General features: G+C 65.4%; 110 protein-coding genes, 3 pseudogenes and 1 riboswitch (1 of these 114 only partly in view). Of the genes and pseudogenes, 68 read left to right on the top strand and 45 right to left on the bottom strand.

Features of this window, described 5'->3' with window-relative positions; genetic code table 11:
* The first annotated feature begins 883 nt into the window (after positions 1-883).
* The 3 genes from ACOYW5_RS11395 to ACOYW5_RS11385 are packed head-to-tail and all read left to right on the top strand — an operon-like array spanning position 884 to position 3,165.
* Positions 884-1,783 (top strand): flagellar hook-length control protein FliK, encoded by a 900-nt coding sequence (locus ACOYW5_RS11395; RefSeq protein WP_423069360.1) that lies wholly within the window; start codon positions 884-886, stop codon positions 1,781-1,783.
* Positions 1,780-2,055 carry an EscU/YscU/HrcU family type III secretion system export apparatus switch protein gene (locus tag ACOYW5_RS11390; protein ID WP_423069359.1) on the top strand — a complete coding sequence of 92 codons (276 nt, stop codon included), beginning with the start codon at positions 1,780-1,782 and terminating at the stop codon, positions 2,053-2,055. Before ACOYW5_RS11395 ends, ACOYW5_RS11390 begins: the two co-directional genes overlap by 4 nt.
* Positions 2,056-2,112: 57 nt before the next feature.
* Positions 2,113-3,165: a D-TA family PLP-dependent enzyme gene (locus ACOYW5_RS11385; protein ID WP_423069358.1), complete on the top strand. Its 1,053-nt coding sequence runs from the start codon at positions 2,113-2,115 to the stop codon at positions 3,163-3,165.
* On the opposite strand, the gene ACOYW5_RS11380 is transcribed toward ACOYW5_RS11385, so the two are convergent.
* Positions 3,162-3,371, bottom strand: coding sequence for a hypothetical protein (locus ACOYW5_RS11380; RefSeq protein ID WP_423069357.1), 210 nt, complete (start codon positions 3,369-3,371; stop codon positions 3,162-3,164). The genes ACOYW5_RS11385 and ACOYW5_RS11380 overlap by 4 nt on opposite strands.
* Positions 3,372-3,480: 109 nt before the next feature.
* Between ACOYW5_RS11380 and ACOYW5_RS11375 the strand changes: the two genes are divergently transcribed.
* From ACOYW5_RS11375 to ACOYW5_RS11355, 5 genes and pseudogenes are all read left to right on the top strand, one after another.
* Positions 3,481-3,795, top strand: coding sequence for a glycoside hydrolase family 20 zincin-like fold domain-containing protein (locus tag ACOYW5_RS11375; protein WP_423069356.1), 315 nt, complete (start codon positions 3,481-3,483; stop codon positions 3,793-3,795).
* Positions 3,678-4,522 (top strand): annotated as a pseudogene (locus ACOYW5_RS11370) (family 20 glycosylhydrolase); the annotation flags it as partial. The gene ACOYW5_RS11375 and the pseudogene ACOYW5_RS11370, both read left to right, overlap by 118 nt.
* 85 nt (positions 4,523-4,607) lie before the next feature.
* Positions 4,608-5,081: a GNAT family N-acetyltransferase gene (locus tag ACOYW5_RS11365; RefSeq protein WP_423069453.1), complete on the top strand. Its 474-nt coding sequence runs from the start codon at positions 4,608-4,610 to the stop codon at positions 5,079-5,081.
* An 86-nt stretch (positions 5,082-5,167) separates the two neighbouring features.
* Positions 5,168-6,964: a putative bifunctional diguanylate cyclase/phosphodiesterase gene (locus ACOYW5_RS11360; protein ID WP_423069355.1), complete on the top strand. Its 1,797-nt coding sequence runs from the start codon at positions 5,168-5,170 to the stop codon at positions 6,962-6,964.
* 112 nt (positions 6,965-7,076) lie between these two features.
* Positions 7,077-9,067: pseudogene (locus tag ACOYW5_RS11355) on the top strand (PhoX family protein).
* Positions 9,068-9,273: 206 nt separating this feature from the next.
* On the opposite strand, the gene ACOYW5_RS11350 reads toward ACOYW5_RS11355, so the two are convergent.
* From ACOYW5_RS11350 to ACOYW5_RS11315, 8 genes are all read right to left on the bottom strand, one after another.
* Positions 9,274-10,248, bottom strand: a complete 975-nt coding sequence (locus ACOYW5_RS11350; protein ID WP_423069354.1) for an ABC transporter substrate-binding protein — start codon at positions 10,246-10,248, stop codon at positions 9,274-9,276.
* Between the two features lie 21 nt (positions 10,249-10,269).
* Entirely contained in the window at positions 10,270-11,160 is an 891-nt protein-coding gene (locus ACOYW5_RS11345) for an ABC transporter permease (RefSeq protein WP_423069452.1), read from the bottom strand.
* 218 nt (positions 11,161-11,378) lie between these two features.
* A complete protein-coding gene (locus ACOYW5_RS11340) occupies positions 11,379-12,263 on the bottom strand; it encodes an ABC transporter permease (protein WP_423069353.1) in 885 nt (294 codons plus the stop codon).
* A 2-nt stretch (positions 12,264-12,265) separates the two neighbouring features.
* Positions 12,266-13,066, bottom strand: a complete 801-nt coding sequence (locus ACOYW5_RS11335) for an ABC transporter ATP-binding protein (protein ID WP_423069352.1) — start codon at positions 13,064-13,066, stop codon at positions 12,266-12,268.
* Positions 13,067-13,070: 4 nt separating this feature from the next.
* A complete protein-coding gene (gene hydA, locus ACOYW5_RS11330) occupies positions 13,071-14,525 on the bottom strand; it encodes a dihydropyrimidinase (protein ID WP_423069351.1) in 1,455 nt (484 codons plus the stop codon).
* 64 nt (positions 14,526-14,589) lie between these two features.
* The gene (locus tag ACOYW5_RS11325; protein WP_423069350.1) at positions 14,590-15,840 is read right to left on the bottom strand and encodes a Zn-dependent hydrolase; all 1,251 of its coding nucleotides are present in this window, start codon (positions 15,838-15,840) and stop codon (positions 14,590-14,592) included.
* Positions 15,841-15,848: 8 nt separating this feature from the next.
* On the bottom strand, positions 15,849-17,345 hold the full coding sequence (locus ACOYW5_RS11320; RefSeq protein ID WP_423069349.1) for a CoA-acylating methylmalonate-semialdehyde dehydrogenase: 1,497 nt from the start codon (positions 17,343-17,345) through the stop codon (positions 15,849-15,851).
* A 69-nt stretch (positions 17,346-17,414) separates the two neighbouring features.
* Complete coding sequence (locus ACOYW5_RS11315; RefSeq protein WP_423069348.1) at positions 17,415-18,746, bottom strand: aspartate aminotransferase family protein; 1,332 nt, start codon at positions 18,744-18,746, stop codon at positions 17,415-17,417.
* A gap of 133 nt (positions 18,747-18,879) precedes the next feature.
* Between ACOYW5_RS11315 and ACOYW5_RS11310 the strand changes: the two genes are divergently transcribed.
* Positions 18,880-19,554 carry a TetR family transcriptional regulator C-terminal domain-containing protein gene (locus ACOYW5_RS11310; RefSeq protein ID WP_423069451.1) on the top strand — a complete coding sequence of 225 codons (675 nt, stop codon included), beginning with the start codon at positions 18,880-18,882 and terminating at the stop codon, positions 19,552-19,554.
* A gap of 75 nt (positions 19,555-19,629) precedes the next feature.
* Here the strand turns inward: ACOYW5_RS11310 and ACOYW5_RS11305 are convergent, their stop codons facing one another.
* The 3 genes from ACOYW5_RS11305 to ACOYW5_RS11295 all read right to left on the bottom strand — a co-directional run bounded on the left by ACOYW5_RS11305 (position 19,630) and on the right by ACOYW5_RS11295 (position 21,997).
* Entirely contained in the window at positions 19,630-20,553 is a 924-nt protein-coding gene (locus ACOYW5_RS11305; RefSeq protein WP_423069347.1) for a DMT family transporter, read from the bottom strand.
* Between the two features lie 52 nt (positions 20,554-20,605).
* The gene (locus ACOYW5_RS11300) at positions 20,606-20,983 is read right to left on the bottom strand and encodes a DoxX family protein (protein WP_423069346.1); all 378 of its coding nucleotides are present in this window, start codon (positions 20,981-20,983) and stop codon (positions 20,606-20,608) included.
* Between the two features lie 96 nt (positions 20,984-21,079).
* Complete coding sequence (locus ACOYW5_RS11295) at positions 21,080-21,997, bottom strand: diguanylate cyclase domain-containing protein (protein ID WP_423069345.1); 918 nt, start codon at positions 21,995-21,997, stop codon at positions 21,080-21,082.
* A gap of 579 nt (positions 21,998-22,576) precedes the next feature.
* Between ACOYW5_RS11295 and ACOYW5_RS11290 the strand changes: the two genes are divergently transcribed.
* Together ACOYW5_RS11290 and ade are read left to right on the top strand one after the other, a co-directional pair.
* The gene (locus ACOYW5_RS11290; protein WP_423069344.1) at positions 22,577-22,891 is read left to right on the top strand and encodes a septal ring lytic transglycosylase RlpA family protein; all 315 of its coding nucleotides are present in this window, start codon (positions 22,577-22,579) and stop codon (positions 22,889-22,891) included.
* Between the two features lie 229 nt (positions 22,892-23,120).
* The gene (ade, locus tag ACOYW5_RS11285; RefSeq protein WP_423069450.1) at positions 23,121-24,917 is read left to right on the top strand and encodes an adenine deaminase; all 1,797 of its coding nucleotides are present in this window, start codon (positions 23,121-23,123) and stop codon (positions 24,915-24,917) included.
* Positions 24,918-24,989: 72 nt separating this feature from the next.
* Here the strand turns inward: ade and ACOYW5_RS11280 are convergent, their stop codons facing one another.
* The 6 genes from ACOYW5_RS11280 to ACOYW5_RS11255 form a co-directional block, all read right to left on the bottom strand.
* Positions 24,990-25,199, bottom strand: a complete 210-nt coding sequence (locus tag ACOYW5_RS11280; RefSeq protein ID WP_423069343.1) for a hypothetical protein — start codon at positions 25,197-25,199, stop codon at positions 24,990-24,992.
* Positions 25,192-25,341 (bottom strand): hypothetical protein, encoded by a 150-nt coding sequence (locus tag ACOYW5_RS11275; RefSeq protein ID WP_423069342.1) that lies wholly within the window; start codon positions 25,339-25,341, stop codon positions 25,192-25,194. The genes ACOYW5_RS11280 and ACOYW5_RS11275 overlap by 8 nt, the downstream gene beginning before the upstream one ends.
* 56 nt (positions 25,342-25,397) lie before the next feature.
* Positions 25,398-25,952: a phosphonate metabolism protein/1,5-bisphosphokinase (PRPP-forming) PhnN gene (phnN, locus tag ACOYW5_RS11270; protein ID WP_423069341.1), complete on the bottom strand. Its 555-nt coding sequence runs from the start codon at positions 25,950-25,952 to the stop codon at positions 25,398-25,400.
* A complete protein-coding gene (locus ACOYW5_RS11265; protein ID WP_423069340.1) occupies positions 25,952-27,088 on the bottom strand; it encodes an alpha-D-ribose 1-methylphosphonate 5-triphosphate diphosphatase in 1,137 nt (378 codons plus the stop codon). Before ACOYW5_RS11265 ends, phnN begins: the two co-directional genes overlap by 1 nt.
* Positions 27,066-27,788, bottom strand: coding sequence for a DUF1045 domain-containing protein (locus ACOYW5_RS11260; RefSeq protein WP_423069339.1), 723 nt, complete (start codon positions 27,786-27,788; stop codon positions 27,066-27,068). Before ACOYW5_RS11260 ends, ACOYW5_RS11265 begins: the two co-directional genes overlap by 23 nt.
* 97 nt (positions 27,789-27,885) lie before the next feature.
* Positions 27,886-28,347, bottom strand: a complete 462-nt coding sequence (locus ACOYW5_RS11255) for a hypothetical protein (RefSeq protein ID WP_423069338.1) — start codon at positions 28,345-28,347, stop codon at positions 27,886-27,888.
* Between the two features lie 302 nt (positions 28,348-28,649).
* Between ACOYW5_RS11255 and ACOYW5_RS11250 the strand changes: the two genes are divergently transcribed.
* On the top strand, positions 28,650-29,906 hold the full coding sequence (locus ACOYW5_RS11250; protein WP_423069337.1) for a glycerate kinase type-2 family protein: 1,257 nt from the start codon (positions 28,650-28,652) through the stop codon (positions 29,904-29,906).
* 5 nt (positions 29,907-29,911) lie between these two features.
* Positions 29,912-30,262, top strand: a complete 351-nt coding sequence (locus tag ACOYW5_RS11245) for a VOC family protein (RefSeq protein ID WP_423069336.1) — start codon at positions 29,912-29,914, stop codon at positions 30,260-30,262.
* A 145-nt stretch (positions 30,263-30,407) separates the two neighbouring features.
* Here ACOYW5_RS11245 and ACOYW5_RS11240 read toward each other — a convergent pair whose 3' ends face one another.
* Entirely contained in the window at positions 30,408-30,608 is a 201-nt protein-coding gene (locus ACOYW5_RS11240; RefSeq protein WP_423069335.1) for a hypothetical protein, read from the bottom strand.
* Between the two features lie 123 nt (positions 30,609-30,731).
* On the opposite strand from ACOYW5_RS11240, the gene ACOYW5_RS11235 reads away from it, so the two are divergent.
* The 4 genes from ACOYW5_RS11235 to ACOYW5_RS11220 all read left to right on the top strand — a co-directional run bounded on the left by ACOYW5_RS11235 (position 30,732) and on the right by ACOYW5_RS11220 (position 33,280).
* A complete protein-coding gene (locus tag ACOYW5_RS11235) occupies positions 30,732-31,670 on the top strand; it encodes a Gfo/Idh/MocA family protein (RefSeq protein ID WP_423069334.1) in 939 nt (312 codons plus the stop codon).
* Between the two features lie 19 nt (positions 31,671-31,689).
* A complete protein-coding gene (locus ACOYW5_RS11230) occupies positions 31,690-31,980 on the top strand; it encodes a putative quinol monooxygenase (protein ID WP_423069333.1) in 291 nt (96 codons plus the stop codon).
* An 80-nt stretch (positions 31,981-32,060) separates the two neighbouring features.
* Positions 32,061-32,558, top strand: coding sequence for a 2,4'-dihydroxyacetophenone dioxygenase family protein (locus tag ACOYW5_RS11225; protein WP_423069332.1), 498 nt, complete (start codon positions 32,061-32,063; stop codon positions 32,556-32,558).
* Entirely contained in the window at positions 32,555-33,280 is a 726-nt protein-coding gene (locus ACOYW5_RS11220; protein WP_423069331.1) for an SDR family NAD(P)-dependent oxidoreductase, read from the top strand. The genes ACOYW5_RS11225 and ACOYW5_RS11220 overlap by 4 nt, the downstream gene beginning before the upstream one ends.
* Here ACOYW5_RS11220 and ACOYW5_RS11215 read toward each other — a convergent pair.
* The 3 genes from ACOYW5_RS11215 to ACOYW5_RS11205 all read right to left on the bottom strand — a co-directional run bounded on the left by ACOYW5_RS11215 (position 33,203) and on the right by ACOYW5_RS11205 (position 35,181).
* Positions 33,203-33,772: a hypothetical protein gene (locus tag ACOYW5_RS11215; protein ID WP_423069330.1), complete on the bottom strand. Its 570-nt coding sequence runs from the start codon at positions 33,770-33,772 to the stop codon at positions 33,203-33,205. The genes ACOYW5_RS11220 and ACOYW5_RS11215 overlap by 78 nt on opposite strands.
* A 1-nt stretch (position 33,773) precedes the next feature.
* A complete protein-coding gene (locus tag ACOYW5_RS11210; protein ID WP_423069329.1) occupies positions 33,774-34,700 on the bottom strand; it encodes an aldo/keto reductase in 927 nt (308 codons plus the stop codon).
* Positions 34,701-34,794: 94 nt separating this feature from the next.
* Positions 34,795-35,181 carry a VOC family protein gene (locus ACOYW5_RS11205; protein ID WP_423069328.1) on the bottom strand — a complete coding sequence of 129 codons (387 nt, stop codon included), beginning with the start codon at positions 35,179-35,181 and terminating at the stop codon, positions 34,795-34,797.
* Positions 35,182-35,462: 281 nt separating this feature from the next.
* Here ACOYW5_RS11205 and ACOYW5_RS11200 point away from each other — a divergent pair, with 281 nt between their 5' ends.
* The 6 genes from ACOYW5_RS11200 (at position 35,463) to ACOYW5_RS11175 (ending at position 43,026) form a co-directional block, all read left to right on the top strand.
* On the top strand, positions 35,463-37,070 hold the full coding sequence (locus tag ACOYW5_RS11200; protein ID WP_423069327.1) for an ABC transporter substrate-binding protein: 1,608 nt from the start codon (positions 35,463-35,465) through the stop codon (positions 37,068-37,070).
* Between the two features lie 57 nt (positions 37,071-37,127).
* Complete coding sequence (locus tag ACOYW5_RS11195; protein ID WP_423069326.1) at positions 37,128-38,135, top strand: ABC transporter permease subunit; 1,008 nt, start codon at positions 37,128-37,130, stop codon at positions 38,133-38,135.
* Positions 38,135-39,037, top strand: coding sequence for an ABC transporter permease subunit (locus tag ACOYW5_RS11190; RefSeq protein WP_423069325.1), 903 nt, complete (start codon positions 38,135-38,137; stop codon positions 39,035-39,037). Before ACOYW5_RS11195 ends, ACOYW5_RS11190 begins: the two co-directional genes overlap by 1 nt.
* Before the next feature lie 5 nt (positions 39,038-39,042).
* Entirely contained in the window at positions 39,043-39,879 is an 837-nt protein-coding gene (locus tag ACOYW5_RS11185) for an ABC transporter ATP-binding protein (protein ID WP_423069324.1), read from the top strand.
* Positions 39,879-40,715 carry a dipeptide ABC transporter ATP-binding protein gene (locus ACOYW5_RS11180; protein WP_423069323.1) on the top strand — a complete coding sequence of 279 codons (837 nt, stop codon included), beginning with the start codon at positions 39,879-39,881 and terminating at the stop codon, positions 40,713-40,715. Before ACOYW5_RS11185 ends, ACOYW5_RS11180 begins: the two co-directional genes overlap by 1 nt.
* A 100-nt stretch (positions 40,716-40,815) precedes the next feature.
* A complete protein-coding gene (locus ACOYW5_RS11175) occupies positions 40,816-43,026 on the top strand; it encodes a putative bifunctional diguanylate cyclase/phosphodiesterase (protein ID WP_423069322.1) in 2,211 nt (736 codons plus the stop codon).
* Here the strand turns inward: ACOYW5_RS11175 and ACOYW5_RS11170 are convergent.
* Genes ACOYW5_RS11170 through ACOYW5_RS11160 form a run of 3 tightly spaced genes read right to left on the bottom strand, consistent with a single transcriptional unit; the run spans position 43,023 to position 45,087 of the window.
* Positions 43,023-43,454 (bottom strand): Fur family transcriptional regulator, encoded by a 432-nt coding sequence (locus ACOYW5_RS11170; RefSeq protein WP_423069321.1) that lies wholly within the window; start codon positions 43,452-43,454, stop codon positions 43,023-43,025. The genes ACOYW5_RS11175 and ACOYW5_RS11170 overlap by 4 nt on opposite strands.
* A 3-nt stretch (positions 43,455-43,457) precedes the next feature.
* A complete protein-coding gene (locus ACOYW5_RS11165; protein ID WP_423069320.1) occupies positions 43,458-44,264 on the bottom strand; it encodes a metal ABC transporter permease in 807 nt (268 codons plus the stop codon).
* Complete coding sequence (locus tag ACOYW5_RS11160; protein WP_423069449.1) at positions 44,257-45,087, bottom strand: ATP-binding cassette domain-containing protein; 831 nt, start codon at positions 45,085-45,087, stop codon at positions 44,257-44,259. Before ACOYW5_RS11160 ends, ACOYW5_RS11165 begins: the two co-directional genes overlap by 8 nt.
* Before the next feature lie 115 nt (positions 45,088-45,202).
* On the opposite strand from ACOYW5_RS11160, the gene ACOYW5_RS11155 reads away from it, so the two are divergent.
* The gene (locus tag ACOYW5_RS11155; protein ID WP_423069319.1) at positions 45,203-46,141 is read left to right on the top strand and encodes a zinc ABC transporter substrate-binding protein; all 939 of its coding nucleotides are present in this window, start codon (positions 45,203-45,205) and stop codon (positions 46,139-46,141) included.
* Between the two features lie 33 nt (positions 46,142-46,174).
* Here ACOYW5_RS11155 and ACOYW5_RS11150 read toward each other — a convergent pair whose 3' ends face one another.
* Both ACOYW5_RS11150 and ACOYW5_RS11145 read right to left on the bottom strand, forming a co-directional pair.
* Entirely contained in the window at positions 46,175-46,525 is a 351-nt protein-coding gene (locus ACOYW5_RS11150) for a DMT family protein (protein WP_423069318.1), read from the bottom strand.
* Between the two features lie 61 nt (positions 46,526-46,586).
* Positions 46,587-47,672: an ABC transporter ATP-binding protein gene (locus tag ACOYW5_RS11145; RefSeq protein ID WP_423069317.1), complete on the bottom strand. Its 1,086-nt coding sequence runs from the start codon at positions 47,670-47,672 to the stop codon at positions 46,587-46,589.
* 243 nt (positions 47,673-47,915) lie between these two features.
* Between ACOYW5_RS11145 and ACOYW5_RS11140 the strand changes: the two genes are divergently transcribed.
* The 7 genes from ACOYW5_RS11140 (at position 47,916) to cobW (ending at position 54,034) form a co-directional block, all read left to right on the top strand.
* Positions 47,916-49,172, top strand: a complete 1,257-nt coding sequence (locus ACOYW5_RS11140; protein ID WP_423069316.1) for an extracellular solute-binding protein — start codon at positions 47,916-47,918, stop codon at positions 49,170-49,172.
* A gap of 150 nt (positions 49,173-49,322) precedes the next feature.
* Positions 49,323-50,192, top strand: coding sequence for a carbohydrate ABC transporter permease (locus ACOYW5_RS11135; protein WP_423069315.1), 870 nt, complete (start codon positions 49,323-49,325; stop codon positions 50,190-50,192).
* The gene (locus tag ACOYW5_RS11130) at positions 50,192-51,076 is read left to right on the top strand and encodes a carbohydrate ABC transporter permease (RefSeq protein WP_423069314.1); all 885 of its coding nucleotides are present in this window, start codon (positions 50,192-50,194) and stop codon (positions 51,074-51,076) included. The genes ACOYW5_RS11135 and ACOYW5_RS11130 overlap by 1 nt, the downstream gene beginning before the upstream one ends.
* 76 nt (positions 51,077-51,152) lie before the next feature.
* The gene (locus tag ACOYW5_RS11125; RefSeq protein WP_423069313.1) at positions 51,153-51,749 is read left to right on the top strand and encodes a hypothetical protein; all 597 of its coding nucleotides are present in this window, start codon (positions 51,153-51,155) and stop codon (positions 51,747-51,749) included.
* A 20-nt stretch (positions 51,750-51,769) separates the two neighbouring features.
* A riboswitch (cobalamin riboswitch) is annotated at positions 51,770-51,979 on the top strand.
* Between the two features lie 36 nt (positions 51,980-52,015).
* Entirely contained in the window at positions 52,016-52,198 is a 183-nt protein-coding gene (locus tag ACOYW5_RS11120; protein ID WP_423069312.1) for a CbtB domain-containing protein, read from the top strand.
* A gap of 31 nt (positions 52,199-52,229) precedes the next feature.
* A complete protein-coding gene (locus ACOYW5_RS11115) occupies positions 52,230-52,979 on the top strand; it encodes a CbtA family protein (RefSeq protein WP_423069311.1) in 750 nt (249 codons plus the stop codon).
* On the top strand, positions 52,976-54,034 hold the full coding sequence (gene cobW, locus ACOYW5_RS11110; protein WP_423069310.1) for a cobalamin biosynthesis protein CobW: 1,059 nt from the start codon (positions 52,976-52,978) through the stop codon (positions 54,032-54,034). The genes ACOYW5_RS11115 and cobW overlap by 4 nt, the downstream gene beginning before the upstream one ends.
* Positions 54,035-54,100: 66 nt before the next feature.
* Here cobW and ACOYW5_RS11105 read toward each other — a convergent pair.
* Positions 54,101-55,165 (bottom strand): annotated as a pseudogene (locus tag ACOYW5_RS11105) (acyltransferase family protein); the annotation flags it as partial.
* 142 nt (positions 55,166-55,307) lie between these two features.
* On the opposite strand from ACOYW5_RS11105, the gene ACOYW5_RS11100 reads away from it, so the two are divergent.
* From ACOYW5_RS11100 to cobO, 3 genes are read left to right on the top strand one after another with little or no spacing between them, the layout of a single operon-like run.
* Positions 55,308-56,135, top strand: coding sequence for a LytTR family DNA-binding domain-containing protein (locus ACOYW5_RS11100; protein ID WP_423069309.1), 828 nt, complete (start codon positions 55,308-55,310; stop codon positions 56,133-56,135).
* On the top strand, positions 56,135-60,154 hold the full coding sequence (locus ACOYW5_RS11095; protein WP_423069448.1) for a cobaltochelatase subunit CobN: 4,020 nt from the start codon (positions 56,135-56,137) through the stop codon (positions 60,152-60,154). The genes ACOYW5_RS11100 and ACOYW5_RS11095 overlap by 1 nt, the downstream gene beginning before the upstream one ends.
* The gene (gene cobO, locus ACOYW5_RS11090) at positions 60,151-60,792 is read left to right on the top strand and encodes a cob(I)yrinic acid a,c-diamide adenosyltransferase (RefSeq protein WP_423069308.1); all 642 of its coding nucleotides are present in this window, start codon (positions 60,151-60,153) and stop codon (positions 60,790-60,792) included. The genes ACOYW5_RS11095 and cobO overlap by 4 nt, the downstream gene beginning before the upstream one ends.
* A gap of 25 nt (positions 60,793-60,817) precedes the next feature.
* Here the strand turns inward: cobO and ACOYW5_RS11085 are convergent, their stop codons facing one another.
* From ACOYW5_RS11085 to ACOYW5_RS11075, 3 genes are all read right to left on the bottom strand, one after another.
* Complete coding sequence (locus tag ACOYW5_RS11085; protein WP_423069307.1) at positions 60,818-61,150, bottom strand: cupin domain-containing protein; 333 nt, start codon at positions 61,148-61,150, stop codon at positions 60,818-60,820.
* Positions 61,150-61,611, bottom strand: coding sequence for a hypothetical protein (locus tag ACOYW5_RS11080; RefSeq protein ID WP_423069306.1), 462 nt, complete (start codon positions 61,609-61,611; stop codon positions 61,150-61,152). The genes ACOYW5_RS11085 and ACOYW5_RS11080 overlap by 1 nt, the downstream gene beginning before the upstream one ends.
* Before the next feature lie 88 nt (positions 61,612-61,699).
* A complete protein-coding gene (locus ACOYW5_RS11075) occupies positions 61,700-61,870 on the bottom strand; it encodes a hypothetical protein (RefSeq protein ID WP_423069305.1) in 171 nt (56 codons plus the stop codon).
* Positions 61,871-62,121: 251 nt separating this feature from the next.
* Between ACOYW5_RS11075 and ACOYW5_RS11070 the strand changes: the two genes are divergently transcribed.
* Together ACOYW5_RS11070 and ACOYW5_RS11065 are read left to right on the top strand one after the other, a co-directional pair.
* Complete coding sequence (locus ACOYW5_RS11070) at positions 62,122-62,952, top strand: substrate-binding periplasmic protein (RefSeq protein ID WP_423069304.1); 831 nt, start codon at positions 62,122-62,124, stop codon at positions 62,950-62,952.
* Positions 62,945-64,237 (top strand): dicarboxylate/amino acid:cation symporter, encoded by a 1,293-nt coding sequence (locus tag ACOYW5_RS11065; protein WP_423069303.1) that lies wholly within the window; start codon positions 62,945-62,947, stop codon positions 64,235-64,237. Before ACOYW5_RS11070 ends, ACOYW5_RS11065 begins: the two co-directional genes overlap by 8 nt.
* Here ACOYW5_RS11065 and ACOYW5_RS11060 read toward each other — a convergent pair whose 3' ends face one another.
* Positions 64,238-65,140, bottom strand: a complete 903-nt coding sequence (locus ACOYW5_RS11060) for a cation diffusion facilitator family transporter (RefSeq protein ID WP_423069302.1) — start codon at positions 65,138-65,140, stop codon at positions 64,238-64,240.
* Between the two features lie 251 nt (positions 65,141-65,391).
* Here ACOYW5_RS11060 and ACOYW5_RS11055 point away from each other — a divergent pair, with 251 nt between their 5' ends.
* Genes ACOYW5_RS11055 through cobM form a run of 7 tightly spaced genes read left to right on the top strand, consistent with a single transcriptional unit; the run spans position 65,392 to position 72,756 of the window.
* A complete protein-coding gene (locus ACOYW5_RS11055; RefSeq protein WP_423069301.1) occupies positions 65,392-66,654 on the top strand; it encodes a sirohydrochlorin chelatase in 1,263 nt (420 codons plus the stop codon).
* Complete coding sequence (locus tag ACOYW5_RS11050; RefSeq protein WP_423069300.1) at positions 66,654-67,541, top strand: hypothetical protein; 888 nt, start codon at positions 66,654-66,656, stop codon at positions 67,539-67,541. Before ACOYW5_RS11055 ends, ACOYW5_RS11050 begins: the two co-directional genes overlap by 1 nt.
* Positions 67,538-68,158, top strand: coding sequence for a precorrin-8X methylmutase (locus ACOYW5_RS11045; protein ID WP_423069299.1), 621 nt, complete (start codon positions 67,538-67,540; stop codon positions 68,156-68,158). The genes ACOYW5_RS11050 and ACOYW5_RS11045 overlap by 4 nt, the downstream gene beginning before the upstream one ends.
* On the top strand, positions 68,155-69,510 hold the full coding sequence (gene cbiE, locus ACOYW5_RS11040) for a precorrin-6y C5,15-methyltransferase (decarboxylating) subunit CbiE (RefSeq protein WP_423069298.1): 1,356 nt from the start codon (positions 68,155-68,157) through the stop codon (positions 69,508-69,510). The genes ACOYW5_RS11045 and cbiE overlap by 4 nt, the downstream gene beginning before the upstream one ends.
* Positions 69,507-70,217, top strand: coding sequence for a precorrin-2 C(20)-methyltransferase (gene cobI, locus ACOYW5_RS11035; RefSeq protein WP_423069297.1), 711 nt, complete (start codon positions 69,507-69,509; stop codon positions 70,215-70,217). The genes cbiE and cobI overlap by 4 nt, the downstream gene beginning before the upstream one ends.
* Positions 70,214-71,977: a precorrin-3B C(17)-methyltransferase gene (gene cobJ / locus ACOYW5_RS11030; protein WP_423069296.1), complete on the top strand. Its 1,764-nt coding sequence runs from the start codon at positions 70,214-70,216 to the stop codon at positions 71,975-71,977. The genes cobI and cobJ overlap by 4 nt, the downstream gene beginning before the upstream one ends.
* Entirely contained in the window at positions 71,974-72,756 is a 783-nt protein-coding gene (gene cobM, locus ACOYW5_RS11025) for a precorrin-4 C(11)-methyltransferase (RefSeq protein ID WP_423069295.1), read from the top strand. Before cobJ ends, cobM begins: the two co-directional genes overlap by 4 nt.
* Positions 72,757-72,767: 11 nt before the next feature.
* Here cobM and ACOYW5_RS11020 read toward each other — a convergent pair whose 3' ends face one another.
* On the bottom strand, positions 72,768-73,493 hold the full coding sequence (locus ACOYW5_RS11020; RefSeq protein WP_423069294.1) for a cobalt-precorrin-6A reductase: 726 nt from the start codon (positions 73,491-73,493) through the stop codon (positions 72,768-72,770).
* 161 nt (positions 73,494-73,654) lie between these two features.
* Between ACOYW5_RS11020 and ACOYW5_RS11015 the strand changes: the two genes are divergently transcribed.
* The gene (locus ACOYW5_RS11015) at positions 73,655-74,968 is read left to right on the top strand and encodes a cobyrinate a,c-diamide synthase (protein ID WP_423069293.1); all 1,314 of its coding nucleotides are present in this window, start codon (positions 73,655-73,657) and stop codon (positions 74,966-74,968) included.
* On the opposite strand, the gene cobF is transcribed toward ACOYW5_RS11015, so the two are convergent.
* Positions 74,965-75,726, bottom strand: coding sequence for a precorrin-6A synthase (deacetylating) (gene cobF / locus ACOYW5_RS11010; RefSeq protein WP_423069292.1), 762 nt, complete (start codon positions 75,724-75,726; stop codon positions 74,965-74,967). The two genes, ACOYW5_RS11015 and cobF, sit on opposite strands and share 4 nt — an antisense overlap.
* 45 nt (positions 75,727-75,771) lie before the next feature.
* Between cobF and ACOYW5_RS11005 the strand changes: the two genes are divergently transcribed.
* Both ACOYW5_RS11005 and cbiB read left to right on the top strand, forming a co-directional pair.
* A complete protein-coding gene (locus ACOYW5_RS11005) occupies positions 75,772-77,220 on the top strand; it encodes a cobyric acid synthase (RefSeq protein ID WP_423069291.1) in 1,449 nt (482 codons plus the stop codon).
* Positions 77,220-78,167: an adenosylcobinamide-phosphate synthase CbiB gene (cbiB, locus tag ACOYW5_RS11000; protein WP_423069290.1), complete on the top strand. Its 948-nt coding sequence runs from the start codon at positions 77,220-77,222 to the stop codon at positions 78,165-78,167. Before ACOYW5_RS11005 ends, cbiB begins: the two co-directional genes overlap by 1 nt.
* Before the next feature lie 75 nt (positions 78,168-78,242).
* On the opposite strand, the gene cobU is transcribed toward cbiB, so the two are convergent.
* Positions 78,243-78,797: a bifunctional adenosylcobinamide kinase/adenosylcobinamide-phosphate guanylyltransferase gene (cobU, locus tag ACOYW5_RS10995; RefSeq protein ID WP_423069289.1), complete on the bottom strand. Its 555-nt coding sequence runs from the start codon at positions 78,795-78,797 to the stop codon at positions 78,243-78,245.
* 209 nt (positions 78,798-79,006) lie between these two features.
* Here cobU and ACOYW5_RS10990 point away from each other — a divergent pair, with 209 nt between their 5' ends.
* The 6 genes from ACOYW5_RS10990 (at position 79,007) to ACOYW5_RS10965 (ending at position 86,816) form a co-directional block, all read left to right on the top strand.
* Positions 79,007-79,933 carry a BadF/BadG/BcrA/BcrD ATPase family protein gene (locus ACOYW5_RS10990; RefSeq protein ID WP_423069288.1) on the top strand — a complete coding sequence of 309 codons (927 nt, stop codon included), beginning with the start codon at positions 79,007-79,009 and terminating at the stop codon, positions 79,931-79,933.
* A gap of 38 nt (positions 79,934-79,971) precedes the next feature.
* On the top strand, positions 79,972-81,453 hold the full coding sequence (gene zwf / locus ACOYW5_RS10985; protein ID WP_423069287.1) for a glucose-6-phosphate dehydrogenase: 1,482 nt from the start codon (positions 79,972-79,974) through the stop codon (positions 81,451-81,453).
* A 2-nt stretch (positions 81,454-81,455) separates the two neighbouring features.
* Entirely contained in the window at positions 81,456-82,148 is a 693-nt protein-coding gene (gene pgl, locus ACOYW5_RS10980) for a 6-phosphogluconolactonase (RefSeq protein WP_423069447.1), read from the top strand.
* Positions 82,149-82,188: 40 nt separating this feature from the next.
* Entirely contained in the window at positions 82,189-84,003 is a 1,815-nt protein-coding gene (gene edd, locus ACOYW5_RS10975; protein ID WP_423069286.1) for a phosphogluconate dehydratase, read from the top strand.
* A gap of 341 nt (positions 84,004-84,344) precedes the next feature.
* Entirely contained in the window at positions 84,345-85,247 is a 903-nt protein-coding gene (locus ACOYW5_RS10970) for a transporter (protein ID WP_423069285.1), read from the top strand.
* Positions 85,248-85,460: 213 nt separating this feature from the next.
* Positions 85,461-86,816 (top strand): metallophosphoesterase, encoded by a 1,356-nt coding sequence (locus tag ACOYW5_RS10965; RefSeq protein ID WP_423069284.1) that lies wholly within the window; start codon positions 85,461-85,463, stop codon positions 86,814-86,816.
* 137 nt (positions 86,817-86,953) lie between these two features.
* Here ACOYW5_RS10965 and ACOYW5_RS10960 read toward each other — a convergent pair whose 3' ends face one another.
* Entirely contained in the window at positions 86,954-87,565 is a 612-nt protein-coding gene (locus tag ACOYW5_RS10960; RefSeq protein WP_423069283.1) for a nucleotidyltransferase family protein, read from the bottom strand.
* A gap of 99 nt (positions 87,566-87,664) precedes the next feature.
* On the opposite strand from ACOYW5_RS10960, the gene ACOYW5_RS10955 reads away from it, so the two are divergent.
* Positions 87,665-88,246 (top strand): hypothetical protein, encoded by a 582-nt coding sequence (locus ACOYW5_RS10955; protein ID WP_423069282.1) that lies wholly within the window; start codon positions 87,665-87,667, stop codon positions 88,244-88,246.
* Positions 88,247-88,254: 8 nt separating this feature from the next.
* Here the strand turns inward: ACOYW5_RS10955 and ACOYW5_RS10950 are convergent, their stop codons facing one another.
* The 4 genes from ACOYW5_RS10950 to ACOYW5_RS10935 all read right to left on the bottom strand — a co-directional run bounded on the left by ACOYW5_RS10950 (position 88,255) and on the right by ACOYW5_RS10935 (position 92,629).
* On the bottom strand, positions 88,255-88,830 hold the full coding sequence (locus tag ACOYW5_RS10950) for an NAD(P)H-dependent oxidoreductase (RefSeq protein WP_423069281.1): 576 nt from the start codon (positions 88,828-88,830) through the stop codon (positions 88,255-88,257).
* Positions 88,831-88,916: 86 nt separating this feature from the next.
* On the bottom strand, positions 88,917-90,467 hold the full coding sequence (locus tag ACOYW5_RS10945; RefSeq protein WP_423069280.1) for a hypothetical protein: 1,551 nt from the start codon (positions 90,465-90,467) through the stop codon (positions 88,917-88,919).
* A 4-nt stretch (positions 90,468-90,471) separates the two neighbouring features.
* Positions 90,472-91,410, bottom strand: coding sequence for a DUF6384 family protein (locus ACOYW5_RS10940; protein WP_423069279.1), 939 nt, complete (start codon positions 91,408-91,410; stop codon positions 90,472-90,474).
* 31 nt (positions 91,411-91,441) lie between these two features.
* Positions 91,442-92,629: a cell surface protein gene (locus tag ACOYW5_RS10935; protein ID WP_423069278.1), complete on the bottom strand. Its 1,188-nt coding sequence runs from the start codon at positions 92,627-92,629 to the stop codon at positions 91,442-91,444.
* Between the two features lie 233 nt (positions 92,630-92,862).
* On the opposite strand from ACOYW5_RS10935, the gene ACOYW5_RS10930 reads away from it, so the two are divergent.
* The 9 genes from ACOYW5_RS10930 (at position 92,863) to deoC (ending at position 100,480) form a co-directional block, all read left to right on the top strand.
* Complete coding sequence (locus ACOYW5_RS10930; protein ID WP_423069277.1) at positions 92,863-93,324, top strand: CoxG family protein; 462 nt, start codon at positions 92,863-92,865, stop codon at positions 93,322-93,324.
* 96 nt (positions 93,325-93,420) lie between these two features.
* On the top strand, positions 93,421-93,693 hold the full coding sequence (locus ACOYW5_RS10925; RefSeq protein ID WP_423069446.1) for a type II toxin-antitoxin system RelE/ParE family toxin: 273 nt from the start codon (positions 93,421-93,423) through the stop codon (positions 93,691-93,693).
* 11 nt (positions 93,694-93,704) lie between these two features.
* Positions 93,705-94,037, top strand: a complete 333-nt coding sequence (locus tag ACOYW5_RS10920; protein ID WP_423069276.1) for a HigA family addiction module antitoxin — start codon at positions 93,705-93,707, stop codon at positions 94,035-94,037.
* Between the two features lie 157 nt (positions 94,038-94,194).
* Positions 94,195-95,205: a BMP family lipoprotein gene (locus tag ACOYW5_RS10915; protein ID WP_423069275.1), complete on the top strand. Its 1,011-nt coding sequence runs from the start codon at positions 94,195-94,197 to the stop codon at positions 95,203-95,205.
* 115 nt (positions 95,206-95,320) lie between these two features.
* On the top strand, positions 95,321-96,871 hold the full coding sequence (locus ACOYW5_RS10910; protein ID WP_423069445.1) for an ABC transporter ATP-binding protein: 1,551 nt from the start codon (positions 95,321-95,323) through the stop codon (positions 96,869-96,871).
* On the top strand, positions 96,868-98,004 hold the full coding sequence (locus tag ACOYW5_RS10905) for an ABC transporter permease (protein WP_423069274.1): 1,137 nt from the start codon (positions 96,868-96,870) through the stop codon (positions 98,002-98,004). The genes ACOYW5_RS10910 and ACOYW5_RS10905 overlap by 4 nt, the downstream gene beginning before the upstream one ends.
* A gap of 1 nt (position 98,005) precedes the next feature.
* Entirely contained in the window at positions 98,006-98,971 is a 966-nt protein-coding gene (locus ACOYW5_RS10900) for an ABC transporter permease (RefSeq protein ID WP_423069273.1), read from the top strand.
* A gap of 2 nt (positions 98,972-98,973) precedes the next feature.
* Positions 98,974-99,381 carry a cytidine deaminase gene (locus tag ACOYW5_RS10895; protein ID WP_423069272.1) on the top strand — a complete coding sequence of 136 codons (408 nt, stop codon included), beginning with the start codon at positions 98,974-98,976 and terminating at the stop codon, positions 99,379-99,381.
* Between the two features lie 61 nt (positions 99,382-99,442).
* A complete protein-coding gene (deoC, locus tag ACOYW5_RS10890; RefSeq protein WP_423069271.1) occupies positions 99,443-100,480 on the top strand; it encodes a deoxyribose-phosphate aldolase in 1,038 nt (345 codons plus the stop codon).
* An 18-nt stretch (positions 100,481-100,498) separates the two neighbouring features.
* On the opposite strand, the gene ACOYW5_RS10885 is transcribed toward deoC, so the two are convergent.
* Complete coding sequence (locus tag ACOYW5_RS10885; protein ID WP_423069444.1) at positions 100,499-100,786, bottom strand: Imm27 family immunity protein; 288 nt, start codon at positions 100,784-100,786, stop codon at positions 100,499-100,501.
* A gap of 50 nt (positions 100,787-100,836) precedes the next feature.
* Between ACOYW5_RS10885 and ACOYW5_RS10880 the strand changes: the two genes are divergently transcribed.
* Positions 100,837-103,212, top strand: coding sequence for an aldehyde dehydrogenase family protein (locus tag ACOYW5_RS10880; RefSeq protein WP_423069270.1), 2,376 nt, complete (start codon positions 100,837-100,839; stop codon positions 103,210-103,212).
* A 23-nt stretch (positions 103,213-103,235) separates the two neighbouring features.
* Here ACOYW5_RS10880 and ACOYW5_RS10875 read toward each other — a convergent pair whose 3' ends face one another.
* The 3 genes from ACOYW5_RS10875 to ACOYW5_RS10865 form a co-directional block, all read right to left on the bottom strand.
* On the bottom strand, positions 103,236-103,991 hold the full coding sequence (locus ACOYW5_RS10875; RefSeq protein ID WP_423069269.1) for an SDR family oxidoreductase: 756 nt from the start codon (positions 103,989-103,991) through the stop codon (positions 103,236-103,238).
* A gap of 36 nt (positions 103,992-104,027) precedes the next feature.
* A complete protein-coding gene (locus tag ACOYW5_RS10870) occupies positions 104,028-104,969 on the bottom strand; it encodes an alpha/beta hydrolase (RefSeq protein ID WP_423069268.1) in 942 nt (313 codons plus the stop codon).
* Positions 104,970-105,139: 170 nt separating this feature from the next.
* Positions 105,140-105,445 carry a putative quinol monooxygenase gene (locus ACOYW5_RS10865; protein ID WP_423069267.1) on the bottom strand — a complete coding sequence of 102 codons (306 nt, stop codon included), beginning with the start codon at positions 105,443-105,445 and terminating at the stop codon, positions 105,140-105,142.
* Between the two features lie 186 nt (positions 105,446-105,631).
* Here ACOYW5_RS10865 and ACOYW5_RS10860 point away from each other — a divergent pair, with 186 nt between their 5' ends.
* The 5 genes from ACOYW5_RS10860 to upp all read left to right on the top strand — a co-directional run bounded on the left by ACOYW5_RS10860 (position 105,632) and on the right by upp (position 110,596).
* A complete protein-coding gene (locus ACOYW5_RS10860; protein ID WP_423069266.1) occupies positions 105,632-106,534 on the top strand; it encodes an AraC family transcriptional regulator in 903 nt (300 codons plus the stop codon).
* Between the two features lie 195 nt (positions 106,535-106,729).
* Positions 106,730-107,284, top strand: a complete 555-nt coding sequence (locus ACOYW5_RS10855; RefSeq protein WP_423069265.1) for a hypothetical protein — start codon at positions 106,730-106,732, stop codon at positions 107,282-107,284.
* An 81-nt stretch (positions 107,285-107,365) separates the two neighbouring features.
* The gene (gene deoA, locus ACOYW5_RS10850) at positions 107,366-108,673 is read left to right on the top strand and encodes a thymidine phosphorylase (protein WP_423069443.1); all 1,308 of its coding nucleotides are present in this window, start codon (positions 107,366-107,368) and stop codon (positions 108,671-108,673) included.
* Positions 108,673-109,851, top strand: coding sequence for a phosphopentomutase (locus ACOYW5_RS10845; protein WP_423069264.1), 1,179 nt, complete (start codon positions 108,673-108,675; stop codon positions 109,849-109,851). The genes deoA and ACOYW5_RS10845 overlap by 1 nt, the downstream gene beginning before the upstream one ends.
* A gap of 115 nt (positions 109,852-109,966) precedes the next feature.
* The gene (gene upp / locus ACOYW5_RS10840; protein ID WP_423069263.1) at positions 109,967-110,596 is read left to right on the top strand and encodes a uracil phosphoribosyltransferase; all 630 of its coding nucleotides are present in this window, start codon (positions 109,967-109,969) and stop codon (positions 110,594-110,596) included.
* A 116-nt stretch (positions 110,597-110,712) separates the two neighbouring features.
* On the opposite strand, the gene ACOYW5_RS10835 is transcribed toward upp, so the two are convergent.
* Positions 110,713-110,862, bottom strand: partial view of an HAD family hydrolase gene (locus ACOYW5_RS10835; protein ID WP_423069262.1) — the 3' portion only. It continues 474 nt past the right edge of the window; the window shows 150 of its 624 coding nt (coding positions 475-624); the start codon falls outside the window, past its right edge; the stop codon is at positions 110,713-110,715.

Here is a 110,862-nt window from a genome sequence, read left to right as displayed (position 1 = left end):
GATCCCGATCGGCACGCTGGTGACCGTGAAGGTCGCGCCGTCATCCTCCGGCCAACCCGCGGTTTCCGTCGCACGGCAGCCGCCACTCGCGCCTGCAGCGCCATTGGCTGTGCCGAATCCCGTTGCGCCGCCTTCGACAACAATGCCGCAGGCGGTCCCCGCCGCTCCGGCTCGTCCGGCACCGACGATGCCGCAGCAACTACATCCGCCGGCGCCGTTGAACGTGGCCGTGCCGTTACCAGCGCCCCCGCCGCCCGCACCTCCGGTTGCGCCGGCGCCAGCCGCGGCAATAGCTCCAAGCAACTCCCCGGCGCCGGTCTCGACCGCGGCGCCACCCGCAGTCCCTGCACCGGTATCGCAACCGGTCACGGCATCGGCACCGCCGACCCGGCCGCCGACAGTGCCGACCGCTATCCCGGCGACACTTCCTGCGTCGCAGCCAGCCACACCGCATCCCTCCGCGGCGACCCCTTCGCCGCAACAGCCGATTGTCAGCGCCGTATCAACCCCGGTGGCAACACCCCCCGTTGCAGCCCAGCCAGTCCCGGTGACCGCTCCCGGTACACCGGCAGTCGCAACGCCGTTCGCACCGTCTCAGGAGGCCGCAAGCGCTCCCGACCAGCCCGCCGCGCCAGTCCGGCAGCTTGCCACCCCCTATCCCACGCCGCAGAGGCCGCCACCCGCCATTGGCACGGTATTGCCGCCAGCACCGTCGGCATCTCCGGCGCCGATGCAGCCATCCCTTTCCGCTCCGGAACCCCCAACTCCAGCTGCGTCCGCGCTCGTAAGTTCGCCTGCGCCGGCGACCCCGAGTGCGGTGCCTGCCGCACCGGGCCCGCAGCCCGCCGCACCAAGCGCGGCGCCGGCTGCGCGTCCCGCGCCCTTGCCCCTGCAGCAGGTTCTCGCCGATCCCGTGCAGGCCGCGGCGCGGCAGACGACCGTCGCACCGCTTCTCGCCCAGGCGACTGCGGCACTGGTCGCGCCCGCAGCCTCGGCATTGCCCCTTCCCGTGCTCGAAGCGCTCGCCCGGGTGATGGCGGGCCGCATCGACCTCAACCGCACCCCGCCCGATGGCAAGGCTCTACGCCAGGCAGTTCTGAGCGCCGGAACGCTCGAAGCCGGTCCACGCCAGCCGGACGATATGCGTGCGACTTTGCTTGCCCTGCGCAGCACCCTCGCGAGCTTCCTCGGTGGCAAGGTCGATGCCGTCGCTCCAATCGTGCACCGGCCTGCGCCGCCAATGGCGGGCGAACCGCCGCGCGCGCCCCAGCCGACGCCTGCTGCACCGGTGCCGGATCTGTCGCCCGAGGAAACCGCCAAGCACTTGCTCAGTCACACCGATAGCGCGTTAGCCCGGACGAAGCTGCTGCAACTCGCATCCAGCCCACCGGACGCTCGAAGCCCCGGGCAGGTAACGGGGCCCGAACTGCGCTTCGAAATCCCCATGCTACTCGGTGCGGAGACCGGCATCCTGCAATTGCTGGTACAGCGTGATGGCCGGCACAAACCCGATCCGCGCGAGCGCGGCTGGCGCATGCGCTTCGCCATGCGTTTCAGCGCCATCGGCGAAATCGGCGCCGATATCGCGCTCCTCGGCCGTGCCGCCAATGTCTCGATCTGGGCCGCCGAGCCCGCCACGGCCGACGCGCTCGAGGCCATGCTGCCCGAACTCGCTCCGGCCCTCGCCAGCCACGGCCTCGATGTCGCCGGCCTCCGCGTTCGCCGCGGCATGCCACCTCGCCGACCACAGGCTCCCGGCCAATTGCTGGACAGTGCCCGATGAGCGACACCGACAAGCCGATCAATCTCGCCGTCGCCCTCGAGTACGAGCGCGGCACCCGCAACGCCCCGCGAATCACCGCCAAGGGGCGGGGCGAACTGGCGCGCCGTATCGCCGACATGGCCGAGGAGAGCGGCGTGGTCATCGATGCCAACGGACCACTCGCCGAGGCCCTCGCCGGGGTGGAGCTCGACGAGGAGATTCCCATGGAACTCTACGAGGCGGTGGCCGAAATCATCGGCTTCGTGCTGCGCGCCACCGAGACCCGCCGATAGCTTGCATTCCGCTGTGGCTCGGCGCCAATTGTCGCGCTGCACATCCGGAACTGCATCATGACCAAGATCGCCAACATCGACACCCCCGCCGTGCTCATCGACATCGACCGCGTCGAGGCGAATTTGAAGCGCGCCCAGGCCCACGCCGACAAGGAAGGCTACGCGCTCCGCCCCCACATCAAGACCCACAAGCTGCCGCGTTTCGCCAAGCGCCAGATCGAACTCGGCGCCGTCGGCATCACTGTGCAAAAGCTGGGCGAAGCCGAGGTGATGGCCGACGCGGGCATCAGCGACATCTTCCTCCCCTACAATATCCTCGGCGCCAAGAAGCTCTCGCGGCTCAAGGCGCTCAACGCGCGGGTGACCCTCGCCGTCACCGCCGACAGCCCGGACACCGTCGCCGGCTATGCCGCCACCTTCACCGCCGAGCAGCCGCTGACCGTTCTCGTCGAATGCGATTCCGGCGGCGGCCGCTGCGGCGTCCAGACCCCGGCCCAGGCCGTCGCCCTGGCGCGTCAGATTGCACTTGCGCCCGGGCTCCGCTTCGGTGGCTTGATGACTTACCCGCCGCTGCATGGCGTCGAGAAATCCAACGCCTGGATTGAGGACGCGCTAGCCGTTTTCAAACAGGCCGGCATCGCCGTGCCCAAGGTCACCTCGGGCAACAGCCCGGACATGTGGGCGCCTGGCGGTGGTCCGGTTACCGAGCGGCGGCCGGGCACCTACATCTACTATGATCGCTTCCAGGTGCAGGAAAAGGCCGCAAGCCTCGACGATTGCGCTCTCTCCGTGCTCGCCACCGTCGTCAGTCGGCCGACGGCAACCCGTATCGTCATCGATGCCGGCTCCAAGTCGCTGTCCTCGGACCTCCTCGGCATGCAGGGCTTCGGCCTGGTCATGGGCACCGAACTCACGGTTAAGGGCCTCTCCGAGGAGCATGGCGTCATCGAAATGCCGGTTGCCTCCGACTGGCCGCGGATCGGTGAAAGGCTCCGCATCATCCCCAACCACGCCTGCGTCGTTTCGAACCTCTTCGACACCGTGACCCTCATTTCGGGCGACGAGGTCCGCGGGACCGTGCCCGTTGCGGCCCGGGGGCGAGTCGACTAGGACTGCTGCCCGAACGGGAGACCGATGGCGCCACCACCGGCTTCCTCGTCCTCGACGATGGCAGCGTCCGCTCCCTGCGCACCGTACCGGTCACCATGGAAGGCAGCGACGCGCAGCGCCTCAAGGGTACCGCGATCTACGATGTACCCCGAGCATCCGCCGGTGCCGGTGTTGATCGTGCCCTGGCCGAAGCTGGTCGTACCCATCGCCAATGGCGCCTTTGGCAAGGCCGCCGCGTCCGCGTTCGGCAGCTGACCGAGCGCCCCGTTCGCCGGCGAGGGACTGGTCCGTCCCGCCCACGAGGGCGACTACCCGGTGGAACTGGTTTCCGGTCCCGGCGGCAGGCAAGGCTACAGCATAGATTTCACCCGCGAGCGGGCCCGCGTCACCGCCGAAACCGAGACCGGCGCCCTCTACGGCCTGGTCACGCTGGGCCAGATCCTGCACGACGCTCGCCTGCATCTGCGCCAGTTCTGTTTCCCACCGAAGGCCGCATCGAGGATGCGCCGGCCATGGCTTGGCGCGGCAGCCATCTCGATGTCGCCCGCCGCGTCTATGCCCGCGACGAGGTCGAGCAGTTCGTTGCCATCCTCGCCTGGAACAAGCTCAACGTGCTGCACTGGCACTTGAGTGATGACGAAGCCTAGCGCGTCGAGATCGACGCCTATCCCCAGCTCACCGGTAAGGGCGCCTGGCGCGGCTACGGCATGCCGATCCCGCCCGTGCTCGGCTCGGGCCCGGAGCGCACCGGCGGCTACTACACCAAGGCCGACATCCGCGCGATCGTCGGCCTTGCCACCGAGTTCGGCGTCGACGTCGTCCCCGAGATCGATGTGCCCGGCCACTGCTACGCCCTGCTAGAGGCCATCCCGGCGCTACGCGATGCCGGCGAGAACGCGCCCTACTACACGATCCAGAGCTTCCCCAAGAACTGCCTCAATCCGGCGCTTGCTGCCACCTATGAGGTGATCGAGACCATCTTCACCGAGATGGTCGAACTCTTCCCCTCGCGCTACTTCCATGTCGGCGCCGACGAGGTACCGGAGGATGCCTGGCACGCATCCCCCGCCGCTAATCAGCTGCGCAGGAACTCGGCGTCACCGGCGGAGCACCGCTGCAAGCCCGCTTCCTCCAGCGCGTCCAGGCCTTCCTGAGTTCGAAGGGCAAGATCACCGGCGCCTGGGAAGAGGCGAGCCATGGCGGCGGCATCGACAAGGCCAGCGCCTATCTCGTCGGCTGGCGCGACATGGACGTGAGCCAGAAGCTTGCGGCAGAGGGCTACGACGTCGTCGTGGCTCCGGCGCAGGCCTATTATCTCGATATGGCGAACTCGCCAGATTTCTACGAATGCGGCGCCGCCTGGGCCGGCTGGTCGTCGCTGGAGAATACCTACGCATTCGACCCAGCCGGTGGCTGGAACGAGACCGAACGCCGGCACCTGACTGCTGGTCCGCCTCTACGATCTGCCCGACTTCCCGTCCGAGGCGAAAGTCGCCGCCGCCGGCGTCACTGTCCGCCGTGCCCTGCCGCCGGAACGCCACTTCGTCACGGCCTGGGTCGGCGCAAAGTTCAACAACTACTGGGTTTCCGAGGTGGAGATGGCCATGAGCCAGCACCCGGTCACCTGCTGGATCGCGGTGCGCGGCAACGACCTGCTCGGTTTCGCCTGTCATGACGCCTCCATGAAGGGCTTCTTCGGCCCGACCGGTGTCGGCGAGGCGGCGCGAGGGCAGGGCATCGGCGAAGCTCTCCTCATCGCCACCCTCCGCGGCATGCGCGAGGCCGGGTACGGCTATGCGGTGATTGGCGATCCCGGCCCGGTGGAGTTCTACCAGCGCCGTCTCGATGCACTGGAAATCCCGAAATCAAGTCCGGGAATCTACGGGGGAATGCTGGCCGAACCCAACCCGGAGTGAAGTCAACCGATCGGGCTAACCGAGTCTTTACTTGCCCCCGCTAGGTTCACGCTTGGGATTTCCAGCGGTTCCGGGGCTCAGAGCACTTGCCTAGAAGGGGCAAATCTTCCGGCGTATCTGCCGACGACCCGCCGACAACGGCTGCGGATCGGCCGGACAGTTTCGTCGCGCTGCAGTCCAAGCTTGCGGCGCAGGACCTCCGCATCCGGGCCATCCTCGACAACCTCGCCCAGGGCCTGTCGCTCTACGACAACCAAGCGCGCCTGGTGCTCTGCAACCAGCAGTTCCTCGACATCTATCGGCTGCCGCCCGAACTGGGAAAGCCCGGTACCAGCTTCCGCGACATCCTCGAAGCGCGGGTCGCCGGCAACACCCATGTCGGTGACGACGGCGCGGCCTATGTCGCCGATCGCATCAGCGCGGTTGACGAGGGCAGGACGCTCGGCGGCATTCATCGGCTGAACTCCGGCCAGGTCATTTCCATGACCCATCAGCCGATGGCCGATGGCGGCTGGGTCTCGACCCACAAGGACGTGACCGAAGTCCAGAACATGCAGGCCGAACTCACCCATCTCGCCTACCACGACGCGTTGACCGGCCTGCCCAATCGCACCCTGTTTTACCGGCGCATCGGCAACGCTTTCAAGAATCTCGATGCCCATGGCGGCCTCGCCGTCCTCTGCCTCGATCTCGATGGCTTCAAGCCCGTGAACGACACCATGGGCCACGCCGCGGGCGATGCCTTGCTCCGCCAGTTCGCAGCTCGCCTCATCTCCTGCCTCGGCCCCGACGACACCGCCGCCCGCATGGGTGGCGACGAATTCGCCGTCCTCCACCGCGGCGGCGACGAGGACACCGCTCTCGCCCTCGCCGACCGCATTGCGGAGGCGACGCAAGCGTCCTTCGACCTCGACGGGCGCGTCGCCAGCATCGCCGTCGGCATCGGCATCGCCCATGCCGACCGTGACGGCGGCGATACCGACGCCCTGCTGCATAGCGCCGATCTCGCCCTCTACGCCGCCAAGCGCGATCGGCGCGGCGGCATCCGCAGTTTCGATCCGGCCCTCGATCGCGCCGCTGCCGACCGCCGCCGCATCGAAATGGACCTGAAGCGCGCCATCGAGCTGCAGGAATTCGAGCTCTACTTCCAGCCCATCCTCGATCTCAGGACCGAGGCCTTTTCCGGCTTCGAGGCTCTGCTGCGCTGGCGCCATCCGGAACGCGGCATGATCCCGCCATGCGACTTCATTCCGGTCGCCGAGGAAACCGGGCTCATCCTGCCGATCGGCGAGTGGGTGATCCGCGAGGCGCTGGCCGAAGCTGCACAGTGGCCGGCCGACCTGCGCGTGGCCGTCAACGTCTCGTCCGCGCAACTGGTGCGCGGCAACCTGCCGACCATCCTGATGCAGGCCCTGGCGAAATCGGGCATCGCCCATGGTCGCGTCGAGATTGAGATCACCGAGTCGGTATTTCTCGCAAATTCCGCCGAGAGCCTCGAGACGCTGCGCCAGCTGCGGGCGCTCGGCGTCCGCATCGCTCTCGACGATTTCGGCACTGGTTATTCCGCCCTCGGCTACCTCCTCGCCTTCCCCTTCGACAAGATCAAGATCGACGGTACTTTCGTCCGTGCTCTCTCCAGCGCTGATGGCGCCAAGACCATCGTCAGTGCCGTCGCCGATATCGGCGCCCGGCTCGGCATGGAAACGACGGCGGAGGGCATCGAGGACGCCGATCAGCTGCGCGCCGTGCATGCGGCTGGCTACAAGGAAGCACAGGGCTACCTGATTGCCCGCCCCATGCCCCGCGAAGCCACCCGCCGCATGCTCACCGCCGCCTTCGACGAGATGCCGGAAGTCCTGCCGCAACAGCGCCAGGCCGGTTAGGGGCACCACGGCAGCACCACCCGGTCACGCCGTCGTCATGCGGTCATCCCGCGTTCACGCGAACGTCACACCAGCGTCGCGCACCGGGCGCACGCAACGCTCCGAATAATGCATGGAGCGTCACATGACCGACCGCTTGAAGACCCGCGCGCGCCCGACGCGCCGCCAAGCCTTTGGCACTAAGTATTCCGAACTGATGATTGAAGGCTATTCCCGCCGCTCGGTCCTTAAAGGCCTGCTCGCCGGCACGGCTGTTGTCGCCTCCGGCACCGGTTTTGGCGTTGGGGCAGCGTTCGCCCAGACGAACTCGTCCTCGAGCCTGACCTTCCCCGAACTCACCCGCGTCACCGACAGGGATGACCACTGGCCCGAGGGTTACTCGCGCCAGATCCTCCTGCGCTGGGGCGACAACCTGTTCGCCGACGCGCCGGAGTTCGATCTCGCCGCGTTGAATGGCCCCGCCGCCGAAAAGCAGTTCGGCTACAACAACGATTTCACCGCCTTCTTGTCCCTGCCGCAGGGTAGCGGGAGCAACGACCACGGCCTGCTCGTCGTCAACCACGAATACGCCGCGCCCTACCTGATGTTCCCCGGCGTCACCTATGACGACTACAAGGAGAAGCTCAGCGACGACCAGCTGCGCGCCGTCGCCGCCTCGACCGGCATCTCCGTCGTCGAGGTCAAAAAGAGCGGCAACGAATGGCAAGTCGTCACCGATGGCCAGTACAACCGTCGCGTCCACCTCGGCACCGAGATGCGCCTCTCTGGTCCGGCTGCCGGTGACGATCGGCTCAAGACCTCGATCGATCCCACCGGCACATCGTCTTTGGCTCGATCTCCAACTGCTCGGGTGGCGTCACGCCATGGGGTACGATCCTCTCCGGCGAAGAAGGCGGCATGGACGTCTTCGCCGGCGACTACACCACGCTCGCCGATCAGGAACTCGTCGAGCGCCAGGGCTGGGACGAGGACGAGAATGACGGCTACGGCCTCGGCCGCCTCGAGGATCGGCTGAACTTCGAGAAAGAACCGAACGAGTGGATGAAGTTCGACTGGGTCGTCGAGATCGACCCGTTCGATCCTGAGGCGAAGCCCGTCAAGCGCACCGCGCTCGGCCGCTTCACCCACGAAGGCGCGCAGGTTGCCGTTGCGCCGGATGGCCGCGTCGTCCTCTACATGGGCGACGATGACGACTTCGAGTACCTCTACAAGTTCGTCACGTCCAAGCCCTGGAACCCGGCCGACCGCGCCGCCAACAAGGACCTGCTCGACGAGGGCGCGCTCTACACCGCCCGCTTCGATGCCGACGGCAAGATGGTCTGGCTGCCGCTGATCCAGGGCCAAGGCCCGCTGACGCCCGAGAACGGCTTCCACACCCAGGCCGACGTCGTGCTCCGCACCCGCATGGCCGCTGATCTCCTCGGCGCGACGCCGATGGATGCACCCGAAGGCTTCGTTCCACATCCGAAGACCGGCCGCGTCTACATCGCCATGACCGAGAACGAGGACCGCCTCCCGGCCGGCGAGGGTGATGAAGGCGAGCAGGTCAACGTCGCCAACACCCGCGCGCCCAACCCCGACGGCCACATCCTCGAGCTCACCCCGCCGGGCACGCCCGACGCTCCCGACCATGCCGCGACCGACTACACTTGGGACGCCTTCATTCTCTGTGGCGACCCCCGGGATCCGGCCTCGCATGCCCTCTGCCACCCGCAGACGTCCGAAAATGGCTGGTTCACCGACCCGGACAATCTCTCGGTCGATCCCGCCGGCCGCCTCTGGGTCACCACTGATGGCCCACCGGATGCCGGCTTCAACGACGCGCTCTACGTCGCCGACACCGAAGGCGACGGCAAAGCTCTGCCCAAGCTGTTCTACGTGCCGCCGGTGGGCTCGGAAGTCTGCTCGCCGGCCTTCACGCCCGACGGCAAGACCATGTTCCTCTCCATCCAGCACCCGGGAGAACTGCGTCTCGATGACGGCGAGGATTCGACCTCCATCGCCGACGCTGGCACCAACTGGCCCGACTTCATCGAGGGCCAGGGCCCGCGTCCCTCGCTGGTGGTGATCACCAAAGACGATGACGCGGTGATCGGCAGCTGACACAGACTTGGTGGGAGCGTTCTGCTCTCCCACCCACTGATGTCATCCCCGCGAAAGCGGGGACCCAGTGCGATCTATCGGCCTGGTGCGGCGCTGCGGCATCCCACTAGGTTCCCGCTTTCGCGGGAATGACGTCGGAGTGGGACAAAAACAACAAAGAAAGGGCGGAGCCGAAGCCCCGCCCGCTCAATGCAAACCCGCAAACCTCAGAGCTTGCTGGTGATCGTGTCCGTGAACGCGCCCGAGGGCTTGTTCTGGATGATCTTCTGGTCCAGCAGCGCCTTCTCGGTGCGCTCGTAAGCGGCCGCGTCGAGCTTGAAGTCGGTGGCGTCGACGAGCTTGGCCACTTCACCCATCATGTAGGTCTGGTGGGCGAGCGTCTGGGCACCGGACTCGTCGTTGTCGAGAACGATCTGGGCAGCCTCATCGGGATGCTCGATCGCGTACTGCCAGCCCTTCTGCGAAGCGCGGACGAAGCGCACCATCTTGTCGGCGAAAGCCGGGTCGGCGAGCTTGTCTTCCATGGCGTAGAGGCCATCTTCGAGCAGGTCGTTGCCGAGGTCGGTGTAGTTGAACACCACCAGCTTATCGAGCGTGAAGCCGGCGTCGATCGCCTGGCCGAGCTCGTTATAGGTCATCACCGAGATACAGTCGGCCTGCTTCTGCACCAGCGGCGAGACGTCAAAACTCTGCTTCAGGACGTTGACGCCATCCGGGCCGCCATTGGTCGGGATGCCGAGCTTGTTCATCCACGCGTAGAACGGATACTCGTTGCCGAAGAACCAGACGCCGAGCGTGTGACCCTTGAAGTCGGCTTCGGTCTGCACCGGGCCATCTTTCGGGCAGATCATCAAGAGGCCCGACTTCTTGAACGGCTGGGCGATGTTGACGAGGCCAACACCCTGCTCGCGAGCCGCGAGCGCGCCGCCCATCCAGTCGACGATCACATCGGCGCCGCCGCCGGCGATCACCTGTTCGGGCGCCACATCCGGGCCACCCGGCTTGATCGTGATGTCGATGTTTTCTTCGGTATAGAAGCCCTTGTCCTTGGCGACGTAGTAGCCGGCGAACTGCGCCTGCGTCACCCACTTGAGCTGCAGCGTCACCGGATCAGCGGCAAAGCCGGCAGTGGCGCTGAGCGCCAGAGCGCCGGCGACCAGGCCGACGAGAAGTTTCTTCATGATTGTTCCCTCATTCCCTGTTTAAGCCCGCCCACCACGGACGGACGGATGCCAGAAAGTGACCGCTCGCTCGATGAGCGCCACCACCCAGTAGAAGACAGAGCCCGCTAACGCCGCCACGGCGATCTCTGCCCAGACCATCTCGACATTGAGCTTGCCGATCTCGGACGAGATACGGAAGCCCATGCCGACGATGGGTGTTCCGAAGAATTCAGCCACGATTGCGCCGATCAGCGCCAGAGTCGAGTTGATCTTCAATGCGTTGAAAATGAACGGCGCCGCTGCCGGCAACCGGAGCTTGAACAGCGTCGACCAGTAGCCCGAAGCATAGGTGCGCATCAGGTCGCGCTCCATGTGCCCGGCAACATTCAGTCCCGCCACCGTGTTCACCAGCATCGGAAAGAACGTCATGATCACGACCACCGCGGCCTTGCTGGGCCAGTCAAAGCCGAACCACATCACCATGATCGGTGCGATGCCGATCAGCGGCAGCGCCGAGACGAAATTGCCGATGGGCAGCAGCCCGCGCTTCAGGAACGGCGAGCGGTCGACGAGGATCGCGACGAGAAAGCCCGAACCACAGCCAAGTGTATAACCGGCCAGCACCGCCTTGAAGGTCTGCACAAAATCGACCGCGATCAGCGGGACGTTGTCGATCAGCATGGTCCAGATGCCGGAAGGCGAGGGCAGCAGCACCTTGGGCACATTGCCGCCGCGCGTGATCGCTTCCCAGGCAACAAGGATGGCGATGCCGAATACGATCGGGATCAACACCCCCACGCCCTCAAGGGCCTTCTCCCGGCTGATCGCGCCGGACAGCCGTTCTGCGAACAGCCAGGCGAACAGCCAGCTCGAGACCAGCGCGAACCAGAAGCCCGCGTCTGCCTGTTCGATCGTATCGAGCGCCAGCATCAGCGACGTCGCGCCGAGCGCCGCCAGCGCCCCATCGATCCACAAGCTAAACCCCACCCGGAAGCGCACAAGGCTCAGGATGGCGAGAACGAGGAACACCCCGATCGCCGGGAACTCCCACACCGGCAGCGGCGCGCCCTCCGTCGAGGCGAATGGGAACACCAGCGCAATGAACGCGAAGCCGGCCGCGAAGGCGGCGAGGACCCGCTGCAGCATGCTCATGCCCGCACCCCCAGCCGCGCATTCGTGGCGCGTTCGGCGAGGCTCACGATGGCGATCAACCCACCTGCAAGCAGTGCCGCCGCGAGCAGCGCCGCCCAGATCTGGATCGTCTGCCCATAATAGGAGCCGGCGAGGAGCCTTGCCCCGATGCCATTGCTGGTCCCTGCCGGCAGCTCGCCCACAATGGCGCCGACAAGGCTCGCCGCCACGCCCACCTTCATCGAGGTGAAGAGATACGGCAGCGCAATCGGCCAGCGCAGTTTCGTGAACACCTCGAAGCGCGACGCATTATAGGTCCGCATCAGGTCGAGTTGGATCGCCTCGGGGCTGCGGAACCCCTTCACCATGCCCACCACCACCGGGAAGAAGCTGAGATAGGTCGAGATCAGCGCCTTGGGGATCAGCCCGGCGATCCCGACCGCGTTCAGCACCACGATCACCATCGGCGCGATCGCCAGGATCGGCACCGTCTGGCTGGCGATGATCCACGGCATCAGCGAGCGGTCCATCGCCTGGTTATGGACAATGAACATCGCAAGTCCGATGCCGAACAGCGTCCCCATGACAAAGCCCAGCAGCGTCGCCGAAAGCGTCTGCCAGCCGTGATAGACAAGGCTCCGCTTCGACGTCACCGCCTGCTCGACCGTGGTTTTCCACAGTTCGGAAACGATCTGGTGCGGCGCCGGCAGCAGCGGCTTTTCGGCATTCAGCACGTCGTTGAGCTGCTGGCCGAAGGTGACATTGGTCACATCCGTCCGCTGGTAGAAGTCGGACATCCCAGACCAGTTCATCAGCACGGCGGCCACGTACCAGACGACAACCAGCCCGATCAGCACGATGACAATGGGGAACAAGCTGCCGTCGCGCCACGTCTTGCCCATCGTCATTCCTCGTAGGAATGCCCGGCCCTGAGGCCGTCGCGGACGCGGTGGGCGATCTCGAGGAACTCCGGCGTTTCGCGGATTTCCAGTGGGCGCTCAGCGGGGAGGGGGCTGTCGATCACGTCGGTGACCCGGCCCGGCCGCGGCGACATCACCACGATCTTGGTCGAAAGATATACCGCCTCGGGGATCGAGTGGGTGACGAAGGCGATGGTCTTCTGCGTCGCGGCCCAGAGCTTCAGGAGCTCCGAATTCAGGTGGTCGCGCACGATCTCGTCGAGCGCCCCGAACGGTTCGTCCATCAGCAGGAGGTCGGCATCGAAGGCCAGCGCCCGCGCGATCGAGGCGCGCTGCTGCATGCCGCCCGAGAGCTGCCACGGGAACTTCTTCTCAAAGCCCTCGAGGTTCACCAGCTCCATCGTTTTGCTGATCCGCTCGCGCCGGTCTGTCTCGCCATAGCCCATGATCTCGAGCGGCAGCGCCACGTTCTTCTCGATCGTCCGCCACGGAAACAGCGCAGGCGCCTGGAACACATAGCCATACGAGCGATTGACCCGCGCATCGGCCGGCGAGGTGCCATTGACGGTGATCGAGCCCGACGTCGGCTGCTCGAGGTCGGCAATCACGCGCAGAAACGTCGTCTTGCCGCAGCCCGAGGGGCCGATGAACGAGACGAACTCGCCGCGCTTGATGTCGAGATTGACGTCAGACAGCGCGACCACGTCGCCATCCGCCGTCTTGAAAGTTAGGCCGAGACCCTTGGCCTCGACCACGCTTTGCGATTTGCCCCCGTCCGTCGTCAAACTCTCAAACCCCGCTCTGCGGAATGCCCGCGCGTTCGATCCTGCGCGGCGCGGTGATTTCCTTCCACTGGCTCAGCGCCCGGTTGACCGGGTTCTTGGCCTCGCGGGCGACGAACTGGCCATGGCCCTGCTCGGCCGTGACCTTGTCCTCGGTCACAGCCACCTTGCCACGGGTCAGCGTGAAGCGCGGCAGCCCGGTGACTTCGATGCCTTCGAACACGTTGTAGTCGATCGCCGACTGCTGCCTGGCCGCGGTGATCGTCTTCTTCCGCTTCGGATCCCACACCACCAGATCGGCATCGGCCCCAACGAGGGTCGCGCCCTTCTTGGGATACATGTTGAGGATCTTGGCGATGTTGGTGGAGGTCACCGCAACGAACTCGTTCATCGTCAGCCGGCCGGTGTTGACGCCCTTGGTCCACAGCACCGGCAGCCGGTCCTCGAGCCCGCCCGTCCCGTTCGGGATCTTGGCGAAATTGCCGATGCCGTTGCGCTTCTGCGCCGTGGTGAAGGCGCAGTGGTCGGTCGCCACGACCTGCAGCGAACCGGCCGCGAGCCCGGCCCACAGCGAATCCTGATGCTGCTTGTTGCGGAAAGGCGGGCTCATCACCCGGCGCGCTGCATAGTCCCAATCCCTGTTGAAATACTCGCTCTCATCGAGAACGAGATGCTGCACCAGCGGCTCGCCATAGACGCGCTTCCCCGCCTGCCGTGCCCTGCGGATCGCTTCGTGCGCCTGCTCGCACGAGGTGTGAACGATATAGACCGGCACCCCCGCCATATCGGCGATCATGATGGCGCGGTTAGTGGCCTCGCCTTCCACTTCCGGCGGGCGCGAATAGGCGTGGCCCTCGGGGCCGTTATTGCCTTCGGCCAGGAGCTTGGCCGTCATCGAGGCGACCACGTCGCCATTCTCGGCATGGACGAGGGGCAGGGCGCCAAGTTCGGCGCAGCGCTGGAACGAGGCGAACATCTCGTCGTCGTTCACCATCAGGGCGCCCTTGTAGGCCATGAAGTGCTTGAACGAGGTGATGCCGCGATCGACGACATCGGCCATCTCGTTGAACACCTGCTCGCCCCACCAGGTGATCGCCATGTGGAACGAGTAATCGCAGGAGGCGCGAGACGTCTTGTTGTCCCACATCTGCAGCGCCTCGAGCAGCGACTGGTTGGGCGAGGGCAGGCAGAAATCGACCACCGTCGTCGTCCCGCCACTCAGCGCCGCCCGCGTCCCGGACTCGAAATCGTCGCTTGAGTACGTCCCCATGAACGGCATCTCGAGATGCGTATGCGGATCGATCCCGCCCGGCATGACGTAGCAGCCCGAAGCATCGAGAATCTCACCGCCCGTCAGGTTCGGCCCGATCTCGGTGATCACCCCGCCCTCGACGCGGATATCGGCGGTGTAGGTCAGATCGGCGGTAACGACGGTGCCGCCCTTGATGATTTTGCTGGTCATTGCTCGGTCCCTGTCTTTGTTCAGTCGACCCTCCCCAGGAGGGTCAGTAGGCGCCGGTTGTGCGCTAGGATACGATCTCCGCCGTCTCCAGCACCGCGCGTAGCAGCACATCCGTGCCGGCCGCCGCCCACTCCTTCGAAATCTCTTCCGCCTCGTTGTGGCTCAGCCCATCCACACACGGGCACATGATCATCGCCGCCGGCGCCACCCGGTTGATCCAGCACGCGTCGTGCCCCGCGCCCGAAACGATATCGCGGTGCGAATATCCCGCCTCGATCGCAGCCTTGCGCACGTTCCCGACCAGCGTCTTGTCGAACGCCACCGGGTCGAAATGCCCGACCTGCTCGACCTCGAACCAGATATCCAGCGCCTCGGCTGTATTCGCGATCCCGGCGCGGATGCGCTCATCCATCTGGTCGAGCACCTCTTTGTTCGGCGAGCGGATATCGATCGTGAACACCGCCTTGCCGGCGATGATGTTGCGCGAGTTCGGATAGACCTCGATATGGCCCACCGCGCCGACGGCATCGGGCTGGTAGTCCATCGCCACCTCGTGCACCAGCTCGATCACCCGCGCCATGCCGAGGCTGGCGTTGCGGCGCTTCGGCATCGGGGTCGAGCCGGTATGGGCTTCCTTGCCGGTCAGCGTCACCTGCAGCCACTTAAGTCCCTGGCCGTGCGTCACGACGCCGATATCGATGTTCTCGTCCTCGAGGATCGGGCCCTGCTCGATATGGAGCTCGTAATAGGCGTGGATCTTGCGGGCACCGACGACTTCCTCGCCCTTCCAGCCGATCCGCTCCAGCTCCTCGCCGAACGTCTTCCCGTCCTTGTCCTTGTGCGTATAGACTTCGGCCTGGTCGAGCACGCCGGCGAACACGCCCGAGGCCATCATGGCTGGCGCGAACCGAGCGCCTTCCTCGTTGGTCCAGTTGACAACGACGATCGGGTACCTGGTCTTGATGTCGAGATCGTTGAGCGTGCGGATCACCTCGAGCCCGCCCAGCACCCCGAGCACGCCGTCATAACGTCCGCCGGTCGGCTGGGTGTCGAGATGGCTGCCGACATAGACCGGATCGAGCCCCGGTTCCGTGCCCTCGCGGCGTGCGAACATGGTGCCCATCTGGTCGAGCCCCATGCTCAGCCCGGCGGCCTCGCACCATTTCTTGAACAGCGCGCGGCCCTTGGCGTCGTCGTCGGTTACGGTCTGCCGGTTGTTGCCCCCGGCAACGCCGGGGCCGATCTCGGCCAACTCGTGGATGGAGCTCCAGAGGCGTTCGGGGTTGATCCTGAGGTTCTCGCCGGGAGCTGCCATCGATAGTCCTATTTCATGCTCGGGAAGGTGAATTCCGCGCCGCTCTTGATGCCTGCCGGCCAGCGCGTCGTTACGGTCTTGAGGCGCGTATAGAAATGCACGCCCTCGGGCCCATAGATCGAGTGATCGCCGAAGATCGAGCGCTTCCAGCCGCCGAATGAGTGGTACGCCACCGGCACCGGGATCGGCACGTTGATGCCCACCATCCCCACTTCGATCTTGTCGGCGAAATCGCGCGCCGCATCGCCGTCGCGGGTGAAGATCGCCGTGCCGTTGGCGTATTCGTGCCCATGGATCAGGTCGACCGCGTCCTGGTAGGTCTTGGCGCGCACCACGCTCAGCACCGGCCCGAAGATTTCCTCGCGGTAGATCTTCATGTCCGGCTTCACATGGTCGAACAGCGTGCCGCCGACGAAGAAGCCGTTCTCATAGCCCTGCAGCTTGAAGCCGCGGCCATCGACGACGAGTTCGGCGCCGGCTTCGACGCCGCCATCGATATAGCCGACGATCTTGTCGCGCTGGACCTTGGAGACGATCGGCCCCATCTGCGCGTCCTTGTCGGTCGCGGGGCCGATTTTCAGCGCTTCGACGCGCGGCTTGAGCTTCGCCACCAGCGCATCGGCGGTCTTGTCGCCCACCGGCACCGCCACCGAAATCGCCATGCAGCGCTCGCCCGCCGAACCGTAGCCGGCACCCATCAGCGCATCCGCAGCCTGGTCGAGGTCCGCGTCGGGCAGGATGACCATGTGGTTCTTGGCGCCGCCCAGCGCCTGCACGCGCTTACCGGCCTGCGTGCCGCGCCGGTACACATACTCGGCGATCGGCGTCGAGCCGACAAAGCTCACCGCCTTGATGTCGGGGTGGTCGAGAATGGTGTCGACCGCTTCCTTGTCGCCGTGGACGACGTTGAGCACGCCGTCCGGCAGCCCGGCATCCATGAACAGCTGCCAGGCGAACATCGGCGCCGACGGGTCGCGCTCCGACGGCTTCAAGACGAACGTGTTCCCGCAGGCGATGGCCAGCGGATACATCCACATCGGCACCATGGCCGGGAAGTTGAACGGCGTGATGCCGGCAACGACGCCGAGCGGCTGCCTGTCGGAATAGGAGTCGATGTTCGGCCCGACATTACGGCTGAACTCGCCCTTCAACAGCTGCGGGATACCGCAGGCGAAGTCGACGCAGTCGATGCCGCGGGCCAGCTCGCCCAGCGCATCGTCGTGCACCTTGCCGTGCTCACGCGAAATGTGCTCGGCCAGTTCGTCGGCATGCTTCTCGAGCAGCTCCTTGAACTTGAACATCACACGCGCCCGCTTCATCGGCGTCTGCGCCGCCCAGGCGGGCAGGGCCTTCTTCGCCGCCGCGACGGCCGAGTTGATCTCGTCGACGCTCGATAGCGGCAGCGTGGCGATGGCCTCGCCGGTTGCCGGGTTGAACACCGGCTGGGTGCGGCTGCTTGTCGAGGTGACCAGCTTCCCGCCGATGGCATTCTGAATCGTCTGCATCACAGACCTCCGCCCTGATTGTGTGGAACGTTCATTCTATTCTTGTGGATATAGAACATTCGTTCCATCTTACTCAAGCGTCTTCAGGATGCCCCCGAGCGTGCCGATCAGCTCGTCGATCTGCGCCTTGGTGATGATCAGCGGCGGGCTCATGGCGATGATGTCGCCGGTGGTGCGGATCAGGATGCCCTTCTCGAAGGCCTGGACGAAGGCCGAGAACGCCCGCTTCGTCGGCGAGCCGGCGATCGGCTCCAGCTCCACCGCGCCGATCAGCCCAAGGTTGCGGATGTCGATGACATGCGGCAGGCCCTTGAGCGAATGCAGTGCATCTTCCCAATACCGGGCAAGCTCCGCACCACGGGTCAGCAGGCCCTCGTCCTTGTAGGTCTCGAGCGTCGCGAGTCCTGCAGCCGCCGCCACCGGGTTCCCCGAATAGGTGTAGCCGTGCATGAATTCGATGACGTGCTCAGGCCCCTGCATGAACGCGTCATGGATCTCGGAGGTGACCATCACCGCGCCCATCGGGATGGTGCCGTTGGTCAGGCCCTTGGCCGTCACCATGATATCGGGCGTCACGCCGAAATAATCCGCCGCGAATGGCGTGCCGACGCGACCAAAGCCGGTGATCACTTCGTCGAAAATGAGCAGAATACCGTGCTTCTTGGTGATCTCGCGCAGCTTCTTGAGGTAGCCGACAGGCGGGATCAGCACGCCGGTCGAACCGGCCACCGGCTCGACGATCACTGCCGCGATGGTCGACGCGTCATGCAGTGTGACGATGCGCTCCAGCTCCGACGCCAGATCCTCGCCGCCGCTCTCGCGCTCGCCCCGGGTGAACTGGTTCTTCCCCGGCGTATGGGTGTGAGGCATGTGGTCGACGCCGGTGAGCAGAGTGCCGAACATCTTGCGGTTGGTGACGATGCCGCCCACCGAGATGCCGCCGAAATTGACACCGTGATAGCCGCGTTCGCGCCCGATCAGCCGGAAGCGCGCGCCTTCGCCCTTCACCCGGTGATAGGCCAGCGCCACCTTCAGCGCCGTCTCCACCGACTCCGAGCCGGAGTTGGTGTAGAGCACGTGGTTGAGCCCCTCGGGCGCGATCGAGACCAGCGCATTGGCCAGCTCGAACGCCTTGGGATGGCCCATCTGGAAGGCCGGCGCGTAGTCCATCTCGGCCGCCTGCGTGGCGATCGCCTCGACGATCTTGGGGCGGCAATGGCCGGCATTCACGCACCACAGACCCGCCGTGCCGTCGAGCACCTGCCGTCCGTCGGAAGTCGTATAGTGCATGTCCTTGGCGCCCACGAACATGCGGGGTGCCTTCTTGAACTGCCGGTTGGCAGTGAAAGGCATCCAGAACGCGCTCAGATCGTTCGGCGTGACATTGCGGCGGTCGGACACCTTGGGTCTCCCTCAAGTCTTTTGTGAGTTGCGTGGCCGAGTGACTTTGGCACTTGACCTTTGGACGCGTTATCCAGAAATTTGACCAGTTGGAAAAAACGTTATCACTCCCATGCCGCCGATCAAGGTGAAAATGCTGGCCCCCGAGGGTGGTCAAGGTGCGGCAAACGCGCCCGCCAAAAAGCGGCCGCGCGCGCAGACGCGCATCCAGCGCGAGAAGCAGGAAGTGATCCTCGAAGCGGCGCTCGACGTGTTCAGCCGCGAGGGTTTCCGCGGCGCGACGATCGACCAGATCGCCGAGGCGGCGGGGATGAGCAAACCCAACCTGCTCTACTATTTTCCGCGCAAGGAAGAGATCTACAAGCGTCTGATGACCGAGATGCTCGACGTCTGGCTGCAGCCGCTGCGCGAGATCGATTCGGTCGGCGACCCGGTCTCCGAGCTCCGCTCCTATATCCGTCGAAAGATCGAGATGAGCCGCGACTACCCGCGCCAGAGCCGGCTCTTCGCCAACGAGATGCTGCAGGGCGGCCCGCGCGTGCTCGACGTACTGGAGGTCGACCTCAAAGCCTTGGTCGACGAGAAGGCCCAGGTCATCCTGGGCTGGATGGACAACGGCAAGATTGTCCGCACCGATCCGTACCACCTGATCTTTTCGATCTGGGCCACCACCCAGCACTACGCCGATTTCGACGTCCAGGTCCGCGCCGTCCTCGGCAAGGACCGCGGCGGCGAAGGCCGCTTCGAGGACGCCGCCCGTTACCTCGAAAACCTGTTCCTGCACGGGCTCCTGCCCAAGGACCGCTAGCCCAAGACCGGCGCGCCAGTGGGGCGCCGGCTGCTTGTCTCTGCTGCTGCAGAAATCAGAAGTTCACGCCGGCGCCTACTTGTCCCTGAGCAGCGCCAGCACCAACAACCCCAGCACCGTCACCGCCGCTCCGATCGCGACGCTGATGCTCGCCCACCCATGCCCCGCCATTCCTTCGAACACGATGACGAAGGCCGGCACAAGATACCCGTAGGCGATCACCTTGGCCGCCGGCAGGTGCGATGAGGCGAACTGAATGAGGAAGAAGCAGACAGCGGTCGGCCCGATCGCCAGGTAGAGCACCACCCACCAGACCAGCGGGTCGAACTGCAGCCAGTCTGTAGCTGCGATTTCCGGTAGGCCGTAGAGCACAATCCACGCGGCGGTCGCGGTCATCGTCCAGAAGCTCAGCACCAGCGCCGGCTCGCCCCGGTTGAAGCGGCGCAGTAGCGGCGTGTAGAGCGCATAGGCGACGCAGCCGACGAAGTAGATCAGTTCGCCCTGGCCGATATCGAAGCGCAGCAGCGCGTCGAGATCACCGCGGAAGATAACACAGATCGCGCCGGCGCCGGCGAGCAGCAGGCTCACCAGCACCGCCGGTCCGGAACGCTGCCCGACGATAAAGTAAGCGGTCACCGCCGTCATCAGCGGCACCAGCGTATATACCGCGCTCGTCGCCACCGGCTTGGTCATCGTCAGGGCGATGAACATTGAGACGAAATAGACGGCGGTGAGGAAGCCGTTGATGCCGAAGCGCCAGGGGGCTTTCGGCCAACTGAACTGGTGCCGTGCCACGCCGAATGCGAACGCACCCATCAGCAGCGCCGCCATCACGAAGCGCAGGGCATTGAGCGGCACGGCATGAATGAGTGGCACCGTCAGCGCGCCCAGCGTGAACGAGCCTGCAATCAGCGCCGCGAACAGCAGCATCGCAAGGTGCGCCACCTTCCGCTGCCGGCCATCGGCCGCGCCCTCGACTTCCGTTCCGATTTCCGCCAATCCAACTCACCCCCTGCTCGCGCCGCCTCTCTATAGCGGCGCCGGGGAAAGCTCAAACGCCGCCGGCGACCAGCAGCAGGAAGGCGCCGCAGAGCGAGGTGTTCATCAGCGTCGCCACCGTGTGCGGGGCGCGATCGGCCCCGGAATACTTCCACATCGGGTGAAACAGCAGCGTCGCGATGACGAGGAACACGATCATCAGCACCCCGCCCAGCGCCTGCCACGGCCCGATCGCCGACAGCAGCCCGCCGATGAACTGCAGCCCTATGCCGGCAAGCACGATCAGCCGGGCATTGGGCACTTTGTTCTCGATGATCCCCGTCAGCCGCGGCACGTTGACCAGATAGTTGCGGATGGCGAACACCACGAAGGCGCCGCCGAGCAGCAGGCGGGCCAGTGCATAGAGCGTCGATGACAGATCGGTGGGCACGTCGGTTCTCCTCGTTCGGGCGCGACGCTATCTGGCCACGCTCCGAGTCGGGAGCCCCACTTTGGTGCGAAGAATCCGGCTGCCTCGGGGAATGCGTCAGGCCGCTTCGGAGAAAACGAAGGTGTGGCCGGGCAGCGCCTTGGCGCGGTAGAGCGCCGCATCGGCTGCCGCAACGAGGTCTGGATCGCTGGCATTGCCGATGGCGATGCCCACGCTGGCGCCGGTCGCGATCTCGGCCGCGCCCAGCCGCATCGGTTCGCTGAGGGCCGCACCGATATCGGCAGCGAGTTCGGCCAGCGCCGCACGCTCGATCGGCCCTTTGCGCACGAAGGCAAATTCGTCGCCGCCGATGCGCGCGACGAGATCATCCCTGTCGGCAAGGCCTCTGATCCGGTTGCCGACGATCTTCAGCAGCTCGTCGCCCGCGCCATGGCCCATGCTGTCATTGACCTGCTTGAAGCCGTCGAGATCGAGATAGAGCAGCCCGACTGGATGAGCGCCGGTCTCGGCCAGCCACTGCTCGAAGGCAAGCCGGTTGGCGAGCCCGGTCAGGGGATCACGCGTTGCGAGGTCGGCCATGTCGCGCCGCCGCCGCTCCAGTTCGCGCGTCAGGTTGTAGAGCTTGCGCAGGGCGAGGAAGACTCCGAACAGGAACACGGCGCAAGCCGCAAGCCTCAGCGGGGCCAGATGATAGAACATGTCCGTGCCGATCCGGCGTGGCGTCCAGGCCAGTACCTCGGCCCGTCCGGGCACCGGCACCGACACTTCCTTGTCAGCCAAGGCAGCCGCCGGGATGTAATGGGCACCATCGAGAATGAACTCGCCGCGCAACCGGGCTTCTGCATCGGGCGCATCGCCGACCACGAGGAGCGCTGCACGTGCCCGCTCCGTCTCGCTGGCAATGGCGACCTGGTCGATCGCCTGCACGGCGTAGAAGGCGGCAAAGACGACCGTCAGCGCCAGGAGCAGCATCGCCACCACGCTGCCGATCAGCAGCCGCCGCGGGTCCGGCAAAGGCCCTGTCGATCCGATCTCTGTGTCTTCTTCGTTCCGTCGCGGCATGTGCGCCCCCGCTTGCCTCGCCCCAAGACTAGCCGCGGGATCCGCGTAAATCCTTAGCGCGCTGCAGGGCTATTGGGAGATGGTTGACGTTGGCTTAAGAGCTCCCGCATGGCCGTCCGCGAGGCCCGCCTCCCCAGCACGATCGCTAACCGCCGCGGGCGTGTCTCTCGGGGCCAAAAAGGCCGTCCGGACGGAAAATCTGCACTATTCCCGCCGCATTCGGCTTCGAGGCACGCTACCGGAAGCGGATTTCCGGCCCCTCGGCAGAAAATCTTCGCCTGCGACGATAGCGTCCGAGTCGTTGACCCAGGCGACGCAAGTTTATGGAATCTCGTGCAAAAATAGAACGAGCCAGCTTAATGCTTCTGATGCATTTATGCAACGGTTCCACTTGCAAGGGTGCTGTTCATTTTCGGTTCATATTCTCGCCACACCGCCAAAGCCTTGTCCGGCCTGTCGTAAACAAGCGTGAGTAGTCCAAGGTTGAATAGGAAAATCGTTCTGGTCGCCGCCGCCCTCGTAACGGGCCTGATGACTTCCGTTACCGGTGCGATGGCAGCAGATCAGTGCGGTGGGGCGTCCTGGTACGGACCAGGTTTCCACGGCAAGAAAACGGCCTCGGGCGAGCGGTTCAACGAGAATGCCATGACCGCGGCCCACAAGACTCTCCCACTCGGCACGGTCGTGAAGGTCACGAACCAGCGCACGGGCAAGTCCATCAAGGTCACCATCAACGACCGCGGTCCCTTCGTGAAGGGCCGCATCATCGACCTCAGCAAGGCAGCCGCCGCGCGGCTCGGCACCAAGAATTCCGGTGTCGGCAAGGTGTGCGTCGCCAAGCTGTAAGCGCCTTCAGGAAAGAGCCTGTCCCCGCGAAGGCGGGGATTGCAGACCTTTCCGGTTCGAAGGCGCGACTGACCTGTAGCGGATGCGTACCCGTCGAGCCTCGGCTCTTCGTGGAACTCCGCCAGTCAGATCGACAAAGATCAGGGGTCGCCCGCGTGAGACGGGCGGCCCCTTTGTCTTGACCGGCGGCACCTCGACCAGTCAGATCGCGGCACCACAAAATAAAGGGATAGCCGCCTTGCCGATCGCCTCCTGGCCTGATGTCGCACCGCACCTCATCGATGTCGCAACCGGCCGAAAGCCGGCGGACATGCTGGTCCGCAATGGCCGCTGGGTGAACGTGCACTCCGGCGAGATCGTCGCCGGCACCGACGTCGCTATCGCCGCCGGGCGCTTCGCCGCCGTGGGCCCCGACCTGAGCTATGCCATCGGCCCCGATACCGAGGTGATCGACGCCAACGGCCGCTATCTCGTGCCGGGCCTCTGCGATGGCCATATGCATGTCGAGAGCGGCATGGTCACCGTCACTGAGTTCTGCCGCGCCGTCATTCCGCACGGCACCACCTCGATGTTCATCGACCCGCACGAGATCGCCAACGTGCTCGGTATCCGCGGCGTCCGCCTGATGCACGACGAGGCCGCTGCCATGCCGGTCTCGGTTTATGTCCAGGCACCCAGTTGCGTGCCCTCCGCTCCCGGGCTCGAAACCCCCGGTGCCTCCATCTCCCCCGACGATGTCGCGGAGATGCTGACCTGGCCGCAGATCATCGGGCTCGGCGAAATGATGAACTTCCCCGGCGTCGCTGCCAACGATCCCAAGATGCTGGCCGAAATCGCCGCCACCCAACGCGCCAGGAAGACCGTAGGCGGGCACTATGCCTCGCCCGACCTCGGCAAGCCCTTCTATGGCTACGTTGCCGGCGGCCCGGCCGACGACCACGAAGGCACCCGCGTTGCCGATGCCATCGCTCGCGTCCGTCTCGGCATGCGCGCCATGCTGCGGCTCGGCTCGGCCTGGTACGATGTCGCTCCGCAGGTAAAGGCCATCACCGAAGAGGGCCTCGATTCCCGCAACTTCATCCTCTGCACCGACGACAGCCATTCCGGCACGCTGGTCAACGACGGGCATATGAACCGCGTCGTTCGCCATGCCATCGCCTGCGGCTTGAAGCCAATCACCGCCATCCAGATGGCGACCCTCAACACCGCCACCCATTTCGGCCTCGAGCGCGAGCTCGGCTCTATCACGCCGGGCCGTCGTGCCGACATGATCCTCACTTCGGATCTCGTCACCCTGCCGATCGAACTGGTCATCGGGCAGGGCAGGGTGGTCGCCGAGAACGGCAGCCTCACCGTCCCGCTCGACCCCTGGGCCTATCCGGCCTTCGCCAAGAATACCGTCCACATCCAGCCGCTCACCGCTTCCCGCTTCGAGATCACCGCTCCCACGGGTCGCAACGCCGTCACTGCGCGGGTCATCGGCGTCATCGAGAACCAAGCCCCGACCCGCGCCCTTGAACGAACCCTCCCCGTCGAAAGTGGTCTCGTCACCGGAGACCGGGCACAGGATGTCTGCCAGATCGCGCTGGTCGAGCGCCACACCGGCTCCGGCGCCGTAGTGAACGCGCTCGTCTCTGGCTTCGGCTACAATGTCGATTGCGCCGTCGCCTCGACCGTCGCGCATGACAGCCACCAGATGATCGTCGTCGGCACCAACCGCGACGACATGGCCCTCGCCGCCAACACGCTCGGCGACGTCGGCGGCGGTGCGGTGGTGGTTTCGAAGGGCAAAGTGCTGGCGCTGGTCGAGCTGCCGATCGCCGGACTGATGTCGGATGAGGCCGCCCCGGTCGTCGCGACCAAGGCGCAGGGCCTCGTCGACGCCATGCGCGCCTGCGGCTGCACGCTCAACAACGCCTTCATGCAGCACTCGCTGCTGGCGCTGGTCGTCATCCCGGAGCTGCGGATTTCCGATCAGGGATTGATCGATGTGCGGACCTTCGAGCGCACCGAGCTGTTTGTCTAGGCGGCCTTCCAGGACCACGTGCAGGCTTCTCCTGGAAGTCTGCAGGCGCAATCCATTGAGTTCCAGCCCGGCCTAGAGGTCGTTCGCCGCGTTCAGCTCGCCCGTCGTCAGCCCATCGCCTTCCGGGTCGAGCGGGTTAACCGGCTCGATCCCGATCACCGCCTCGATGTCGACCGCAAGCTTGGTGAGGTCGAGATCGGCCACCTTTTCGACCGGCTGGCGCGCAAGCGCATGCTTCAGCGCGTCCTCGATCTGCTGGGTACGGACGGATTCATCAACCATTGCCATCGATCTTGATCCCCCCTTCATCGACCTTGATCTCGAGCGCCGGGCGCTGCGATTCCTGGTAGGCGAGATAGAGGCCAAAGCCGACCACCACGGCCAATAACGCTGCGATTACGACGTAGAGTGAGCTTCTGGTCATGCCGGGACTCTTTGCTGTTGACGCTGCATCCGCAACGCAACAGCCCGGGCATTGGTTCAATCGGCTATCGCTTTGAGCGCACCGACAAATCGGGCGACGCCGTCGTCGAGCGATCCGGAATTGTCGACAGTCACCGCCTCGACGCCCACCGGCACCGGCGCACCCTCCCGCGCCAGCCGCGCGGCAACGTCGTCGGCACTCTCACGCCCCCGCCCGGCAAGGCGCCGCGCCCGCACGTCGGCATCGGCCGTCACCACCAGCACATGGCAGCTGGGGTACTTTTCGACCGCGCGTTCGATCACCTTGCGCGAAGTGTTCACCACCACGACGCGCCCTGCGACCATCGCCGCATCGATCGCGGCCGGCACGCCGTAGCAGAGCCCGTGCGCTTCCCAGTCGAGCGCATAGGCACCTCGCAGTTTCTGCCGCCCGAACTCGGCCGTGTCGATGCTGTCATGGTCCTCGAGTTCGACCATCGCCTGCCGCGTCACCACCCGGCGCGGGAAACTGAAGCGAGGATCGTCCGCCAACGCGGTCTTCGCCGCCCCGATCAGCGTGTCTTTGCCGGCGCCCGACGGTCCGACCACGAGGACGAGGGCCCCTTCGCTCATCAGCTGACCCGCTTGCCTTCCCGCCACACGCCGCGCACCACCGGCACCGGATCGGTCCGGCGCACGCGCACGAGGTCGGCGCGCTTGCCCACCGCGATCTCGCCGCGATCGCTGAGATGCGCCGCCTCGGCCGGGCGCTTCGTCACCATCCGCACCGATTGCGGCAGGGTGATATTGTCGGCCCGCTCGGGCAGCAGGAACGCTGCATACATCAGCGCGAACGGTACATAGTCCGAGCTCAGCACGTCGAGCACGCCCGCCTTGGCGAGTTCGGAGGCCGAGATATTGCCGTTATGCGACTTGCCGCGCACCACGTTCGGCGCCCCCATCAGCACCGCCAGCCCCGCCGCGTGGCAGGCCTTCGCCGCATCCATCGTGGTGGGGAACTCGGCGATGCTCATGCCATCGCGTACCGCCTCGCCGACATGATCGACCGTCGCGTCATCGTGGCTGGCGAATGCGAGCCCAATCTCGCGACCGCGCGTCAAGATCGCCTGCCGGTTCGTGTCGGCATACTTGTCGCGCTCGGCCTGCCGGTCGGCGATGTACTTCGCCATCTCGGCGTCCGAGAACCGCATCTTCTTCTGGTAGTAGGCAATGTAGTGGTCGAGCGTCACGTACTGCCGCGCGCCCGGCGTATGGTCCATCAGTGACGCGAGGCCGACGATTGGGTTGGCGCAGTGCGCCGCGAACTGCTCGGCAACGTCGGGCGTCGCCAGCTCGCAGCGGAGGTGAATGTGATGGTCGGCCCGCAGCCGGTCGTCGGCATCGGCCTCGGCCACCGCCTCGACCATCAGCCGCACGTCCTCGGTGATATCGCCCGTCTCCGGGTCCGACCCGATCCGAACCGCGTCGAACACCGTGGTGATGCCGGCGCCCGCGACCTGCGCATCATGGCTCTGCAGCGCTGCCATGGCGTTCCACGTCACCCCCGGCCGCGGCCGGTAGTGGTTCTCGAAATGATCGGTGTGGAGCTCGACAAGGCCGGGGATGACATAGTCGCCCCCGACATCCTCGCCGGCGTGGGTATGGCCCGGATCGATGGCGGCGATCATCCCGTCGCGGATCAGCACCGAGCCCTCGATCACCTCGTCGGCGAGCACGATCCTCGCGTTAGAAAGCGCGAATTCGGTCATAGGCTGACTCCCCGGTAAGGACGTAGTCGTCGAGGCGGACGAACGGTCCGCCGGCCTCGGTTTCACAAAACAGCACCAGCCGGTCGAGTACCATCTCGGCCCCGGCCAGCGGGCCGAAATGCTCGGCCGCGGCGCGCATGTAGGTGTCGCGCTCGCTTTCGGCCAACCTGTCGGTCAGAGTCATGTGCAACTGGAACTGCTCGAACACATAGGGGTAGCCGTAGCGATCGATGAGCTCGATCTGCCGATCGCTGAACGCGCGGCCCTCGACCCGGCGCGCCCGCTCGGCCGGCGACAGCGGCGCTCGGTAGGGCTCGAACGCCTCCACCACATCCCCCGAAAATACGGTGAGTTCCTCGCTCTGCGCCGCCGGGATCAGCGCGATAAACCCATCCAGCAGCGCCAGCTTGACCCTGCCGATGGCAACCGGCTCTACCTCCGCTGCGAACGCTGCGAGCGCATCCTCCAGCGCGGCCCGGGTCGTGCCGGCCTTGAGCGTCATGGGCGGCTTGATCGTGGCGTGAAAGCCATATCGCCGGGCCGAAACGCTCCGCTCGAACAGCTCGTCGCGAGATACACCCGCAAGCGGCCCTGTGAACGTCTCACCCGTCAGCGCATCAATGCCGAGCCACTCAGCGGCCTTGGCCCACAGCGGATCATCCGCGGCGGGCGCATAATATATTGCGTATCGTTCGGACATCGACTGCGGCTCGCTGGAAACGCGGCGGTGACTAGCTGCGTTCGATGTCAGTTTTTTGTCAGTGCCGCAAGCTTGTGTGCAAGCGCCCGGGAACGCGTCAGATGACGCGTGCCACGCAGGCTGCAGCGGAGTTGGCGCCGCCGGGCAACACGTTGTCAGCCACGAGCGTTTCGCCGCCTGCCAGCGGACCGATCAGCGCGAAATAGCCGACCTTGCCTTCGCTCTTGAGCTGCCACTTGATCCTTGTACCCGGCGGCAGGTTCTCGGCGCTGTGGTTGATCACTTCAATCGCATTGGGCTGGGTCGCCACGTTGCAGCTGAGTTCGACCTGCAAGCCAAAATGCCGCGTCTGCAGCACCGGCTCGGGATAGTCGCTAGAAGACGACTGCGAGGCTGCCTTGTCTGGCTTGGCGTCATCCGGGAGGTCGGTCGGGCCAGTGTCGTCGATCGGGGGCGTAAGCCCACCACCGGGCGGGAGTTCGGTTACCGGGTCTGCAAATGCCGGTACACACATCAGTGCCGCGAGCAGGGCGCTCGCGAGGGGACGGATTGCGTTCATTCTGTTTCCTGGCGTGAGGCCAACGGTCGCGTCCACGACCGAGACGATTTATGACTTTGCTTTGTTGAACCGGCAACTACCCGTCGACGCTTGAACACCTGCTGAGGTTCCCGTTTAGCCACCGTTCACCCGATCTCGGCGCCAGCGTTGCCCAACCGCTACACGCCCCGATCGCTTCTTAGCGCCTATTTGGGCAAGCCGGCCCGCGACGCAAGCGGTTCGCGAAATGATGATGAAGATGGCTAGCTTGCGCCCCGTGCATGGCGCCGCCACTATGCGGGCATCAGGGACGTCAGGCTTACATGGATCGCGAACTTCTCGAGCGGCTCTACCATCGCGCAGTCGATGCCGCCCAGCCCCGGCACGCCATCGCCGCCAACCTGCCCGAACCGCCGCGTGGACGCACCATCGTCATCGGCGCCGGCAAGGCCTCGGCCCAGATGGCGCAAGCCTTCGAACAGGCTTGGCCGCACCCCATCGACAAGGGGCTGGTCGTCACCCGCTACGGCTACGCCGTGGCCTGCGAACGCATCGAGATCGTCGAAGCCGCCCATCCGGTGCCCGATATCGCCGGTTATCTCGCCGCCCGCCGGCTGCTTGAGACCGTCTCAGGGCTCAGCCACGACGATCTGGTCGTGGCGCTGATCTCCGGCGGCGGCTCTGCCCTCTTGCCGCAGCCGGCGCAGGGGCTGAGCTTCGAGGACGAGCAGGAGGTCAACCAGGTGCTGCTCGCTTCGGGCGCGCCGATCGGCGTGATGAACGTCATCCGCAACGAGCTCAGCGCCATCAAGGGCGGCCGGTTGGCGGCAGTGGCATCGCCGGCCCGCGTCGCAACGCTGATCGTCTCCGACATTCCCGGTGACGACCCCTCGCTGGTCGCGTCGGGGCCGACCGTACCCATGGCTTCGAGCCGAGCCGAAGCCCGTCACCTCGCAGCGCTCTATCGGTTGAAGCTCCCAGAACCGGCCGAGGACCTCCTCGCCTCCGACCAGAACCTCGCCCCAACGCCAGCCGATCCGCGTTTTTCGCACAACAGCGTCCGCATCATCGCCTCCGCCGCCCTCTCCCTCGATGCCGCCGCGGCCGAGGCCGGCAACACAGGCCTCACGCCCCACATCCTCTCCGATGCCATCGAGGGCGAGGCGCGCGATGTCGCCGGTGTACATGTCGCGCTCGCCCGCGAAATCCGCAGCCGCAATCGCCCTTTTGAGAAGCCCACGATCCTTCTCTCCGGAGGCGAGACCACCGTAACCATCCGCGGCGACGGCCGAGGCGGCCGCAACGCCGAGTTCCTGCTCGCCTTCGCCCTCGCCATCGAAGGGCAGGAGGGCATTTCCGCGCTCGCCGCCGATACCGACGGCATCGATGGGGCAGGCGACAATGCCGGCGCCTTCTGCGACGGCACCACCGCCGCACGCATGCGCTCAGCAGGCATCGACCCGCGCGCCGCCCTCGCCAACAACGACGCCTATAACGCCTTCCGCGCCGTGGCCGGGCTGTTCATCACCGGCCCGACAGGGACGAACGTCAACGACTTCCGCGCCATCATCATCAGGTAGGCTTCATGGCCAAGGCAACAGGCATCGGCGGGATTTTCTTCCGCGCCCGCGACACCAAGGCGCTGAGCGCCTGGTATGAAGAGCATCTCGGCGTGCCGGGCTTCTGGACGCAGGACGCCGGTCTCACCATCTATTCGCCGTTCGAAGAGGCAACGACCTACTTCCCCGCCGACAAGCAGTGGATGATCAACTTCCGCGTCGACGACCTCGACGGCCTCATCGCGCAGCTGAAGTCCGCCGGCATCGCCGTCGAAACCCGCCCCAATGAATGGGACACGCCCGAAACCGGCCGCTTCGCCCGCGTCGCCGACCCTGAGGGTAACCAGATCGAACTCTGGCAACCACCGGTGGACTGATCCTCCCCTGCGAAGCGGGGGAGGGGTTTCGAGCCGTCCCACAGGGCAAATCGCTCCAGTGGAGCGATTTGAGGTGAGAAGGCCTTGAGAGCTACGCTCGAAAGGCCCGCCGTAGGCGGTGGAGGGGGCGGCCGCACGCGCCGGCTTACTCCTCCACCCAGCTGTCGAACTCGCCGTCCTTCCTGAGCCGCGCCACCATGTACCCGCCGCGCTCACGCGGCCGCACCTCGTACTCGTACTGGCCGCCGTCCATGGCACGCTGAATATTGGCGGCGCTCTCGGCGCTCTCCACCGACGAATAGACCTGCGGCACGCTGCCGCCCTCGCTGACGAATGCCCGTGACATCGGCTGTCTCCTTCGCGGCGAGCATACACCACCTTAAGCAGCCGGACGATTTTGGTTCCGGTGGAACTTCCCTTTCACCCCGACTTCCCATTAAGTGCCGCCCATTCCAGGGAGGTGCCGCATATGGCCAAAAAGAAGATCGCCGTCATCGGCATCGGCAAAATCGCGCAGGACCAGCACCTGCCGGTCATCGACAAGAGCCCCGATTTCGAGCTCGCTGCCTGCGTCTCAACGCGCGGTATCGGCCACGGTGACGTGCCCGTCTTCAAGACCCCGGCCGAACTCTACAAGGCCATGCCCGAGGTCAAGCTCGTCGCCATCTGCACCCCTCCGGGCGTGCGTCATGCCTATGTCCGTGAGGCCATCGACGCCGGCAAAGACGTGCTGCTCGAAAAGCCGCCGACGCCCACGATCACCGAGTTTGAGGACCTCGTCTCCTATGGCGAGAAAAAGGGCCGCGTCCTCTATCAGACCTGGCACAGCCGCTACAACGCCGCCGTCGATACCGCCAAGCTCATCCTCAAGGACGAAGGCGTCGCCGAGGTTCGCATCGATTGGCGCGAGAGCGTCCGCAAATGGCACCCCGGCCAGGAATGGGTGTGGGAGCCCGGTGGCTTCGGCGTCTGCGATCCCGGCATCAACGCCATGTCGATCTTCACCAAGATCATGCCGTTCCCGGTCTTCGTCGACAAAGCTACGCTCAAGTTCCCGGCCAACCGGCAGACCCCGGTCGATGTTGAGATCGTCTTCAAGTCGGCCCAGAAGCATGCCCCGAAACTCTCGGCTGGCTTCAACTGGCTCGAAGAGTCCGGCGAGATATGGACCATCGCCATCGAAACCCGCAAGGGCACCAAGCTGAAGCTCGAAAGGGGCGGCACGGTGCTCAAGGTCGACGGCAAGGAAACCGTCGCCAACCCGTCCGAGGAGTATGAGGCGATCTACGAGCGCTTCGCCAAGCTGCTCAAGAAGGGCAAGTCCGAGATGGACGGTTCGCCGCTGCGCCTCATCGGCGATGCGTTCCTGCTGGGCGCCCGCGAGAACGTCGAAGAGTTCCACTGGTAGGTCAATCGCGGAGGGGACGATGTACGGCCTGATCGGCAGCTTCACCGCCCATGCGGGCAAGCGCGACGAACTCATCGCGCTGATGACAGCCAGCACCGGCGATATGCCGGGCTGCCTCAGCTACATCGTCGCCCACGACCCGGTTGATCCGGACAAGATCTGGATCACCGAGGTCTGGGATTCCGCCGACAGCCACAAGGCCTCGCTGCAAATCCCGCTCGTCGCCGAGACCATCAAGAAGGCGATCCCGCTGATCGCCGGCTTCGGCGACCAGATCCAGACCGTGCCGGTGGGTGGCGTCGGACAGTAGCGCCGGCATCTAGACATTTGTCCACTGGCGCGTGCCCTGGCGCGTGGCTAGAACTACCATACCAGATCAGGAGGCACCCCATGTACGAGACCTTCAACGGCTCGGCGCACCCGCTTGCGCCCAAGGAAATCGCCATCACCGCCGTGCCCGATGACGAGCGCGTCTGGGTGCCACAGGCCGACGGAGTGTGGTTCCGTCCGCTCTTCCTCAACACGCTGCAGGGCCAGTGGTGCAACCTGCTGCGCGTCCGCCGCGCCGGCATCCTGAGCCGGCACCTCCATCCGCAGCCCGTGCATGGCTATGTCATCAAGGGCCGCTGGCACTATCTCGAGCACGACTGGGTGGCCGAAACCGGCTCCTACGTCTTCGAGCCGCCCGGCGAGATCCATACCCTCACTGTCCCTGAGGACACCCCGGAGATGATCACCTTCTTCAACATCTCCGGCTGCATGGTCTATCTCGACAAGGACAACAAGCAGATCGGCTTCGAGGACGTCTTCACTAAGATCGACATGTGCAAGAAGCACTACGAGAAGGTCGGGCTGGGCGCGGACTACGTCGAGCAGTTCGTCAGATGAGCTGGGCCACTGAATTCTTCGCGGGCAAGACCGTCGTCATCACCGGCGGCACTTCGGGGATCGGGCAGGGCATAGGCCGCGCTTTCGCCGATGCCGGCGCCACCGTCCAAGTCACCGGTGCCACCCAGGCCGAAGTCGTATCCGGCGCTGCCGCCGAGCCGCGCTTTCGCTACACCCAGCTCGATGTCCGCAACGCCGAGCAGGTCGCCGAATACGCCGGCGTCTTCGGGCACGTCGATGCGCTCATCAACTGCGCCGGCGTGAACCTCCGTGCCGCCGAGCATACGGTCGATGGCTTCCAGACCGTCATCGACATCAACCTCAATGGCTCGATGCGCACCGCCTATGCGTTTCGCGACAAGCTCGCCGGCGGGGCCATCCTCAATATCGGCTCGATGTTCTCGTTCTTCGGCGCCCCGCACGCCCCGGCCTATGCCGCGAGCAAGCACGCCGTCGCCGGCCTCACCAAGTCGCTCGCCGTCGCCTTCGCGAAAGAGAACATCCGGGTCAACGCGCTTGCTCCCGGGTGGATCGAAACGGCGATGACCGCGGTCCCGCGCGCCAACGAGACGCGCAACGCCGAACTCATGGGGCGCACCCCGCTCGGACGCTGGGGTACGCCGGCCGACCTTGCCCCGGCCGCGCTATTCCTCTGCTCGCCCCTCGCCGGCTTCATCACCGGCGCCATCCTGCCCGTCGACGGCGGTTACCTCATCGCCTGACCCGACCTTAGGCGCGCAGAAATAGAGTGCCTGGTTGATCGCGTAGAGCGAACCGGTGAGCGGAATGCCGTTAGTCGGCAGAGCCGGCCCGGCCTTCGGATCGAGATAAGCAACGCCGCCATTCTTCAGCGCCTCGATGACGTCGGTGACCTCGCCCGCCACCTTGGCGTGATAGGGCGTGCCGTCCGGCTTTGCATCTATCTCGAGTCCCGTCTCGCGGTCGACATCGAGTCGCCAACGCCCGGCATCGCCGCCGGGGCGGCTGGTATGCAGGTGCACCCCGACGCTGAAATCGTCCTCGCAGCGTACAGCGATGCAGGTGAAGCTCTCTGGCGTCGACTTGTAGGCGCACCCGAGCGCGGCACGATCACCCTCGCCCGCAAGCGGAGAGTAATGCCAGCCTTCCTCCTGCGCCAAAGCACCGCCGGTCGAGCCCAGCACGATCGCGGCCAGTGCCGCGAGACCCGCCGCTTCCACCGGTGTCAGCGCCACCCTACTTCCCCGCGTCAGTGAGTTCCTTGATGTCTTCGGCGCTGAGCGTCAGGCGTGCGCTCTTCATCAGGCTCGCGAGTTGCTCGACCGAGGTTGCCGACGCGATCGGTGCGCCAACGCCGGGCTGTGCCGCGACCCAGGCGAGACTGACTTCCGCCGGCGTCGCGCCGGTGCGCTTGCTGATGGCGTCGAGCGCCTTCAGGATGCTGAAGCCCTTCGGATTGAGATACTTCTCGACCACCGCCTGTCCGCGCGGGCTCTGCTGCGCGTCAGCCGCGCTGCGGTACTTGCCCGCGAGGAATCCACGCGCCAGGCTGAAATAGCCGATGCCCGAAATCTCCTCCGCGACGCAGGTCGCCTGCACCTCTTCGAACTTGGCGCGGTCGTAGAGGTTGAACTCGTTCTGGATCGTCTCGTAGCGCGCCAAGCCATTCGCCTTCGAGATCGCGAGGGACTCGGTCAGCAGCGCAGTATCCTGGTTCGACGAGCCGATGTAGCGCACCTTACCGGCCTTCACGACCCGGTCCAGCGCGGCAAGCGTCTCCTCCTGCGGCGTGTTCGGGTCGGGCCAATGCGTCTGGTAGAGGTCGATATAGTCGGTCTGTAGTCGCGTCAGCGAGGCATCGACTTCCTCCTCGATCCATTTGGCGCTGAGGTCGCGATGGCCCTGGCCCATGTCAGAGCCGACCTTGGTGAACACGAGCACCTTGTCGCGGTTGCCGCGCGCCTTCATCCAGTTGCCCAGGATGGTCTCGGACTTGCCTTTGCCGTAACTGTCGGCCGTATCCACCGCCGCGAAGCCGCCATCGAGAAGTGCGTCCAGCACCCCATAGGCGGTGCTCTCTTCGAGCGTCCAGCCGAGCACGTTGCAGCCGAAAACCAGGGGCTCGATGAATAGCTCGGTGCGGCCAAGGCGGCGCTTCGTCATGACAAATCTCCTTGAATGAAAAGCAGGCGGGCGGGCGGCTCCGGACCTTAGGCGCAGCTTCCATCGGCGACAAGCGATGGAACAACGGCGTCCGTCAGGCCTTTGGCTGGATCAGGTCCCACTTGTTGCCATAGAGGTCCTCGAACACCGCCACCGAACCGTAAACCTCGTGCCGCGGCGCTTCCAGGAACCGCACGCCGCGCGCCGTGTAGGCAGTAAAGTCGCGCTCGAAATTATCGGTCTCGAGGAAAAAGCCGACTCGGCCACCGGTCTGGTCGCCGACCCGCGCCTCCTGCTCAAAGCCGTCTGCCTGAGCCAGCAATAGCCGCGCCCCGCCACCCGTCGGAGCGACCAGCACCCAGCGCTTACCACCGCCAAGCGGAGTGTCGGCAACGAGGGCAAAGCCGAGTCTGTCGCGGTAGAATGCGATGGCCTCGTCGTAATCGGCAACGACAAGGGCGATTGTGGCGATGGATTGCATCTTCCTCAAATTCTTTGCTGCTCTGTTTGTTTGGTGTGTCGCCTGATCGAACCCCACCATGCAACCGCTTTACGGGCCCGATTTTTGGCCGGTGGTGTCATTTTCTGTCGCAGACCCCAACGGTGGAAACTCATTCCCCGTCCGGCGTCGTCTTGACCAATTGGTCAACTCCCCATTGCGCGGTCACGGAAAAAGCGCTTTGTTGCCGGCCAAGCTCCGACCAGCACAAGGGACTCTGTGCCGTGAACGTCGGAGCGCAATGCTATTCGGGAGACAACATCATGAAATTGATGCGCACCCTGCTCGCCGCAACCGCGCTTGTCGCGGTTCTGGGCGGCAGTGCCTACGCCAAGCAACTCGTATTCTGCTCTGAAGCTTCGCCGGCTCACTTCGACCCCGGTCCGACGACCGGCGGTAACGACTTCGACGCCTCGTCGCGCGCCATCTACGACCGCCTCGTCGAGTTCGAGCATGGCGGCACCGCCGTCATTCCGGGCCTCGCCGAGAGCTGGGAAGTTTCGGCCGACGGGCTCGTGTACACCTTCAAGCTGCGTCCGGGTGTGAAATTCCACACCACCTCCTACTTCACCCCCACCCGCGACCTCACTGCCGACGACGTGATCTTCTCGCTCGAGCGCCAGTGGAAGGAAGACAATCCGTGGAACAAGTACCTCGAGGGCATCTCGTGGGACTATTTCCAGGGCATGGACATGCCCAAGTTCCTGAAGTCGATCGAGAAGGGCGCTGACGACCTCACCGTCGTGATCACGCTCACCGAGCCCAACGCTCCGATGATCGCCAACCTCGGCATGGACTTCGCTTCGATCGTCTCGAAGGAATACGCCGACCAGTTGCTGGCCAAGAACGACCCGGCCGCTCTCGCCGATTTCTCCAATAAGCCCGTCGGCACCGGCGCGTTCGTTTTCGTCGACTACCAGACCGACGCCGTCATCCGTTACCAGGCCTTCGCCGACTACTGGCGCGGCAAGGTGGCGATCGACGACCTGATCTTCGCCATCACGACCGATCCGGCCGTGCGTGCGCAGAAGCTGAAGGCCGGCGAATGCGATATCATGAGCTATCCCGCCCCGGCCGACATCGCCGGCCTGCAGGCGGACACCAACCTGCAGGTGCTTGAGCAGGAAGGCCTGAACATCGGCTACATGTCGTACAACACGACGATTGCTCCGATGGACAACGTCAACGTCCGCAAGGCGCTGTCGATGGCCATCAACAAGCCGGCCATCGTCGAAGCGGTTTACCAGGGCGCCGGCCAGGTGGCCAAGAACCTGATCCCGCCGACCATGTGGTCCTATGACGACAAGATCGTCGATACCGCCTACGATCCGGAAGCGGCCAAGAAGCTCCTCGCCGATGCTGGTGTGTCGGGCCTGACGCTCGATCTCTGGGCCATGCCCGTGTCGCGTCCGTACAACCCGAACGCGCAGCGCGTCGCTGAAATGATCCAGGCTGACTGGGCTGCCGTGGGGGTCACTGCCAACATCGTCACCTACGAGTGGACCGAGTATCGCGAGCGCGGCAAGAAGCCGGACCGCCCGGGTGCGTTCCAGATCGGCTGGACCGGCGACAACGGTGATCCGGACAACTTCTTCGCGACCCTGTTCTCCTGCTCGGCTATTGGCGTTTCCAACTACTCGAGCTGGTGCAACGACGACTTCGAGAAGGCCATCCAGGACGCCAAGAAGGTTTCCGACCAGGCCGAGCGCACCGCGCTCTACACCAAGGCCCAGGAAATCTTCAAAGCCGAAGAGCCGGCAATGACCATTGCCCACTCCAAGGTCTTCATGCCGATGAACAAGCGCGTCCTGGGCTACACCATGGACCCGCTCGGCATCCACCGCTTCGACAACGTCGACGTAACCGAATAACTAGAGATAGAGTTCGAGGGGCGGCGCCATCACCGGCGCCGCCCCTTGGCGTACCCAATGCTGCGATTCATCCTCCAGAAACTCGCCCTGATCGTGCCGACCATCATCGGCATCACGATTGCATCGTTTGCCTTCATCCGCCTGCTCCCCGGCGACCCCATCCTCGCGATGGCCAGCCAGTACGGCGTGACCCCCGAACGCTATGAAATCCTCAAGCACCAGTACGGCTACGACCTGCCGATCTGGCAGCAGTATCTCAACTATGTCGGCGGCATCCTGCAGGGCGATTTCGGTATCTCGCTCGCCACCAAGCGCCCGGTGATCGAGGAGTTTATGACGCTGTTCCCGGCAACGGTCGAGCTGGCCCTGTTCGCTATGCTGATCGCCGTCGCGCTAGGCATTCCCGCCGGCATTTTCGCCGCCATCAAGCGCGGCTCATGGTTCGACCAGATCACCATGGGCGTGGCTCTGACAGGCTATTCGATGCCGATCTTCTGGTGGGGCCTCCTGCTCATCATCTTCTTTTCCGGCTATCTCGGCTGGACTCCGGTGTCGGGCCGTATCGCGGTGAGCTTCTTTTTCCCGCGCGTCACCGGCTTCATGCTGATCGACAGCCTTATCGCTGGCAAACCCGCGGGCTTTGTCTCGGCGCTCCGCCACCTGATCCTTCCGGCGATCGTTCTCGGCACGATCCCGCTTGCCGTCATCGCGCGGCAGACCCGTTCGGCCATGCTGGAGGTGCTGGGCGAGGACTATGTACGCACCGCGCGCGCCAAGGGGCTCGAGCCCGGCCGCGTCGTCGGCGTCCACGCCTTCCGCAATGCCTTGATCCCGGTGGTCACCACCATCGGCCTGCAAGTTGGATTGCTGATGGGCGGGGCCATCCTCACCGAGACGATCTTTTCCTGGCCCGGCATCGGCAAATGGATGATCGATTCAATCAGTAAGCGCGACTACGTCTCTGTGCAGTCGGGGCTGCTGCTTATTGCGTTGATCGTTATGGCGGTGAACCTCATCGTCGACATCCTCTACGCCGTCATCAACCCACGCATCAGGGTGCAGTGATGAGCACGGAAGCCGCAACGCCCAACACCGCCATCGGCCGCTTCGCTGCCCTCCGCGAGTTCTGGTACTATTTCTCGATGAACAAGGGGGCCGTCCTCGGCCTCATCGTGTTCGTCGCACTCATCATTGTCGCCATCTTCGCGCCCCTGCTGGCGCCGTTCTCGCCCGACCAACAGTTCCGCGAGTTTATCCGCATGGCGCCGCCGTGGTCGGGTGGCACGCAGCCGCAATTCTTCCTCGGCACCGACGAAGTCGGGCGCGACATCCTCTCGCGCTTGATCCACGGCGCCCGCTACTCCCTCTTCATCGGCTTCTTCGTCGTCTCGGCTGCCATGATCACCGGCGTGACGCTGGGCCTCCTCGCCGGTTACTTCCGTGGTTGGGTCGATGCGGTGATCATGCGCGTCATGGACATCATCCTCGCCTTCCCTTCGCTGCTGCTGGCGCTGGTGCTGGTGGCCATCTTGGGGCCGGGCCTGTTCAACGCCATGCTGGCTATTGCGCTCGTGCTGCAGCCGCATTTCGCACGCCTCACCCGCGCCGCGGTGCTCAGCGAGAAGAGCCGCGAGTACGTGACCTCGGCCAAGGTCGCCGGGGCGGGGAATCTGCGGCTGATGTTCATCACCATCCTCCCCAACTGCCTCGGCCCGCTCATCGTCCAGGCGACGCTGAGCTTCTCGAACGCCATCCTTGAGGCCGCCGCGCTTGGCTTCCTCGGCATGGGCGCCCAGCCGCCAACGCCCGAGTGGGGCACCATGCTGGCACGGGCGCGTGAGTTCATCACTTCGGCCTGGTGGATCGTCACCATGCCTGGCCTCGCCATCCTCATCACGGTGCTCGCCATCAACCTGATCGGCGATGGGTTGCGCGATGCGCTCGACCCCAAGCTCAAGCGGAGCTGAGGCCGATGCCCCTTCTCGATGTAAAGAACCTCACCGTCTCCTTCGACACCTCGGTCGGCGTTTTCAACGCCGTCAAAGGCATCGATCTCCATGTCGAGGCGCGCGAAGTGCTCGCCATTGTCGGCGAAAGCGGCTCGGGCAAGTCCGTTGCCATGCTCGCCGTCATGGGCCTCCTGCCGCCCACAGCCACGGTCGCAGCCGACAGGCTGACCTTCGATGGGCGCGACCTGCTGAACATCTCTGCTGCCGACCGGCGCAAGATCATCGGCAAGGATGTCGCCATGATCTTCCAGGAGCCGATGACCAGCCTCAATCCGTGCTTCACGGTGGGCTTCCAGATCGAGGAAGTGCTCCGCTTCCATCTCGGCATGGACAAAGCACGGCGCCGCGCCCGCGCCGTCGAGCTGCTCGACCTCGTGGGCATTCCGAACCCGGCCGACCGCATCAACTCCTATCCGCACCAGATGTCGGGCGGCCAGAACCAGCGTGTCATGATCGCCATGGCAATCGCCTGCAACCCCAAGCTGCTGATCGCCGACGAGCCGACCACCGCGCTCGACGTCACCATCCAGAAGCAGATCCTCGACCTGCTCGTTCGCCTTCAGGCGGAGCACGGCATGGGCCTGATCATGATCACCCACAACATCGGCGTCGTCGCCGAGACGGCAGACCGCGTGGTCGTCCAGTACAAGGGCAAGAAGATGGAGGAGGCGGGCGTGCTCGAACTCTTCACCGCGCCCAAGTCGCCGTATACCCGCGCGCTCCTCGCCGCCTTGCCGGAGAACGCAACCGGTGACCGCCTGCCCACCATTTCCGGCTTCAACTTCGAGGAGGCCAACTGATGGCAACCGTCCTTGAAGCCAGCAGCATCGTCCGCGACTACCACGTCGGCGGCACGATCTTCACCGGCGGTCGCACCGTCCATGCCGTCAAGGGTGTGAGCTTCAAGCTCGAGCAGGGCAAGACGCTCGCCATCGTCGGCGAGTCCGGCTCCGGCAAGTCGACGCTGGCGCGCATCCTCACGCTCATTGATCGGCAGACCGCCGGCGAATTGAAGATCGACGGCGAGACCGTCGATATTGGTCGCTCCGGCGTCACCAAGGACATGCGCCGCAAGGTGCAGATGGTGTTCCAGAACCCCTATGGTTCGCTCAACCCGCGCCAGAAGATCGGCGACGTGCTGATGGAGCCGCTGTTGCTCAACACCGACATGCCGGCCGCCGAGCGTCGTGAGCGTGCGCTCGACATGCTAGTGAAGGTCGGCCTCCAGCCCGAGCACTTCAACCGCTACCCGCACATGTTCTCCGGCGGCCAGCGCCAGCGCATCGCCATCGCCCGGGCCATCATCCTCCGCCCCTCACTGCTGGTGCTGGACGAACCGGTCTCCGCCCTCGATCTCTCGGTGCAGGCGCAGATCCTCAATCTCCTCGCTGACCTGCAGGATGAGTTCGGCCTCACCTACGTGTTCATCAGCCACGACCTCAGCGTCGTGAAATACATCGCCGACGACGTGATGGTGATGTACCTGGGCGAGGCGGTAGAGCAGGGGAGTCGCGACAAACTCTTCTCCAATCCCGAGCACCCCTACACCAAGGCCCTGTTCGCCGCGACGCCGCGTGCCGACGTCGAAAGCATCAAAGCGCGTTTGGCAAGGAAAGCTGCGGCTCAGCCCGCCTGAGCCGCCACACGACTTAAGCCGGTGTTAAGCCGGGGGCCTTAGCTTTCCGGCATGTTCTTATTGCCGGTGTATTTCATTGCCAACAGCTGCCGCACAGAGATTGGCTCTGGCCGCTAAGGCCCGCGGCGCGCAGGGGGCTGCCCGCCCCGTCTCGGCACTTACCAACTTCACGCTCTGGGTCGCCCTGCCGGCGCTCGCAACCTATGTGGTCGTCTGCGCTCTGGTCTTCCTCGCCATGCACCTGATGAGCTCGGAGATGAACGCCATCGACTCCGATCGCGGCAAGAAGGCCATCGCCGCCGCCGTCGAGTCGCTGGTCGTGAGCCTCGGCGAAAGCACCGCCGACGAAGCCACCTGGACCGAGGCTTATCTCAACACCTACGTCACGCCCAATCCGGCCTGGCACGATTCCACCTGGGGCGCGACGGCCCGGGTTTCGGACACTTACGACACCGCCATCATCACCGATGTCGGAGGCAAAATCGTCTTCGGCGAGACCAGTCGCGGCCCCCTGACCGGCAACCTGGCCGACATCTTCAGCGGCGCTGTCGAAATGCTCGCCGAACTCGAGGCCACCATCGGTCGCCTTGGGGATGATGCGACTGTCGCGCACCTGTCGCACAACGAGCGCGGCGCCGCCGCTCTTGCCGGTGCCGTGGTCCATGGCAGTTCCGGTCAGGCCAGCATTCCACGCGAGCACCGGCGTATCCTGTGGTTGGCCAGGCAACTCGACGACACCATGCTGCGCGACGTCGCTGCCCGCTTCGAACTGCCGCTGCCGCGCCTCGTTGCGGACCCGCAGCCCGGGCACGACTCAATGGTGCTCACCGATGCCGCCGGCGCCGATATCGCCATCATCGATTGGCCGCCACGCCGTCCGGGTGATCCAGCCTTCGCCCACACCATCACCGTCGCCGTCATGGTCATGCTGGTCATCGGCGTGCTGGTCTTCCTGGTCCTCGCCGCCTTCCGCCATTCCATCAAGCAGAAGGCCGTGTCCGACGAGCGCGACTGGTTCAACGCGCGCTACGACGCCATGACCCGGCTGCGCAACCGCTTTGGGCTCGAAGATCACCTCAAGAGCCTCATCCCGAAAAAGCGTGGCGAGCGCACCGTGGCCGCCCTCCAGATGTATGTCGATGGTCTCCCCGATATCGTCGGCCTCTACGGACGCGAGACAGCCGGCCAGGTGTTGGTCGCCCTTGCCGAGCGCTTCGCCACATTGGCCGACGGCGACGCCCACGTCGGGCGCGTCGGTCCCGCGGAAATCGGGCTCGTTCAGATCGGCGAGGACTCGCCGCAGTCAATCGCAATCGTGGCCGAAAAGATCCTCGCCACCGCTGCCGACCCCGTTCCGGTCGGCGCGTTGAAGCTCAAGATCGGGGGTATCAGCATCGGCCTCGCCTCCGCCTCGCTGCCCCGCGAAAACATCGGCGACGTGATCCGCATGGCCGAAACGGCCGTGGCCAAGTCGCGCGAAACCGGCGGCAACCACACCGTGGTCTATGCGCCCGCCATTGAGGACGAGCGCCGTCGCCGCGTCGAGTTGCAGGCCGATATCCGTCGCGGTCTCGAGGCCGGCGAATTCGACCTCGAATACCAGCCCATCATCGACTTCCGCACTCGGGCGATCACCGGTGTCGAGGCGCTAATGCGGTGGAACCGTCGCGCTGCCGGGCCGATGGGACCGGGCGAGTTCATTCCCGCGGCGGAGGCCTCGGGCCTCATCGACGATCTCGGCATGTTCGCCCTGCGCCGCGCCGTCGAGGAAATCGGCCCGCTCGGCGACCTCAAGATCTCGGTCAACGTCTCGACCGCCCAGTTGCGGAACCCGACGCTACCGCAGACAGTCTTCACCGCGCTCGACGAGTGGGGCGTCGATCCAACGCGTCTGCAGCTCGAGGTGACCGAATCCTTCCTCGTCGCCCAGCCCGAGCGGGCCATCATGCTGATCGAGCAGTTGCGGCGTGCCGGCGTGCTCATAGCACTCGACGATTTCGGCACCGGCTATTCCTCGATCGGCTACCTGAAGCAGTTCAAGTTCGACCGGGTGAAACTCGACCGCTCGCTGGTGGCCGATATCGATGCCGATCCGGTCCAGGCAGCGCTGGTCGAGTCCACCATGGTCTACGCTTTTGCCATGGGCCTCGCCGTCACCGCTGAAGGAGTCGAGCGCCGCGAGGAGGCTGCGCTCCTCTCCCGCCTCGGCTGCCGCGAGTTCCAAGGCTTCCTCTTCGCCCGCCCGCTCCGCCTCGCCCAACTTGTCCGGTTGATCAGCGACGAGCCCGAGGAACTGCGCGAGGCCAGCTAACTCGCGCGCTTCAGGCACTCGGCGCAGCGCCCGCGCAGCTCGATCGTCGTCCGTTCAAGCCCGAACCCGGTGGTCTTCGCCCATTCCCCCAGCCGCTCCGTCACCTCCGGGTCAGCAAACTCGTCCACCCGCCCGCAGCCGGTGCAGATAGCGAAGGCCGCGGTATCGGCGCCGTGACACTCAGCACCGGCGCAGCAAACGAAGGCGTTGAGCGATTCCAGCCGGTGCGCGAAACCCTGCTCAATCAGCTTGTCGAGCGCCCGATAGACCTGCAGTGGCGCCCGCAAACCCTCGTCGCGCAGCTTGTCCAGAATGTCGTAGGCCGAGAGTGGTCCTTCCGCGCCATTGAGCGTCTCGAGCACGAGCCCCTGATTGCGCGTCAGGTCGCGCGGCCGCTCATGGTGGTGGTCGTCATGGTTGTGGGACATGGATCAGGCCTCCCGCTTCCGGCCCAGCAGCCGGGCCGGCAATGCAACCGAGATCAGGAACAGGACGAGCGCCGCGACGACGATCGACGGGCCGCTCGGTGTGTCGAAGCGCAGCGAGCCGAACAGCCCGCCGGTCACGCCAACGGCGCCCGCGACACCGGCGATCACTGCCATCTGCTCCGGCGTGCCGCTAACCCGCCGCGCCGTCGCCGCCGGAATAATAAGCAGCGCCGTGATCAGCAGCACGCCCACGATCTTCATCGCGATGGCAATCACCGAGGCGAGCAGCAGCATGAACACCACCCGCGTCACCTCGGGCCGCATGCCCTCGGCTTCCGCGAGATCCCCATTCACCGTCGCCGCCAGCAGCGGCCGCCACAGTGCGACCAACACTCCGAGGATCAGCGCTCCGCCCACCCAGATCACGACGATGTCGGCCATCGTCACGGCGAGAATATCACCGAACAGGAACCCCATTAGGTCGACGCGGATACCGCTGAGAAAAGCCACAACAAGGCCGATCGCCAGCGCCGAGTGACTGAGGATGCCGAGCAGCGCGTCGGTCGACAGCGTATTCCGCTGCTGCAGCAACAACAGCGCCCCCGCCACCGCCGCCGCGATGATGAATACCCCGAGCGTCACATCGATCTGCAGCACCAGCGCCAGGGCGACACCGAGCAGCGCCGAATGGGCCATCGTATCCCCGAAATAGGACATCCGCCGCCACACGATGAAGCAGCCGAGCGGCCCCGTGACCAGCGCCAGCCCGACCCCCGCGATCAGTGCGCGGGTGAAGAAATCGTCAAGCATGGTCGTGTCCGTGGTGCTCGTGCCCCTCGTGCGCATGGACGTGCTCGTGCGCCTCTACCACCTTCCCGTCCGCTTCGAGCACGCGGCCGTCCGGCAGGTGGGTATGATCGTGATGGTGCTGGTAGACCGCCAGCGCATTGGCTGCCCGTGCCCCGAAGAGGCTCAGGTACTCCGGGCTGCGCGCCACCGATTCCGGCGTGCCGCGGCAGCACACATGACCGTTGAGGCAGATCACGGTATCGGTCGCCGCCATCACCACGTGGAGGTCATGGCTGATCAACAGGATGCCGCACTGCGTCTCGTCACGGATCTGCCCGATGAGATCGTAGAGCGCCACCTCGCCCGAGAAATCGACGCCCTGTACCGGCTCGTCCAACACCAGCAGGTCCGGCTTCCGGATCATCGCCCGCGCCAGCAGCGCGCGCTGGAACTCACCGCCCGACAGATGCTGCACCTCGGCCTGCGCCAGGTGCGCGACGCCCGTCGCCGCGAGTGCGGCCCGGATCTCGTCACGGCCATAACTGCCAGTCAGCGTCATCAGCCGCTCGACCGTCAGCGGCATGGTCCAGTCGATCGCGAGCTTCTGCGGTACGTAGCCGATCCGTAGCCCCGTGCGTCGCGTCACCGTGCCGACGCTCGGCTTCAGCACGCCCGTCACCAGCTTCGCCGTGGTCGATTTGCCCGAGCCGTTGGGCCCGATCATCGTCACGATCTCGCCGCGCCGGATGGAAAGGTCCACGCCCTCCACCAGCCAACGTCCATCGCGTTGCACGCCCGCGCCGGCCACATCCACCAGCACTTCGTGCCGCGTTACCGCATCCATGAAATTCACATTCCATCTCTTGCTGACGTTATATCATTACGCTATAGCGTCGGGCGCCGAAAGCGTTATGTCATAACATATCGTACGGTATCGCGTCGAACCAAGAGGGTTTCCTGTGCAGAAGAGTTTTGTCCTCGCGCTGGCTGCAGCGCTGAGTTTCTCCACCGTTGCGTTCGCCGAAGTGCCGAAGGTCGTGGCGAGCGTCAAACCCATCCACTCCCTCGTCGCCGCCGTCATGGGTGATCTCGGCACTCCGGCACTGATCGTGAGCGGCGCCGCCTCGCCCCACACCTATAGCCTCAAGCCGTCCGACGCGCAGGCCCTGCAATCGGCCAATCTCGTCTTCTGGACCGGCCACGGCCTCGAGCTCTTCCTCGAGGATTCGATAAACTCGCTCGCCCCCAACGCCACCATCGTCGAGCTCAGCCAATCACCGGGGATCGAACTGCTCCCGCCGCGCGAAAGCGGCACCTTCGAGGAGCACGCCGACGGCGACCACGAAGACCACGCAAATGAGGGCGAAGATCACGCCCACGAGGCCGAGCGTGACATGCATTTCTTCCTCGACCCCGAGAATGCCAAGGCCATGGTGGCGGTGATCGCCGACAGCCTCGCCAAGGCCGATCCGGAGCATTCCGACACCTACAAGGCCAACGCTGCCGCCGAAACCGCCGACCTCGACGCCCTGATTGCCGAGACCACGGCGGCCCTTGCGCCGATCAAGGACCGGCCCTTCGTCGTCTTCCACGACGCCTACCAGTATTTCGAGCACCGCTTTGGGCTGAACGTCGCCGGCTCGATCACCATCAGCCCCGAGCTGGCACCCGGCGCCGAGCGCATCAACCAGATCCGGGACAAGCTCAAGACCCTCGACGCGGCCTGCGTCTTTGCCGAGCCGAACTTCAATCCGCGCCTCGTCGACGTGCTGATCGAGGGGACCTCGGCCAAGCGTGGCGTGCTCGATCCCGAGGGAGGTACGCTTGACGAAGGCCCGGGCCTCTATCCCACCCTGATCACCGGCCTCGCCGACAATCTCAAGGCCTGTCTCGGCTAGAGCGCTTTCAGCAGGCGCGGACGCTTCAACCGCCTATCGCAGCGGTCCGCGGAAGATGAAGAACGCGCCGGCAAAGATCAGCACAAAGCCGACCGCGTGGTTCCAGGTCAGCTTCTCGCCGAGCACAAACACCGCAAACCCGACGAACACGGTGAGGCTGATGACCTCCTGGATGGTCTTCAGCTCCGCTGCCGTATAGGTGCCGTAGCCGATACGGTTGGCGGGCACCGCCAGCCAGTATTCGACCAGGGCGATGCCCCAGCTGACCATCACCGCCACCCACATGGCCATGTGGGGGAACTTGAGGTGGCCGTACCAGGCCACGGTCATGAATACGTTCGAGCCGATCAGTAGAATGATCGGCATCACGCTTTGGAAGGTCATTGGAGAGGCACCGGAAAATCGCGTCTCCGCAATATCCCCGGCTCGCACCCACCCGCAAGGGCTATAGGCGCAGACCATCCTTGTCGAAAAGTAGCACCGTCGCGGGGTCGACCCCGAACTCCACGGCCGTATCCGTCGCCATGTGCGAATGGCCCCGTTGCTGCACCGTGATCTGCGCGCCGCCCACGCTGGCAGCGTAGACATAGGATACGCCGCCCAGCTGCTCGACTACCTGCGCCCGCGCCACGAGCCGCACCGGTGCGCCACCCGCATCGACGAAATGCTCCGGCCGCACCCCTACCGTCACCTTGTCCCCGATGCGCGCGCGATCCGACCGGGCCCTGAGCTTCAACGATGCCTCGCCGAACTCGTCGAGTCGCACCGCCACCTCGTGACCCTCGACGCCCGCAACGGTCGCCCCGATGAAGTTCATGCGCGGCGAGCCGATAAAGCCGGCAACGAACAGGTTGTCCGGATCGTCGTAGAGCTCGATCGGCGTACCCTGCTGCTCGATCCGGCCGGCGCGCAGCACTACGATTCGGTCCGCCAGCGTCATCGCCTCGACCTGGTCGTGCGTCACATAGACCATGGTGGCGCCGAGCTGCTGGTGGAGCTTGGCGATTTCGATGCGCATCTGCACGCGCAGTTCCGCATCGAGGTTCGAGAGGGGCTCGTCGAACAGGAACGCCTTGGGCTCGCGAACGATAGCCCGGCCGATGGCAACACGCTGGCGCTGCCCGCCGCTGAGCTGGCGCGGCTTGCGCCCCATCAGCGGCTGGATATCGAGGATTCGCGCCGCCTCGGCGACACGTCCCGCCACTTCACCGCGCGGCATGCCGCCCATCTTCAGCCCGAAACCGAGATTCTGCTCGACCGTCATGTGCGGGTAGAGCGCATAGGACTGGAACACCATGGCGACGCCGCGCTCGGCCGGGTCGTAGTCGGTGACGTCCTCGCCGCCGATGAACACCTGGCCGGCGGTCGGCTCCTCGAGGCCTGAGATGGTGCGCAGCAGCGTCGATTTTCCACAGCCCGATGGTCCGACAAATACCACGAACTCGCCATCGGCGATGTCGAGGTCGACGTCATGGATCACCGGAACAAGGCCGAAGCTTTTGTTCACGCCACGCAATTGCAGTTCGGCCATCAATCCCCTCCCAGGTGGCGCACCACCCGCCGTAACCCATTACAAGGACGCACACTTTCCTTCCGCGCGCTTCCTCCTCGAAGCTGCGGTGGAAATTTTGAGGCACGTACCTCTTGCTATGTATGAACCGTTGCGCGACAGTGATCAAGCCGCATCGAGGCTGGAGGGCCAGGCGCGGCACGCGAAAATCCGGAACGCTCGGGAGGCAATCCGGATCGCGTGGAGGACATTGGGAGGATATCCATGAAACGAATTGCGCTGGCCGCGCTTCTCGGCCTGATGGCGTTTGCGCCGGCTCAGGCCCAGACCGTGGTCAAATATCTCAACATCGCGTCGATTCCGGCTGAGGTCGAGATCATGAAAGAGGCGGTGAAGGAGTACGAAGCCGCCAATCCGGGTGTGAAGATCGAGTTGCCGTTCCTCGAGAACGAAGCCTTCAAGGCCAAGCTCACTACGCTCCTCCAGTCATCGGAAGCGCCGGACATTTTCCACTCCTGGGGTGGCGGCGTGTTCTACGAGCAGGCCAAGGCGGGCGTCCTGCGTCCGGTCGAAGACGTGCTGAGCCAGGCCGCCAAGGACGACCAGGGTACGGCCGGCGTCGCTGCCTTCACCGCCCCCGATGGCCACACCTACGGCGTCGCCCGCGATGTGGCCGAAGTCGTCCTCTGGTACAACAAGGCTCTGTTCGAACAGGCCGGAGTCGATCCGGCGAGCCTGGCCACCTGGGAGGGCTTTCTCGCTGGCGTCCAGAAGTTCAAGGACGCCGGCATCACGCCCTTCGCCCTTGGCGGCAAGGACAAGTGGCCGGCACACTTCTGGTGGAGCAAGCTGGTCGTGCGGCTTGCGGGCCAGGAGGGCTTCGCAGCTGCTGCCGCCAACGAGGGCGACGGCTTCGCCGGGGCCGATTTCGTCCGGGCGGGTGAGCTGTTCCTTGAACTCGCGGCGCTCGAGCCGTGGCAGGAGGGCTTCCAGGCCGCAGCCTATGGCGACGCCTCGGGCTATTTCGGCGACGGCAAGGCGGCGATGCACCTGATGGGCGACTGGGACTACGGCGCCATGAAGGACAACTCGGCCAGCAAGGCCGGCCTTCCGGATGACCAGCTCGGCATCTTGCCGTTCCCCACCATTGAGGGCGGCAAGGGCGACCCGACCGACACGCTGGGCGGCCTTTCGGGCTACCTGTTCAGCCGCAACGCCTCCGATGAAGCCGTGAAGTTCATCGAGTGGTACAACAGCTCGGTGGTCCAGAAGAAGTTCGCCAACGCCAACTTCTACATCCCGATTACCAAGGGCTCGGCCGACGAGATGACCAACCCCTTCAAGGTTCAGGTCGCCAAGGACATCAACGGCGCGCACTGGCATGCCTTGTTCTTCGATCAGGCACTCGGGCCGGCAGTGGGCGGCGTGGTCAACGACGTCTCCGCCGAACTCGCCGCCAACGAGATCTCTGCCGCCGATGCGGCGCAGCAGATCAAGGAAGCGGTCGAAGACTCCCAGTGAGCCTGATCTGACAGTTGTGGCGGGCGACGACATGCCGCCGTCCGCCATCATTTTCCCGGCAGGTGCTTCAGCGGGTAGGCCTCTTTGACCAGCATAGCGACGAACACAGTTCCCCTCGGCAAGGCGGCCCCCAGGCGACGCCTGCGCCTGATGGATCGCAACAGCCTGATCCCGCTGCTGATCCTGATCCCGCCCTCGCTGATCCTGTTCGTCCTCTTCGTCGTTCTGCCGATGATCGACGCGGCGACCTACTCGTTCTTTCAGTGGACGGGGTATGGGCCGATCACCGATTTCGTTGGCCTGGACAACTATGTCGACGTCATCACGCATCGGAACTTCGGTACCGCCGTCCGCAACAGTCTCATCGTCGTCGCAGCTTCGCTGCTGATCCAGCTGCCGCTGGCGCTGTGGGTGTCGATCGCACTGGCCGAGGGGGGCAGGGTGGTCGCCTGGATGCGGACCTTGTTCTTCTTGCCCTACATGCTGGCCGAGATCGCCGCCGGCCTGATCTGGAAGTTCGTCTACGACGGCAACTACGGCCTCGTCCCGCAGATCGGCGACGCCCTCGGCACCAAGCTGCCTTTCCTCCTCGCCGACAAGATGTGGGTGATCCCGGCCATCATGCTGGTGATCGTCTGGAAGTACTTTGGCTTCCACATGATGATCTACATCGCCGGCCTGCAGTCGATCCCCAGCGAGGTGATCGAGGCGGCGCGGCTCGATGGCGTGAAGAAGTGGCAGATCGTCTGGCACATCAAGCTGCCGATGATCTGGTCCTCGATCGTCATCTCGGTCTTCTTCGCCATCACCGGAGCGCTGCAGCTCTTCGACGTGATCATCCCGCTGACCAATGGCGGCCCGTCCAATTCGAGCCACACCATCGTCAGCTTCCTTTACGCCTTCGGCATCCTGCGCATGAAGATCGGCTTCGGCGCGGCGGTCAGCGTCCTGCTCTGCATCGCCTGTGTCATCGTCGCGATCGTCTATCGCCGCGTGCTGTTCGCACGGGAGAACGACTGATGACCGATATCACCACCGTCTCCCCTGCCATCGCCACCACGGCGCCACCCACCCGCAGGCGCCGCCGCCCCGCCGTCTCGGCGTTGCAGTGGCTGACCCTGCTGCTCGTCGCCCTCTTCATCGTCGTGCCGTTCTACACCACCGTGCTCGGCGGCTTCAAAGGCGTGGGCGAACTCCGCACCAACCCGTTCGGCCTGCCGGCGAGCTGGGACAGCACCAATTTCCTCAGCATCCTCCTCGGGCCGACCCTCTTCCGCTCGCTGCTGAACTCGCTGTTCATCGCGCTCGCGACCGTCGCACTCAGCATCATCCTCGCCTCGATGACGGCCTTCGCCTTCGCCCATATCCGCTTCTTCGGGTCGAAGTTCCTGATGAGCTTCCTGCTCCTGGGGCTGCTGTTCCCGTCCGCCACCGCCATCCTGCCGCTCTTCATCAAGATGCGCGACCTCGGCCTCCTCGACAAACACCTGGGCATCATCATCGTCCAGGTGGCCTTCAGCCTCAGCTTCTCGATCCTGCTCTTCCATAACTTCTTCAAGCAGCTGCCCAAGGAGCTGGTCGACGCCGCCCGCATGGACAATTGCGGGTACCTCCGCATCTACTGGTACGTCACCCTGCCGCTGAGCCTGCCGATCATCGCCACGGTGGGCGTATTCAACTTCGTCGGCAGCTGGAACAGCTTCCTCCTGCCGCTGATCGCACTCAACACCGACGTCAATTACACTTGGCCGCTCGGCATCATGCAGTTCCAGGGCGAGCACGGCACCGACTGGCCGAAGATCCTCGCCTACCTAACGCTGACCATCGTCCCGGCCATCGGCTTCTTTCTGCTCGCGCAGCGCTACATCATCTCCGGCCTGACCGGCGGCGCAGTGAAGGGCTAGCGTCGCGCTTCTGCCTTGAACCCGTGCCCAGACTCACATCGATCCGCTAGAATCGCCGGATCGATGGAGGCCTAGCATGCGCATTCTCGCCCTCTCGCTGGTCCTTGTGACAGCACCCGCCCTTGGCGACGAGATCAAGTGCGAGGGCCCCTTCGCGGCCGACAGTTCGGAATCGAGACTCATCGAGACCTTTGGCAAGGAAAACGTCGTCACCGGCGACGTCCCCGGCCCCGAGGGCTCCACAGTCCTTGCCACCACCGTCTACCCCAACGATCCCGCCAAAAGCATCGAGTTTGGCTGGTGGGACGAGGCAAGCCTCGAGCGCACTGCCTATTTCACCGTTCCTGCCGGCGACACCGCGCCGGGCGGCCTCAAGGCCGGCATGACCGTCAAGGAGGTCGAAGCGCTGAACGGCGGCCCCTTTTACCTCTACGGCTTCTTCTGGGACTACGGCGGCAGCGCCGGCTTCGAAGGCGGCAAGCTCGGTTACATCGAGGGCGGCTGCGTCGTCAGCGTCCGTTTCGCTGTTGGCGACTATCCGCCCGATCTCGACGTCACAGCCATTTCGGGCGACCGGCAGATTTCCTCCATCGAGCCACTGCTCGCGACTGTGAACGCCCGCGTCGACACCATCACCGTCGGCTACCGCGATTCCTCCGCTGCCGAAGATTGACCACCATCCATCGCGCGGCGTATTGATCACCCCACGTTGGTTCCGCAAACCCGTTCGGGCACGCGGATCAAAAGGGAACACGGTGCGGCGTACCCATCAGGGACCAAATCCGTGGCTGCCCCCGCAACTGTAAGCGGCGAGTGCCCTCCGTATCCACTGGCGAGAGCCGGGAAGGAGGAGGAACACGACGACCCGTGAGCCAGGAGACCTGCCGACGTGTAACCGGGCGAAGAGCCCATTTTCATCCGCACGGAGGGTGCAGGTCTATGAATGCTCAGGTCCAGACGGCGTCTGTCGCCAGTCTTTCTGTCTCGCAGCGGCTCATCGCAGGTGTGTTGGCGCTTTTCCTCGGCTTCGTCCTCGTTGGCGGCGTCGGGTTTGCCAGCGATATGGCCATCCACAACGGCGCGCACGACACGCGCCATGCGCTCGGCTTCCCCTGCCATTAGTCCCGCTTAAGCGCGAACCCGCGAGACATCGATGAAACTCTTCCAGCGAATCTTCTTCGCTGCGGTCCTTTCGGGACTCGCAGCCGGCTTGGCCATGAGCGCCGTGCAGCAGTGGCGTGTCGCCCCGCTCATCCTCGAAGCCGAAGTCTACGAGAACGCCGCCCCGGCTGATCACACCCACGATGCGGGCACGCCAGCCCACACGCACGAAGAAGCGGCAGCCCCGCACGAACACGATGAAGATGCCTGGGCCCCGCAGGACGGCGCCGAGCGCATCTTCTACACCGTGCTCGCCAATGTCCTCGGCGCCATCGGCTTCGCCTTCCTCCTCGCCGCCGTGTCCGTCCTCTCCGGCATCGAGATCACCCGGCGCAACGGCGTGGTCTGGGGCCTCGGTGGCTTCGTTGCGCTGCAACTCGCCCCCGCGCTCGGCCTGCCGCCGGAACTCCCCGGCATGCCCGCCGCCGATCTCGTCGCCCGTCAGGTCTGGTGGATCGGCACCGCCGTCGCAACCGGCGCCGGCATTCTTGCCATCGCCAAACTGCGCAACTGGACCGGCATCGGCATCGCCGTCGTGCTGCTTCTTGCGCCGCACGTCATCGGCGCCCCGGCCGCGCCGCATGAGCCGAGCGGCGTTCCTGCCCACCTCGCCACGTCGTTCGCGTCCGCCAGCCTCGCTGCCGGCGCCGTCTTCTGGCTGATTGCCGGCCCGCTGCTGGGCTGGCTCAACGGGCGCTTCGCCCGCTCGTCTGCCTTCGCCCTCAAGGGAGCCCACGCATGAACACCGAGAAAATTCCTGTCACCGTCATCACCGGCTTCCTCGGCGCCGGCAAGACGACGCTGGTGCGCCACGTCCTCGCCCATGCCAAAGGCAAGCGCATTGCGCTGATCATCAATGAGTTCGGGGAGCTCGGCGTCGACAAGGAAATCCTCGCCGGTTGCGGCGATAAGACCTGCCGCGAGGAGGACATGATCGAGCTCTCGAACGGCTGCATCTGCTGCACCGTCGCCGACGAGTTCATCCCCACCATGCAGCAGCTGCTGGCCCGTCCGGATCGGCCCGACCACATCATCATCGAGACCTCCGGCCTCGCTCTGCCGCAGCCACTGATCCGCGCCTTCAACTGGCCCGAGATCAAGTCCCAGGTCACCATCGATGGCGTGGTCACCGTCGCCGATGCGGCGGCCCTCAGCGAGGGCCGCTTCGCCAATGACGAGGCAGCGGTGGACGCACTCCGCTCTGCCGACGACATGCTCGATCACGAGACCCCGCTGGGTGAACTCTTCGAGGATCAACTGATCGCCGCCGACATGGTGATCCTCAACAAGTCCGACCTCGTCTCCTCCGACAAACTCGCCACCATCGAGAGTCATCTGAGGGCCGAGATGCGCCCCGGCACCGGTATCGTCCGCGCTCATAACGGCCACGTCGACGTCGCCGCCCTCCTCGGCATGGGCCTCAGCACCGAGGACAACCTCACAGGCCGCGAAAGCCACCACGAACTCGAGCACGGCGGCGAAGCCCACGAGCACGACGATTTCGACTCGTTCTCGCTCGTCCTTGAAAACGTCACCGACAAGGATCGCCTCCTCGAGGTGATCGAGGAGACGATCCGCCGGCATGATGTGCTGCGCCTCAAGGGCTTTGCTGCCCTACCGGGTGCTGGCGCCCGGCTCGCCATACAGGCCGTGGGTCCCCGCATCTCCGCCTATTTCGACCGGCCCTGGAAGCCGGGCGAGAGGCGTGAAACGGCCCTTGTCGTTATCGGGGAAAGCCCGCTCGATCGGACCGCGATCACGGCCAATCTCCAGCGCGCCGCTGCGGTCGCGGCCTGACCAGCTGAGGCCGAACAGCGGCCTCAGCACCTTCACCCGGCGGATCAGCTCGTAGCCGATTGCGCAGCCGGCCACGGTGCCGAGGACGAGTATGCAAGCCTCGCCCCAGAGCGGCAGCCGCGTGGGGATAAGCAGCCCCCCGATCACCACGATGAGTGTCTGATGCAGGATGTAGTAGGGGAATACCGCCTCGTTGAGGTAGCGCAGCAACCGGCTCGGCCGGTTCAGGTAGCGTTGCGCCAGCCCCACAAGGCCGAGGATCGCCGTCCATGCATAGAGCACCTCGACCATGTCGTAGATGTCGCCGCGCATCCGGCCGATACGGAACAGCACCAGTGCGACGCCGGCCGTGATCGCCACCGCAACGGCAAGCGGCAATGCCTTCTCCACCGCGCGCCAGAACGCAGGGCTCTTAGCGGCAAGCCAGCCGAGCAGCACCAGCGACAGCGAGGTCGCGTGGTTGAACCAGTCGTCGACCAGCGCATGCGTCACCGGGAACTCGTCGGCCATGGCGAGCACCAGCACCGCGAACCAGCCGGCTGGAAAGACGACCAGGGGCCAGGCGAGTGGGTGCCCCTCCATCCGCTCGAACGCGCAGCCAACGGCATCAGTCAGCCGCCTCAGCAGCGGCAGCAGGGCGGCGAGGATCAGCGTGTAGATCAGGATATAGACCACGTACCACAGGTGGTTGTAGGTCGGAGTGATGATCGAGAACTCCGTGTCGAAGTCGAGGTATTGCCACCAGAAGGCAAGCATGTCCGGCCCCGTCTCGCCCTTGTAGTAGAGCTCGAAGAACGCCTGCGGCATCACCCAGACGAAGACGCCGAAAAGGATAGGGATGCCCAGCCGGCGCAGGCGCTGCGGCAGGAACTTGCCCATCGTCGCCTTGTCCATGGCAAAGCGCAGCGCCACGCCCGAGATCAGGAACAGCAGCCCCAGCCGCCACGGATTGATCAGCCCCATCAGCGGCTCAAGGAATGGGGCGGCATAGGGGCTTTTCACGTGCCAGTCCCAGGTCACGTAGAACATGCCGATGTGATAGAAGATCAGGAGCCCGAAGGCGCCGACGCGCAGCCAGTCGAGATCGTGGCGGCGCTCGAGAGAGTGCCCGGAAACCGGATAGTGCGACATTGAATTGCCTCGTGGAAATCGGCGGAATGCCTGCATCCGGCCTAGCTGCCGGCTGCGCCTGCGCCAATTTCCGCGGGACCGGCATCAGCCCGCGGGGACGGGCGGCGGTCGCCTGTGACGAGCGGCGGCAGGCGAGGGACGAATGAACCCCGATCTCGCGCTCGAGCGCCGCGTCCTCTCCCGCGTCATCATCATTTCGGCGATCTTCCTCGTGGCCGTCGCCGCCATCAACGCGCTCACCCTCACCACCGAGGCGGAGCGCTCGGGCCTCCCCTATGATCCGCGCGAACCATGGCTGCTGGAGATCACCAGCGTCCTCACGCTCTTTGCCCTCGTGCCGCTGGTCGGGCTCTACGAGCGCCGCTTCCCCTTCACCCCCGACAGCTGGCGCATTGCCATCCTGTGGCACATCCTCGGCACCGTACTGTTCTCAGCCGGCCATATCCTCGGCATGTGGCTGCTGCGCACGCTGACCTTCCCGCTGGTCATCGGCCACCCCTACGTCTTCTTCGACGACCTGCCGACCGACCTGCTCTACGAGTATCGCAAGGACCTCCTCCCCTATGCGGTGGTTGTCCTCACCCTGACGCTCGTCCGCTCGCTCGAGGAGCACCGCCGCGAGGGCGAAGCGGCCCGCGCTGAGGCCCGTGAGACCGGCCGTCTCACTCTCAAGTCCGGCGGCCGCACCATCTTCCTTGATGCCACGACCCTCGATTGGGCCGAAGCCGCCGGCAACTATGTCGAGATCCGTGCCGCCGGCCGCACCCACCTGGCTCGCCTCAGCCTGACCGCGCTCGAACAGCAGCTCGCCGACGCTGGCGTCGACGTGGCCCGCATCCACCGCTCCTACCTCGTCAACCGGCTGAAAGTGGAGCAGGTCGAGCCGGCCGGCGACGGCGACTTCCGCATCCGCATGACCGACGGCACCGAACTCCGCGGCTCCCGCCGCTTCCGCGCGGCGCTGGCGTGATGCACCTCCTCGCGGCACAGGCCGGCGCATTGCAGCAGGAAGGGGAGGCCATCGACCTCGCACAGACGCCTGCGCCGATCATCTTCGCCTCCGCCGCCGACAGCGAGCTGATGATGCTGGCCGCCGCCGCCGACAGGGCAGGGACCAGCGACCTCCGTTTGGCCAACCTCCTGCGCCTCAGCCACAACCTCTCGGTCGACATGTGGATCGATCAGACCGTGCAGCACGCCAGGCTCGTCGTCCTCCGCCTCCTCGGCGGCGCCGCCTATTGGCAATACGGCGTCGACGAACTCTCGGCCCTCGCCATGCAGGGCAAGTTCGATCTCGTCCTGCTGCCCGGCGACGCCACCCCCGACCCGATCCTGCAGCAGCGCTCCACAATTGCGCCCGAGGACTGGTCGCGGCTGCATGCGCTATTCACGGCCGGCGGGCCGGAGAATGCGGATGCGCTCTTGGAGTTCTTCGCCTCGATGTTCCCGGGCACCTCCCCCCTTGTGGGGGACTTCGAGCCGTCCCAGAGGGAAAATCGCTCCAGTGGAGCGATTTTAGGTGAGAAGGCCATGAGGGCTGTGCCCGAATGGCAAGGGAGGGGCGGAGCGGGTACTGCTGAAACCGAGATCAAGCCCTTCGCCCGCTTCGGCCTCTGGCATCCGGCCCATGGCATGGTCGAAGCCCTGCCGGTCTCGTCGCATCCGAACGTGCCAATCCTCTTCTACCGCGCCGCGCTGGAAGGCGCCGGCACCGCGACCCTCGAAGCGCTCATTGCCGAACTCACGGCCCAGAACCTCAACCCGGTCCCCATCGTCGTCTCGACGCTGAAGGAAGGTGCCTGCATCCGCTTCGTGCAGTCGGCCTTCGCAACCTATCCGCCCGAAGTCATCCTCAACCTCACCGGCTTCGCCCTCGGCATCGACGGGCTCGATGACAAGCAGAACCCGTTCGCCGGCATCGATGCCCCGGTGATCCAGTTGATCCAGGGTGGCCGCCCTGAGCAGCAATGGGCCGAGGACACCCAGGGGCTGACCGCCAAGGACCTCGCCATGCAGGTGGTCCTGCCCGAACTCGATGGTCGCCACGGCATGATCCTCGTCGGTCACAAGCAGGATGCGGTCTGGCACGAGCGCACCCAATGCCCGCTCTCGGCCTATACGCCCGACCACGCCGGAATCCGGCGCGCCGTAACGCTGGCGAAGAACTGGACCACCCTCCGCACGACGCCCCCTGCCAAGCGCCGCGTCGCCATCATCCTCGCCAACTACCCCATCCGCGACGGCCGGTTGGCGAACGGTGTGGGTTATGATGCGCCGCAGTCGACGGTGGAGATACTGAAGACACTCGGGGGGGCAGGGTATACCGCTACCCCCCTCCCATCCTCCCCCACAAGGGGGGAGGTGCCGACCGAGTCTGATACTCGATTGGGGCCAAATACACCGGCAGACACCTCCCCCCTTATGGGGGAGGATGGCAGGGGGGTGGTCACAGGCAATGACCTGATTGCCTTGCTCCAATCCGGCCCCACCAATGCCCATCCTGAGCGCGGCAGCGGTATCCTGTTTCCCGTGAATCGCTACCGCGACCTCTTCGCCACGCTCCCCGCCAAGATCCAGTCCGAAGTCACCGCCCGCTGGGGCGACCCCAGGACCGATCCCTTCGTTCGCGGTGAGAATTTCCACCTCCCCGCCCTCGACCTCGGCAACGTCACCGTCGTGCTGCAACCGGCCCGCGGCTACCACCTCGACGAAACCGCCAGCTATCACGATCCCGACCTCGTTCCCCCGCACGGCTATCTCGCCGCCTATCTGTGGCTGCGCCACGAGTTCGGCGCCCACGCCGTGATCCACAACGGCAAGCACGGCAATCTCGAATGGCTGCCCGGCAAGGCCACGGCGCTCGATCCGGCGAGTTATCCCGCCGCCCTCTGGGCCGAGCTGCCGCAGCTCTACCCGTTCATCGTCAACGACCCCGGCGAGGGCACCCAGGCCAAGCGCCGCACCGGCGCCGTGATCATCGATCACCTCGTCCCCCCGCTGACCCGCGCCGAAACCTACGGCCCACTCAAGGATCTCGAGGCCCTGCTCGACGAGTACTACGCCGCCTCCGGCATGGACCGCCGCCGCCTCGCCGGGCTCAGGAAGCGCATCCTCGATTTCACCCGCGACACCCGCCTCGACCGCGACATCGGCCTTGTCCCCGACGAAACCGAGAGCCTGAGGCGTATCGACACCTTCCTCTGCGACCTCAAGGAAGCCCAGATCCGCGACGGCCTCCACATCTTCGGCCAATCTCCGACGGGACGGCTGGAGCGCGACCTGATCGTAGCATTGGCCCGCGTCCCCCGCGGCGAAGGGGCAGGGGACGCATCGCTGATACGAGCCCTGGCCGATGATCTGAAGCGTGGCTTTGACCCGCTCACGGCTGATCTTGGTGCACCGTGGACCGGGCCGGGATCTCTCCTTGATCCTCCCCCGCGGGGCGGGGGAGGGGCTTCGAGCCGTCCCGTAGCGCAAATCGCTCCAGTGGAGCGATTTGAGGGGCGAAGGCCTGGAGAGCTGCGCTCGAAAGGCCCAGCGAAGCTGGTGGAGGGGGCGACCCTGCGCACAGTCGGCGACGTTGTTGAGTACCTTGAAGCTCTGGCTTCTGAGCTTGTTGAGGGGGCAACGCCGGACCCCGACTGGCACGCCACTGCCGCCGTCCTCGCTACCATCGGCTCTACCATCCGCCCGCGCCTCCGCGCCTCGGGTCCATCCGAAACAGCCGCCCTCCTTGCCGGCCTCGACGGCAAGTTCATCGCCCCCGGCCCCTCAGGCGCCCCCTCGCGCGGGCGGCTCGATGTCCTGCCCACCGGCCGCAACTTTTATTCGGTCGACAACCGCGCCGTGCCCACGCCCACCGCCTGGGAACTCGGCCAGAAATCTGCCGAGAACCTGCTCCTCCGCCACTTCCAGGATCACGGCACGCCGCTCCGCTCGCTCGCCCTTTCCGTCTGGGGCACGGCCAATATGCGCACCGGCGGCGACGATATCGCCCAGGCCCTCGGCTTCATCGGCGCAAGGCCGACATGGGACCCGGGCTCCCTCCGCATCTCGGGCTACGAGATCATCCCGCTGGCAAAGCTCGGCCGCCCGCGCGTGGATGTCACGCTGCGCATCTCCGGCTTTTTCCGCGATGCCTTCCCGGCTCAGATCGCCCTCTTCGACAAGGCCATCCGCGCCATCGGCGCGCTCGATGAACCCGAGGACGACAACCCCATCGCCGCCCGCATGCGCGCCGATGCGCTCGAACTCATGAAGGCCGGCGCCAACGACCGCGACGCTGCCCTCAGAGCTGGCCATCGCATCTTCGGCTCCAAGCCCGGCGCCTACGGCGCAGGCCTCCAGGGCCTCATCGACTCCGGCTCATGGGAAACCAAGGCCAACCTCGCCGACGCTTTCCTGAACTGGGGCCAATACGCCTACGGCGCCAACGCCACTGGCACACCCGAGCGCGACCGTTTCGTTGCCAGACTCACCAATATCGATGCCATTGTCCACAATCAGGACAACCGCGAGCACGATCTGCTCGATAGCGACGACTACTACCAGTTCGAAGGCGGCCTCGCCGTCACCGCTGAAGCCCTGACCGGCCGCAAGCCGGTTGCGTACCACAACGACCACTCCCGTCCCGAGCGCCCGCTCGCTCGCACGCTGGAGGAGGAAATCTCCCGCATCGTCCGCTCGCGTGTGGTCAATCCAAAATGGATCGATGGCGTGAAGCGCCACGGCTACAAGGGCGCCTTCGAAATCATCGCCACGGTCGACTACATGTTCGCCTTCGCCGCCACTACCGGCGCCGTGAAGACCCACCATTTCGACCTCGCCTTCGAGGCCTTCGTCGAAGACGATGAAACCCGCACCTTTATCCAGTCGAACAACCGCTTCGGCTATGACGAGCTGATCCAGAAGTTCAATGAAGCCCGCCGCCGCGGCTTCTGGACGCCCCGCTCCAACTCCGCCTTCGCCTATCTCGAGGACACACCATGACCGACAAGCCCCCCAAGAAGACCGACCTCATGAGCGAGGCGGAGCGCGATGCCTATCACGCCGAGAAAATGAAGAAGAAGAAGGAGGCGCGGAACAAGATCCTCGCCACCAAGACCGAGGAGAAGGGTCTCCTCATCGTCCACACCGGCAAGGGCAAGGGCAAGTCCACCGCCGCCTTCGGCATGGTTTTCCGAGCCATCGGCCACGGCTTCAAGGTCGGTGTCGTGCAGTTCGTGAAGGGCGCCTGGTCAACCGGCGAGCGGGATGTGCTCGACAAGTTCCCTGATCAGGTCACCATCAAGGCCATGGGCGAAGGCTTTACGTGGGACGTCGCCGACCGCCAGCGCGACCTCGCCGCCGCCCGCGGCGCCTGGGAGATGGCCAAGGCACTGATCGCCGACCCTACCTACAAGCTCATCCTCCTCGATGAGCTCAACATCGTGCTGCGCTACGACTACCTACCCCTCGACGAGGTCCTTGAGGTCCTGCGTTCGAAGCCCCGCGACACCCACGTCATCGTCACCGGCCGCAACGCCAAGGACGAGCTGATCGAACTCGCCGACCTCGTCACCGAAATGACCGAGATCAAGCACCCCTTCCGCGCCGGCGTAAAGGCCCAGGCCGGCATCGAGTTCTGATGCCAATTGGCATCTCCGCTGCCAGCTACTCCACCCAGTGGGTCACGAACTTGGGACTGGCGTGAATGTGAATGCTCTTCATCGGCCCTAGGGTTCGGAACTTGTGCGGCGTGTTCGCGGGCACGACAATGATCTGTCCGGACCCCGCCTCGACCTCCTCCTCGCCGACAGTAAACACCGCTCGCCCCTCCTCGATGACGAAGGTTTCAGGGTACGGATGGGTGTGCAGCCGTGGACCATGGCCGGGCTCGATGCTTTCGTGCAGGATCAGTGTCACATTGGCGTCCCCGCCCTCCCACTCGCCCGACCAAAGCGTGGGGTGGGCGGCCCACTCCTGTCGTTGAATCACCCGTGCCATCAGCAGCCTCCCTTGAGCGACTGCACCAGCCGGCTCACCACGGAGTCGAGCCGTGCCATATCCACCGCTGAATACTCCAGCCGGAAAGCGGCATACTGCCCGCCGCAGAGCACGACCATCCGCTGGTACAGCACGCGCTGCCCTTGCGTGCCCGAAAAGCTCGCCCAGCTCGGCGTCACCGCCTCATAGGTGATGCCCCAGCCCTCGCCAGCAGCAAGCCCGCTCGCGGCGAAGGCCGCGCTTTCGAAGCTGTCATCAACGATATTGCCTCCCCAAACGGCAAGCCTCGTCGCGCCGTCGCGATATGAGCGGCCGTCACCATTGTCGGAGTCGCGCACCGTGGCAAAGCTTGCCGGCACGTCGATCGAATAGCCGAAGCGAGGGTTGGAATACTGGGTCCAATCCTCAGCGACTGCGGGAGCAGCGACGAGGGCGATGATCAGGAACAGAATGGCGCGCATGAGCGCCACTATCCCGCGGAGCGACACCGCGTTCAACGTCTCCTAAGGGGCGGCGCGCAACCACGAAGGCTGCGCGCGCGTCACTGCGTCATGAGGCCTTCACCAACACCGCGCCGGCAAGCACGATGAAGGCGATCACCATCAACCAGAACGCCCAGCTCACCATGCCACCCAGCACGCCGAAATAGGCGAGCAGGCCGGCGACGGCGAGCACGAGCGCAATCAGGTACATGACCACGTGGGGAGCATTCAGAGCCATCTTAGCCTCCATGTGCCAAGACGTGAGCCCGCGGATCGAGCCCGCGCTGGCTATTACCAAATATAGGAAGCGCGCGACCACGCGCAAATAGCTGTCACTGCGTAGTTTTGGGGCGATCGTCACGCTTGCCAGCGGCGCGACAATGTGAAGACATTCGCGCATTGGGATGCCGCGCCTTGGGGCGGTCGATGGGGCTATTGTTGATGCACCTGTTTGGATTGGTCCGTGCCGTCAATAGGCGGAGCAGGACTTTGCTGGCCAGTGCGCTCGCCGGCATTCTTCTCGCGGCCAGCCCGGCCTTTGCCGTGGACACTGCAATCGAGCGTATCAAGGCTGCCGGTAAGCTCACGGTCGCGGTGTTTTTCGAGGATGTAACGCCGTTCTTCTACGCCGCGCCGGATGGCGGCCTCATCGGCGTCGATCCGGCATTGGCCGCCGACATCGCCAATAAGCTGGGCGTGCGCGTCGAGTATAATCGGCACGCCCAGACCTTTGATGGGCTGATCGACGAAGTCGTCGAGGGCCGCGCCGATATGGCAATCAGCCTCCTCAGTGACACCCTCGACCGCGCCACCCGCGCCAGCTTTTCGCAGAGCTATGTCAGCGTCCGCCAGTTCCTGTTGATTAACCGCCTGCAGCTCGGTCGCCTCGTCGCCGCCGATCCGGCTCGCGCCAATGACATCCCGGCCCTGCTCAATCGCCCCGAATCCCGCATCGGCGTCATCGGCGGCACCTCCTATGTTGGCTTCGTCGCCGAAGATTTTCCCGATGCCGAGGCGGTCGAGTTCGAGGCCTGGTCGGAGATGCTGGCCGCCGTGAAATCCGGCGACCTCGTGGCGCTGATGTATGACGAGATCGAGATCGGCAACTGGCGCCTCACCGATTCCGCCGGCGCCGTCGAGCTGCGCCCCTACCACCTCGCCGGCCACCCCGACACCATCGCCATCGCCATGCGGCCGGGCGATACCGACCTCAAGGCCTGGGTGGATCTCTATCTTGAGAAGGTCCGCTCGAACGGCTTTCTCGATCAGGTGCTCGGCACCTTCCTCTATTCCAAGGAAAGGGCGCTGATCGATGACTAGCTCCATCCGAGGCCATCTCGGCCGCGCGCTCCTTCACCCCGTAGCGGTCTTCGTTGGCCTCGCCGCCGGTGGCTTGCTTGGCTGGCTCGACAAGGGACAGATGCCGGTGATCGCCACGCTCGGCGACATCTACATCCGCCTGTTGCAGATGTGCGTGATCCCGCTGCTGTTCACGGCCGTGGCCACCAGCCTCAGCCGCCTGTTCCTCGACGGCGCCGCTAACCGCTACTTCACCCGACTGGTCGTAATGATGGTCGCCGGCCTCGCCCTCGCCGCCGGCTTCGGTGTCGCCCTCGGCTATTTCGGCCAGCCCGGCACCGAGCTGCAGACCGCGGCCCGCGAAGTGATCGGCCAGGTGATCTTCACAGCGGAGGCGTCGAGCTCCGCCATCCCAGAGGCTGCCTCCGGCATCTCCGATCTTGTCGTCGGCATGTTCCCCGAAAACATCTTCGGCGCGCTCACCACCGGCAACAAGATCGCCATCCTGTTCTTCGCCGTGCTGTTCGGCGTCGCCCTCGGCTCGATCGCGCGGGAGAAATCCGAGCGCGCCACGGCACTGCTCGAGGCCTTCTACGACACCTTCATCAAGATCATCGAATGGCTGATGTACGTCCTGCCGTTTGGCCTGTTCTGCCTCGCTTACAGCCAGGTCTCCTCCGTTGGCCTCGATGTCCTCGTCGCCATGACCAAGCTCGTGGTGATGATCTACGCCGGTTGCATCGTGCTGCTCGCGATCTACTCGCTCGTCATCTGGTGGCGCGTCGGAGGCAGCTACATCGCCTCGCTCATGGCGCTTCGCGACAGTGTTTTTGTCGCCTTCGGCACATCGTCGAGCTACGCCACCATCCCCTCAGCCCTGCGCGGGCTGAAGGAGGGGCTGAAGCTCGATCGCGGCGTGGTCGATCTCGCGCTGCCGCTCGGCATCACGCTCAATCCGCCCGGTTCTGCCTTCCACTTCGCCATTTGCACCATGTTCCTCGCCAACCTTTACGGGCTGGCGCTCGATCCGGGCCAGATGGCGTTCGTCCTGTTCGCCGCCATGCTGGCTGGCGTCGCCACTACCGGCGCGCCGGGCGTTGCCGCCCTGTCGATGATCTCGATCATCCTCGTGCCCCTCGGGCTGCCGGTCGAAGTGGCGATCATCCTCCTCGTCGCCATCGACCCGATCGTCGATCCGATCCTCACGGTCGTGAATGTCCAGGGCAATGCCGCGACCACGACGCTGCTCGCCAAACGTCCCGCCGTCGTCGAACCCGGTCCGCTGGAAGCGGAGCCATCGGTCTGATCAGACTACCACGATGCCGGAGTGCTTCGCCTTGTACTCCGGCTCGACATGGATGGTGATCTGCGCGTGGGTCACTGCCTCGCGCAGTTTGGCCTCGATCGAATCGCAGATCGCATGGGCGGTATCGACGCTCATCGTCCCGGGCACCACGAGGTGGAAGTCGATGAACGTCATCTTCCCCGCTTGCCGCGTCCGGATATCATGGGCCTCGATCGCTCCCTCGGCGCTCGCCGAGATGATCTCGCGGATCCTCTCGAGCAGACCAGGCTCCACTGCTGCGTCCATAAGCCCGACGATACTCTGCCGGATCAACTGCCATCCAGACCACAGGATCGTCACCGCCACGAACGCCGCCAGGATCGCGTCCAGCCGTTCGAAGCCGGTGACGACTGCGAGCAGCACACCGACCAGCACCGCTACGGTAGACAGCACATCGGTCATCAGGTGCCTGCCATCCGCTTCGAGCGACACGGACTGCTCGCGCTTGCCGGTGCGCAGCAGCACCCAGCCCCATCCAAGATTGATCACCGTGGCGAGCAACGACACCGACAGCCCGATCGGATCGGCATCGAAGGGCTGCGGGTTGTTGAAACCCTCCCACGCCCTCTCGAGGATCAGGATGGCCGCGACACCGATGAAGATGCCGATGACCACCGCCGAGAAATACTCGGCCTTGTGATAGCCGTAGGGCAGGTTCGCATCAGCCGGCCGCGCGGCGAGGCGCACCGCCACCAGTGCCACCACCGAGGTGACGAGGTTGACGATGCTTTCGAGTGCATCGGAGAAGAGCGCAATCGAGCCCGTCGCATAGGCGGCGTAACCCTTGAGGCCGAGCACGACGACCCCGACCACCAGGCTCCCGATGGCGACGCGCACGGCCAGATTTTCGGATGACGCTTTCATTCGCGCTCCATACTCCGGCCCTCTAAGCGAGGCAAGTCACTGAATTTGCATGTGATTTTGAGAAGCGTTCGCATCTGGGCCGGGAATCGTTTGACCCGTTCCGGGCTGCCCAATACAACCCATTGATAGCGCAGCGTTCCTTGATGGACTGAAACTCACGCCTGGTGCGGTCGACCCAAATCGGGGACCAATTCCAGGGCTGCTGATTGGTCGGAAGCGAACTCTGCCTCTTGTGCAAAAAAGAGGCGAGAATGGACAAATCCCTGATCCTGCCGGCGCGGACCGGCGTCATGCTCTGTGGCCACGGCAGCCGCAACCAGCTTGCCGTGGGCGAGTTCGCCATCCTCGCCGATCGCCTGCGCGAACGCTTGCCTGGCGTGCCTGTCGAATACGGCTATCTCGAATTCGCCAATCCGGTGATCCATCAGGGGCTCGACCGCCTGCGCGAAAGCGGCGTCGACCGCATCCTTGCCGTGCCCGGTATGCTGTTCGCTGCCGGCCACGCCAAGAACGACATCCCGTCCGTGCTCAACACCTATGCAGCTAAGGCCGGCGTCGACATCACCTATGGCCGCGAACTCGGCGTCGACCTGAAAATGCTGCGCGCCGCCGGCGACCGCATCCAGGAAGCCATCGCCGCCGCGCCGACCGAAATCCCGCGCCACGAAACCCTGCTGCTGGTCGTCGGCCGCGGCGCTTCAGATCCCGATGCCAATTCCAATGTTGCCAAGGTCATGCGGCTACTCTGGGAGGGCATGGGTTTCGGCTGGGGCGAGGTCGCCTATTCTGGCGTCACCTTCCCGCTCGTCACCCCCGCCATCGACCACGCCGCGCGCCTCGGCTATCGCCGCATCATCGTCTTCCCGTACTTCCTGTTCACCGGCGTGCTGGTCAAGCGCATCTACGACGCCGCCGACGAGGCCGCGGCGAAGTACCCCGACATCGAGATTCTCAACGCGCCCTATCTCAACGACCATCCGCTGGTCATCGACACCTTCCTCGATCGCATCCAGGAAATGCTGGTCGGCCAGAACCTGATGAACTGCGCCATGTGCAAGTACCGCGAGCAGGTGCTGGGTTTCGAAGCCGAAGTCGGCCTCGCGCAGGAAAGCCACCACCACCACGTCGAAGGCACCGGCGGCGGCCTCGAGAACTGCCCCTGCAAGGGCGATTGCGACAGCTCCTGCCGCGACGAAGCTTTCTGCAAGGCGCACGGCCTGCCGTGGACCCCGCTCCACGCGCACGACCACGATCATCCACATGGCCACCACCACGACCATGCCCACCCGCATACCCACGAGCTGGCCCGCCACGCGTTGCTCGCCAATCCGGCGGTCCCGACCATCCGCCTCGGCCCGAGCCACGACCACGGCTACCCCGAGGATCACGGCCACCACCATGGCGATGCACCCGCGCACCACCATCACCCCTATCCGCACGCCGACCATCCGCTCGGCCCCGTGACCCTGCCAAAGGTTCCCGGCCGCCTCGCCCGCGAAGAGCAGGAACGCTGATGCCGCTCTTCGACCGCTACATCGCCGTGGATTGGTCGGCGGCGAACAGCCCCCGAACCGGCCGCGACTCGATCTGGATAGGCGAGTGGTCGGCTGCGGGGCTGGCGGAGAGCATCAACCCGCCTACACGCCATGCCGCAATGGCTGAAATCACCGATCGCTTGCTAGCCGCTCGCGCCGCGGGCGAGCGCCTCATGCTCGGCCTCGATTTCGTATTCGGCTACCCTGCTGGCGCTGCTGAAATGATTGCCGGAGGGCCAGACTGGCAGGCCCTTTGGGCTCATCTTGCGACCGCTGTCGTCGACAACCCCGACAACACCTCCAACCGCTTCCACGTCGCTGCTGCCATCAACGCCAGTCTCGCCGCCCCGCACTACTGGGGCCACCCGCACCAGCACCGCTACGACCACCTCACGCCACGCCGCCCCGCGACCTACGGCACAATTCCCGAGCGCCGTCGCGCCGAAATCCTCGCCCGTACCGCCCAGCCAGTCTGGAAGCTCACCGGCGCCGGAGCCGTCGGCAGCCAGTCCCTCCTCGGCATCGCCCGCCTCGAAGCCCTCCGCCATCACCCAATACTCGGCCCTGACATCGCCATCTGGCCATTCGAAACTGATTTCACCGACGCGTTGACCCGCCCGATCGCGATAGTCGAAATCTACCCCTCGCTCTTCCCGCTCGACGATCCTTCGGTCACCCCCAAGGATCGCGCCCAGGTCGAAACCGTCGTCCGCCGTTTTGCCGCCCTCGACGCGGCTGGTGATCTCGCGACTTTCCTCGGCGCGCCTGCCGGAATCGACGCCACTGAGCGCGAAACACTCATCCGCGAGGAAGGCTGGATCGCCGGAATCGGCCACGGGCATCTGATCGAGAGGCGGGCCGCATGACCTACCTTCGCGACCCCGACGCCATCTACATCAAGTCCTTCACCACCATCGAAGCCGAGGCCGATCTCGGCCATCTGCCGCGCGAACTACACCCTGCTGCGATACGCATGATCCACGCCTGCGGTATGGTCGACCTCGCCTCCGACATCGACGGCGACCCCGCCATCGTCGCTGCAACCGTCGCCGCCCTCGCCACCGGCGCGCCCGTCCTCTGCGATTGCGAAATGGTCCGCGCCGGTGTCATCCGCCGCCATCTCCCCGCAACCATCGAACTCATCGTCACGCTCAACGACCCCGCCGTCCCCGAACTTGCAAAATCCCTCGCCACCACCCGCTCCGCTGCTGCCGTCGAACTCTGGCGCCCCCGCCTCGCGGGCGCCGTGGTTCTCATCGGCAATGCCCCCACCGCGCTCTTCCACTTGATCGAGATGATTGAGGCGGGCGCGCCACGTCCGGCGGCAATCATCGCGGCACCCGTCGGTTTCGTGGGGGCAGCCGAGTCCAAGGCCTTGCTGGCCACCGGCCGGCTTTCTATTCCCTACCTCACGGTGCTCGGCCGTCGTGGCGGTTCCGCCATCGCCAGCGCCGCCTTCAATGCGATAAGCAGGGTTCAATGACCGCCTGGCTGCACATCATCGGGGTAGGCGAGCGCGGGCCGAGTGAACTGCCGGCGTCGTACAAGCTCCTCCTCACTTATGCCGACACCGTCATTGGTCCCTCGCGCTTCCTCGCCGATCTCGAGCCGATCGCGCGGCCCAATGCCACGGCGGATCTGTTCAACCCCGAGTTCGTATCGAAGCGCAGCTTTGAGGCCGTGGCGCGCGCCCTCTCCGGTGAAGAGCCCGATCACTCGCCCGCCGCCAACTATGCCGACGGCCGCACCCTCGTCGAATGGGAGCCGCCGATCGAGACCATGGTCGAGCAGGTGATGGCGCGCCGCGACACGCCCACCGTTATCCTCGCCTCCGGCGATCCGATGTGGTTCGGCATCGGAGCCACGCTCACGCGCCACCTGCTGCCAGGCGAGTTCGTCATCCACCCGCATCTTTCGGCCTTCCAGTTGGCCGCCGCGCGCCTGCACTGGCCGCTCCAATCGGTCGCGACGGTCTCGCTGCACGCCCGCCCGGTCGAAGCGCTCCACCCGCACCTTGTGCCGGGCAACCGTATCCTCGCTCTCACCGCCGATCACTCGACCGTCGACCTCGCAATCGAGCTGCTCGTCGATCGCGGCTACGGCCGCAGCCTCGTCACCACGCTCGAAAACCTCGGCTCGCCCGAAGAGCGCATCACCAGCGACGAGGCCGAAAGCTTCAACAGCCACGACGTCGAGGATTTCTACGTCCTCGCCATCGATTGCGTGCCCGATTTCACCGCGCCGCTCCTGCCGCCGGTCCCAGGCCTGCCCGACGATACCTTCATCAACGACGGCCAGATCACCAAGCGAGAGGTCCGCGCTGCCACCATTGCCAAGCTGGCCCCATTCCCCGGCGCTATCCTGTGGGACATTGGCGCCGGCTCGGGCTCGGTCGCCATCGAATGGATGCGCGCCGCCCGCGACACCAAGGCCATAGCCTTCGAACGCGATGGCAACCGCGTGCAGATGATCACGGCCAACGCCTCGGCCCTCGGTGTCCCGAACCTCGAAATCCAGATGGGCGAAGCCCCCGGCACTTTCGGCCGCCGTCCGCCACCCGATGCCATCTTCATGGGCGGCGATGTCGGCAATGACGATCTGTTCGATGCCTGCTGGAACGCGCTGAAGCCGGGCGGCCGGCTCGTCGCCAACGCCGTGACCCTCGATGCCGAGCACGCTCTCTACTCGCGCCACCTCCAGCTCGGTGGCGAACTCACCCGCATCGAGATTTCCAGCCTCGACAAGATTGGCGGCCACCGCGCCTTCAAGCCGCGCATGGCGGTCACCCAGTGGGTGGTGGTCAAAGCGGTACACGGCCTCGTGGTGACCCCATGACCGGTACACTTCACCTCGTCGGCGTCGGTCCCGGCGATCCCGAACTGATTACGCTCAAGGCCGCAAAGCTCCTCGCATCGGTGCCGGTCGCCGCCTACCCCACTACGGGAGAGGACTCGGCCCTGGCGCTGAGCATCGCAACGCCACACCTCAATCCCGCCGCCGAACGCCTCCCCATCACCATCCCGATGAGCGTCGAGCGCGGCCCCGCCCAAGCCGCCTATGACGGTGCCGCGGAGGCCATCCTCGCCCACCTCCGCGCCGGCCGCGACGTCGCCTGGCTCTGCGAAGGCGATCCGCTGTTCTATGGCTCGGCCATGTACCTCGTCACCCGCGTCGGCATCGAAGCCCTGGTCGCCGTCATCCCCGGCGTCACCTCGCTTACCGCCGCTGCCGCCGCCATCGGCCGCCCGCTCGCCGCCCGGAGCGAGATGCTGAAAATCTTGCCCGCGCCGCTCGACGATGCCACCCTCCGCACCGAGCTTGCCGCCACTCCCGCCGCCGCCATCATCAAGGTCGGCCGTCATTTCGATCGCGTCCGTACGCTGCTCTCGGAGACCGGCCATGCTGATGGCGCCGTCGTCGTCGAGCACGCCACCGGGGAGCGCCAGCGCATCACCCGCCTCGCCGATTTCGCCCACGACGAGCGGCCGTATTTCTCGACCATCCTCTGCTATCGCGGCGACGAGGCCTGGGGCCGCCCGTGACCAAACCCGCCATCATCACCTTCGCCGACACCGGCCTCGACACTGCGACCCGCATCGCCGAAGTCACCGATGGTGAAATCTTCACCTGCGGGCAGGGCGGCACCGATGCGCTGAAACTGTTGCCGCGCCTCTTCGCCGAAGGCCGCCCGATCATCGGCGTCTGCGCCGCCGGCATCCTCATCCGCCTCCTCGCCCCGAGCCTTGAGAACAAGCACCGGGAGCCGCCCGTGCTCGCCGTGTCGCTCGGCGGCGGCAGCATCGTGCCGCTGCTCGGCGGGCACCGCGGCGCCAATCGCCTCGCCCGCGAACTGGCCGAAGAGCTTGGTGGCCACCCCGCCATCACCACCGCGTCGGACAATCTCTTCGCCCACGGCCTCGATGAACCGCCTGCCGGCTGGATCCTCGGCAATCCGCAGGATGCCAAGCCCGCCATGATGTCGCTGCTGCTCGGCGCCAAGATCCAGCTCGAAGGCCATGCGCCCTTCCTTGAAGAAGCCGGCTATCCAATTTCGTCGTTGGGGGCGGTAAAAGTCCTCGTCACCGAGCAGAAGCTCCGGATCGATCGCGGCGTCGTCTATCACCCGAAAACCCTCGTCGCCGGAGTCGGCTGTGAACGCGGCGCTGAGGCCGATGAGGTGATCAGCCTCATCGAGTTCGCCCTCGCCCAGCAGAACCTTGCCCCCCAGAGCCTCGCCGCCATCGCCTCCATCGACATCAAGGCCGACGAGCCGGCCCTCCACGCCGCCGCGCGCCACTTCAAGGTGCCGCTCCGCCTCTTCTCCGCCGCCGAGCTGAGCCAGGAGCGCTACCGCCTGAAACACCCCTCCGACTATGTCGAAGAGACCGTCGGCAGCCCCGGCGTCGCAGAACCTGCCGCCCTCAAGGCCGGTCCGCTCGTCGTTGAAAAGCTGAAGTCCGAACGCGCCACCTGCGCCATCGGCAAGGCCCCGCGCCCCATCGATCCCGAAACCTTCGGCCGTCGCCCCGGGGTTCTCCACCTCGTCGGCATCGGTCCCGGTGAGCCCATCTCCCGCACGGCCTCTGCGGTGAACGCCCTCGAACAGAGCACCGACTGGGTCGGCTACGGCCTCTATCTCGACCTTGTGTCCGATCTCCGCCGCAACCAGGAAGCGCATCGCTACGACCTCGGCGAGGAAGAGCCGCGCGTCCGCCACGCCCTCGAACTCGCCGCCGAGGGCAGGGTGGTCTCGCTCGTCTGTTCCGGTGACGCCCAGATCTATGCCATGGCCGCGCTTGCCTACGAACTGCTCGACGCCACCGGGCCCCGCGCCGTCTCCGACGTCGCCCGCCGCGTCAATGTCGAGACACATCCCGGTGTTTCGGCCTTCCAGGCCGCCTCTGCCGCAGCCGGCGCGCTCATCGGCCACGATTTCTGCTGCATCTCGCTGTCCGACCTGCTGACGCCCCGCGCCGACATCCTCAAGCGTCTCGACGGTGCCGCGAAAGCCGATTTCGTCACCGCCCTCTACAACCCGCGCTCGCAGCGCCGCACCGATCTGATCGAGGAAGCGAAGCGCGTCTTCCTCGAACACCGCCCGGCCTCCACTCCTGTTGTGATTGGCTCCAGTCTCGGGCGACCTACCGAACGCGTCCGCATCGTCACCCTCGCCGATTTCGACCCCACCGAGATCGACATGCTCACCATCGTCATCGTTGGCTCCAGCACCTCCCGCGCCTTCGAGCGCGGCAATGGCACCGTCGCCTACACGCCGCGCGGCTACGAGAAGAAGGCGCCATGACCGTCTACTTCATCGGCGCCGGCCCCGGTGCGCCCGACCTCATCACCGTGCGCGGCCTGCGCCTGATCGAGCGCTGCCCGGTCTGTCTCTATGCCGGCTCGCTCGTCCCCGCCGAGATCGTCGCCTCGGCCCCCGAAGGTGCGCTGGTCCGTGACACCGCGCCAATGCATCTCGACGAGATCATTGACGAAATCATCAAAGCCAGTGCCGAAGGCAAGGATGTCGCCCGGGTCCACTCCGGCGATCCATCCATCTACGGCGCCACCGCTGAACAGATGCGCCGCCTCGATGCGCTCGCCATCCCCTACGAAGTCGTTCCGGGAGTCCCCGCCTTCGCCGGCGCCGCCGCCCGTCTCGCCGCCGAGCTGACCCTCCCCGAGATCTCGCAAACCATCATCATCACCCGCACCTCGGGCAAAGCCTCGGCAATGCCGGAGTCCGAGAGCCTCGAAATCCTGGGGCAATCCAAGGCGACGCTCTGCATCCACCTTTCCATCCGCAACCTCGCGTATGTCGAGGCTGCGCTGACGCCCAACTACGGCGCCGATTGCCCGGTCGTAATCATCTACCGCGCCACTTGGCCGGACGAAGAGGTGATCTTCACCACCCTCAGCGAAATGAAGGCCCGCGTCCGCGAGGAGAAGATCACCCGCACCGCCCTCATCCTCGTCGGCCGTGTCCTCGGCGAAACCCGCTTCCGCGAGAGCAAGCTCTACGACCAGGGCTTCTCCCACGTGCTGCGCAACGCCGGGAAGAAGAAGGCGAGGGCGGCGGGATGAGAGCCCGGCCGTCAGGTCAACTTCAACGCCGCAATCGCCCGCCCCACAGTCGGCACCTCGTAGGCCGGCGGCAACTCCGGCCGGGCGATCATGAACACCGGCAACCGCAGCCGCAGCGCGGCTTGCAGTTTCGCCTCCGTCTGCGCCCCGCCGGAATTCTTGCAGATCAGGTGGGTAATTCCCTGCTCCTGCAGCAGCGCCAGTTCGCCGTTGAAGAAGAACGGTGGTCGCGCCTGGATCGACGTCGCGTTCACCGGCAGTTCCCGCTCCGGCGGCTCGATCGAGCGCACCACGAAGCTGCAATCGGTGCGCCGCAGATACGGCTCGAGCTTGCTGTGCCCCACTGTCAGGAACGCCCGCGCGCCCTTCGGCAGCGCCTCGGCTGCCGCTTCGGCCGACGCCATGTGCTTCCAGAACGCATATTGTGGCTCGGCCCAGCCCGGCCGCGTCAATCGCACCAGGCGCAAGCCGGCAAGCTCGGCGGCCCGCACCGCGCTGCGCTTGATCTCTTCGGCATAGGGGTGCGTGGCGTCGACCAGATGGTCGAACCGCTCGCTCAGCACATAATTGCCCAGCCCGTCGCCGCCACCGAAACCGCCCACCCGCACATTGCCGGCAGGCAGCAGCGGCTCGCTCGTCCGGCCGGCGAGCGAAGTGGTGACGTCATGGCCCAGCTTGACCAGCTGCGCTGCCAACAGCCGCGCCTCCTCGGTGCCCCCAAGGATCAGAATTCTCATCGTCCAGTCGCTTTCCCCTACGACCCCTGCGTCCGTCGGGCCTGCCAACCCGGGAGAACGCATTTCGGGCCGCGTCCACGCCACCCCGTCCGCACTATAGGGGCTAGCACTAGGATTTCGCAGCACAATTCTACGCAGGCTTCGCATAACGGCGGGTGCATATGAACGGCCTCGTCATCGCCGCCCCGCGCTCCGCCTCCGGCAAGACCACCGTGACACTCGGCCTTGTCGCCGCGCTCACCCGCCGCGGCCTCACTGTGGCCCCCGCGAAATCCGGCCCCGACTATATCGACACCGCCATCCTCGCCCGCACCGCCGGCCGCGAGGCACTCAACCTCGACGCCTGGGCCATGTCGCCGGCGCGCCTACACCAGCTCGCCGCGAACCACGCCGCCAATGCCGATCTGCTGCTCGTCGAAGGCGCCATGGGCCTCTTCGATGGCGCCGCCGATAATCGGGGTTCCACCGCCGATCTCGCCGCTACGCTCGGCCTGCCGGTCATCCTCGTCCTCGATGCCGAACGCCAGAGCCAGTCGATCGCCGCCCTCGCCCACGGCTTCGCCACCTGGCGCCCCGACGTCACCGTCGCGGGTCTCATCGTCAACCGCGCCGCCTCCACCCGCCACGAAGCCATGGTGCGCCGCGCCCTCGGCGCGCTCCACATCCCGCTCCTAGGCATCATCCCCAAGCGCGACACCCTGGTCCTCCCCGACCGCCACCTCGGCCTCGTCCTCCCCAACGAAGTCGCCAGCTTCGACGAAGTCGTCAACGCTGCAGCGGAAGCAATCGAGGAATACGTCGACCTCAACCTGTTGCTGGCCTTATCCTCCCCCGTTCACGGGGGAGGGGGACCGCCGGAGGCGGTGGAGGGGGCGACCACACGCACCGGCCTCCCACCCCTCGCCCAGCACATCGCCATTGCCCGCGACGCCGCCTTCGCCTTCCTCTACCCGCATTGGCTCAGCGACTGGCACACCGCCGGCGCCACGCTCACCTTCTTCTCGCCCCTCGCCAACGAATCCCCGGACCCGACCGCCGACGCGGTATTTCTCCCCGGCGGCTATCCCGAACTCCACGGCGAAACCCTTGCGGCCGCGACCCGTTTCCACGCCGGCCTCCACGCCGCGCGCGACCGCGGCGCCCTCATCTACGGCGAGTGCGGAGGCTTCATGGTCCTCGGCCAGTCGATCACCGACAAATCCAGCGTCACGCACGCGATGTCGGGCCTGCTCCCGCACGAGACGCGCATCGATCGCCCCAAGCGCATCCTCGGCTACCGGCGCCTGACCCACGCGAGCCCGCTACCGTTCCCGGCCCGTCTCACGGGCCACGAATTCCACTATTCCAGCGCCCGGCGCACGCACGGCACGCCGCTGTTCGCGGCCACCGACGCGCTCGGCGAGGCGCTGCCGCCGATGGGGACCGTCGACGGCCGGGTGATGGGCTCGTACGCCCATGTGATCGACGTCGCCTAATCCGTCTCCGGCTTGCGGATCATGTACGTATCCATGATCCAGCCGTTCTTCGTCTGCGCCTCGGTGCGCACCCGTTCAATCTCGTCCATCACCTCGCCCACCTTGCCGGCCACGAGAATCTCGTCCGCCGTGCCGAGATAGGCCCCCCAGAAGATCTCCGCTTCTTCCCCGGCAAACCGGCGGAACACCTGGTGATTGTCCAGCATCACAACCGCGCTCGACAGCTCATCCGCCTCGCCCTCGCCGACGCGCCGGCCGGTGATGATCGTCACCGCTTCGCCGACGCGATTGAGCGTCACCTGATGCTGCGCCGCCAGTGCCTGCGGCGCCGAAATCCCGGGGATGACCTCGATGGCAAGCTCCCAGCCGGCGCCCTGCATGTCCTTCAATATTCGCAGCGTTCCGTCGTAGAGCGTCGGATCCCCCCAGACGAGGAACGCGCCGACGCCGTCCTCTCCGAGTTCGGCGAACATCCGCTGGTAGGCTGCCTCGAGCTTGTCACGCCACTCGTTCACCGCATCCCGATAGCCCGGCGTGTCCGCTCGCCGCCGCGACGGGATGGCGAAATCGACCAGGCGATACAATGGCTTGGCAACGAACCGTTCCAGCATCGTCAGCCGGATCGCGTTCAGCCCCGCCTTCTCCTCGCCCTTGTCGGGCATGAAGAAGACCTCTGCCCGGTTCATGGCGCTGATCGCCTGCACCGTCAGGTAGTCCGGGTTGCCGGCCCCGATGCCGATTACGAGGATGGTACGCATATCCAATCCCTACCGGATCGGCGCCCGACCCGCTATCAGTTCGCAATGACTGCCAGATCGATCATGTTCATGGGCACCGGCTCCGATGTCGGGAAATCCCTGCTCGTAGCGGGACTTGCGCGTGCTTACGCCAATCGCGGCCTGCGGGTGGCGCCGTTCAAGCCGCAGAACATGTCGAACAACGCGGCGGTGACCGCCGATGGCGGCGAGATCGGACGGGCTCAGGCATTACAGGCGCGGGCGGCACGGCGGGAGCCCATCACTGCGATGAACCCGGTGCTGCTAAAGCCCGAAGGCGAGACCGGGTCATCGGTAATCGTTAGAGGTCAGCGTCGCGGATCATACAAAGCCCGGGACTATTGGGCCAAAAGACATGAACTTCTGCCGGAAGTGTTGGGTGGGTACAACGAGCTGGCGGCCGACTGCGACCTCGTCCTCGTCGAAGGCGCAGGCAGCGCGTCCGAGGTCAATCTTCGCTCGGGCGACATCGCCAATTTCGGCTTCGCCAGCGCCGCCGACAAGCCGGTGGTGCTGATCGGCGACATCCAGCGCGGCGGCGTCATCGCCGCGCTGGTCGGCACCTTCGCCGTCATCGACCCGGCCGACGCGGCCCTGATCGCCGCCACGCTCGTCAACAAGTTCCAGGGCGATCCGCAATTGTTTGACGATGGCAAGCAATTCATTGCCGAACGCACCGATCGTCCGTGCCTCGGTCCGATCCCGTTCTTTGCCGATGCTTCGAAGCTTCCCGCCGAGGACGTGCTCGCGCTCGATCAGTTGCCGCGCGGGCAGGGCGCCTATCGTATCGTCGTCCCCCGCCTGCCGCGCATCTCCAACTTCGATGATCTCGATCCGCTCCGCCTCGAACCCGGCGTGAGCCTCGATATCGCTGAGCCGGGCCGCCCGCTGCCGCCGGCCGATCTCATCATTCTGCCCGGCTCGAAGTCCACCCGCGCCGATCTCCGCGCCTTGCGCGAACAAGGCTGGGACATCGACATCCTCGCCCAGCACCGCACCGGCACGCGCGTGCTCGGCATCTGCGGCGGTTACCAGATGCTCGGCACCATCGTGTTCGATCGCGACGGCGTCGAAGGTCCCGCCGGCACCTCCGCCGGCCTTGGCCTTCTCGATGTCTCGACCGTTCTCGGCGCGACCAAGGAACTGCGCGTCGAAGCTGCCACGCATGTCGCCTCCGCCCAGTCGATCAGCGGCTACCACATGCATATGGGCGTCACCTCCGGCACCGGGCTCGATCGCCCCTTCGCCCGCATCGGCAACGCCGCCGACGGTGCCGTCAGCGCGGACGGCAGCGTCATGGGCACCTATCTCCACGGCCTCTTCGCCGCCGACGATTTCCGCCGCAGTTTCCTCAGCGCCGCCGCCGCGACCTCGACGCTGGCTTACGAGCGGATGGTCGAGCAGACGCTGGACGGGCTCGCCGCCCATCTCGAGCGCCATCTCGATCTCGACTACATCCTCGGGCTCGCCCGCTGATGACACCACTGGTCGCGCTCATCGCCCTCGCTGTCGAGCGGCTTGTCGGCTACCCCAACGCTGTCGTCGCGCGCATCGGCCATCCCGTGATCTGGATGGGCCGGCTGATCTCGCTCCTCGATACCCGCCTCAATAATCGCACGAGGGGCAGGGGCGTCCTCGCGCTCCTGATCCTGTTGGCCGTCACTGCCGCGATCACCGTCGTCATCGCGATGATCCTCCGCGCCGTCCCCTACGGCTCCATCATCGAGGCACTCTTGGCCTCGACCCTCCTCGCCCAAAGATCCCTCGGTGACGCCGTGACCGCAGTCGCCACCGCCCTGCGCCGGTCGCTCACCGAAGGCCGAACCGCCGTCGGCCACATTGTCGGTCGCGATCCCGAAACCCTCGACGCGCCCGGCGTTTCCCGCGCCGCCATCGAAAGCCTCGCCGAGTCCACCTCAGACGCGGTCGTCGCGCCGCTGTTCTGGCTGCTGCTTCTCGGCCTTCCCGGCATCGCGCTCTACAAGGCGGTCAACACCGCCGACTCGATGATCGGCCATAAGACCGAGCGTCACCTGCAATTCGGCTGGGCCAGCGCCCGCTTCGACGATCTCCTCAACCTCGTCCCCGCTCGGCTCTCGGCCCTGCTGATCGCGGGCGCCGCCTTCTTCGTCAAGGGCGCCAACCCCGAAGCCGCCTGGTCGACCGCCTTGCGCGACGCGAGAAAGCACGAAAGCCCCAATGCCGGCTGGCCAGAAGCCGCCATGGCCGGCGCGCTTGGCTTCGCGCTCGGCGGTCCCCGCAGCTATGCCGGCGAGACGGTGGATTTGCCCAACTTCGGCGACGGGCGGGCGGAGCTGGGGGCGGAGGATATCGATCGGGCGCTGCGGCTCTATCGGGCGGGACTGAATGTGCTGCTCGCTGTGGTCGCGCTGATTGCTGTTCTAGTTTGGCGGTTGAGCTAGCACCGACGATCCCCCACTCAGTGGTTGTTGTGGCCTTTCGCTGTCACACAACAACCGCTTCCGGCCGTTCCTGCCTCAGGCCTCATGCACCCGCCGCATCACCTCGGGCACGGGTGGCGAGCCCTTCAGCACCATCGGCAGCCCGGCCACCACGAAATACGCATCGTCGCAAATCTCGGCGACGCGCTGATGTGCCGAGCCCACGAGATCGCGAAACATACGGGCCATGGCATTATCGGGCACGATCCCGAGTCCGACCTCGTTCGACACCAGAATCACCCGGCTGCCCTGGGTTTCCGTCAGCGTCGCCAGCAGCTCGTCCACCGCCGCCGCGACATTCTCCTCGGCCATGATCAGGTTGGTGATCCAGAGTGTCAAGCAATCGACGAGGATCGCATCGTGCTTCCTGGCGGCCTCGGTAATCGCACGGCTCAGCCTCAGCGGCTCCTCGATCGTCGCGAATTCCGGCCCACGCTGTTCCCGGTGCGCCCGCACCCGCTCGCGCATCTCGTCGTCGAGCGCCTGCGCCGTCGCGAGATAGGCCGGTCGCGTCCCCGCCCTCATGGTCAGCCGCTCGGCAAAGCCGGTTTTGCCCGATCGTGCTCCGCCCAACACCAGTACGTGACCCATCACGGCCTCCTAGCCATAGAAATGCGCGCTAGCCGCATCGGCTCCCTTGCGCGCACCTTGTTCGCATGCGAGCCATGCAGCAAGCGGCCTTCCTCGGCGCAACCGGTCGCTTATTCTACTTTCGTCTGAAACCCATTGGCATTATGGTCCGCGCCGGACTCGGGGGGCTTCTCGGGTCGCCAGCTTTTTTCTCCTGGAGAGCGCGTTCCGTGGCTAGGTATTATCTCGGGGTGGATGGTGGTGGCACCAACTGCCGTATCCGTCTTGCCGACGAGAACCTCAAGACCCTGGCCGATGCGGCTGGTGGTCGTTCCAACCTGCAGATCGAGGCCGGCGAGCCGGCTTACCGGTCGATCATGGAGGGGACCAGGGAAGCGTTCCTCAAGGCCGGAATCGATTACGCCGAGACCGCCAACACCCACGCCTGCTTCGGCATGGCGGGTGGCCGCCTGCCTTCGGCCCGCGAGGCGTTCGAAAAGCGCAGCTGGCCCTTCGCCGGCGTCAAGGTCTACGACGATATCGACATCGCCCGCGCCGGCGCCCATGGCGGCGAGGATGGCGCGGTGATCATCGTCGGGACCGGCTCCGCCGCCCTCGCCATGGTCGATGGCCAGCGCCACCAGGCCGGCGGTTGGGGCTTCCAGATCGGCGACCAGATGAGCGGCGCCATCCTTGGCCGCGAGCTCGTCCGCTATTCCGTCGAAGCCGCCGATGGTCTCGTCGAAAGCTCTCCGCTGACCGAGGCGGTGATCGCCAAGCTCGGCGGTTCGATCGATGCCGTGATGGATTGGTCGTTCCCGCAGGATCCGCGCGGCCCCATGCCCGCGACATCGGGTGCCCCATCGACGCTGCTCGGCCGCGCGCCAGCCGAATTTGGCGCGCTGATCCCGCTGTTCTTCGACTATTTCGAGCAGGGCGATCCGGTGGCCAAGAAGCTGATGGCCGTCGAGCTCGGCTACATCGACAACTACGTGCGCTGGTTCAAGGCGCGCGGCGTCACCCGCATGGCCGCCGTCGGCGGCTTCGGCACGCGCCTCTATCCCCTGATGATCGAGCGGTATGGCGATTTCATCGTCCGCCCGGTCGATGAACCGCTGCATGGCGCTGTTATTCTTGCCAAGCAGAACTTTGCCTGAGCCTCAGTATGACTTTCCACGACAGGAGCCTGACTAGCGTGTCCAGCCGCATCATCCCGGTCCAGCCCTTTGACTACGTGGTGTTCGGCGCGACCGGCGACCTGACCAAACGCAAGCTCATCCCGGCGCTCTACCACCGCTTCAAGGATGGCCAGTTCGGCGATACCAGCCGGATCATCGGCGTGTCCCGCACCAAGCTCACCGATGCCGAGTTCCAGAAGCTGGCGCGCGAGTCGCTCGAGGCCTTCGTCGAAAAGTCCTATCTCGACAAGAAGACCGTCGACCGCTTCATTTCGATCTTCTCTTACGTCGCCAACGATGTGACCGACGAGGCGCACTGGGGCGACCTGGGCAATAACCTCCGCGACGATCCCAAGATCGTGCGCGCCTTCTATCTCGCCATCGCGCCGGACCTGTTCGGGCCGACCTGCGACTACATCCTCAAGAAGGGCTATTATCGTCGCGACGCCCGCGTCGTCATCGAGAAGCCGCTCGGCCACGACCTCGCGTCGTCCATCGAGATCAACGACGAAGTGTCGAAGATCTTCAAGGAAGATCAGGTCTACCGCATCGATCACTACCTCGGCAAAGAGACCGTCCAGAACCTCCTCGCCCTGCGCTTCGCCAACATTCTGTTCGAGCCGATCTGGAACTCCGCCCGCATCGACCATGTGCAGATCACCGTGGCCGAATCGGTCGGCGCCGGCACCCGCGGCTACTACGACGAGAGCGGCGCGCTGCGCGACATGGTGCAGAACCATATCATCCAGCTCCTCTGCCTCGTCGCCATGGAGCCCCCGGCCTCGGACGCCGCCGATGCGCTGCGCGACGAGAAGCTAAAAGTGCTGCGCTCCCTAAAGCCCATCGCCACCGGCGATGTCGGCCGCGTTACCGTGCGCGGCCAGTATCGCGGCGGCAGCGTCGATGGTGGGCAGGTCGCCTCCTACCAGGATGAACTGCCCGAGGAGAAGAAGGGCTCGCGCACCGAGACCTTCGTCGCCATCAAGGCCGAGATCGAGAACTGGCGCTGGGCCGGCGTGCCCTTCTATATCCGGACGGGCAAGCGGCTCGTCTCGCGCGCCTCCGAGATCGTCATCCAGTTTCGCAATATCCCGCACTCGATCTTCGATCACGCCGAGGGCGCCCCGCGCCCCAACCGGCTGGTCATCCGCATCCAGCCCGACGAGGGCGTGAAGCTGTTCCTGATGATCAAGGATCCGGGCCCGGGCGGCATGCGCCTGCGCGAGGTGCCGCTCAACCTGAGTTTCGCCGAAGCCTTCCAGGAGCGTACGCCCGAGGCCTACGAGCGCCTGCTGCTCGACGTCGTGCGCGGCAGCCAGACCCTGTTCATGCGCCGCGACGAACTGGAGGCCGCCTGGAGCTGGATCGATCCGATCCGCAATGCCTGGGATGCTGCATCGGACGCGCCGCAGACCTATACTGCCGGCACCTGGGGTCCGACCGGCGCGATTGCGCTGATCGAACGAGATGGCCGCACCTGGCATGAGGATGATCTTTGAACGTGACGCGACGCAGCTTTGGTACCAAGGAGGATCTGGCGCTCGGCTTGGCCGAGGCCGTCGCCGGTCACCTCAATGACGGGATCGAAGCGCGCGGGCAGGCCGTCCTCGCCGTGTCGGGCGGCTCGACGCCGGCCCGGTTCTTCCAGGTTCTCGGCCGCAACCGCACCGTCGATTGGTCGAGGGTCATCGTCACGCTCGTCGACGAGCGCTGGGTCTCGGAAACCTCGTCGCGCTCCAATGCCGGCCTCGTCAACGAGAAGCTGCTGCAGGGCCCGGCGGCCGTCGCCCGCTTCGTGCCGCTCTGGTCCGGCGGCGACGAGCCGACCGATGCGGCCATCGCCCGCACCAACATTGCCATCAACGCCCTCCCGACCCCGTTCGACGCGGTCATCCTCGGGATGGGCAATGACGGACATACCGCATCCTTTTTCCCCGGTGGTGATAGTCTCACCGCGGCGTTGACCGGCGAGGGGCCGGCCATTGCCATCCGGGCTCCGGGCGCTGGGGAGCCCCGGGTGACGCTAGTCCTGAGGCGCCTGCTCGACACCTCGGGACTCTATCTGCATATCGAGGGGGAGGAGAAGCTGGCGACGCTGGAGGTGGCTTCGGGCGACGGTCCCATCGAGGACATGCCGATCCGTGCCGTACTCAGGCAGACCCAGACGCCAATGAATATCTTCTGGAGCCCGTGAGGAAACTGCCTCTACTGGGTTCCCCCCAAGGAGCCAAAGAATGTCCGTCGTAAAGGCCGTCCAGGAAGTCACCGAGCGCATCGCGGCCCGGAGTGCAGGCTCGCGCCGCGAATATCTCGAACGCATCGAGGGGGCGCGCATCCAGGGCGTGCATCGCGCCGCGCTGGCCTGCGGCAACCTCGCCCACGGCTTCGCCGCCTGTTCGCCATCCGACAAGGCCAAGCTCGCCGGCTCCAAGTCGCTCAACCTCGGCATCGTCACCTCCTACAATGACATGCTGAGCGCCCATCAGCCCTACGAGACCTATCCCGAGATCATCAAGGACGCCGCCCGCCAGATCGGCGCTACGGCCCAGGTCGCCGGCGGCGTGCCCGCCATGTGCGATGGCGTGACCCAGGGACAGCCGGGCATGGACCTCTCGCTGTTCAGCCGCGACGTCATCGCCATGGCGACGGCGATCGCGCTGAGCCACAACATGTTCGATGCCGCGGTCTATCTTGGCATCTGCGACAAGATCGTCCCCGGCCTGATGATCGGCGCGCTGACCTTCGGTCACCTGCCGGCCGTGTTCGTCCCTGCCGGTCCGATGCCGACAGGCATCTCCAACGACGAGAAGGCCAAGGTCCGCCAGCTCTATGCCGAGGGCAAGGTCGGCCGCGCCGAGCTGCTCGAAAGCGAAGCCAAGTCCTACCACTCGCCCGGCACCTGCACCTTCTACGGCACGGCGAACTCCAATCAGATGCTCATGGAGATTATGGGCCTGCATTTGCCCGGCGCCAGCTTCGTCAACCCGAACACGCCGCTCCGCGAAGCGCTGACCCGCGAGGCGGCGAAGCGCGCGCTGTCGCTCACCGCCGAAGGCAACGACTACACCCCGATCGGCCACATCGTCGACGAGAAGGCCATCGTCAACGGCCTTGTTGGCCTGCTCTCGACCGGCGGCTCGACCAACCACACCATGCACCTCGTCGCCATTGCCGCGGCGGCCGGGCTCAAGGTGACCTGGGAGGACATGTCGGATCTTTCGAGCGCTGTTCCGCTCCTTGCCCGCGTCTATCCTAACGGCATCGCCGACGTGAACCACTTCCACGCCGCCGGCGGCATGGGCTTCCTTATCCGCGAACTGCTCGAGGCCGGGTATCTGCACGAAGACGTCAAGACCGTCTGGGGCGCCGGTCTTTCGGGCTACGCCGTCGAGGCCAAGCTGCTGGAGGACAAGCTGACCTTCGAACCCTCGCCGGCAGTCTCGGGCAACCCGAAGGTGCTCGCGCCGGTCAAGGACGCCTTCTCCGCCAATGGCGGGCTGAAGGTGCTCTCGGGCAATATCGGCAAGTCCGTCATCAAAGTTTCGGCCGTGAAGCCCGAGAACCGGGTGATCGAGGCCAAGGCCCGCGTCTTCCACACCCAGGAGGGGCTGCAGGCCGCGTTCAAGAACGGCGAGCTTAACGGCGATGTCATCGCGGTCGTTCGCTTCCAGGGCCCGAAGTCGGTCGGCATGCCCGAGCTGCACAAGCTGACCCCGCAGCTCGGCATCCTGCAAGACCGTGGCTTCAAGGTCGCGCTGGTCACCGACGGCCGCATGTCCGGCGCCTCGGGCAAGATCCCGGCCGCCATCCACATGACCCCGGAAGCCTCGGATGGCGGCGCCATCGCCAAGATCCGCGACGGCGACCTGATTCGCCTCGACGCCAACGAGGGCACGCTGACCTTCCTCGGCGACGAGCGCGAGTTCTTCTCCCGCACCCCCGCCACCGAAGACCTCCGCCGTGAGCATTTCGGCATGGGCCGCGAACTCTTCGCCGGCTTCAGAGCCCTGGTCGGCACCGCGGATCGGGGCGCCAGCGTCTTCGGCTGAGGCATCGACCTTGCACGCGGGCACATCGCTCACCCCCCCGCCGTCATTCCCGCGAAAGCGGGAACCTACTGGGATGCCGCAGCGCTGGTGGAGGCCGAGAGTCCGCACTGGATTGCCGCTTTCGCGGGAATGACGACAGTAGAGGTGGGGCAGTTTCCCCGGCGGATCATCCAACGATACCGAGCCTGCTGTGGATCGCGTGCCACGTCTGCGACGGATGTGATTGGCGATAGCCAAAAACTTCTTGGCCTTACTTTAATGCAAGTGCACTCTCCCTGCTTGGGGGCTGGTTTGCGCCGGCTGTGGCGGTTGCCGATGCGACCGGTCGAGGGGAGGCAAGGGTGCTTACAAGGATACTCGTAGCGGTTGCGGCATCCGCAGCCATGGTCACCGGCGCGCTGTCCTGGGATGGGGCGCGTTCCAATCATCTGCGTCCCGAGGGCTCGAGCAACATCAGCCTGACGACGACGCTCCTCCACGGTGAAGGTACGATCGACCTCGGCGCGAGTACGCTCGATGTCGGCGTCCTGACCCCGTCCTTCCAACACACGTTCGACGCCTTCGGCAATGTCGGCACTGTGCTGATCGGCATGCCCGTGGGCAACGTCTCCTTCGAAGCCGGGCCCTTCGATGTCGATACCGGCATTGCCCAGGGCGACATGTTCGTCGGCGGTTCGTTCGGACTGCTCGGGATGCCGTCGCTCTCCCCTCAGGAATATTTCCAGTACGTGCCGACCAGCCTGCAGGCCAGCGTCGAGGCCAAGCTGTTCCTCCCCACCGGTGATTATGATCCGGACCGGATCGTCAGCCTCGGACAGAACCGCTGGTCGCTGACGGCCAGTGTTCCGATCACCTATGTGCTCGGCGACACCATGCTCGACCCGGAACTGATGACGTTCGAAATCCGGCCGGGCGTCGTGATCTTCGGCGACAATGATGAACCGTTCGGTGGCGCCGACGTCATGAGCCAGGCCCCCATCTTCGGGGTCGAGGGCCACATCACCCGCAACTTCGGCAACAGCCTCTGGGCCGCGATCGACGGTTACTACGAGATCGGCGGCGAAACCTCCTACGATGGCTACGCCCAGGACGACGAGCTCGAGACGCTCGCATTCGGCGCTACCCTCGGCCTGGTGCTCAGTCCCTCCTTCGCCATGCGCCTCAGCTACCGTGAACTCGTCTATTCCAACGTGCCGGATTCGTCCGGACGCACGTTCGAGATCGTCTCAGCCTTCCTGTTCTAGTTCATCCTCCGCCGCTGGGCCTCCCCCGATCGCCGTCATCCCCGGGCTTGACCCGGGGACCCAGCGATATCGGCAACATCCCATGGGTCCGCGGATAGCGACTGAGAGGATGGATGTTGGGAAGGCACCTCGCGCCTGGCCCCAGGCCCCATTGTCACGCCGTCGACTCAAACGCACGATACCGAAACGCATCCATCCGTCTCGGGGCTCATCATGTCGCTTCTCACCCGCCGCCACCTCCTGCAACTCCTCGGCACCGTCGCCGTGCTGCCGCTCCTGACCAGCCCGGTCTTTGCCCAGTCCACCCCGGCCGCGCGCCTCATCATTCTCTCCGATCTCCACTCGGCCTATGAGCGCAGCGCCCAGCTGCTCGCCGCCGTCGCCGCCGAGATCGCTGCCAACCCGGCGCCCGCCGCAATCCTGATCAATGGCGATGTGTTCGAGCTCGGGAACGTCGTCGCCACCCGCTCGGAAGGCGCAGTCGACTGGAAGCTGCTCGAGAAGCTGTCGCGGCTTGCGCCGACCGTGCTCAACATCGGCAATCACGAGCCCGACCTGATCAACGACCTCGCCCAGATGATCACCCGCGCCCGCCGCGCGGGCATCACTGTCGTCAGCAACATCACCGATACCCGCACCGGCGCACTCTACACCCAGCCCGGCTTCCTGCTCGATCTCGGGCCGATCCCGATCGCGCTGGTCGGTATCGCGACATCAGCGCTCAACACCTATCCCAAGACCTCGCGCGACCAGTTGGGCATCCCGGACCCGGTCGAATGGGCCACGGCCAACCTCGAGACCAACCTTCCCGACGGCAACCTGCACGTCGTCCTCAGCCATGCCGGCGTCGTTGCCGACCGCGGCATCCTCCCGCTACTCGATGATGGCAGCCTGCTCATCGGCGGCCACGACCACCTGGTCCTCGAGCACGCCGAGGGCAAGACGCGCTACGTCCACACCGGCTCGTGGAGCAGCCTCATAACTGTCGTCGACATCGCCGCCGACAAAAGCCTCTCGCTGCGCCAGGTCGCCGTCGATCGCAACGGTGCCGCCGACGAAGAACTCACGGCGCTCATCGGCGCCACCTTCGCCAAGCACCTCACCGCGGAAGAGCTGGCCATCGTCGGCATCAGCCCGACGGCCCAGACTCTCGGCGAGAGCGCCCGCTTCGCCGCGGCCACGCTTGCCGCCGCCGCCGGGGCCGATGTCGGCTTCATCGGTCACACCACTTTCGGCACCGGCCTGCCCTCGGGCGAGGTGACCAAATACGTCTTCGACTCCGTCGTCCGCTTCGACGGCAAGCTCGTCACCACCGAAGTCGATCGGGCCACGCTTGATCAGATTCTCGCCATCACCAACCAGGATGGTGATATCCCGCTTGCCGCCCGCACCGGCGATTTCCTCTACGCCTCGCCGCTCGAGCTGGCCGACAAGCCCACCTACAAGCTCGTCACCAACGACTGGTCTGCGACGAACCAGAAGAGCTATTTCGGCAGGGAGGATTTGGAGTTCGCCGAGATCGAGCCGGTCACGCAGGTCAAGGCGACGGTGCTGGTGGCGCTGAATTAATCCACGCACGATCGCGCCCGTTGTCACCGTCATCCCCGGGCTTGACCCGGGGCCCACGGGATGTGGCAACCATCGCCGGCGTCATGCCCGCCCACCGACATCGGGGTTTGTGGATGCGCCCACGGGAGTGCCGCGTCTCATTCGGACCACGGCACCACTGTGACCTCCGGCCACACTGACTTCGCCCGCGCGCCCTTCGCCTCATGCGCCACCCGGTTGGGCAGCACCGGATTGGGCACCACGCGAAAGGAAAAGATGTCGTCGAGCCCGAACGGCGCGACGATGCTCATCGTCCCATCCGCCGCGAGCCTCGCACCCACCGCATGGGTCTTGGAGGCATAGCGACCGAGCATTTCCGCCGACGAGGTCAGCGGCGCGAAATCCGTCACCTCGAACTTCTGCGGAAACCACAAGTGCACCCGCGCCTGGTTACGCACCTGCACTGGCAATGGCAGGTCGGCAAACCGCGCCGCGAGCCGCTTGATCACCACGTCCTCGGCTTCCCAGCTCGTATCGGGATCGAAGTAGAACACGTCGATATCGTTGATGCCGGCGAGGGCAGGGCGCCCGGTCAGCCGGTTCCACACCAGGTTGTAGATCGCCCCTGCCACCAGCAACTGGTCGGGCAGCCTATCGTTCCGCAGCCCCTCGAGCACGGCCATCATCACCGGCTCGTCGCGGAGGAATGCCTCCACTGCCGCAACCTGTTCCGCTTGCGGCCTTCCGGCCAGTCTCAGGTGTTCGCTCATTGGGCGAGGCTGGCCCGATTCCACGCCCCACCGAAAGCTCCTTTGCAACCCCGCCGAACTCGCGCTACCGCTTGATCTGTCGCGACTCGGGAGGATGTTATGCGCAAGGGCTGGCGGTTCGCCCCACTGGTGCTGGTGATGCTTCTCGCCGCCTGCTCGTCGATCCCGATCGGCACCGGCGACAAGCTGCGCAATCTCGATTACCTCAACGACGATATCGCAAGCCTGCTGCTCGCCTTCGACCTGCCACCCTCGCTCGAGCCGGCCCCCGAGGGCTCGACCCTCAGCTTCGACATCAAGTCGCCCGCGAGCGGCGAGAAGCACATCAAGGCGACCCTCGTGATCGCCGACGCCGACGAACTCGCCGGCACGCTTCCGCCGCCTACAGGCGAGCGCAATTACTACCTCTTCGGCTTTTCCGACGCCGACAAGACAGCGATCCGCGAAGCCCAGGCTTGGGCGAAAACTCTGCCACAGGGCGCCAACTCGCTCTCGGTTTCGCTCGCCCCGCGCCTCTGCCGCACCGAGCCGATCGATCCGGCGAAGACCACGGTCTCCGCCCTCATCGCACTCCCCGGCGCCACCGGCCTGTCACCGCTCCTCAGCAACATCCCGCTCTCGACGATCCTGTCGCAGGCGCCGATCAAGGATGTACCGGCCTGTGCGGGGCATTCGGGATAGGAGCCGGCTCAGGGCGCCTGCGCCGCCAGTTCTGCCATTCGCGTGAGCCATTCCTCACGCTGTGGCGGCTTCAGGTCCTTGACCCCGCCGATCCGCGTCACCGCAACCGGCCGCATGCCGCAGATCTCGAGCGTCGCGGCCCGCACGGCATTGATATCGGCATCGTGGTACCGGCTCTCGAGCCAATCGGCCGTCGCATCCGAGGTGGTGATGATGTGGCCGGATCGACCCTGCAGCAGCTTCTTCCAGAACGGGTCGTTGGCGTCGTGCCGATAGGTGAATTCGGAGTAGAGCGTGCGGTCGAAGAAGCCCTTGAGCAGGGCTGGGACGTTGCCCCACCACACCGGGTAGAACAGCACGAAATGCTCGCACCAGCTGAGATTGGCCTGCGCTGCGATCAGGTCGTTCTCCAGCGGTTGCACCCGCCGCAGTCCCTCGCGCAGGATCGGATCGAAGCTCAGCTGGAACAGATCCTGTCGACGGATTTCATGGCCTTTGGCACTCGCCGCGGCGCAATAGGCCTCGCACAGGCGACCGTTGAAGCTGTCGGAGTTGGGGTGGGCGAAAAGGACATAGATGCGCATCTGCCGGCTCCGCGATGGGGCATCGTGGCACCGAGTGTGACTGGTCGCATTGACCAAGGTCAAGCGAGGGACCCGGTACTGCCGTCCTAGAACCCGCCGCCGGTCTTGAATCCGCCGCTGGTGCGGTTGCCGCTCGACCCGGTGCGTGGCCGCGAAAAACCGCCGCCGCCCGATGAGCCACCGCCGAAGCCGCCACCGCCGGTAGGCAGTCGGCCCCAGCCGCCGCCGAAGCCGCTATTGCCACCGCGCTGGTTCCCCGATGAGCCGCCGCCAAAACTCGAATCGGGCCAGCTGAAGCCGCCCGAATTGCCGCCCCAGGGTGAATCCTGCTGGCGTTGCGCCGTCGGGCTGCCGCCCTGCCAGTTCTGGCTGCGCCGCCATTGACCCCAGTAGTCGGCTGCCGAAATGCCGCCGCGCAGGAAATCGTTGAGCAAGTCGCCGACCAGCTTGTCCTCGCCAAAGCTCGAGCGCGGATTGTCGAAATTCTGCTTCTTGAACTCGTACTGGATGTCCTCCAGCTCGCGCCGCCGGGCCGCCAGCGTCTTGAGTCGCGCCTTCTGGTCGCGGCTGTCAGCGTCTTCCTCGACCGCACGCTGCCGCGACTCGTCGATCTGCTTGACGATCGTGTCGTCCTGCGCCGTCTGCGTCGCCCGTGCCGCTGCGAGCAGCGTCTGGATATCCTCGCGCCCCAACGCCTCCGCCAGCCCGCTCACCGCCGACGAGAACGCCGGATCGCTGCCCTGCGCCAGCTCGCGCTGCTCGCGTGCGCGCTCGTCGCGCTTGTCCTCGGCGACCACCATTGCTTCGTCGATGGCGCTGATCCGGGCCTGCGCGGCTTCGAGCTGCTCGCGCATCGGCCGGCCGCCGGCCGCGTCCACCGCCGCCTTTTCGAGCCGTGTCACCTCGTCCGCTGCAGCCGCCGCGATCTGCTGCTGCCGTTCCGCATGTTCGCGCAGCCGCATCGGGATCTCGTTGAGCATGGCGAAATTCGCCCGCGCCTCGGGAAAGCCGACGAGCCCGGCAATCAGGCTGTCGAGATAGCGGATGAGGTTGTTTTCGCGGTAATTCTTGGTGCCGTAGCCGCGCTCCCACAGGTACATGAACAGCGAATCGTCGCGGTAGGGCTTGCCCTTTTCTTCCCTGTCCGTCTCGGCCTGTTCGGTCTTGCGGATGCTCTCGGCCGCCACCTGCGCCAGCTGTTCCGCCGCGCGTCGCTTCTCGGCATATTCCGGGTCCTTGACCCCTTCGACGGCCACCTTGTCCGACAGCGTCTTCAGGGCCTTCTGCGCCGCTGCCGCCGCCTCGAGCTTTTCCGCCCGCTCCTTGGCGAGGCTTGCGATCTGCTTGTCGAGTTCCTTGAGCCCGCTTTCGGCCGAGCTGAGCTCTTCGCCGTGCCGGGTCAGCATCTCGCGCGCCTTGGTCTCGGCCTGGCTCAACCGGCCGCTGAGTTCTGCCTGCGTCGTCGGGTCGAGCCGGACCTCGGCCAGCTGCCGCAACAGCTCGCTCTCGGTCTCCTTGAACTTGGTGACCAGCTCGGCCGAACGCGACAGGCGCTTGGCGATCTCATCCTCCTCGCGGCGGATGTCGCGCAGCGCGTCGTCCAGCGACCGGAGGGCTTCGGGGCCGGAAAGGCTCATGCCGCTACCACCTCGTCACCGCGCCATTGAGCACTGGCATCACATAGTCGACGTCGAGGAAGCCGTATTCCTTGATGCCCAGGACGTTGCGCTGCACGATGCCGTCATCCTTCTTGTCGGCCTCGACCGCCTTGTAGGTGCTCTCGGGCACCCGAACGCCCCAGATCGCGACATTCTCGGTCTGGCCGTTCTCTTCATTGGTGACCGGCAGCGTCAGTGCCTTGCCGTCATCGCCGACGGCTTCGACGACCACATAGTAGTTGGTTGCCGCCGTGTTCACCTCGGGGAAGGTCCAGAAGCCGGTCTTCTGGTCCTGCCGGTTGACGATCTTGAGCTGATAGGCCTGCCGGATCCGGTCACGCAGTGCCGTCAGCTGGGTGATCGCCTGTTCGGCCCCGGGCCGGTTGCCTTCGGCCGCGGCGGTCTTGCCGCGTTCGCGCAGAGCTTCGGCATTGGTCGCCGCCTGCTGCACCTTGGTTTCCTCGAAGACCGTCTGGTAGAGCGCGTCCATCTGCGCCGGCAGCTTCTCGCTGAGTTCGACCCGCGCGCCTTCGACCTGGGCGTCCTGGAACGGCTTGTAGGCGAGGAAATAGCCGCCGAGCCCGATGGTCAGCAGCAGGATGACGCCGATGGCCGCCGGGCCCCACTTCTTGCGGCTGACATAGAGCTTGGCGAGGCTGACGCCGAAACCCGGCTTGGGCGGGGTGTAGGTGAAGCGGCTTTCGTCGAGCGCTTTCACGCCCTCCGCCAGCACCGCATCGGTCACTTCGATACCCTGCTGGTGATAGATTTCGCGCAGCCGGTCGATCAGCTGCTTCTCGCGGGCCTCGCCCAGCAACTCGCGCTCAACCAGGTCCTGCCGGTGGCGGAGCGTGTCGACCACGTCCATCGCCAGCATCACCTCATCGAGCGGGGCCTTCTCGGTCGCCGTCGTCGTGCTCATGATCGAGCCAGTACTAGCTCCGCCTCGCGGTTCAAGCCTTCTTCTCTTCCAGGAGCAGCGCGTTACCTTCGGCCGCCAGCTTTGCCAGGCGCCGCTTGCCGTCTTCCACCGCGTCCCGGATTTCGGCCGAGTTCTTGGTCGCTGCCTCGCGCATCTCGTTGATGATGACGCGCGATTTCTCCTGGAAGTTCACCACCGAGTCGACCAGCTTCTTGACCGCATCGGCGCGAATGGTCGGACCGTAGCCGGCACGGACGGCTGCCTCGCCGACCTGGTCGCCGATCTCGGAAAGCGTCTCGAGGCTCTTCGACATGCCTTCCTTCATCGCGTTCAGCGTCTCGGTCGATTCATGCAGGCCAAAAAGACCGGTGAACGAGGCCGACAGCGCCGTGAATACCGTCTCGTTGGTCGAAAAGAACGAGATCGCCTGCTGGTAGACGCGCTCCTTGGCCTGCGTCGTCTGCATTAGGCGTGCCATCACCACTTCCGAGGTGGAGTAGGAGATGGTGAGGTTGTCGCTGAGGTCCTTGGTGATCTGGTAGCGGCGCTCTTCGTTCTGCAGCGCGCGCAACTTTTCGTCGCGGTCCATTTCCAGCCGCGCCCGGTCGGCCGGGGTGCCGGTGGTGAAGGCGGCAACGGAGTCCGAGGCGGCCTTGAGCGTCGCCTTCTTCTCGTCGAGGTGCTTGGTCGCCGTGTCGAGCAGCTCGAGCGCCATCACTTCGGCCTGCTTCAACGCGCCGCGGAAATCGCGATAGGCCTCGAGGATGATGTGCTCGCGATCGACCTGGTCCTTGGTGTCTTTGGACACCTCGAGATAGGTGTTGCGGATCTTGTCGAAGCGGGTCGCGATATCGCCGCGCGACACCTTCATCCAGACGTTCGAGGCGCGCTCCATCAGGTCGAGCTTGCCGTCGTCGAGCTGGTCGACCATGCCCTTGGCATCGTCGCGGATGGAGTTGAAGCCGTTGGTGATGTCCTCGTAGCGCTCGCCGATCTTCATCGCGGCGACCTGGCTGCGCACCACTTCGTTGAAGGCGCTGGCCTGGGTGAGCGTCCGCCCGATCAGAATCACCTTGTTCTCGTCGAGCGCGGTGATCTCGTTCAGCAACCCGGTAATCGGCTGCTCGGCCGGCTGCTCGGGCCAGATGCCGAGGTTCTTGATCGAGGTCATCGCCTTGTCGAGATACTGCAGCGGCTTTTCCATCACTTCAGTGGCCATTTGGATGCTCTTCCTCTGTAGGTCACCTTGGGGCGACATGATTCCCGTTACCGGCGCCGGATGCCACACTAGTCATGCGCAACGCGCCTGTTTTGCGGCATATGGTGCTAAAAAGCCTCATGAAAAGGTCGCATGTCGAAGTTTGGCTGCACCGTTGCGCCGACGGCGCGGTTGCCCTCGTGCCACCCCGGCATTAGCTATGCCTTGCGCTCGGCAGTGAAGGGATCGCCTCTATGCAGTTTGGTGGCAGTTATCTGGTTTCGGCCCCCCGCGCCAAGGTGTGGCAGGCGCTCAACGATACCAACGTGCTGAGGGCCATCATCCCCGGCTGCCGCCGCATCGACTGGACCGGCCCGACGACCCTCGAACTCGAGATCGAGGTCAATCTCGGCCTCATGCAGCCGGTGTTCAACGGCGATCTCGAACTGCGCAACGTCGTGCCGGCGCAAAGCTACACGCTTGCCGGCAAGGGTCGGGGCGGCCTCCTCGGCAAGGCCGAAGCCGCCGCCGATATCACGCTGAGCGACGCTGGCGAGCACACCCGCCTCGTTTTTGTCGCCGATGGCGGAGCCGACGGCGGCATCATGAAGCTCGGCAAGTCCCTCATCGGCAAATCCGCCCAGAAAGTCATCGACGGCTTCTTCGAACGCTTCGGCCAAGCCATGGGCGCCGAAGTCACGCCGATTACGTCGTGATCCTCCACGGGGTGTCGTATCGTTCGGTGATACATTTCCCTCGACGCTCCTCCATGCATCAGTCACTGATACGTCGCGGGGGCCGGAGACGATCAGATCCTCAGGGGAAAGCACGCTGAGGCGATAGCTTCCGGGCGCGCGCCAAAGGGTTTCCCTGCTGATCTGGTTTCTCCCGCCCGCCGGAAGCTTAAGTGGCTGGATGAGGCAGTAGAGCTCCGGGACCTCAGAAGTACTCCCGGCAACCGTCTCGAGGCCCTGGTGGGTGATCGCACCGGGCAACACAGCATTCGCATCAATGACCAGTGGCGGATCTGCTTTCGCTGGTCGGATGGCGGTGCTGACGACGTCGAGATCGTCGACTACCACTGATGGAGAGTGAGATGCTGAAGTTCGATCCGCCGATTCACCCAGGAGAAATCTTGCGGGAGGAATTCCTAGCCCCTCTGAAGCTCTCATCCGGTGCCCTCGCCAAGGCACTTGGGGTGCCGCGCACTCGCATAGAGCGCATCGTCAAGGAACAGATGGGCAGCGCGGACACGGCCCTGCGACTGGCGAAGTACTTCGATACGACACCCAATGTGTGGCTCAATCTGCAAGCCAGCTACGACCTTGCGATTGAAGCCGAGGCGCTGAGGGAGCCTCTCGCGGCAATCCATACTCGCGACGCCGGGAACGACAACCGGCCGCACCTAAAGCCACGGGCGCGCGCCTGACCGCATCCGGCAGCCCACAAAATTTTGCCCACTTGGTCAAAGTTTTGCGCGAATCCCCCTTGCCGAGCGCCTTTTTGCGAGATTGTATCCTCCCCAACGCGCCGGTTGTCAGGGCGGCAATGAGCCGTTGCCGGTGCGATACAGGGAGACTATTCCAATGAACTTCTTTTCGAAGCACCTCGGTGCTCTCGCCGCTGGCGTTGCCGCTTCGGTCCTCGTCGCCGGTGCCGCCTTCGCCGACCCCGCGATCATCTATGACCTCGGCGGCAAGTTCGACAAATCCTTCAACGAAGCGGCCTATAACGGTGCCGAGGCGTGGAAGGCCGAGACCGGCGGCACTTATATCGATCTCGAGCTGCAGAACGACGCCCAGCGCGAGCAGGCGCTCCGCCGCTTCGCTTCGCAGGGCGCCAACCCGATCGTGATGGCCGGCTTCTCCTGGGGCACTGCCCTCGGCACTGTCGCCGCCGAGTTCCCCGATACCAACTTCGTGGTGATCGACGCCGTCGTCGACCAGCCGAACGTGCAGTCGATCATCTTCGACGAGCATACCGGCTCGTTCCTCGTCGGTGCGCTCGCGGCGCTCAAGTCCACCACCGGCACCGTCGGCTTCGTGGGCGGCATGGACGTGCCGATCATCCACAAGTTCTACTGCGGCTATGCCCAGGGTGCGAAGGCCGCCAAGCCCGATATCAAGCTGATCGAAAACTACACCGGCACCACCCCGGCCGCCTGGAACGATCCGGTCACCGCCGGTGAACTCACCAAGGCCCAGTTCGATGCCGGCGCCGACGTGGTCTTTGCCGCCGCCGGCGGTTCCGGCCTAGGCGTGCTGCAGGCAGCCGCCGACGCCGGCAAGCTCTCGATCGGCGTCGACAGCAACCAGAACTACCTGCACCCCGGTTCGGTCCTCACCTCGATGCTGAAGCGCGTCGACGTCGCCGTCACCACCGCCTTCAAGGAAGCCGGCGACGACGCCACCTTCAAGCCCGGCATCACCGTGCTCGGCCTTGCCCAGAACGGCGTCGGCTATGCGCTCGACGACAACAACAAGGCCCTGATCGACGACGCCACCAAGGCCGCCGTCGACAAGTTCTCGGCCGACATCCAGTCGGGCGCGATCACGGTGCACGACTACACCACCGACAGCACCTGCCCGGGCGTCTGAGGTCCTCGTGACCGACCCCGTGCCTAACGGTGACACTACTGCGCGGCGGCCCCAAGGGGCCGCTGCGTCTTCGGCCGCCGCTGCGTCTTCGGCCGCCGCTGCGTCCGAGCTCGCCATCGAGCTGATCAAGATCAACAAGCGCTTCGGCGCCGTCCACGCCAACAAGGACATCGATCTGAAGGTCCGTCGCGGTACGGTGCACGGCATCGTCGGCGAGAACGGCGCCGGCAAGTCGACGCTGATGTCGATCCTGTATGGCTTCTACACCGCCGACTCGGGCGAGATCCGCGTCAACGGCACCCCCCAGGCCATCACCGATTCCCGTCATGCCCTGGCGCTCGGCATCGGCATGGTTCACCAGCACTTCATGCTGGTCGACAATTTCTCCATCCTCGAGAACGTTGTGCTCGGCGTTGAGGACAGCGCGCTGATCGGCCCCAGCCTCGTCCGCGCCCGCGCCGAACTGGTACGGCTCGAGAAGGAATACAACCTTGAGGTCGATCCCGACGCCATCATCGAGGACGTCTCGGTCGGCACCCAGCAGCGCGTCGAGATCCTGAAGGCGCTCTATCGCGGCGCCGACGTCCTGATCCTCGACGAGCCGACGGGCGTGCTGACACCGGCCGAGGCAGACGACCTGTTCCGCGTACTGCGCGTGCTGCGCGACCAGGGCAAGACCATCATCCTCATCACCCACAAGCTGCGCGAGATCATGGCCATCACCGACTATGTGTCGGTCATGCGCCAAGGCGCTATGGTCGATACGCTCAAGACCTCCGAGACCAATCCCGAGCAGCTCGCCGAGCTGATGGTCGGCCGCCGCGTGCTGCTGCGCGTCGAAAAGGGCCCTGCCAAGCCCGGCGAGACCTTCCTTTCGGTCGAAAACCTCGTCGTGAAGGACGACCTCGGCGTCACCCGCGTCAAGGACGTGAGCTTTTCGGTGCGCGCCGGCGAGATCGTCGGCATCGCCGGGGTTGCAGGGAACGGGCAGTCCGAATTGCTCGAATCCGTTTCGGGCATGCGCGACCAAGCCAGCGGCACCGTGCGTTTGAAGGGCACGCCGCTCTCGCTCGAGGGCGACGATGGCGCCCACCGCGCGAGGAAAGCCGGCCTCGCCCATGTGCCCGAGGATCGCCAGCGCATGGGCCTCGTCACCGCCTTCGAGGAGTGGGAAAACGCCATGCTCGGCTACGAGGATGACCGCGCCTATGGCAAGGGCGTGATCCTCGATATCGCCGCCGCCCGGGCCCAGGCCCGCGACCGCATCAAGAAGTTCGATATCCGCCCCGCCAATGAGCGGCTGAAGACCGCTAATTTCTCCGGCGGCAACCAGCAGAAAATCGTCCTCGCCCGCGAAATGGATCGTAATCCGGACGTGCTGATCGTCGGTCAGCCGACGCGCGGCGTCGATATCGGCGCCATTGAGTTCATCCACAACCAGATCATCAAGATGCGCGATGCGGGCAAGGCCATCCTCCTCGTCTCGGTCGAACTCGACGAGATCCGCTCGCTCGCCGACCGCATCCTCGTGATGTTCGATGGCCACATCGTCGGCGAAGCCGACCCCGCCACCGCCACCGAGAGCGAACTGGGGCTGATGATGGCCGGGGTCACCGACACGGCAGCTGCCCCGGCGCGTGTAGCGGCCGAAGGAATAGTGGAATGAGCAGCGCCATCCTCAAACCGCTGCCGCGCTGGGCCGACGTCATCCTTCTGCCGCTACTGAACCTGGTACTGGCTTTCGTGGTCTCCGGCCTTGTCGTCCTCGCCATCGGGCAGGATCCGCTGGCCGCGCTCAATGCCATTGTCACCGGCGCCTTCGGCAACGGCTACAATATCGGTTACACGCTCTACTATTCGACCAACTTCATCTTCACCGGACTTGCCGTGGCGCTCGCTGCGCATGCGGGCCTGTTCAACATCGGCGGCAACGGGCAGGCCTATATTGCCGGCCTCGGCGTCATTGCGGTGGCGCTCCCGCTCCAGTTCCTGCCCTGGTGGATCACCTTTCCCATCGCCATCGTCGCCGGCGCGGCCGTAGGTGGCTTCTGGGCTTTCATTCCCGGCTGGCTGCAGGCCAAGCGCGGCAGCCACGTCGTCATCACCACCATCATGTTCAACTTCATCGCCTCGGCGATCATGGTCTACATGGTGGTGAACGTGCTGAAGCCCGCCGGCATCCTCGCGCCCGAATCCGCAATGATTGCCCCCGAGGGCCGCATGCCCAAGCTCGGCGCCTTCATCCCGTGGTTCAAGAACACCGACGTCAACTTCACCCTGCTGCTGGCGCTCGTCTGCCTTGTCGGCGTCTATGTCCTCATCTGGCACACCCGTTTCGGCTTCCAGATGCGCTCGCTCGGCCACAACCCCACTGCCTCGACATACGCCGGTATCTCCAACTCCCGCACCATAATGATCGTCATGACACTCTCCGGCGCGCTTGCCGGCATGGTGGCGGTCAACCAGGTGGTCGGCGTGCAGTATCGCCTCGTGCTTGACTATGTCGCCGACGCCGGTTTCGTCGGCATCGCGGTGGCGCTAATGGGCCGCAACCACCCGATCGGCATCCTGCTCGCCGCCATCCTCTTCGGCGCGCTCTACCAGGGCGGCAACGAGCTGCAATACGTAATCCCCGGGTTGAGCAAGGAGATGGTTGTCGTCATCCAGGCGCTGGTCATCCTCTTCACCGGCGCCATGGAAGGCCTGTTCCGGCCGGGCCTGCAGCGCGTGTTCATGACGCTGTCGCCTAGGCAGAAGGCGGATGCGCTCGACGCCAACCGCGTGAAGTCGGAGAGCTGAGATGGACCTGGGCCTCATCCTCTCCACCCTCGATGCGACGCTGCGCCTGTCGACTCCGCTGCTGCTCGCCTGCCTTGCCGGGCTCTATTCCGAGCGCGCCGGCGTGTTCGATATCGGCCTCGAAGGCAAGATGCTCGCCTCGGCCTTCGCCGCGGCCGCCGCTGCCGCCGTCACCGGCAATGTCTGGCTGGGTCTCCTCGCCGGCCTCGCGGTTTCGATCGGCACCGCGGCGCTTCAGGGCGCGGCCGCCATCACCCTCAAGGGCAACCAGCTGATTGCCGGCGTCGCCATCAATATGCTGGCCGCCGGCCTCACCACTTTTCTCGGCATCCAGTGGTTTGCCCAGGGCGGCCGTACCCCGCAGCTCAAGGCCGGCGAGCGCTTCACCGACATCACGCTGCCCTTCGCCGACGAACTGCAGGGCATCCCGGTGCTGGGGCCGGTCTACCATGACCTTATCTCGGGCCATAACCTGCTTGTCTACATCGCCTTCCTTGCCGTGCCGATCACCTGGTTCGTGCTTTTCCGCACCCGCTTCGGCCTGCGCCTGCGCGCTGTGGGCGAAAACCCCAAGGCGGTCGACACCGCCGGCATCTCGGTGGTCAAGCTCCGCTACCAGGCGGTGCTGATTACGGGCCTCCTCTGCGGACTCGCCGGTGCTTTCTTCTCGATCGCGCAGGGCTCGGGCTTCGGCAACAACATGACCGCCGGCAAGGGTTTCATCGCTCTCGCCGCGCTGATCTTTGCCAAATGGAAGCCGTTGCCGGCGATGTTCACCTGCCTCCTCTTCGGCTTCCTCGATGCGCTGCAGATCCGCCTGCAGTCGGCAGAGATCTTTGGCATCGAAGTGCCGGTGCAGGCCATCCAGGCGCTGCCCTATGTCCTGACGGTGGTGCTGCTCGCCGGCTTCATCGGCAAGGCGGTCGGCCCCAAGGCCGGCGGCGTGCCCTATACCAAGGAGCGCTAGCCATGCCCCATGCCCGTGACCCCGAGCTCCTTGCTGCCGCCGAAGCCGTGCGCGCCAGAGCCTATGCGCCGTATTCCAACTTCCACGTCGGCACCGCCATTCTCGCCGATGACGGCAAGATCTATGTCGGCTGCAATGTCGAGAACGCCGCCTATCCGGTCGGCAACTGCGCCGAGCCCTCGGCCATCGCCGCGATGCTCGCCGGCGGGGCCAAGCGCATCAAGCGCGTCTACACCACCGGCCCGGGCGTGACTCCGGTCACCCCCTGCGGCGGCTGCCGCCAGCGCATCCGCGAATTCGCCGATCAGGACGTGGTTGTCGTCTCGCACGGCATCGATGGCGCACCACTCGAGCAGACCGTCGCGCAACTCCTGCCGCACTCTTTCGGACCCGAGTTTTTGGGCCGATAATGCCCGTATGAAAGTTGCCGCAAAACGGGCGTAAGACCCGTTGGAGGCAAGGAGGCCATCCATGGAACTTCGCGTCGTCGATCAGGCTGAGACCAAAGCCGCCGCCAAGGCCAAAGCGGCCAGCGCGCCTACGTTGCAGCCCGCTGCCTCGCATCGGCGCAACCCCGGCTATCCGCTCGATCTCGATTGGGTCGAGCGCGTGCGCATGAACCGTTCGGCCCTCGAACGCCGCGCCGCAACGCTGCCCGCACGCCGCACCGTGAAGAAGGACTGGCAGGCTGCCTGGTTGCTGAAGGCCATCACGCTGATGGACCTGACCACCCTCAATTCCGACGACACCCCCGGCCGCGTCGAGCGCCTCTGCGCAAAGGCCCGCCACCCGGTCCGGCAGGATATCCTGGAAGGCCTCGGCGCTACCGACCTCGACATCAAGCCGGCCGCTGTGTGCGTCTACCACTCCTTCGTCAAGACGGCCGTCGATGCGCTGAAGGGCACCGGCATCAACGTCGCAGCCGTCTCCACCGCCTTCCCGCACGGCCTCGCCCCGCTCTCCACCCGCCTCGCCGAGATCGAGGCGTCGGTCGCCGATGGCGCCAATGAGATCGACATCGTCATCGAGCGCGGCATGGTGCTGCGCGGCGACTGGCAGGCGCTCTACGACGAAGTGAAGGCCATGCGGAAGGCCTGCGGCGACGCGCACATCAAGACGATCCTTGGCACCGGCGAACTGGCGACGCAGACCAACGTGGCCAAAGCCTCGCTCGTTTGCATGCTGGCCGGCGCCGATTTCATCAAGACCTCGACCGGCAAGGAAAAGGTCAACGCCAACCTCCAGACCTCGATGTCCATGGTCCGCATGATCCGGTGGTTCCACGAGGAAACCGGCATCGAGATCGGCTACAAGCCCGCCGGCGGCATCGCCACGGCAAAACTGTCGCTCGACTACATGGCGCTGATGAAGGAAGAGCTCGGCGTGCATTGGCTGCAGCCGCATCTGTTCCGGTTCGGTGCGAGCTCGCTGCTGACGGATATCGAACGGCAGTTGGAGCACACGCTGACTGGGCATTATGCTGCGGACTACCGCATGCCGATGGTGTGACGATGTCGCCGAGCGTGGCTAGCCGACCGCGATACCTAACAGCTTCTGCGCATCTTGTAGGGAGGTGTGTCGCAGTTCCGGAGGACCGCCGCCGTGTTGTCCGCTCGTCGGATAGCTCCTCACCCAATACCTGCCGTCGAGAGGATCGCGATAGAGTGCCTGCCAGCCGCTGGCGTCATGTCCAAGCAGCGTCAGATACCCTGTGGTCAGTTGGTCGATACGTTGGCAGTTGGCATCGGCCGTCACATGGCCTTCGTTCGCGAGCCAGCGGCCAACGATCTCAGTTTCGCTCTCGTTGATCATCATCTGCAAACTAGCCCCCGCGCCGTGACTGACCAAGTCTGAGGGATAACACAATGAACAAAATCGCCGAAATCTTCACCTCCCTCGACTACGGCCCGGCCCCCGAGAGCCCGGACGTTGCCCTCGCCTGGCTGAGCGCGCACGACAACACCTTCGGCCACTTCATCAACGGCGCCTGGACCAAGCCCGGCAAGACCTTCGCCACCGAAAACCCGGCGACCAACAAGCCGTTGGCGCAAATCACCGACGGCACCGCCGCCGACGTCGACGCCGCCGTCAAAGCCGCCCGCGCCGCCTTCCCGAAATGGTCGGCGCTCTCCGGCTACCAGCGCGGCAAGTACCTCTATGCCATCGCTCGCCTCATCCAGAAGCACAGCCGCCTCTTCGCCGTTCTCGAAACCATGGACAATGGCAAGCCGATCCGCGAGAGCCGCGACGTCGATATCCCGCTCGTTGCCCGCCATTTCTACCACCACGCCGGCTGGGCCCAGCACCGCGAGCGCGAGTTCCCCGATCACGTCCCCTACGGCGTCTGCGGCCAGATCATCCCGTGGAATTTCCCGCTGCTGATGCTCGCCTGGAAGATCGCCCCGGCGCTTGCCGCCGGTAACACGGTGGTGCTGAAGCCGGCCGAGTTCACCTCGCTCACGGCCCTTCTGTTCGCCGAGATTTGTGAAAAAGCAAAACTCCCCAAGGGCGTCGTCAACATCGTCACGGGCGAGGGCGACACCGGCGCCGCCATCACCAGCCACCCCGATATCGACAAGATCGCCTTCACCGGCTCGACCGAGGTCGGCAAGATCATCCGCAAGGCCACGGCCGGCACCGGCAAGGGCCTCAGCCTCGAACTCGGCGGCAAGTCGCCCTACATTGTCTTCGACGATGCCGACATCGATAGCGCTATCGAGGGCCTCGTCGATGCCATCTGGTTCAACCAGGGCCAGGTCTGCTGCGCCGGCTCGCGGCTGCTCGTGCAGGAATCGATCGAGACCCGCTTCCTCGAAAAGCTGAAGAAGCGCATGTCCACCCTCCGCGTCGGCGATCCCTTGGACAAGGCGGTGGATATCGGCGCCCTCGTCGCCCCGGTGCAGGTCGCCCGCGTCACCGAGTTGGTGAAGAAGGGCATTGCCGAAGGCGGCCAGCTCTACGAGCCCGATATCGACCTGCCCCCCGGCGGCGGCTGTTTCCTCCGCCCGGCGCTGATCACCGGCGTCTCCCCCGCCAACACCGTGGCGTCCGAGGAGATCTTTGGCCCCGTGCTGGTCGAGATGAGTTTCCGCACGCCCGAAGAGGCGGTGGCGCTCGCCAACAACACCCGCTACGGCCTCGCCGCCACCATCTGGACCGAGAACGTCAACCTCGCCCTCGATATCGCCCCCAAGCTGAAGGCCGGCGTCGTGTGGATCAACTCCACCAACAACTTCGACGCCGCCGTCGGCTTCGGCGGCTACAAGGAGAGCGGCTTCGGCCGGGAGGGTGGCAGGGAAGGCATGGCTTCATATCTCAAGCCGGCTTGGGAGAAGGAGCTGAAGCCCTTCGTCGCCGCAGCACCCAAGGCAGCCAAGTCCGCCAACCCGCTCGACGACATCGGCTCAATCGATCAGACCGCCAAGATGTACATCGGCGGCAAGCAGGCCCGTCCGGATTCCGGCTATTCCCGCCCCGTGCTCTCGCCCACCGGGGCGCTCGTCGGCGAAGTCGGCGACGGCAACCGCAAGGATATCCGCAACGCCGTCGAAGCCGCTCGCGCCGCGCTGGGCTGGTCCACGACGTCCGCGCACAACCGCGCCCAGATCCTTTACTTCCTCGCCGAAAACCTCGAATACCGCGCCGACGAGTTTGCCGCCCGCATCAAGGCGCAGACCGGCGAGGACGGTGCATCGGAAGTTGCCGCATCGGTCGAGCGCCTCTTCGCCTTCGCTGGCTGGGCCGACAAATACGATGGCGCCGTGCACAACCCGCCGCAGCGCATGGTGGCAACCGCCATGGTCGAAGCGCTCGGCACCATGGCCATCCTCGCCCCGCCGAGCCGTCCGCTGCTCGGCTCCATCGCGCTCGTCGCCCCGGCCCTCGCCATGGGGAACACCGTGGTCCTCGTCCCATCCGAGAAATCGCCGCTGTCGATGACCGATTTCTACCAGGTGCTTGAAACCTCCGACGTCCCCTCGGGCGTCCTCAACATCGTCACCGGCGAGAGCAAGGTGCTGGCCAAGACCCTTGCCGAGCACGACGGCATCGACGCCATCTGGTTCGCCGGCGATGCCGAAACCTCGAAGATGGTCGAGGCCGCCAGCGCCGGCAACGTCAAGCAAACCTGGACCAGCCGCGGCCTCTATTACGACCTGAGCGACAAGCAGAAGTTCGAAGGCGACTACTTCCTCCGCCGCGCCACCCAGGTGAAGAACGTCTGGATTCCCTACGGGGCTTGAGCCAGGCCCCCTAGGGAATTCGGCTATCTGCCGCCAGCCGCTTCCCACAGTGCCACAGCATCGGGACCGGCGGGAAACCGCAGCTGGCCCGACCGGTCATGAACCGCCCGCCACACCGTCTCCGCGACATCGGTGGCGGTAGTGAACACTTGCGGCGGCTGGCCGAATGCTTCGAAGATCGGCTGGGTGAACGCGGCATAGGCCTCCGGGATCAGCTCGGCGACCGGCATGCCTGAATTGGCGCTGAAGCGGGTGTCCGGCCCGTAGCCCGGCTCGACCAGCTTGGTGTCGATGCCGATGGCCGCAAGCTCGAGCGCCAGCGAGCCGGTCAGCCCTTCGATCGCCGCCTTGCTGGCCGTGTAGATCGCTGCGAGCGGAAACGGCGCCAGCGTCGCACTCGAGGTGACATTGACCACCACGCCCGCCCCTCGCGCCCGCAGCCCCGGCAGCACGGCCTGGATCATCGCCATCACACCGAACGTGTTGGTCTCGAAGATCCGCCGCATCTCGGCCATAGGCGTCGCCTCGAAGACGCCGGCGAGCCCAATGCCGGCATTGTTGACCAGCACATCGATCGGTCCCGCCGCTTCGACGCAGGCGGCGATGCTTCCGGCGTCAGTGACGTCGAGCGGCACCACGATCATGCGGTCCGACTTGGGCGGGATGTCCTCCTGCCGCCGGCGCATGGTGGCGATAACCCGCCAGCCCTGGGTGTGAAAGTAGCGCGCGGTCTCGAGGCCATAGCCCGACGACGCGCCGGTGATCAGCACGGTCTTCATCTTGTTTTCCTTTGGGTTGGGATTGATGTCGGCGGCTCAGGCGAGAACGCGAGCCAGCCAATCGGTGCGGGCGCGGCGCGCCGCCAGGGACACACGGGCCTCGGGAAACAACCCGTCGAAACCGTGCACGCCGCCGGCCCAGATATGCAGCTCGGCCTGTCCGCCCGCCGCGCAGATGCGGCTCGCATATTCGATGACTTCGTCGCGGAACACTTCCGCGGATCCCGCGTCGATATAGGTGGTCGGCAGGCGTGATAGGTCCGTCGCGATTGCCGGCGAGACACAGGCCGGCACCTCGGCGCCATCGCCTCCCAGCACGGCGCGCCAGCCGAAGGCGTTGGACTCGCGCGTCCACAACCCCGGCTCGCCCGAATACTGCCGGCTGGAAACCGTCATGTTGCGGTGGTCGAGCATCGGGCAGATCAGCACCTGCGCTGCGACGGCAGGGCCGCTGCGATCGCGGGCCAGCAGCACCGTTCCCGCCGCGAGCCCGCCGCCGGCGCTGATCCCGGCGACGACGATCCGCGACGAATCGATGCCCAGTTCCTCGGCATGCCCCGCCACCCACTCGAGGCCCCGGTAGCAGTCCTCCACCAGCGTCGTGCCGCTGACTTCGGGCGCCAGCCGGTAGTCCACCGTCACCACCACGGCGCCGAACGCGGCGAGCCAGTCGAGCGGAATGTCGAGATTGGCGAACCGGTCGCCCAGCACCATGCCGCCGCCGTGGATCCAGTAGATGCACGGTGCATCCGCAGCTGCATCAGCCGGGCGGAGAATGGTCGCGGCCAGCGCCGTGCCGTCTGCCGCCATGATGCTGGCTTCGCGCCGCTCGATGGCGCGGCCTTCGAGATACGTCTCGGCCGGCACCTTGTATTGGCGCAGTTGCTGCAGGATGTCCGGCGTCAGTTCCGCCACCAGCGGCATCTGCGCCAGCCCGGCAGCCAGCTCCGGATCGATTGAGGGACGTGGGAGGATCATTTCAGGCTCCTTTGGATTTCAGGGCGAGTTCATGCGTCGCCGGCAAAGCCGGTCGCGTCGGTCTCGGATTGTTGTGTGAGGGAAGGGATGCCGCCTCTTCATCCTCCCCTGCGCAGCGGGGGGAGGGGGACCAGCGAAGCTGGTGGAGGGGGCGGCCCCCAGCTCTGTGACTAGATCGCCGCCTTGCCGCCGACCGGCACCTCGTCGGCATACTGGCTCTCGCCGCCCACCAGCTCCTGCACCCGGGCGGTGAAGGCCTTGGCGACCTCGCTGTTGAAGAAGCGCCCGTGCGCCTCCTCGTTCACCCAGCCCTCGGTGACGAACACCAGGTCCGGGTTGCTGGCAGAGCGGCCCACGAGGAACACGATGCAGTCCTCGGTGCTCAGCGATGGTGCGTCGAGCAGCAGGGCGACGAGGGCGTCGCCCTGGCCGGGCCTGGCGGGGATGGCGGCGTGAAAGCCGTGCGTCATGGTCATCGAAAATCTCCTGTCATTGCGGGTGGCTCTGTCGCTCACCGATGCCGAGGAGATGATCACACGACGCGACCCCAGCGTTAGGCGCGCAGTCGCAATCGCTTGCACGATCCTACTATTCACAAGAGAATTGTTTGGCATCGTGACGCTTGCCTGCTACGCCTGCACAACGGCAGAAGGAGGCAAACCATGATCATCGAGGAACTCCGCGACCTGATCGAACGTCACGTCCGCCCGGACATGAGCACCCCGGTCGAAGGCGTGATGATCGCCCGCGACGAAGTCTCGACCCTCGAGGCTTCTATGTCCGGCACCGTCATGGCCCTCGTCGCGCAAGGCAGGAAGCGTTTGGCGCTGGGGGATCGGGTCTACGAGTACGGCCCGGGGCAGTACCTAGTCTCCTCCCTCGATCTGCCCGTCACCGGCCAGTTCCTCGATGCCGGGCCCGATCGCCCTGCCTTGGGGTTCGGCATGCTGCTCGACCCCGCCGCCATTGCCGAGTTGCTGCTGCAGGGGGGCGCCGCCGCCATGCCGGATGGCCGCGGCACCCCGCCATCAGGGATCATGGTCAGCGAGGCGCCGGTGCAATTGCTCGACGCCGTCCTCCGCCTTCTCCGCCTCTTCGATCGTCCGCGCGACCTCGCCATGCTGGCGCCGCTGATCAAGCGAGAAATCCTGTGGTGGCTGATCGTCGGTGAGCAGGGCGCCACCGTGCGCCAGCTCGGCCTTGCCGGGTCCAATCTGAGCCGCATCGCACAGGCGGTCCGCTGGATCCGCGAGCACTATGCCAAGACCTTCCACGTCGAGGATGTCGCCGACATCTGCGGCATGAGCCCATCCGCCTTCTACCGTAACTTTCAGGCCGCCACGGCGATGAGCCCGATCCAGTTCCAGAAGCAGATGCGGCTGCAGGAGGCGCGGTTGTTGCTCGCCGCCTCACCCAACGACGTTGCCGGTGTCGGCTATCGCGTCGGCTATGACAGCCCCTCCCAGTTCAGCCGCGAATACCGCCGCCAGTTCGGCACATCGCCCAGCCAGGACGCGCTCCAGCTGCGTGGCGGAGAACTCTCCCTCGCCGCTGGCCTGGCGTAACGCCCACGGCCTCCAACGCCGACAACGTCAGCCAGACCGAACCAGCCGGGCGCGCCATACAGTTCGGAGAAAGTCCCTGGCTGATTGACTCGGTTGGTACAGGGTATATCCCTGTCGAGGACGCAGATTCTGGAACGATTTCAAGGTCATAGTACTTTGCCACAGGCTGCGCATACCCAAAATAACAACGAGTCGATGTCGTCGCTGTTCGACGGGGACGGGCAGATGTTCGCCCGCCTCCTTGCCGATGCTTCGGTATATGGCGAGTACGGCATGGGAGCTTCCACGCTCTGGGCCCTGGCCAACACCCGGGTGACTGTCCAGGCAGTCGATACGTCCGTCAGATGGGTGGATGAGGTAGTATCGAAGGCCACAGACCGCACGCGTTTACATGCGACCTGGGTTGATCTGGGCCCTATTGGGGACTGGGGGTGGCCCAAGACCTACGCGCGTCGCGACCGCTTCGCGAACTACATCCAGGCGGTTTGGTCCGATAGTGTCAAACCGGATGTCGTGCTCATCGACGGCCGCTTCCGTGTCTGTACGTTTCTGCATTCGTTGCTCACGGGCGCGGCCGGAACGCACATCCTGTTCGACGATTATGCCGACCGGCCCTGGTACCATGTCGTCGAGGATTTCGTGGCGCCTGTGGAAAAGCACGGGCGTCAGGCGCTGTTCGTGGTGCCCCGCACCTTTGACCGCGAAGCCGCCGCTCTGGCCCGCCAGCACTTCCTCTACGTCATGAACTGAGTATCGGGCCGGCAGGGTGGTACGGCGGCAATCCAAACCTTGCCAACCCCCCGGCGGGCGGCGCAAAACAGCGCCATGACCTTGCTCCCTCAGGAAATCATTGCGCGCAAGCGCGATGGTCTTGCTCTCTCCACCGAAGAAATTTCTGGCTTTATCGCCGGATTGACCGACGGCTCCGTGTCGCACACCCAGGCGGCGGCCTTCGCCATGGCGGTGTTCTTCCGCGACATGACCACGCCCGAGCGCGTGGCGCTGACGGAAGCCATGCGGGACTCGGGTACCGTGCTCGATTGGTCCGATCTCGATGGGCCGGTCGCCGACAAGCATTCGACCGGCGGGGTAGGGGACAACACCTCGCTGATGCTGGCGCCTATCCTCGCTGCCTGCGGCGTCTACGTGCCGATGATCTCGGGCCGCGGCCTCGGCCACACCGGCGGCACGCTCGACAAGTTCGATTCCATCCCCGGCTACACCACGAGCCCGGACAACGCTCTCTTCCGCAAGGTGGTGAAGGACGCCGGCTGCGCCATTATCGGCCAGACCGCAGACCTCGCTCCGGCCGATAAGGTGCTCTACTCGATCCGGGACGTCACAGGCACCGTCGAGTCCATCCCGCTGATCACCGCCTCGATCCTCTCGAAAAAGCTCGCGGCTGGGCTCGGCGCCCTGATCCTCGACGTGAAGACCGGCTCGGGCGCCTTCATGCCGACCCTGGAGAAATCGCGCGCCCTCGCCGATAGCCTCGTCTCCGTCGCCAACGGCGCGGGCCTCAAGACCGCGGCGCTCATCACCGATATGAACGAGCCGCTCGCCTCCGCCGCGGGCAACGCCCTCGAGATCCGCAATGCCGTCGATTTCCTCAGCGGCAAGCACCGCGACCCACGGCTGTATGCCGTTACCATCGCCCTCTGCGTCTCGGCGCTGCAGCTCTGCGGGCGCGGCGAGGGGGCCCTACGGGCGGTCGACCAGGCCCTCGACTCCGGCGCGGCGCTGGCACACTTCGCGAAAATGGTCACCGGCCTCGGCGGCCCCACCGATTTCGTCGAGCGCATGGACGCCCACCTGTCCCCTGCGCCTATCGTGCGTGATATTCTCGCGCCATCGTCCGGCACCATCACCGCCATCGACACGCGTGGTGTCGGCATGGGCGTCGTCGCCCTCGGTGGTGGCCGGCGCCTCCCCACGGACAGCATCGACCATGCCGTCGGATTCGACCGAATCCTTGGTATTGGGGCGAAAACCGACGTTCATACTGTGTTGTGCCGCGTTCATGCACGGGATGAAAATACGGCAGCAGACGCGACCTATCGCTTGCTTGCCGCCTACACGATCTCCGACGGTCCTGCCCCGTCGCATCCCCTCATCGCCGACCGGATCGGAGCTCCCTGATGCCGCGCGCCATCCTCTGCATCCTCGACAGCTTCGGCATCGGTGGCGCCCCTGACGCTGCCGACTATGGCGACACCGGCGCCGACACACTCGGTCACATCGCCGCCAACTATCAGATATCACTGCCGAATCTGGATGCGCTCGGTCTCGGCGCCGCGGCAAAACTCTCGACCGGCACAGTGCCGCGCGGCCTCACCGCCGAGCCGAAGGGCGGCCGCTTCGGCGTCGGCCGCGAGGTCTCGAAGGGCAAGGACACCCCGTCTGGCCACTGGGAGATCGCCGGTGTCCCGGTCCCCTTCGAATGGGGCTATTTCCCCCTCACCGAGCCGACCTTTCCGCCCGACCTCATCGCGCAACTAATTGAAAAATCAGGCATTCCTGGCATCCTTGGCAACAAGCACGCGTCCGGCACCACCATCATCGCCGAGCTCGGCGAGGAGTCGATCAAGACCGGCAAGCCGATCTGCTACACCTCCGCCGACAGCGTCTTCCAGATTGCCGCCCACGAGACCCATTTCGGGCTCGAGAGGCTCTACAAGCTCTGCGAAACCGCCTTCGAGCTCACCGCGCCGCTCAATATCGGCCGCGTCATTGCCCGGCCGTTCGTCGGCGAAAACGCCAGTGATTTCAAGCGCACCGGTAACCGCCGCGACTTCGCCATCGCCCCGCCCGAGCCGACCTTGCTCGATCGTGCCAAGGCCGCCGGCCGGCAGGTCTATGCCATCGGCAAGATCTCGGACATCTATGCCGGCCACGGCGTCACCCACAAGATCAAGGCCACCGGCAACATGGCCCTGTTCAACCGCACCCTCGAAGCCATGGAAATGGCCGCCGACGGGGCGTTCATCATGGTCAACTTCGTCGATTTCGACCAGGATTTCGGCCATCGCCGCGACGTGCCGGGCTATGCCAGGGCATTGGAAGAGTTCGACAATCGCATCCCCGAGCTGATCGCCGCCCTGCGTCCCGACGACCTCGTGATCTTCACGGCCGACCACGGCAACGATCCGACCTGGCGCGGCACCGATCACACGCGCGAACAGACCCCGATTCTGGCCTTTTCCCCAGCCCTCGCGCCCGGAACCATTGGCATCCGGCCGACCTTCGCGGATATAGGTGAGAGCATCGCCCGCTGGCTCGGCCTCGCGCCCGGCCCGCACGGGAAATCCTTCCTCTAGCGCTGGGTTGCGCTTCTTTGAATCGCACCCTGTGCTAGGTCTTTTTTTTGTCGCGAGATCGTACCGGAAAAGTCTGCAAACCTTCCCGATCTCGCTCTAGCCCAAGGGGCCCAGCATGCGCGGCGTCACCGTCATCGACCATCCGCTGATCCAGCACAAGCTGACCATCATGCGCGACAAGGACACCTCGATCGCCAGTTTCCGGCGCCTGTTGCGCGAGATCGCGCACCTGATGTGCTACGAGGTGACCCGCGATCTCGAGCTCGAGATGGTCCCCATCGAGACGCCGATGACCCACATGGAAGCCCCGACCATCAAGGGCAAGAAGCTGGTCTTTGCGTCCATCCTGCGCGCCGGCAACGGGTTGCTCGACGGCATGCTCGATCTCGTTCCGGCCGCCCGCGTCGCCCATATTGGCATCTATCGCGATCACGAGACGCTGCAGCCGGTGGAGTACTATTTCAAGGCGCCGTCCGAACTCGACAACCGCCTGATCATCATCGTCGATCCGATGCTGGCGACAGCCAATTCCTCGATCGCCGCAGTGGATAAGCTCAAGGAGCGGGGCGCCAACAACATCCGCTTCCTCTGCCTGCTCGCCGCCCCCGAGGGCATCGAGAAGTTCTCCACCTCGCACCCCGACGTGCCGATCTTCACCGCCGCGATCGACAGCCATCTCAACGAGAAGGGGTACATCATCCCGGGGCTGGGCGATGCCGGCGACCGGATGTACGGGACGAAGTAGGCAAAAAAGCAGGAAGTAGAGGGGTAGGAAGTAGAAGTTGGAAACTGGAACGCAGCGGGCGCCCCCAACGCGGACGCGCTAGCTTCTACCTTCTGGTTCCTACCTCCTGCTCCCCCTCACGCCTTCTTCAGCGGCAGCCCCAGCCCGATCAGTTCCTTCCGCAGCGCCTTAGTGTCGCCGGTGAAATGGATCGCGTGCATGCCGAACTTGCGGGCCGAGATCACGTTGGCCTCGCTGTCGTCGATGAACACGCACATCTCCGGCGC

The organism is Devosia sp. CN2-171 (assembly GCF_049354815.1).
Taxonomy (GTDB): Bacteria; Pseudomonadota; Alphaproteobacteria; order Rhizobiales; family Devosiaceae; genus Devosia_A.
Note: the sequence above shows the minus strand (reverse complement) of the source record. Positions and strands in the feature narration are given on the sequence as shown.

Excerpts from the sequence above, each read along its gene's own strand:
- ACOYW5_RS11065 (WP_423069303.1), top strand. The coding sequence starts at position 62,945 with ATGACTAGCTCCATCCGAGGCCATCTCGGCCGCGCGCTCCTTCACCCC.
- ACOYW5_RS11075 (WP_423069305.1), bottom strand. The coding sequence starts at position 61,870 with ATGGCTCTGAATGCTCCCCACGTGGTCATGTACCTGATTGCGCTCGTG.
- ACOYW5_RS11190 (WP_423069325.1), top strand. The coding sequence starts at position 38,135 with ATGAGCACGGAAGCCGCAACGCCCAACACCGCCATCGGCCGCTTCGCT.
- ACOYW5_RS11220 (WP_423069331.1), top strand. The coding sequence starts at position 32,555 with ATGAGCTGGGCCACTGAATTCTTCGCGGGCAAGACCGTCGTCATCACC.
- cbiB (WP_423069290.1), top strand. The coding sequence starts at position 77,220 with ATGACACCACTGGTCGCGCTCATCGCCCTCGCTGTCGAGCGGCTTGTC.
- ACOYW5_RS11130 (WP_423069314.1), top strand. The coding sequence starts at position 50,192 with ATGACCGATATCACCACCGTCTCCCCTGCCATCGCCACCACGGCGCCA.
- ACOYW5_RS11240 (WP_423069335.1), bottom strand. The coding sequence starts at position 30,608 with ATGTCACGGGCATTCGTCAGCGAGGGCGGCAGCGTGCCGCAGGTCTAT.
- ACOYW5_RS11050 (WP_423069300.1), top strand. The coding sequence starts at position 66,654 with ATGCCGCTCTTCGACCGCTACATCGCCGTGGATTGGTCGGCGGCGAAC.
- ACOYW5_RS11165 (WP_423069320.1), bottom strand. The coding sequence starts at position 44,264 with ATGCTTGACGATTTCTTCACCCGCGCACTGATCGCGGGGGTCGGGCTG.
- ACOYW5_RS11235 (WP_423069334.1), top strand. The coding sequence starts at position 30,732 with ATGGCCAAAAAGAAGATCGCCGTCATCGGCATCGGCAAAATCGCGCAG.
- ACOYW5_RS11195 (WP_423069326.1), top strand. The coding sequence starts at position 37,128 with ATGCTGCGATTCATCCTCCAGAAACTCGCCCTGATCGTGCCGACCATC.
- cobW (WP_423069310.1), top strand. The coding sequence starts at position 52,976 with ATGAACACCGAGAAAATTCCTGTCACCGTCATCACCGGCTTCCTCGGC.
- ACOYW5_RS10930 (WP_423069277.1), top strand. The coding sequence starts at position 92,863 with ATGCAGTTTGGTGGCAGTTATCTGGTTTCGGCCCCCCGCGCCAAGGTG.
- cobU (WP_423069289.1), bottom strand. The coding sequence starts at position 78,797 with ATGGGTCACGTACTGGTGTTGGGCGGAGCACGATCGGGCAAAACCGGC.
- ACOYW5_RS11180 (WP_423069323.1), top strand. The coding sequence starts at position 39,879 with ATGGCAACCGTCCTTGAAGCCAGCAGCATCGTCCGCGACTACCACGTC.
- ACOYW5_RS11055 (WP_423069301.1), top strand. The coding sequence starts at position 65,392 with ATGGACAAATCCCTGATCCTGCCGGCGCGGACCGGCGTCATGCTCTGT.
- ACOYW5_RS11170 (WP_423069321.1), bottom strand. The coding sequence starts at position 43,454 with ATGTCCCACAACCATGACGACCACCACCATGAGCGGCCGCGCGACCTG.
- ACOYW5_RS10915 (WP_423069275.1), top strand. The coding sequence starts at position 94,195 with ATGAACTTCTTTTCGAAGCACCTCGGTGCTCTCGCCGCTGGCGTTGCC.
- ACOYW5_RS11390 (WP_423069359.1), top strand. The coding sequence starts at position 1,780 with ATGAGCGACACCGACAAGCCGATCAATCTCGCCGTCGCCCTCGAGTAC.
- hydA (WP_423069351.1), bottom strand. The coding sequence starts at position 14,525 with ATGACCAGCAAAATCATCAAGGGCGGCACCGTCGTTACCGCCGATCTG.
- ACOYW5_RS10960 (WP_423069283.1), bottom strand. The coding sequence starts at position 87,565 with ATGAGCGAACACCTGAGACTGGCCGGAAGGCCGCAAGCGGAACAGGTT.
- ACOYW5_RS11380 (WP_423069357.1), bottom strand. The coding sequence starts at position 3,371 with ATGGGTACGACCAGCTTCGGCCAGGGCACGATCAACACCGGCACCGGC.
- ACOYW5_RS11340 (WP_423069353.1), bottom strand. The coding sequence starts at position 12,263 with ATGGGCAAGACGTGGCGCGACGGCAGCTTGTTCCCCATTGTCATCGTG.
- ACOYW5_RS10920 (WP_423069276.1), top strand. The coding sequence starts at position 93,705 with ATGCTGAAGTTCGATCCGCCGATTCACCCAGGAGAAATCTTGCGGGAG.
- ACOYW5_RS11250 (WP_423069337.1), top strand. The coding sequence starts at position 28,650 with ATGGATCGCGAACTTCTCGAGCGGCTCTACCATCGCGCAGTCGATGCC.
- ACOYW5_RS11150 (WP_423069318.1), bottom strand. The coding sequence starts at position 46,525 with ATGACCTTCCAAAGCGTGATGCCGATCATTCTACTGATCGGCTCGAAC.
- phnN (WP_423069341.1), bottom strand. The coding sequence starts at position 25,952 with ATGAGCGAAGGGGCCCTCGTCCTCGTGGTCGGACCGTCGGGCGCCGGC.
- ACOYW5_RS11060 (WP_423069302.1), bottom strand. The coding sequence starts at position 65,140 with ATGAAAGCGTCATCCGAAAATCTGGCCGTGCGCGTCGCCATCGGGAGC.
- ACOYW5_RS11275 (WP_423069342.1), bottom strand. The coding sequence starts at position 25,341 with ATGACCAGAAGCTCACTCTACGTCGTAATCGCAGCGTTATTGGCCGTG.
- deoC (WP_423069271.1), top strand. The coding sequence starts at position 99,443 with ATGGAACTTCGCGTCGTCGATCAGGCTGAGACCAAAGCCGCCGCCAAG.
- ACOYW5_RS11225 (WP_423069332.1), top strand. The coding sequence starts at position 32,061 with ATGTACGAGACCTTCAACGGCTCGGCGCACCCGCTTGCGCCCAAGGAA.
- ACOYW5_RS10950 (WP_423069281.1), bottom strand. The coding sequence starts at position 88,830 with ATGCGCATCTATGTCCTTTTCGCCCACCCCAACTCCGACAGCTTCAAC.
- ACOYW5_RS11265 (WP_423069340.1), bottom strand. The coding sequence starts at position 27,088 with ATGACCGAATTCGCGCTTTCTAACGCGAGGATCGTGCTCGCCGACGAG.
- ACOYW5_RS11350 (WP_423069354.1), bottom strand. The coding sequence starts at position 10,248 with ATGAAGAAACTTCTCGTCGGCCTGGTCGCCGGCGCTCTGGCGCTCAGC.
- ACOYW5_RS11085 (WP_423069307.1), bottom strand. The coding sequence starts at position 61,150 with ATGGCACGGGTGATTCAACGACAGGAGTGGGCCGCCCACCCCACGCTT.
- ACOYW5_RS11020 (WP_423069294.1), bottom strand. The coding sequence starts at position 73,493 with ATGAGAATTCTGATCCTTGGGGGCACCGAGGAGGCGCGGCTGTTGGCA.
- ACOYW5_RS10940 (WP_423069279.1), bottom strand. The coding sequence starts at position 91,410 with ATGAGCACGACGACGGCGACCGAGAAGGCCCCGCTCGATGAGGTGATG.
- ACOYW5_RS11260 (WP_423069339.1), bottom strand. The coding sequence starts at position 27,788 with ATGTCCGAACGATACGCAATATATTATGCGCCCGCCGCGGATGATCCG.
- ACOYW5_RS11205 (WP_423069328.1), bottom strand. The coding sequence starts at position 35,181 with ATGCAATCCATCGCCACAATCGCCCTTGTCGTTGCCGATTACGACGAG.
- ACOYW5_RS10870 (WP_423069268.1), bottom strand. The coding sequence starts at position 104,969 with ATGATCCTCCCACGTCCCTCAATCGATCCGGAGCTGGCTGCCGGGCTG.
- ACOYW5_RS11385 (WP_423069358.1), top strand. The coding sequence starts at position 2,113 with ATGACCAAGATCGCCAACATCGACACCCCCGCCGTGCTCATCGACATC.
- ACOYW5_RS11115 (WP_423069311.1), top strand. The coding sequence starts at position 52,230 with ATGAAACTCTTCCAGCGAATCTTCTTCGCTGCGGTCCTTTCGGGACTC.
- edd (WP_423069286.1), top strand. The coding sequence starts at position 82,189 with ATGTCCGTCGTAAAGGCCGTCCAGGAAGTCACCGAGCGCATCGCGGCC.
- ACOYW5_RS11005 (WP_423069291.1), top strand. The coding sequence starts at position 75,772 with ATGACTGCCAGATCGATCATGTTCATGGGCACCGGCTCCGATGTCGGG.
- ACOYW5_RS11100 (WP_423069309.1), top strand. The coding sequence starts at position 55,308 with ATGAACCCCGATCTCGCGCTCGAGCGCCGCGTCCTCTCCCGCGTCATC.
- upp (WP_423069263.1), top strand. The coding sequence starts at position 109,967 with ATGCGCGGCGTCACCGTCATCGACCATCCGCTGATCCAGCACAAGCTG.
- ACOYW5_RS10855 (WP_423069265.1), top strand. The coding sequence starts at position 106,730 with ATGTCGTCGCTGTTCGACGGGGACGGGCAGATGTTCGCCCGCCTCCTT.
- ACOYW5_RS11140 (WP_423069316.1), top strand. The coding sequence starts at position 47,916 with ATGAAACGAATTGCGCTGGCCGCGCTTCTCGGCCTGATGGCGTTTGCG.
- ACOYW5_RS11200 (WP_423069327.1), top strand. The coding sequence starts at position 35,463 with ATGAAATTGATGCGCACCCTGCTCGCCGCAACCGCGCTTGTCGCGGTT.
- ACOYW5_RS10900 (WP_423069273.1), top strand. The coding sequence starts at position 98,006 with ATGGACCTGGGCCTCATCCTCTCCACCCTCGATGCGACGCTGCGCCTG.
- cobM (WP_423069295.1), top strand. The coding sequence starts at position 71,974 with ATGACCGTCTACTTCATCGGCGCCGGCCCCGGTGCGCCCGACCTCATC.
- ACOYW5_RS11125 (WP_423069313.1), top strand. The coding sequence starts at position 51,153 with ATGCGCATTCTCGCCCTCTCGCTGGTCCTTGTGACAGCACCCGCCCTT.
- ACOYW5_RS11160 (WP_423069449.1), bottom strand. The coding sequence starts at position 45,087 with ATGGATGCGGTAACGCGGCACGAAGTGCTGGTGGATGTGGCCGGCGCG.
- ACOYW5_RS11280 (WP_423069343.1), bottom strand. The coding sequence starts at position 25,199 with ATGGTTGATGAATCCGTCCGTACCCAGCAGATCGAGGACGCGCTGAAG.
- ACOYW5_RS10865 (WP_423069267.1), bottom strand. The coding sequence starts at position 105,445 with ATGACCATGACGCACGGCTTTCACGCCGCCATCCCCGCCAGGCCCGGC.
- ACOYW5_RS11095 (WP_423069448.1), top strand. The coding sequence starts at position 56,135 with ATGCACCTCCTCGCGGCACAGGCCGGCGCATTGCAGCAGGAAGGGGAG.
- ACOYW5_RS11345 (WP_423069452.1), bottom strand. The coding sequence starts at position 11,160 with ATGCTGGCGCTCGATACGATCGAACAGGCAGACGCGGGCTTCTGGTTC.
- ACOYW5_RS10895 (WP_423069272.1), top strand. The coding sequence starts at position 98,974 with ATGCCCCATGCCCGTGACCCCGAGCTCCTTGCTGCCGCCGAAGCCGTG.
- ACOYW5_RS11045 (WP_423069299.1), top strand. The coding sequence starts at position 67,538 with ATGACCTACCTTCGCGACCCCGACGCCATCTACATCAAGTCCTTCACC.
- ACOYW5_RS11320 (WP_423069349.1), bottom strand. The coding sequence starts at position 17,345 with ATGCAGACGATTCAGAATGCCATCGGCGGGAAGCTGGTCACCTCGACA.
- ACOYW5_RS10875 (WP_423069269.1), bottom strand. The coding sequence starts at position 103,991 with ATGAAGACCGTGCTGATCACCGGCGCGTCGTCGGGCTATGGCCTCGAG.
- ACOYW5_RS11245 (WP_423069336.1), top strand. The coding sequence starts at position 29,912 with ATGGCCAAGGCAACAGGCATCGGCGGGATTTTCTTCCGCGCCCGCGAC.
- cobF (WP_423069292.1), bottom strand. The coding sequence starts at position 75,726 with ATGCGTACCATCCTCGTAATCGGCATCGGGGCCGGCAACCCGGACTAC.
- ACOYW5_RS10885 (WP_423069444.1), bottom strand. The coding sequence starts at position 100,786 with ATGATGATCAACGAGAGCGAAACTGAGATCGTTGGCCGCTGGCTCGCG.
- ACOYW5_RS11290 (WP_423069344.1), top strand. The coding sequence starts at position 22,577 with ATGACTTCCGTTACCGGTGCGATGGCAGCAGATCAGTGCGGTGGGGCG.
- ACOYW5_RS11145 (WP_423069317.1), bottom strand. The coding sequence starts at position 47,672 with ATGGCCGAACTGCAATTGCGTGGCGTGAACAAAAGCTTCGGCCTTGTT.
- ACOYW5_RS10935 (WP_423069278.1), bottom strand. The coding sequence starts at position 92,629 with ATGGCCACTGAAGTGATGGAAAAGCCGCTGCAGTATCTCGACAAGGCG.
- ACOYW5_RS11080 (WP_423069306.1), bottom strand. The coding sequence starts at position 61,611 with ATGCGCGCCATTCTGTTCCTGATCATCGCCCTCGTCGCTGCTCCCGCA.
- ACOYW5_RS10880 (WP_423069270.1), top strand. The coding sequence starts at position 100,837 with ATGAACAAAATCGCCGAAATCTTCACCTCCCTCGACTACGGCCCGGCC.
- ACOYW5_RS10845 (WP_423069264.1), top strand. The coding sequence starts at position 108,673 with ATGCCGCGCGCCATCCTCTGCATCCTCGACAGCTTCGGCATCGGTGGC.
- ACOYW5_RS11325 (WP_423069350.1), bottom strand. The coding sequence starts at position 15,840 with ATGGCAGCTCCCGGCGAGAACCTCAGGATCAACCCCGAACGCCTCTGG.
- ACOYW5_RS10860 (WP_423069266.1), top strand. The coding sequence starts at position 105,632 with ATGATCATCGAGGAACTCCGCGACCTGATCGAACGTCACGTCCGCCCG.
- ACOYW5_RS11135 (WP_423069315.1), top strand. The coding sequence starts at position 49,323 with ATGGATCGCAACAGCCTGATCCCGCTGCTGATCCTGATCCCGCCCTCG.
- ACOYW5_RS11210 (WP_423069329.1), bottom strand. The coding sequence starts at position 34,700 with ATGACGAAGCGCCGCCTTGGCCGCACCGAGCTATTCATCGAGCCCCTG.
- ACOYW5_RS10905 (WP_423069274.1), top strand. The coding sequence starts at position 96,868 with ATGAGCAGCGCCATCCTCAAACCGCTGCCGCGCTGGGCCGACGTCATC.
- ACOYW5_RS10945 (WP_423069280.1), bottom strand. The coding sequence starts at position 90,467 with ATGAGCCTTTCCGGCCCCGAAGCCCTCCGGTCGCTGGACGACGCGCTG.
- ACOYW5_RS11255 (WP_423069338.1), bottom strand. The coding sequence starts at position 28,347 with ATGAACGCAATCCGTCCCCTCGCGAGCGCCCTGCTCGCGGCACTGATG.
- cobI (WP_423069297.1), top strand. The coding sequence starts at position 69,507 with ATGACCGGTACACTTCACCTCGTCGGCGTCGGTCCCGGCGATCCCGAA.
- cbiE (WP_423069298.1), top strand. The coding sequence starts at position 68,155 with ATGACCGCCTGGCTGCACATCATCGGGGTAGGCGAGCGCGGGCCGAGT.
- ACOYW5_RS11015 (WP_423069293.1), top strand. The coding sequence starts at position 73,655 with ATGAACGGCCTCGTCATCGCCGCCCCGCGCTCCGCCTCCGGCAAGACC.
- ACOYW5_RS11230 (WP_423069333.1), top strand. The coding sequence starts at position 31,690 with ATGTACGGCCTGATCGGCAGCTTCACCGCCCATGCGGGCAAGCGCGAC.
- ACOYW5_RS10955 (WP_423069282.1), top strand. The coding sequence starts at position 87,665 with ATGCGCAAGGGCTGGCGGTTCGCCCCACTGGTGCTGGTGATGCTTCTC.
- ACOYW5_RS11185 (WP_423069324.1), top strand. The coding sequence starts at position 39,043 with ATGCCCCTTCTCGATGTAAAGAACCTCACCGTCTCCTTCGACACCTCG.
- cobO (WP_423069308.1), top strand. The coding sequence starts at position 60,151 with ATGACCGACAAGCCCCCCAAGAAGACCGACCTCATGAGCGAGGCGGAG.
- ACOYW5_RS11120 (WP_423069312.1), top strand. The coding sequence starts at position 52,016 with ATGAATGCTCAGGTCCAGACGGCGTCTGTCGCCAGTCTTTCTGTCTCG.
- ACOYW5_RS11310 (WP_423069451.1), top strand. The coding sequence starts at position 18,880 with ATGCTGGCCCCCGAGGGTGGTCAAGGTGCGGCAAACGCGCCCGCCAAA.
- ACOYW5_RS10965 (WP_423069284.1), top strand. The coding sequence starts at position 85,461 with ATGTCGCTTCTCACCCGCCGCCACCTCCTGCAACTCCTCGGCACCGTC.